Raw genomic sequence first — 109,069 nt, forward strand, 5'->3', positions numbered from 1 at the left:
TTCGCCGACAACACCAGGGCTCGTCGTTTCTACCAACGAGCCGGGTACGTCGCTGACGGCGGCGTCCAGGCGGACGACTACGACGGGGTGTCCGTCACCGAAGTGCGCTACCGCCTCGCCTTGTAGCGAGGTACGACCGGATGCCCGGCTCCCCTGCCTGACGGGTGCACGGGGGTGTACGGGGGGTACGGGGCGTACGGGCTCCGGTCGGGGCGGTGCGGCGTCGGCGCCGATGCCGGCCGGAATGCGGCTGGACAGTGCGCACGCGCCGCCGGAGCATGGCGCGCAGATGCGAGGCCTTTCCAGCGGAAGGACCGTCAGGATGAGTGCGGACGATGGGGAATCGGGCGGTCGGCGGCCCTGGGAGCGCTCGCGCGCCGACGGCAACCCCGGACCTGCGGAGCCTCTGGGATCGGCGGGACCTATGGGACCTGTGGGACCCGGCGCGCCAGGAGGACTCCCCCACGGTCCGATCCCTCCCGGCGCGCGCATGCCGGACGCCGTACGGAACCTTCGCGTACTGATGATGGTCCTGGGCGGCATGCAGGCCGTTCTCGGACTGGCTCTGGTGACCAACAGCGTGGCCGTCGCCACCTCCCTCTGGGGCGAGGGCGACGCCGACACTCCGTGCTGCACCACCCCGGGCGAGGATCACGCCGGGATGGTCGTGTTCGCCGGCTTACTCGTCCTCGGGGTCGCCGCATGGGGGGTCACCACCGCTCTCAAGTTCCCCACGCGCCATCAGGTTCTACGCATCTCCGCCTTCGTCTACGGATGGACGGCCCTGCCCTTCAGCTGGGCGTTCTTCCAGGTGATACCCCTGCTGGGATTCGCCTGGCTCGTGCCGGCGATCCTTGCGATCGTCCGGCCGAACCAGCCGGAGAGCCGCGCGTGGTTCGACCAGCAACCGACATGACCCCGAGCGGCGGACGACCCCGGGCGGCGGACCGGCGGGCGTACGGCGCGGGAGGGTTCCCCGACGGAAGGAACGATCCTCTGCGGGGCCTCCCGGGTGACACGGGGCGACGCCCGGCCCGGCATACCGGCATGCGGCGGCCCGCTTCACCACCATGTGCCCGTGATCCCATCCCACTTGATCGGTGCGCTCTCCGCCCTCGCCCTGCTCGCGCCCGCCTCGGCGTACGCGGCCTCCGCCCCCGCCGTGGCTCCGGCCCCCGGCCCCGACCGGCCCGGGGAGTTCTTCGCCGACCTCCCCAAGGGTGGTGATCTGCACAACCACCTGTCCGGAGCGGTCACCACCGAGTTCCTCATCGAACTCGCCGCCGGGGACGGCCTGTGCATCACCACCGACACCACCACCGCCGTGCCCCCGCCGTGCGGTGCCGGGACCCGACCCGCCGCCGACGCGGTCACCGACCCGGCCTTCCGCCGGCAGGTCATCCAGGCCTGGTCGATGCAGGACTTCCCGGCCGACGGCAACGGCCACGACCACTTCTTCGCGACCTTCGGCAAGTTCGGCGAGGTGACCTGGCGGCACCCCGGCCGGATGCTCGCGGAAGTGGCCAACTCCGCTGCCCGCCAGCACCAGTTCTACCTGGAGACGATGATCTCCCCGGCCTCGGGGCAGGCTCGCGCGCTTGCCGACCGGGTCGGCTACGACGCCGATCTCGACCGCATGCACGACAAGCTCGTCGCCAACGGGGGTCTGGACGCGGTCGTCCGACAGGCTCGCGCGGACGCCGACAGCACCGACGTCGAGTTCCGCGACGCCGCGCACTGTGACACACCGCGCCCCGACGAGGCGTGCTCCCTGCCCTACCGGTGGATCTCCCAGGTCGCCCGCGCCGGCACCCCCGAGCGCGTGTTCACCCAGATGGCGCTCGGGATGCGGCTGGCCGAGCGCGACCCGCGCTTCGTCGCCGTCAACCTGGTGCAGCCGGAGGACGACCCGGTCGCCCTGCGCGACTACCGCCTGCACATGCGGATGCTGAACTACCTGAAGACCCAGTACCCGAAGGCGCACATCACCCTGCACGCGGGTGAGCTCGTGCCGGGCCTGGTCAAGCCGGAGGACCTCACCTTCCACATCCGGGAGGCCGCCCAGACCGGTCGGGCCGAACGGATCGGGCACGGTGTGTCGGTCCTGCACGAGGACCGTTGGGAGTCGCTCATGCGTTACATGGCCGAGCGGCGCATCGCGGTCGAGGTCCCCTTCCACAGCAACGAGCAGATCCTGCGCGTCTCCGGCGACGCGCACCCCTTCGCCACCTACCGCCGCCACGGCGTGCCGGTCGTCCTGGCAACCGACGACCCGGGCGTGTCCCGGATCGAGATCACCGACGAGTACCGCCGGGCCGCGGAGATGTACGGGCTCGGGTATCCGGAACTGAGGGACCTGGCCCGGGCTTCCCTGGAGCACTCGTTCCTGCCGGGCCGGGGCCTGTGGAACCATGACGTCCGCACCGGCTACCGGCCGACCGGGGCGTGTGCCCGCGACGTCCAGGGCGCCGAGCGCCCGAGCGAGCGGTGCGCCCGGTTCCTGAAGGCCAGCCCGAAGGCCCAGGTCGAGTGGCGGCAGGAGGCGGCCTTCCAGCGCTTCGAGACCCATCACGCCCGGGTCACCCGTCCCGGCTCCCACTGATCGCGGCGACGCCCGGTCGGACCCGGCCCGCGCTCCTCAGGGGCGCGGGCCGGCCTGCACGGCTCGGGCGATCAGGTCGTGGATCAAGAACTCTCCGGGGAGCCGGTTCTCTTCCTCGATCTCTCGTGCGAGCGCCTCCAGCAGGGTTTCCCCGGCCTCGACATGGCCGCCCACGATGTCCCAGCTGTCGGGGAAGAGGTGGCGATCCGGGCTCCGCTTCTGGGCGAAGGCCTCGCCGTCGCCGTTGAGGATGACGGCGCCGACGGTCCAGAGCTCGCCGGCGGCGGGTACGGGCAGTTCGACGTCGGGGTCCACGTCGAACGATCGGTGTCGTGTCGTCATGGCCGCGAGCCTAACGAGGGGTTGTGGGGTCGATCTCCCGCGGGGGTGACCCCGACCTGTTCGAGCGATGTCGGCACCGTTCCTTCGTGCCTTGCTCCCGGTCCGGCCGTGACGCCCTCGATTTCCGGTCCGTTCTTCAGGGCACTTGTACGGGCAACCGTCGCATCCCGATGCATCCCGATGCGTCCCGTCCCATCTCGTCCTTCCGGAGGACCCTTCGATGACCGAATCCGTCGCACCGCAAGGCACCGCCGCGCTGTTGGTCGACTCGCGGGGCCGTTACCTGTTGCACCTGCGCGACGCGAACAAACGCATCTGCGATCCGGGTACGTGGTCGATCCCGGGCGGAGGTCGGGAGGGCGAGGAGACGCCGGCGCAGACCGTCGAGCGGGAACTCCTCGAAGAGACGGGCCTGAGGGTGGCGTTGGAACCCTTCGCCATCGTCGACGCCCACGGGCCCGCGCCGCGGGAACCGGGTGTGCCGGACCGGCCGGACGATCCGGCCGCGGACCGCATCCAGGTGTACCTGGGGGCCTGGGACGGCGACGCCGACGAACTCCCCTGTCCCGAAGGCATCATGTTCCGCCACTTCGACGCGGCCACGATCCCTTTCCTGACGATGTGTGGCTGGACGAAGGAGGTCATCGACCTCCACCAGGCCCGAGGCCTCGCCCCGGCGGGCGTACCGGCCCAGGCCCGGCCCGGCGGGGGCCGGGCCCGCCGGAACATCGTCGGTGTGCACCTCTACCTCGAACGGGACGGGCAGGTCCTGCTCGGGCTGCGTCATCCGGACTCCGCCTTCGGCGCGTCCACCCACCACTTCCTCGCCGGGCACTGCGAGCAGGAGTCCGCCGTCACCTGCCTGGTGCGGGAGGCCGCGGAGGAGGCCGGTCTGGTCATCGACCCGGGTGAGGTGGAACTGGTCCACGTCGTGCACCAGGTGAACGAGCCAGGCGGCCGGCCCCGTATGCAGCTCGTCTTCCGCGCCCGGCGGTGGCAGGGCACACCCGAGGTGCGCGAGCCCGACCGCTGTCTGTCCTGGAGCTGGTGGCCCGCCGACGACCTTCCCGAACCCGTGGTCCCTTATACCCGGGCCGCGATCGAGGGGATCCGGGCCGGCCGTCTCTACACCGAGCTCGGCTGGGCATGACTCACCCATGAACACGATCCCCGCGGCGGCGCCGTGAGCGGCGGCCCCCGGCACACGGTGCCGGTCGACGTCCATCTCGTCCTGCGTCGCGACGGCGACCGCGGCCCGGAGGTACTGCTGTCGCGCAGGGCCGGGCCAGTCTACGCGACCGGGCTCTGGCACCTGCCCTCCGGGCACCTCGACCCGGGCGAGGACATGGTCGAAGGGGTGATCCGGGAGGCCCACGAGGAGACCGGCGTGCTGATCGCGGCGGCGGACGTGACCGCCGCGGTCACCGTCCACCACCGCCCTCCCCGGGGCAGCAGTTCTCGGATCGGCGTCTTCTTCGAGGTCCGGCGGTGGGAGGGGCGGCCCGGCGTGAGGGAGCCGGACCGGTGCGACGGCATGGGCTGGTACCCGCTCGACGCGCTGCCGGAGCCGATGGTGGCGTACTGCCGGGCCGGGCTGGACGCCTACCGGGCAGGCATGCCGGCCGCCGTGCACTTCCAGCGGCTCGGGGACCTCGTCGAGTACGCGGCGGACGGCGTCGACCGTACTCGCCTCCTGCCCGGCCCGCCCCCGCCCGCGTCCCCGCCCGGCGGGGCGGATCTTCCGGACCCGCTGCGGGTGTTCGCCGAGCGGGCCGTCGGCCGGATCGTGCGGACGGCCGACGTCTCCTGGCCGCGCGCCGGTGGCCGGGTCTGGCGGCTCACCGGATCCGGTGGCGGCACCTGGTACCTCAAGCACCACGGCGGGCCACGGTTCCACGACCGGGAGGTGGCCGCGTACCGGACGTGGGCGCCGGGGCTCGGGCGCCGGGTTCCGCGCCTCGTCGCTTGTGACCCGGTCGCGCGCGCCGTCGTCGTCACCGCGCTGGCGGGGTGGTCACCGCACGGCATGGACCTCGACCCGGCGACCGAGGTACGCCTGCAGCAGGGGCTGGGCCGGCTCGCCGCCGCTCTGCACGGCGCCTGCCCGGAGCGCCCCGCCGGGCCGTCCTCGGCCTCCGACACCGTGAAGCGGCAGTTGGAGGAGGCCCGACCGCATCTGGCCGCCGGGGACGGGGAGCTGGTCCGCGCCCTGGCCCGCGCCTACGAGGAGCTGCCGCCGCCGGTTCTGGTGCCCACGCACGGGGACCTCCAGTACCGCAACGTGCTCCTGTCCGACGACGGTGAGGTGCGGCTCTTCGACTTCGAGCGGTCGGAGTACGCCACCGCCACCCGGGACATGGTGCGCCTCGGCGACACCTGGGCGGGGCGGCGCGACCTGCGCACCGCCTTCCTCGACGGTTACGGCAGAGCGCTCACCTCCGTCGAGGAGCACCGGCTGGAGTGCGAGTCCGCCTTCGACGCGGTGTCCGGGATCGCCTACGGAGTCGCCCACGACGACCCCGAGATCGTCGAGCGGGGCCACCGCACCCTGTATCGGCTGCACGCCGCCCGAAGGCCGTGACCCTGGAGCGTCAGAGCGTCTCGCTGAGCGAGTCGGCCGGCCGCCGCCGTGCCGCCCGCGTCGCCGGCAGCGCCGCCGCCGCCACCGCGCCCAGGACCGCTACGGCGATCACGGTCGACAGCACGGCCGGTGACGGCAGTTGGGCGACGCCCGCGCCGATCCCGCTGGAGGCCCCCTGGGTGTCCACCAGCCAGCTGCCGAACAACGCCCCCAGAGCCGTGCCCACCACGGCGGATGCCAATGCCGTCAGTCCGGCGGCCGTCACGATCATCGAGCCGATCTGCCGCGGCGTCAGCCCGATCGCCTTCAGCGCGAGCAGGTCCCGGCCTCGGTCCCGTACGCCCGTACCGATCAGCGTCAGCAATTCGATCAGGCCGATCAGCGCGAGGACCGCGATCAGGGCGGCGATCACCGCGCGTGCCGGTTCCAGCCGGTCGACCGGGTTGGGCGTCTGCCGGACCTCCAGGGCGGTGCCCGTCGTCCCGGCGAGCGCGGCGCTCACGGCCACGGGGTCCGCGCCCTCGCGCAGTACGAGGGCGTGGATGTCGGGGCGCAGCTCCGGGTCCCGCTCCCGCAGCGTGTCGATGGTCGTGGTGATCACCCGGCCCCCGGAATCGGGTTCGATGGTGCGGCCGACGACGTGCAGGATCTGCGGTCGTCCCTCGACGGTCATCCGTACCCAGGCGCCGACGCGGACCCCGAGGAGGTCGAGCAGTCCTTGGCCGGCCACCGCCTCGTCCGGCCCGCTGACGGATCGGCCTTCGACGACCTTGGACGGGTACGGGTGCCGGGCCGTGCCCAGGCCTCGGAGCGTGATCGTGCCGGTCTGTCCCGGCACGAGCGCCGCCATCTCGGCGCCGGGGTGGACCGCGGCGACGTCCGGGACCGCCGCGAGGGCCCGCTCCTGATCCGCGTCGTTCACCCCGGCCGACTGTCCGGCCCGTACGGTCAGTGCCGCGGGCAGTCCCATCTGCGCGGGTCGGGTGCGGAACTGGTCGAGGGTCGACCAGGCGACGAGTGCGACGGTGATGAGGACCAGCGGCAGGGCGAGCCGGGCCACGGCTGCGAGGGTGCGGCCGCGCCGGGGGAAGGCCGCCCGCCAGCCCAGGACCAGGGCGGGTGGCACGCGTGCACCGAGGGCTCGTCTGCCGAGCGCGGTCATCGGCGCGGCGGACGGCAGCGCCGCGCGGGCCACCGGCACCGGGGGGACCCGGCCGGCCCGCCAGGCCGAGAGCCCGGTAGCGGCCGCGATCAGCAGCACCGCGCCGCAGGGAATGCCGATCATGAGCGCGGTGTGGCCGGGCAGGTCCTGCCATACGGCGGTCGCCTCCCCGATCCGCCCGGGTATCCGGGAGCCGAGCAGGGCGATCGCCGCCGTGCCGAGGGCCACGCCGAGCAGGGCGAAGGCCAGGTGCTGTACGAGGAAGCCGCGGGTGACCTGGCCGGGGGTGAAGCCGACGGCCTTGAGGACGGCGATGTCGCGGAGCTGGCCGCGGACGCGGGCGCCGATCGCTCCGGCGGCGGCGAGCGCCGCCGCGAGCAGCGCGCCGAGCCCGAACACGGCGAACATCTGCCCGAGCAGTCGGTCGTCGCCGCCCGCCTCGTCCCGTGCCTGCTGCCATTTGGTGACCTGGGCGACCCGGTCGGCGCCGAGGAGGGTCACGGCCCGCTGGACGGTGAAGTCGGTGTCGTCCGGGTCGTTCAGGCGCAGGCCCACGCTCTGCCCGGTGTCGCCGTGGGCGACCTCGTCGAGGGTGCCGTCGAGCACCCAGCCGATGCCGGGCCCGCCGCCCGGGTGGTAGCGGGGTTCGGCCACCTCGGCGATCCCGCTGACCTCCAGTGCGTGGGGCGCGCCGTCCGGGCCGGTGACCCGTAGGGTGTCGCCCGGTTCCGCCCAGAGGGCTCGCGCGACCGAGGCCTCCAGTACGACGGCGCCGTTGCCGGTGCCCGTGCCGGCCGCGGTGGTGTCGGGTCGGGTGAGCCAGCTGCCGTCGGTGACGAGCGGCCGTCCGGTCTCCGGGGGCGCCGCTCCGGCCGCGCGTAGCGTCACCCCGACCCGGGCGCCGCGTGACTCGACGGTGGTAGCGGTCGTGCGGTAGGGCCCGGAGAGGGCGGCGACCCCGTCCACGTGGGAGAGGGCGGTGGTGTCCGCACCGGCGCGGGTGTGCAGCCAGATGTGTGCGCCGTGGGACTGGTTGAAGACGCGTTGCCAGGGGTTGGCGGCGTAGCCGAACAGTGCGCCGGCCAGCAGGAGCGAGGCGATGATCCCGGCGCTGGCCAGGACGACGAAGAGGGCTTCGCCGCGGTGTGCGCGGAAGTCTGCGTGCGCCCAGCGCAGCGTGGCCCGCACGGTCACTCCTTGAGTTCCAGGTCCAGGTCCAGCACGCCGGAGACGCCGCGGGCCGGGCCGCGGCGTGCGCCGCCGAGCTGCGCGTCGTCGGCTATGCGCCCGTCGAAGAAGCTGACGACGCGGTCGGCGGCGCTGGCCATCCGGGCGTCGTGGGTGACCATCACGATCGTCTGGCCGCGCTGGTGGAACCGGGAGAGCAGCCGTAGCACCTCGCGGGTGCCCTTGCTGTCGAGGCTGCCGGCGGGTTCGTCGGCGAGGAGCAGCGCCGGGTGGTTGACCAGGGCGCGGGCGAGTGCGACGCGTTGCTGTTCGCCGCCGGACAGCTCGCCGGGCATCGAGCGTTCGCGGCCTTCGAGGCCGAGTTCGGCGAGCAGTTCGGCCCGGGATGCGCGGGCGGCCTTCGGGGAGGCGCCGGCGAGCAGGGCGGGGAGTTCGACGTTGTCGGCGACGGTGAGGTTGGAGACGAGGTTGAAGAACTGGAAGACGACGCCGATGCTGCGGCGCCGCAGGACCGCCCAGCGGGCTTCGCGGTACTGGTCGACCCGCTCTCCGCCGATCCACAGTTTTCCGCTGTCGGGGCGTTGGAGGCCGCCCAAGAGGTGCAGCAGGGTGGATTTGCCGGCTCCGGAGGGCCCGGTGACGGCGACGAACTCGCCGGGCCGGACGGACAGGTCCACCTCGCGTACGGCGTGCACGGGTACGCCCTCACCGTGGTGGGTCTTGGTCAGGCCCTCGGCGCGCACGATGGGCTCGGCGGGGTCGGTGGATCCGCCGGACGCGCTGGGAGCGGCGGTGGTGGCGTCGTCGCTCATTCCAGCTCCTCCTGGCAGCGTTCGAGCCAGTCGAGGTCGGCCTGCAGGTGCAGCATGGCGCCCTCGATCAGCAGTTGGGAGATCTTGTTGTCGCGGTCCTCCGCCGCGGCCAGCTTGGACAGGTCCCGCATGGTGTTGAGGTACTGCCTCCGCTGCTTGTTGATCAGCGCGACCGGATCGGCCAGACCCGACCGGGGTGCGAGGGCGAGTTTCATGAAGAACTCGTCCCGTACCCGGGGTTCCTCGGCGGTCTCCTCGAACCAGGCCTGCACGGCTTCGCGTCCGGCGTCCGTGAGCCGGTAGGTGCGCTTGTTGGGGCGTCCCGACTGCTCGACGTCCTCGCCCTCGATCAGGCCGCTCTTCTCCAGCCGTCCGAGGGTGACGTAGATCTGGCCGACGTTGGGCTGAGGGTACGCGGCGCCCAGGAGCTTCTCAAGGTCCTGCTTCAGCTCGTAACCGTGCGCAGGGCTACGGGTGAGGAGCGCAAGGAGCGCCAGCCGCACTCGCTCCCCCTCCTTCCCGCTCCGTAGTCAACGGTTCACTCGGCAGCGGGCCGAGTTGCGCCGCCGTCCGTCTCGTCTGCCTGGGCGTCTAGTATCGCCCATGCCTAACGGGTATATATAGGCCACGATGGTCGGCGACGCAGCCGGATCGTGCACTGGGAGGAATCTATGCGGTGGATACGTGCCGCGGGTAGAGCTCTCCTGGTCGGGGCGGTCGTCCTGGCGGGGTACACCGGTCTCGGCGCCCGCGCCGACACGGGTCCCGCGTCCGAGGACCGCGGTCCGCTGACGCTCGTGACGGCGGGCGATCTGACGAACTACCTCCCGCCGCTCCTGGAGGACTGGAACGAGGCCCATCCCGACGAGCGCGTCACGCTCGTCGAACTGCCGGACTCGGCGGACGAGACCCGGGCCCAGATGATCAGTGAGCTGCGATCGGGCCGCGACCGGTTCGACGTGTTGAACATCGACGTCGCCTGGACCTCCGAGTTCGCGGCGGCCGGTTGGATCTCCCCGCTCCGGCGTGAGCGCTTCCCGTTGGATTCCTTCCTGCGACCCGTCGTCGACACCGCGACCTTCGACGGCCGGTTGTACGCGGTCCCGTACGTCACGAACGCCGGGCTGCTCTACTACCGCAAGGACATCCTGGATCGGGAGGGCGAGGTAGCGCCGCGCACCTGGGACGAGCTGGCCCGCCAGGCGCGGACGATCGCCCCGAAGTACGGACTGGACGGTTACGCCGGCCAGTTCCTGCCGTACGAGGGGCTCACGGTCAACGTCACCGAGGCGGTGCATTCGGCGGGCGGATCGATTCTGCGCGACGACGGGGCCCGCGTGAGCGTGGACTCGGACGCGGCGCGCGCAGGACTGCGGTTCCTCGCGGACGGGGTGCGGGAGGGCTGGATCTCCCGCGACGCGCTCGGCTACAAGGAGGAGGAGTCGAGGCGGGCCTTCCAGGACGGCCGGCTGCTCTTCCTGCGGAACTGGCCCTACGTGTACGCGGACGCGAGCGCGCCGGGGTCGAAGGTGGCGGGCAGCTTCGGTGCCGTACCGCTGCCCGGACCCGACGGGCCCGGCACCAGCGTGCTGGGCGGCTCCAACCTGGCCGTGAGCAGCCATGCGAGGCATCCGGCGTCGGCGGCCGACCTGATCTCCTACCTCACCAGTGAACGGGTCCAGCGGCAGGTCCTCACCAAGGGCTCGTTGCCTCCGGTGCGCGCCGCGCTGTACGAGGACCCGGAGCTGGTCCGGGCATATCCGTACCTGCCCACGCTGCGCCAGAGCGTGCTGTCGGCGGTGCCGCGCCCCAAGAGTCCGCGCTACGACCAGGTGAGCCTCGCCGTGCAGGCCGTGGCGCAGGACCTGCTGGCGCTGCGCCGGACGCCGGAGCAGGCGGCGGCGCGGCTCGCGCGTGAGCTCGGCACCATTTCCCGCAAGGGCTGACCGCACTCCTCTGCTCCCTCCTCGTTCCCTCCCTCAGGGTCTCTACTTACATGTTAAGTAGAGACCCTTCGTCGTGCATGCGGTCAATCAGGCACAAATCACCCCAGCTTTTCGCTGTTTCTGGACACATCGTTGACACCTTCCGGTCGCTGCTACTTAACATGCATGCATAACAGCGCACCGATCCGGGGCGCTCTCGCATTCAGCAGACAGGTCGACGCGAGATGCTCAGCACCCTTCCGGCCGCCACCGGCCACCCCTCCCCCGCCGCCACCACCTCGGCCCCTTGGTGGCGCGACGCGGTGATCTACCAGGTCTACGTCCGCAGCTTCCTCGACAGCACCGGGGACGGCATCGGTGACCTGGCCGGCGTCCGGGCCGGGCTCCCCTACCTGCGCAAGCTCGGTGTCGACGGCATCTGGCTCAGCCCCTTCTACCCGTCGCCGCAGCACGACCACGGCTACGACGTCGCCGACCACCGCGACGTCGACCCGGTCTACGGCGACCTCGTGGAGTTCGACCGGCTGGTGGCCGACGCCCGTCGGCTCGGGCTGAAGCTGCTGCTCGACATCGTTCCCAACCACTGCTCCAGCGAGCACCCGTGGTTCCAGGAGGCGCTCGCCGCAAGGCCGGGCAGCCCGGAGCGCGCCCGATTCCACTTCGCGCCCGGCCGTGGCCCGGACGGGACGGAGCCTCCCAACAACTGGCGCGCCATGTTCGGCGGTCCCGCCTGGAGCCGGGTCACCGAAGCCGACGGCACCCCGGGCGAGTGGTACCTGCACCTCTTCACGCCCGAGCAGCCCGACCTGAACTGGCGCGACCCGGCCGTGGGCGACGAGTTCGAGGGGGTGCTGCGCTTCTGGCTGGACCGCGGGGTCGACGGCTTCCGCATCGACGTGGCCGCCGGTCTGTTCAAGCACCCCGCGCTGCCCGACTCGGACGACCCCGGGGCCGACGAGCGGGCCCGCGACGCCGTCAACCAGCTGGCCTGGAACCGGCCCGAGGTGCACGGCGTGTGGCGGCGCTGGCGCTCGATCTGCGAGGAGTACACCGCCCTGGACGGCCGCGAGCGGCTGCTGGTCGGCGAGGTCTCCGTGCCCACCGCGCGTGAGCACGCCGAGTACGTCCGCCCCGACGAGCTGCACCAGGCGTTCTTCTTCGACCTGCTGAGCGCCCCCTGGGACGCCGACGCCTTCCGGGCGACGATCACCGACGCGATGCGCGACATCGCCGGCACCGGCTCCACCGTCACCTGGGTGCTCAACAACCACGACCAGGTCCGCACGGTCACCCGCTACGCGGGCGAGCCCGGGGTGGAAGGCAGCGGTCTGGGGGCGGCCCGCGCCCGCGCCGCGGCCCTCCTGATGCTCGCACTGCCCGGCGCCGCCTATGTCTACCAGGGCGAGGAGCTCGGCCTCCCCGAGGTGCTCGACCTGCCCGACGAGGTGCTCACCGATCCGATCTTCCGCCGTACGGGCAGCCGCAAGCACGTCCGGGACGGCTGCCGCGTGCCGCTGCCCTGGTCCGGGCACGCCTCCCCGTTCGGCTTCTCCGGGTCGGCGGCCGGCGCCAAGCCGTGGCTGCCGCAGCCCGAGTGGTTCGCCGAGCACGCCACCGACCGTGCCCTGGCCGACACGCATTCCTTCTGGCACCTCTACCGCGACGGGCTCCAGCTGCGACGCACCCTGCCGCAACTGGGCGAAGGCCCCCTGCAGTGGCTGGACGCGCCGCCGCAGGTGCTCGCGATCGCCCGCGGCGACGGCCTCGTCTGCGCCGTGAACTTCGGCACCGAGCCGGTGCCCGCCCCGGTCCCCGGCACTCCACTGCTCGCCAGCGGTCCCTGTCCCGACGGGGTGCTCCCCGCGGCGACCGCCGCCTGGTGGACGGCCGACTGCCCGACCCGGTGACCCCCGGCCCCTGACCTCCCCCGCTCTCTCCTCTCCGCCCTCTCCCTTCCCCGCGCACCCCTCCGCGTACGTCCGGACCCCACCCCGCGCCCGGACCTCCAGACAAGGACTCCCTCATGCGACGACCCAGCAAGACGACCCGGCGCACCGCGGCCACCGCGTCGGCGGCCCTCACCCTCGCCCTCGGGGCCACCGCCTGCGGCGGCACCACCGGACCCGCGAGCGGCGGCGAACTGAGCGGTCAGACCGTGACCGTGGCAGGGGTCTGGACCGGCAGCGAGCAGCAGAACTTCAAGAAGGTCCTGGACGCCTTCACCGAGAAGACCGGCGCGAAGACGGTCTTCATACCCTCCGGCGACAACGTCTCCACCTTCGTCGGAAGCAAGATCGAAGGCGGCAACGCGCCAGACGTGGTGATGGTCCCCCAGGTGGGCGTGCTCCAGCAGTTCGCCGGCAAGGGCTGGCTCCAGCCCCTGTCCGACCAGGCCGCCGGCACGGCCGGTGCCACCCTCGCCCCGGTGTGGAAGAACTACGGCACCGTCGACGGCACGTACTACGGCCTCTACTTCAAGGCCGCCCACAAGTCGACCGTCTGGTACGCCCCCGAGGCCTTCGCCCAGGCCGGTGTCGCCGAGCCCACCAGCTACACCGACATGCTGAAGGCCGGCCGCACCCTCGCCGACTCCGGCCGACCCGCCTTCGCCGTGGCCGGCGAGGACGGCTGGACCCTCACCGACTGGTTCGAGAACGTCTACCTCTCCCAGGCCGGACCGGAGAAGTACGACCAGCTCGCACAGCACAAGCTCAAGTGGACCGACGAGAGCGTCGTGAAGGCACTGACCACCCTCGGCGAACTGTTCAAGGACAAGCAGCTCGTCGCCGGTGGTGCCCAGACGGCGCTGAGTACCGACTTCCCCACGTCGGTGGCGCAGGTCTTCGGCCCCGAGCCCAAGGCGGGCATGGTCTACGAGGGCGACTTCGTCGGCGGGGTGGCCAAGGACCAGTTCGGCAAGAAGCTCGGCAAGGACGCCAAGTTCTTCCCCTTCCCCGCGGTCGACGGCGGCAAGGCGCCGGTCGTCAGCGGCGGTGACGCGGCCGTGGTCCTCAAGGACGGAAAGAACAGCAAGGCCGGTATGCAGCTGGTCGAGTACCTGGCCGGCTCCGAGGCCGCCGAGGTCTGGGCCCGCGCCGGCGGCTTCCTGTCCCCCAACAAGGAGGTCGACATCGCCTCGTACGGCGACGAGATCACCCGCAGCACCGCCAACTCGCTCATCGCGACGGGCGACTCGATCCGCTTCGACATGTCGGACCAGGCCCCGGCCGCGTTCGGCGGTACCAAGGGCGCGGGTGAGTGGAAGCTCCTCCAGGACTTCCTGCGTGACCCCTCGGACCCGCGGGGCACGGCCGAGAAGCTCGAGGCCGAGGCCGCCAAGGCCTACGGGAACTGAGGCGACTTCCATGGCTGACACCGTGACCGCCGCCCGCGGCCCGGCCGACGGGCGGCGCCGGGCCCAGCGCAGGAAGCGCCGCCTCGCGGTCGTCTTCGTCCTGCCCGCCCTGCTGCTGCTCGGCGCGCTGGTCGTCTACCCGGTCCTCTTCTCCTTCGGCCGCAGCCTCTTCGACGCCGACGGCGACCGTTTCGTAGGGGCCGCCAACTACGCGGCGATCGTGCGGGACCAGGCCACCCTCAAGGCGATCCGCAACAGCGCCCTCTGGGTCGTCGTCGCCCCGACCCTGCTGACCGGACTCGGGCTGATGCTCGCCGTACTCACCGAGAAGGTGCGCTGGGCGACCGCGTTCAAGCTCGTGCTCTTCCTGCCGATGGCCGTGTCGTTCCTCGCCGCCGGCATCATCTTCCGGCTCGCCTACGACCAGGACCCGTCCCGGGGCGTGCTCAACGCCGCCGTCGTCGGCGTCCACGACACCTTCGCGGACACCGCCGCCTATCCGACGGCCCGCGCCCGGGAAGGCCACGGCCTGACGGGCGGGGCGGGCGGCCCGTACCGCACCGAGGAGACCGTACGTCCCGGCCACGCGGTCGGGCTCGGCTTCATCGGGGTGGCTCCCGACGCGATGCCGGCCGGGGCCAAGGCCGCGGCCCCCGCGACGCCCGAGCCCGACACCATCGGGGGCGTCGTCTACCTCGACTTCGCGCCCGGCGGCGCCGGCACCCCGGGCCGTATCGACCCGGGCGAGAACGGGCTGCCCGGCATGACGGTCGAGGCCGTGCGGGACGGCCGGGTGGCGGCCACCGCCGTCACGGCCGAGGACGGGTCGTTCCGCTTCACCGGGCTGGCCGACGGCCCGTACACGGTCAGGCTCCCCGCGGCCAACTTCGCCGCCCCGTACCAGGGGGTGAACTGGCTCGGTCCGGCGCTGGTCACGCCGGCCATCATCGGCGCCTACCTGTGGGTGTGGACCGGCTTCGCGATGGTCCTGATCGGCGCCGGCCTCGCGGCGATCCCGCGGGACGCCCTGGAGGCCGCGCGGATGGACGGTGCCTCGGAGGGCCAGATCTTCCGCAAGATCACCGTGCCGCTGCTCGCCCCGGTGCTCACCGTCGTCTTCGTGACCCTGGTGATCAACGTGATGAAGGTCTTCGACCTCGTCTACATCATCGCGCCCGGACCGGTCCAGGAAGAGGCCAACGTACTGGCCACCCGCATGTGGCTGGTCTCCTTCGGCGGCGGCAACGACCAGGGGCTCGGCAGCGCGCTCAGCGTGGTGCTCCTGCTGCTCGTCGTCCCGGCGATGGTCTTCAACATCCGGCGCTTCCGAAGGAGTGGGGCATGAGCAGCGGCCACGGCACGATCGAGCGTCGACGGCCTGGGCGCACGGCGGACGTCCGCCCGGTTCCCGGCCCGTCGGCGAAGGGGCCCGGCCCCGGGCGACGGCGCGGGAAACGGCTGTCGCGGCTGCTGAGCAGCTCCCTCGTCCAGGGTGCGCTGATCCTGGTGGCCCTGGTGTGGATCACCCCACTCGCGGGCCTGCTCATCTCCTCGCTGCGCTCGGAGGGCGACAACGCCTCCGACGGCTGGTGGACCGCGCTCGGCGACCCGTCCCGGCTGTCCCTGGACAACTACGGCGCCCTGCTGAAGGACTCCGGCATCGCGCAGTCGTTCGGGAACACCGTCCTGATCTCCGTGCCGACGACCGCCCTGGTGGTCGTCATCGCCGCACTCGCCGGATACGCCTTCGCGTGGCTGGAGTTCCCCGGCCGGGACGCCATCTTCCTGGTGGTCGTGGGCCTGCTGGTGGTGCCCGTGCAGATCGGGCTGCTGCCCGTGGCCAAACTCTTCGGCGCGGTGGGACTGTTCGGCTCGATCGCGGGGGTCGTCCTGTTCCACGTCGCCTACGGACTGCCGTTCGCGATCTTCCTGCTGCGCAACTACTTCGCCGAGATACCTCGCGAAATGCTGGAAGCCGCCCGGATGGACGGCGGGAGCGAGTGGCGGATCTTCTCGCGGCTGGTGCTGCCGCTCGGCCGCCCGGCCATCGCGAGCCTGGCCATCTTCCAGTTCCTCTGGGTCTGGAACGACATGCTCGTGGCGCTGCTCTTCGCGGACAGCGGGTCCCAGCCGCTCACGGTCGCGCTGCAGTCCCAGATGCGGCAGTTCGGAAGCAACATCGGCGTCCTCGCGCCCGGGGCGTTCCTGTCCCTGGTGGTCCCGCTGATCGTCTTCTTCGCCTTCCAGCGGCACTTCGTCCAGGGGGTGATGGCGGGCTCGGTGAAGTAGCCGCCGCCCTTGGCGGCGGGAGCGGGCCCTACGGACCCGGTCGGGAGACCGGGTCCGTAGGGCCCGCCGCCGTGGCGTCGTAGGGCACCTCCTAGGGTCGAGCCATGACGTGGAGCGAGGAGGAGTACCTCGACTGCTTGCGGTCCGAGCGGCGTGGCTACGCGTGGGTGATGCACCGTCACGGTGGTCTGACGCAGGAGGAGTCCAGGGAAGCCGCCCTGGAGTGCTACCCGTACGAGCCGGCCGGCGACCCGTTGCGCGGGCTCGTCTTCCACGACGAGGCGTGGCACTGGGCGATGCGGGCGATCCACGGCGACGCGTACGTGCTGGACCGCCCGGATCTGGCCCGTCCGTCACCGGCGTACCGGGCCCTCGACCGATCGTCGCCCCGTCCGCGGCCGGGTGACCGTCCCGGGCCGCCGCGGTTGGCTGCCGACCCTCGATAGGCTCCCGCCATGTTCGAATACCACGGCTGGGTCACGGTCCACGAGAGTGCCACGGACGACGACGATCCGGTCCGGCAGGCCGAGATCGTCGAGGCTCTTCAGCGCCGCGTCGACGAGATCGCCGGCCCCTGTCTGTTGGACCTGCGCCGGATGAACGGCGAGCTCTTCCTCCACTTCGGGGGCTTCTCCAACCATCGCGCGCCCGAGATCCTCGACCTGTTCCGGTACGTCGGCACGGTGGCACCCGGCTCGTACGGCCTGCTGCACGTGCGGGACGACGAGGATCCCCGGCACGAGAACGAGGTCCGTGTCCTTCGGCTGGTTCGGGGGAACGTCACCCAGCACACCGAGTCGTCGCTGTCGCCGTGCGTTCCGGTGCTGGAGGACCCCTTCGGCGGGTAGGGCGTCCGCCGGTCAGTTCGCCGAGGTGTCGCCCTGCTCGCGCATGCCCCACGGGGAACCGTACGCGGTGAGGAGGTCCAGGAACGGAAGCGGCGGCAGGGCCTCGGGGCCCAGGACGCCGGGCTGCGACCAGACGCCGGTGGCGAGGAGTTCGAGGGCCACCACCGGGTTGACGGCGGTCTGCCAGACCACGGCCTGGGAGCCGTACTCGCGCATGGACCACTGGTTGTCGACCACGTGGTAGAGGTAGACCTCGCGCGGCAGGCCGTCCTTGGTGCCCTTGACCCAGGTCCCGGCGCAGGTCTTGCCGGTCATACGGTCCCCGAGCGTCGCCGGGTCGGGCAGGCAGGCGGCGACCACGTCGCGGGGCGAGACCCGGACCTCGGTGCCGTCCTCGCCGCGGACGGCGACCCGTGCGGTGGAGTCCAGGCCGAGGGCGTGGAGGGTCTTGAGCTTGCCGATGAAGTCGTCGCCGAGGCCGTACTTGAAGGTGACCCGACGGGCGCCGACCCAGCGCGGGACGAGGAGGACCTCCTCGTGCTCGACGTTGACGCACTCGACCGGCCCGATGCCCTCGGGAAAGTCGAAGACCTCCGGCTCGCTGAACGGCTCGGTGGTGAACCAGCCGCGCTCGCGCTCGTAGACCACGGGCGGGTTCAGGCACTCCTCGATGGTCGTCCAGATGTTGAAGGACGGGGCGAAGTCGTAGCCCTCGACCGCCAGGTTCGCGCCGTCGCGGATGCCGATCTCCTCGATGTCGTCGAAGAGGTGGTCGGCGGCGTAGCGGGCGAAGACGTCCGAGAGCCCGGGCTCCACGCCCATGCCGACGAGGGCGAGGCGGCCCGACTTCTCCCATTCCTCGGCCCGTTCGAACTGTTCGTCGCCGAGCTTGACCCCGCACACGCTGTGCGGGTGCTCGGGGTGGGGGCGGGAAAGGGACATCGCCATGTCGAGGTAGTGACTGCCGGCCGCGAGCGCGGCGTTGAACAGGGGCATCACGAAGCGCGGGTCGGTGGCGTTCATCAGGACGTCGCATCCGCGCTCGGTGAGCAGGCTCGTGACCGCCGCCTCGTCGGAGGCGTCGACGCGGCAGGCGCTGAAGCGCCGCTCCTCGCCGCCCAGGGCCGCGACCGCGGCCTCGGCGCGGGCCAGGTCGTAGTCGGCGACGACGAAGTGGTCGAAGAAGTCGCGGCGGGCGGCGATCTTGGTGATCGCGCTCCCGACACCGCCGGCACCCACAAGCAGAACACGCATGGCGAGGTCCTTTCTCTGTGAGGCGTGCGCCTCAGGGGGCTGATGGAACCGTTCCGTCCGAGTTAAGGTCAATGGTGTTGGCATAAGGCTTGGCCCCACGGACGGAGGCGGCGATGGCGAAGGACGTGGTCCCGGAGGAGGCCCGCAGGCGGCGGCGCCCGACCCGGCAGGGGACGGTGCTCTCCGAGCGGCTGATCGTCGAGACGGCCCTGCGGATGGTGCGCGAGCACGGGAGCGCGGGCCTGTCCGCCCGGCGGTTGGGCGCCGCGCTGGGGGCGGACCCCAGCACCTTGTACCGGTACTTCGACGGCATGGACGGTCTGACCCTGGCGATCGGAGAGGAGCTGATCGGCCGCGCGCTCGACGGCTGGGTCCCGACCGGGCGGTGGCGCGAGGACCTGCGCTCGCTCGGGCTGCGCATCCACGGCGCCTACCTCGCCCACCCGCAGGCGGCGCTGCTGACCGCGAGCCGGGTCAGCGGCCGGCCGCGCGAGATCGCGGCGGACGAGGCGATCCTCGGCAGCCTGCGCGGCGCGGGCTTCGCCGACGTGGACGCCGTACGGATCTACCACGCCTACATCGACCAGGCCCTGGCCTTCGCGGCGCTCGACGCCGGGCCGCTCGCGCTGACGGAGAAGGCGCGCGAGTCGGACGAGGAGCGGTGGGAGTCGACGTACGCCCGGTTGCCGGCCGACGCGTACCCGAACATCGCGGCCACCGCGGGACTGCTGGCCGCCCGGATGCCGCACAGCGCGTACCCGGTGGCTCTGGAGATGCTGCTCGACACCGCCGAGCGGCAGCTCGCGGACGCGGCGGGCGCCGGGGCTGGGGGCGCGGCCGGACGCGGGTGACCCGGTCTGCCGGGTGCGCTTATGCCAACACCATTGACCCTCTGTGCGGAGCACGGGTTTCCTCATCGCATTCACGCCCCGTTCACAGTGCACCAGTGAGGGACCATGGTCGAAGACACCCCGCGGACGCCTGCCGCCGCCGCCACGCTCAGACCGAACGCGATCGGGTTCGTCGACGCCCTCGCCATCGGGCTGAACGCGACCTCGCCGGCGTACTCCCTGGCCGCCGTGATCGGGCCGATCGTCGCGTTGGTCGGCGTCCACGCTCCCGGGGTGATGCTCGCGTCGTTCGTTCCGATGGTGCTCATCGCTTCCGCTTTCTACTACCTGAACCGGGCCGATCCGGACTGCGGCACGACCTTTTCGTGGGTGACGCGTGCGCTGGGGCCCACGACGGGCTGGCTGGGCGGCTGGGCGATCACCATGACCGGGGTCCTGGTGGTCGGCTCGCTCGCCGATGTGGCCGTCAACTTCGCTCTGCTGGCCGTCGGTCTGGACGGCTGGGCGGCGAACACACTGATCCGCCAGGCGCTCACCGTGCTGGTCATCGTGACGATGGCGGCGCTGTGCGTCCGGGACACGCAGGCGGCGGCCCGTCTGCAGAACATCCTCGTCCTGCTGCAGACCGTCTGCCTGTTCGTCTTCGCGGCCGTGGCCCTGTACCGGGTCTATGCCGGGACCGGCTCCCCGGGCGCGTTGCGCCCGTCGCTCGACTGGCTCGACCCGTTCGGATCCGGAAGTACGGCGCTGACCGGCGGACTGCTCCTCGGCGTCTTCGTCTACTGGGGCTGGGAGTCGGCGGTCAACCTCACCGAGGAGACGAAGGACCCCTCCTCCGCCCCCGGCCGGGCCGGCATCTGGTCGACCGTGGTCCTCCTGGCCACCTACGTGTCCGTGGCCTTCGCCGTGGTCGCGTACGCCGGCACCGGCTACCTCACCGCGCACGCCGACGACGAGGAGGCCGTCTTCGCCTCGCTGGCCCGGGAGGCCCTCGGCGGCTGGGACTGGATCGTCCTGGTCGCCGTCGCCACCTCGGCGCTCGCCTCGACCCAGACGACGATCATCCCGGCCTCCCGTACCGCGCTGTCCATGGCACGCCGGCATGCCCTCCCCCGCCGGTTCGCTCTGATCCACGACCGGTACCGCACCCCCGCCGTGGGCACCTGGTGGGTCGCGGGTACGGCCACCGTCTGGTACCTGTTCATCCACCAGGTCAGCGAGAACGCGCTCGCCGACTCGCTGACGGCCCTCTCCCTGCTGATCGCCTTCTACTACGCCCTCACCGGCATCGCCTGCGCGGTCTACCACCGGCGCCTGCTGACCGCGGGGGTGCGTGAGTTCCTGTTCATCGGCGCCGGCCCCCTCGTCGGCGCGGGGATGCTGATCTGGCTGCTCGCCGAGGCGGTCGTGGACATGGCGGACCCGGCCAACTCCTCCGGCGGGACGTCCTGGTTCGGCCTCGGCCCGCCGCTGGTCATCGCCCTCGGCCTCAGTGTCGTAGGGCTGGCCGTGATGTTCGCCCGGCGCGCGGTGTCCGGGGCGTTCTGGGCGGAGCGCCCGACCGTGTACGAGGCCCCGCTGGACCGCCCGCGTGGAACGGAGAGTCCCGAGGAGACGGAGAGTCCCGTAGAGACGGAGCGGGTGGCATCGAGCGCCGCGGACCGGGCGGCCGAGCCCGCCTCGCTCGGGTGAACACCCGGTGGGCGTGCGGGTCGTGACGACCCGCCGTCCCGCCGAGGGGGCGGTCGGCGGGCCGTCCGGGGCGATTGTCAGTGCCTCGCGAGAAGATCGGTCCCATGATGAACCTCTCCGCCGATCAGGCGCTGTCCAGCATGTCCGGCCGCTCCGACTACGAGGCGGCGCTCGGGCGCCTGCGTGACGCGTCGGGGGCGTACTACGCCGACGGCGACAGCCTGATGGACGATGCCACCTACGACCGGCTCCGGCTCGCCGTGCTGGCGTGGGAGGCGGAACACCCGGGCGATGTCGCCGCCGACTCCCCCACCGGGCAGGTCGGTGACGGCGCCGCCCCTGCCGGCGACGTCGCGCACACCACGCGACTGCTCAGCCTGGACAACGTCTTCCACCCCGAGGGCCTGCTCTCGTGGGGCGAGTCCCTGCAGCGGCGGCTCGGCGCGGCGCCCGTCGGAGGATTCACCGTCGAGCCGAAGCTGGACGGCGCGGCCGTCGCGGCGCGGTACCGGGCCGGGCAGCTGGTGCAGATCATCACGCGTGGCGACGGCAGCAGCGGTGAGGACATCAGCCATGTCATCGGGCAGATCGACGGCCTGCCCGAGCGACTGCCGGTACCGGCCACCTTCGAGGTGCGCGGCGAGGTGCTGTTCACCCAGGAGCAGTTCGAGACGGCGAACGCGGTCCGCACCGCGCACGGCGCGCAGGTCTTCGCCAACCCCCGCAACGGCACGGCCGGCACGCTGCGGGCCAAGGACCGCCCGTACCGGCTGATGATGACGTTCTGGACGTACGGCGCGGTGGAACTGGACGGAGAATCGTTCCTGCCCGCCGGCGGCACGCACGCCGAAATTCTGGCCGCGGTCGCTCGGGCCGGAGTCCGCACGACCGCGGACACCCCGGTCGGACTGCACACGGTCGCCACTCTCGCCGAGGCCCAGCAGCGGGTCGACGAGATCGCAGCCCTGCGCGCGGGACTGCCGTTCGGTATCGACGGTGTCGTGATCAAGCTCAACGACGCGGCCGAGCAGGAGGCGGTGGGACTGGGCAGTCGCTTCCCCTACTTCGCGGTCGCCTTCAAGCTCCCGGCCGTCGAGCGGCAGACCGTGCTGCAGGACGTGGTGTGGGAGGTCGGCCGGACCGGCGTGCTCGCGCCGACCGCCGTACTCGCCCCGGTCCTGATCGACGGGTCCACGGTCACCCGGGCCACGCTGCACAACCCGGCCGACATCCGGCGCCGCGACCTCCACCTGGGCGACACCGTGACGGTCTACAAGGCGGGCGACATCATCCCCCGGGTCCAGGCCGCCGTGGTGGCGCTGCGGCCGGCCGGGGCGACGGAGGTGCCGCTGCCCGAGGCGTGCCCCCACTGCGGCGGGGAGATCGACAAGACGCAGGAGCGGTGGCGCTGCGCGCAGGGCGCGGCCTGCGCGCTGCCGGCCCTCATCGAGTACGCCGCCGGGCGCGAGATGCTCGACATCGACGGGCTGGGCCGGACCTACGTCAAGGCCTTGGTCGACGCGGGTGACGTCACGGACGTCGCCGACCTGTTCACCCTCTCCCTGGAGCAGCTCACCACGGCTTCGGGGAGCGCGAAGCGGGCGGCGAAGCTGGCCGAGCAGATCGAGGCGGCGAAGGGCAGACCGCTGAGCCGCGTCGTGTGCGCGCTGGGCATTCTGGGCACCGGGCGCAGCATCTCGCGTCGTATCGCCCGGCACTTCGCCACGATGGACGCCGTCCGCGCGGCCGATGCCCTGGCCATGCAGGCGGTGGACGGAATCGGCCCGGAGAAGGCGCCGGTGATCGTCGAACAGATCGCCGCCCTGGCCCCGGTCATCGACAAGCTCGCCGCGGCGGGCGTCAGCATGGACGAACCGCAGGAAGCGGCGGCGGCGCAGGAGTCGGGGCCGTTGGCCGGCAAGGTCGTGGTGGTGACGGGGAAGATGACCGGGGCGCTGGAGGGTCAGGGGCGGGACGCGATGAACGCGCTGATCGAGAAGGCGGGCGGCCGTGCGGGCAGCAGCGTCAGCGCCAAGACCACCATCCTGGTCTCCGCCCCCTCGGCGAGCGGCAAGCCCAGCTCGAAGGCGGTCAAGGCCGCCGAACTCGGCGTCGAGGTACTCACCCCGGAGGCCTTCGCCGAGCTGATCGCCGACTTCCTGAACACCTGACGCGGTCGGGGATCCCGGACGGAGGCTGTCAGAGCGAGCCCTGGAGGTACACGCGGTTGTGGACGACCTCGGTGGAGGCAGCGGAGAAGGCGATGGAGCGGTTGTCGCCGGTCACCGCGACCAGCTGCCGACCGGCGTCGGTCACGACGACACGTACGGTGCGGTCGCGCCGGTCCGGCTACTCCGCCGCGATGCCCGTCCGTGATGCGCAGCTCGTCCACTCAGGTGAACGTGACGAAGAAACGCAGCGTGTTGTACCGCTTCTCCTCCCACCCCGGCTCGGGGTGGTCCGGTAGCTGCGGGGTCTCGGAGCCGAGGGTGACCGCGGTGTCCCGCTCGTCCACGTGGAGGTAGTACAGCGGGCAGGAGGAGAGACCACAGCAGTATGACCGCACGGCCGGGCCACACGAAAAGGCCCCCGGACGTCCCGCGTGATGCGGAGACGCCCGGAGGCCTCAAGTCGGTGGCGAGGAAAGCGAAGAGGCTATTTCAGGAGTGTTGAGAAGGAAGCCCCTTCATGGCCTCGCCACGGCTACGTTAACAGTCACGCGGGGATCAGGTCACGCAGGTTTTCGGGGGTGACGATCCGCGAGCGCGGGTGCAGCTTCTCGGGCCGCTCCAGACCGATGTAGGTGACGGGTCCCGCCGGGACCGTCCTGCCGTCCCACACCGTCACGGTCGTGGAGCTGCCGGTCATCAGCTCGACCAGGTGGCGGACGGTGAGTTGCTCGCGCTCGACGATGGCCCGCATCAGCGCCGCGACCGTCACCTGGTTGCCTTCGACCGTGTTGTACGACGGAGATCCCGTCAGGTACAGGTGCAGCCACTTGGCGCGCCACCGGCCGTCGTCCCCACGCAGGAACGCCAGCGGCAGTGCGATCCGGCCCGGGCCGCGCAGATCCGACTTCATGCGCACCGTGCGCGGCTCGAACGGTCGTCCCTGCTGCTCGGCCCCCCGCAGCATGAACCCGAAGAAGGACTCCTCGACCTCTTCGAAGCCTTCTCCGGAGAAGATGTTCACCTGCGGGACGATGCAGGTGCCGCGCACCGCGTCCAGGCGTAGGTCGATGAACTCCGAGGCACCGTCGGGCGCGTTCGTGATGTCACCGGAGTGCTTGCCGCCGATGTCGAGGAGGTTGGTGTACGACAGCCAGGAGATGGTCGAGTAGTCGGGGGCCAGCAGTGCCGCGGACAGGTCGTAGTCGGTGCTGCGCTCGGTCTGCTTCCAGTACACGAAGAAGCGCAGCAGTTCACCGTCGACCGACGTGACCGAGCCGCGCGGCAGCACACCGAGCCCGGACGTGGTCGCCTTGCCGCTGAGCGGCAGGGCCACGTCCAGGACGTCCGGGTCGATCAGCAGGTGATCCGCGGCGGGCACCCGGCGGCGCAGTTCCGCGTCGATCGCGGAGATCATCCTCTTGCACTCGGGCGCGTACACCGGCGGGCGGGCGTCTTCGGTGACCCAGGCCCGGCCGGAGCGGTTGACGAACACCCGCTGTTCGCCGGTCGCCTCCGCGCGGTTGTGCAGGTGCTGGCGTACGGACAGCAGGACGCGACCGGAGACGTCGGGGGCGACCTGCTCGGCGGCGGCCGCGACCGCGTCGCGCTCGTCCTGCGTGAAGGCGGAGCGGAGCAGCCGGTCCAGGGACCGGAACAGCTTGCCGGGCGCGGCCTTCAGCAGTTCGGCCGCGCCGGTGGTGTCGAGCTGGGCGTGCAGCTCCTCGACCCGGCTGTCGAAGGTACGCGCCGTCTTCTCGCCGCGGGCGACGGCGAACACGTCCGCCGCGTGCGGCCACTGCGGGTACTCGTGCGGGTGCAGCCGCTCGCCGAGCCGCTTCCACATCTCGCGGTGCGCGTGCACGTCGGCGAGCTTGGCGGGCGCCGCGCCGACGACCGCGTCGAGGCCCGCGAGCAGCGCTCGGCGCGTGGCACGGGAGATGCCCCGCAGCCGCGTCGGCTCCTGGAGGGCCACGTCCCCGCCCGCGAGGGCGCAGGCGAGCCGGAGCACATCGGTGACCGTGTCCAGCAACAGCACCGAACCGGCCTTCAGCCGAGCCTCGTTGACCACGGCCCTGTTCTCCCGTACGGGGATCTGCTCGGGCTGCGGTCCCTCGGCGCAGTGGCCGGCGAGCTCCTTCAGGTCGCGCAGTCCGTCCTCGCCGAGCGGAGTGGTGCTGCCGGCCAACGCCAGGTACAGCGAGATCAGTTCGTCGTCGACGGCGCCGCCGAGATGCAGGACCGTCATGCGGTCGCCCGCCGCCGCGATCAGCTCGTCGTGGTGGGTCAGCATCTCGGCGTACGTGTGCCGGTAGTTCCCGTACGAGGGGAGGGTGAGCAGGTTCACCACACCGGTACCGAGCTGCTCCAACGTGCTCTCGCGCGTGCTGTCGTCCGTGAGCGCCCCGGCTATGCACTCCATCCAGAAGTCGAAGGTGTCGGGCACGTCGGCCGGGAAGTCGATGAAGTAGGCGTTGTGCTGAACGTGGTCGCCGACCATCTCACGGACGGTGTCCAGCGTCCGTGCGGCGGTGTCGACGACGGCGCCCTCGGACAGTCCTGACAGATGTTCGAGCAGCTGTGCCGAGAGCTTGAAACCGACGGACATCAGGGCGGCGTCGAACTGCCGCGCCGCGACGGTGCCCTCCCCGACGGGTCCCGTGGGGTGGGGGATGCGGAGGGTGTGCCGGAGGATCAGGGGGTCGAGTCGGTGGACCATTCCCGCATGATCCCAAGGCCCTGCGGACAGCCGCACCCGGTTTTCCCTCGGGCCTGTGGTGTCCACGCAAACCCGTTCCCCGCCGGACGGGAAGGTTCTACGGTGGCCCGGTGACTCAGATGATCATTCTCAACGGTGGTTCCAGCTCGGGGAAGTCCGGGATCGTACGGTGCCTGCAGTCCGTGCTGCCGGATCCGTGGCTGGCGTTCGGGTGCGATGCCTTCGTCGACGCGTTGCCCGCCGCGATGCGGGAGGCGGAGGAGGGGATCGAGATCACGGCGGACGGCGCGGTGAGTGTCGGGGCGACCTTCCGGGCGTTGGAGGCGGCCTGGACGCAGGGGATCGTGACGATGGCCCGTGCGGGAGCACGGATCATCATCGACGACGTGTTCCTCGGTGGGGCGTCGTCCCAGCGGCGGTGGCGCGAGGCCCTGGGCGACGTGCCGGTCCTGTGGGTGGGCGTGCGGTGCGACAGTGCGGTGGCCGCGGGCCGTGAGATCGCGCGCGGGGATCGGGCGAGGGGCATGGCGGCTGCGCAGGCGGACTCCGTGCACCGGGGGGTGAGCTACGACATCGAGGTGAACACCACGCGCACCGAATCGCTGGAGTGTGCGCGGATCATCGCCTCCCACGCCGGCTGACCGGCGAGGCGACTCCCGGCGGACGCCCGCTCGGCTGCCCGGCACCGCCGCGGCGGAGGCGGGCACGCTTCTCAGGCGTCCGCGCGTGGCGAGCGCTCAGCGCGTGGCGCGGCCGTGGCGCGACCATGGAGCAGCGTGGCGCGGGCGAGCGCGGTGAGGGCGACGGTGCAGAGCAGGGTGCGGAGGATGTTCGTGCTGACCCAGGTCGACTTGAACCGCTCGACGATCGAGAAGTCCTTCATCTGCTCGACGGCACCCGCGTCGGCGAGCTCGTTGTTGAGCGGGATGTTCACGGCGAAGGTGATCACGAGGACGACGAGGTACGCGACCGCGGCCGCCCCCACCCACAGGGCGGTGGTGCGTCGGCCGGCGCGGTATTCCACGACCGCCGAGGCTGCGGCCACGACCAGGGCGAGCAGGAACACCGAGCCGAAGAGCGGATTGCCGTCGATGGCCTTGTTGAAGGCACGCATCGCGGTGACGTACGTCCGCTCGTCACCGGCCGCCAGCCCCGGCATCACCGAAACGTCGAAGGCGAAGAACAGTCCGGCCATCAGACCCACCAGTACGGTGGACAGGGTGATCAGGATGGCGGCGAGCCGGCCGCTCCGCGACCCACCCGCGGCTGCCGACGAGGGCGGCGGCGGGTTCGGAACGTGCGGCGTCGGGTTGATGGTCATTCGACTCTCGTCCTCTTCCAACAGTCAATACAGCACGATGCGATGCAGTGCGGTGCGACGCGCTGTGAGCGCGAACGACCGATCGTGACATCACCTGTTCGATCTTCCGCCGGGTTTCGGTGACCCCTTGGGTGAATCTTTAGCCACGGCCGCCCCGCTGCCTGCTGCGAACCCGACGAGGGGGTGTCGGGGCCGGCGATACGCTGGACACATGCCAGCTTCGAACACCCCCGCACCGGCCCCACTGCGCCTGGAACCCGTCACCGCCGAGACCTTCGACGCGGTGTGCGCGATACAGGTCCGCCCCGACCAGGCCCACCTGGTCTCCCCCGTGGTGAAGTCGCTCGCCGAGGCGTACCTGCACACCACGACGGCCTGGCCCCGCGCCATCGTCGACGGCGACGAGATCGTCGGCTTCGTCATGGCCTTCCACGACATCCTCTGGAACCCGGCCGTAGACCCCGACGACCGCCGCAGCGGCATCTGGCGTCTCAACATCGACGCCCGCCACCAGGGCAAGGGCTACGGCCGCTTCGCGGTCGGGGCGGCCGTCGAGGAGATTCGGATCCGTGGCATCCACGACGCGTACGTCAGCTGGAACACCGGCGCGAACAACCCGGAGCCCTTCTACCTCGGCCTCGGCTTCCGCCCCACCGGCGAACTCAGCGGCGACCAGCGCGTGGCGCGGCTCTCCCTCACCCCGGACCGCGTTGAGCCCCTGGGCTCCTGAACTCCCCAGACCGAGCTACCGAGCTACCGAGCTACCGAAACCCTGATCCCTGAGCCCGACCCCTCGGCACGGGGCGTCTCCCGCCGATCCTGACTCAGGAAACGGCCCGGCCGAGCACGACCGTGCCCCGCGGTGCCTGCGCCGGCGCCGCGTCCTGCGCCGCCACCCCCGCGCGGAACTCCCGTGGGCTGACACCCCGGACCCGCTTGAAGGCCGCGGACAGGGCGAAGGCACTGCTGTAGCCCACCTTGCGGGCCACCTTCTCGACCGTGGCGTCCGGTTCACGCAGGTGATCGGCCGCCAGCGCCAGGCGCCAGCCCGTCAAATAGCCGACCGGCGGTTCGCCGACGAGCTCCGTGAATCGGCGCGCCAGCGACGCCCGGGAGACCCCGACCTTGACGGCCAGTTCCTCCACGGTCCACCCGTGCGCCGGGCTCTCGTGCAGCAGCCGTAGCGCCGGCCCGACCACCGGATCGCCCTGTGCCCGGAACCAGCCCGGGGTGCCGGACCCGGGGGCCGCGAGCCACGCCCGCAACACCCCGATCAGCAGCAGGTCCAACAGCCGGTCCAGGACCACCTCCTGGCCCGGCTCCTCACGGGAGATCTCCGAGGCGAGGAGGGTGATCAGGGTGGAGTCGGCGGTCCCGGCCGGCCGCACCAGGATCGTGGGCAGCGCGCTGAGCAGCCGGCCGCCGACCTCGCCGGGCGCCTGGTACGTACCGCTCAGCATCACCGCAGCCCCGGCGTCGGGGCGGGAGGCGCCCCAGGTCCGTACACCGAGCGCCATCGAATCCGAGACGTCCACTCCCTCCGGCGTACTGCACCGCTGGTCCGGCCCCACCGTGATCTGGACGGGGGTGTCCGGCAGGTCGGAGACCGTGTACGGGGCGGGCCCCCGTACGAGTGCCACGTCCCCGGGGTCGATCCGTACCGGCTCGGCGTCCGGGTCGTCGGGCAGCAGCCAGGCCGAGCCCTGCACCATGGTCACCACCGACAGCGGGGCACGGTCCTCGATCCGCATCGACCAGGGAGGGTTCAGCACCGACTTCTGCAGAAACGCGCCCCTGGCCTGGGGCCCGCAAGGAGACCGGCCAGCATGTCCATACGCACATCCTCCCCACGACGCGACAACACCCCGGCACGGTCCCAGGCGCGGCGGGTCTGCATCAGACAGCCCCCAGGTCCCAGACGCCGGTGGCCGCCGCCTCCCGGGCGAAATCCGAGAAATCACGGGGCGGCCGCCCCAGTACCTCCTCGACCCCGTTGACGAGGTGCGCGTTGCGCCCGTCCAGGATCAGGGTGAACAGTTCGGCGAAGTCCTCCGGCAGCCCGTTCTCACGCAGCACCGCACGATAGTCCTCCATCGGGATCGGAGCATAGGCGATCTCACGGCCTGTCACCTTCGAGAGCTCGGCGGCCACGTCGTCGAAGCTGAGCAGGCGCGGCCCCGACAGCTCGTACGTCTTCCCGATGTGCCGGTCATCGGTGAGCGCGGCCACCACCACGTCGGCGATGTCTCCGGTGTCCACGAACGCCTCGACCGCGTCCGCCGTCGGCAGCACGATCTCGCCCGACCGGACGGAGTCGAGGAAGAAGCTCTGGTCGAAGTTCTGGTTGAACCAACTCGACCGGACGATCGTCCAGTCCGCGCCGGACGCTTTCAGCCCCTCCTCACTCGTACGCGCCGCCTCCTCGCCCCGCCCCGACAGCAGCACCAGGCGGCGCGCCCCGGCCGCCACCGCCACCTCCGCGAAGGCCGCCACCTGGGCGGACGCCCCGGGGAAGGCGAGATCGGGGTAGTAGGTCACGTACACCCGGTCGACGCCTGCGAGCGCGGGGAGCCAGGTCGTCGGATCGTTCCAGTCGAAAGGCGGCTCACCGCTGCGGGATCCGACCCTGACTCGGCGGCCCTGGGCCGTGAGTCGCTCGGCGACCTTGCGGCCGGTCTTGCCGGTTCCCCCGATCACCAGGGTGAGACCGCCCGCGTCAGCGTGGTGAGCGGTCATGTCGCCCTGGTCCTTGTACTCGTTCTCGTTCTTCGTCGTCTTGGTCATGACCCCAGTCAAATCCAGGGACGCGAGACGCGACATAGCCGAAGAGCTCACCCGCATACGCGTACGTCCATCGGGCCCGGCGGCCCGAGAATCGGGATGACAGGACTGTTGACGGCGAGGAAGACTCGCGGCATGCGTGAACGTGTCGAGGTTTCCTCGGGTTTGGTGCTGCGTAGATGGGCCCCGCGCGATGCGGCCGCGGTGGCGGCGGCGTTCGCGGATCCCCTCATGCGTGAGCAGACCAGCCGGCCCATCGGTTCGTCGGAAGACGCGCAGCGGTGGATCGCGGAGCGTGCCGACGAGTGGGAGTCCGGCTCCGCCTTCGCCTTCGTCGTCGTCGACGGCGCCGACGCGGTGCTCGGACAGGTGTCGGTCGGCGCGGTGAACCGGCGGCACTCCGTCGGCTGGGTCTCCTACTGGACGACGGCTGCGGCACGGGGGCGGGGCGTAGCTTCTCATGCCTGCCGGGTTCTCGCGCGCTGGGCGTTCGAGGAGGCCGAACTGTACCGGCTGGAGCTGGGGCACCGGGTGAACAACCCCGGATCATGCCGGGTGGCTCACGCCGCGGGCTTCTCCGTGGAAGGGCTGCAGCGCCAGAAGCTCGCTTACGACGGCATCCGCTACGACGTCGAATGCCACGCCCGTCTGGCCACGGACCCCGACCCGGATCAGGATCAGGCACGCTGACCGGTCGAGCCGGTCAGCGTGCAAGGTCGGAACGAGCCGGCGCGCAAGGTCAGTACACGAGCTTGTACGTGACGTCCTTCGCGACCGGGGCCGGTGCGGTGTCCGTGTACAGGAGCCGGATCGTGGTGAAGCGCTGCACGTCCGGGTGGCCCGGCCAGGGCTCGGGACCGCTGAGGGTCACCGTCACCGGGTAGGACCGGAAGCGGCCCGCGGCACAGTAGGGGACACAGTCGTTCACCATGTCGGTGCCCTTGGCCGTCGCGGTCTTCGGACCCCACGTGTCCCACTTCAGCCCGACGAGGCGGTTGTTGCCGTCTCCGCAGGCCAGCAAGTACTCCTCGGGGCGTACCTGGGACTGCGAGAAGCAGTCGACGACCACGAGGGGCTCCGCCGGAGCCGTCACGGCCCGGGGGCTCTGCGCGGAGGCCGGGACGGCGGCCGCGGCAAGAGCCGCCGCCGCGCACAGAATGGTGGCGGTCCGCACCCGGGCCTTGAACCAGGACCGGGGTGCGCGAATGAGCCGGCCGTCTTCTGAGGTTTCCACGAGGCCTCCTCGCCCTTCTGTCCCGCTGTCGGCGGTGCGGCTGAATCCAGCTTCCCCCATCCGGGCGGGGCGCGCACGCGCAGTGGCGTGGACCGCCGCCGGGGCCGCGCAACCCGGCCCCGGTGCTCGGTGGCCGCCGAGCGGGAACGAGAATGAGGACGGGAGTGAGTCGGCCGGCGCCTCGGACAGGCGGCGACGAAGGCTCGTATCGACTGGGGGACGCACATGCAGATCGGGGTGTACCTCGCACACCCGCGGCCGGGGAGTTTCAACCACGCCGTGTTCGACGCCGTTGTGGAAGAGCTGCGCGCCCGGGGGTGCCAGGTGGTCGCGCACGACCTGTGCGCCGAGAATTTCCCGTCGTCGCTGTCCGCCGAGGAGACCGGCACGGTCGAGGTGGCGCCGGGCGCTCGCGATCCGCAGGTGGCGCTGCACCAGAGGGAGTTGGCCACCCTCGACGCCCTGGTGTTCGTCCATCCCAACTGGTGGGGGATGCCGCCCGCCGTTCTGACGGGCTGGGTACAGCGCGTACTCGCGCCGGGCGTCGCCTACAAGCTGGGTACGGCGGACGGCGAGCCCGCACCGCTCCTGAAGGCCGACCGGGCGCTCGTCCTGAACACGTCCGACACTCCTCTCGCCCGGGAGGAGGCGGAGTTCGGCGACCCGCTGCAACGGATCTGGGCGGCATGCGTCCTCCCCTATGCGGGCATCACCGACGTGCGACGGACCGCCTTCCGGACGGTCACGGACTCCTCCGACGAGGAGCGCGCGGCCTGGCTGGACCGGGCACGCCGACTGGCGGCCGAGCTCACGGACTGAACCGTCGGCCCGGTGCCGGCGCGGACGGCTGTCGGGAACGTCCGCACGCTCCGGCGCCGTCGGTTCCGAGCCCTCGGAAACTGCCCCGATCCGGAAAACGTGATCAAGCTCGAAGCATGTGATCATATTGCGGCATGACCACGAAGACTCTCCACCTGCTCTGCTCCGCCGCCCCGCCCGTCTTCGACGTCGCCCGGGTCATCGAGGACGCCCAGGCCCGCGGCTGGGACGTATGCCTCGGCCTCACCCCCACCGCCGCACACTGGCTCTCCGAAAGCCTTGACGGACTCGCCGCTCTGACCGGCCATCCCGTGCGCTGGCAGTACAAGCTCCCGGGCCAGCCGGACGTATGGCCGGCGGCCGACGCCGTCCTCTTCGCCCCTGCCACCTTCAACACCATCAACGCGTGGGCCCTCGGCCTGACCGACAACCTCGTCGTCGGCCTCGCCGCCGAGGCGACCGGCAAGCGCACCCCCGTCATAGCGATGCCCTGCACCAACACCGCGCTGGCCGCGCACCCCCAGTTCGACGTATCCCTGAGCACACTGCGTAACGCCGGAGTCGAGCTCCTCCACGGCGAAACCGGATACACCCCGGACCCCGCCGACCCCGACGCCCCGATCCACTTCCCCTGGGACACCGCCATCAACGCCCTGGGCGCACTCGCCCCGGCCGCGCCCCTGGCCTGAGCCCGGACCCGTATCCGGAGCGGGTCCCGGCGCTGCTCGCCGTCCTCCGGCGCCCCCGGCCTGGCGGAAGCCGCCGGTCAGGTGTCCCAGCCCCGGGCGGGGTCCTCGTCCGACCGCCCGGGGCCGCGCCACCGGCCCGGTGGAGCTGAGCCGTGAGAGGGGCGAGAGGGAGCGCGGAGGAGCCCGGCCTCGTCGGAGTGCGCTCGACCCGGCCCGGGGTGACGCTGGTCTTGACGTCCCGGGGACCGGGAGGCATAGGCATGAGAGTGCAGAGCAGTTCCGGGCCATTGCGCGTACAAGCCATCGCCGGGACCCATGTGGTGGTCCTGGGGTTCGACCACGATCGTGCCGCCATGGGCGACGTACTCGGTTTTGGAGTCGAGCGGTTCGACCATGCCGAAGGCCGGCATCGCTGGCTCGACAACCGCCTCCGCTTTCCGCAGGCGAGGCGCCGGTGGGGGTCCAACTGGAACCCGTTCCAGACCTTCACCTGGGCCGACTACCGCGCCCAGCCGGGGCGGACGTACACCTACCGCGTGCACACCATGACCGGAACCCCGGGGGAGGAACTCACCCCGGTCTCGACGGTCGAGCTACGGGTGCGCACCGAGGAGCCGGGCGTGCACGGTGTCTGGTTCAACCGTGGTGTGTACGCCTCGCAGGCCTACGCCGAGCGCTTCGAGAACCGCCACCCGCGCGACGTACCCAACCGGGAGGCCTGGCGCTGGCTTTCGCGCGGTTTGGAGGAGGCGTTGCTCGCCTTCATCGGCAGGGCCGACGGCGACCGTGGGCAGCTGCGGGCGGCGCTGTACGAGTTCGAGTACCTGCCCGTGCTCAACGCCTTCCGCGTGGCCGCCGACACGGGCGTGGACGTCGGACTCGTCGTGTTCGACCACCCGCACAACCGCGAAGCGGTGGCCGCCGCAGGTATCGACGACCTGGTCGTGTCCTGGCGCACGCGGGCCACGATCCCGCACAACAAGTTCGTGGTCGCGAGCCACGAGGGTGTGCCCCGGGCCGTCTGGACCGGGTCGACCAACATCACCGAGAACGGGATCTTCGGCCAGTCCAATGTCGGACACACCGTCACCGACGCCTCTGTCGCACGGCAGTACCTCGACTACTGGGCCCAGCTCGTCGCGGACCCGACCCCCGGCACCCTCAACAACTGGGTGGACGCCCACAGCCCGCTGCCCGACCCTTGGCCCGCGGGCATATCGGTCGTGTTCAGCCCGCACACGCACACCACGGCCCAGGACCGCTGGGCCGAGCTGTTCGGATCGGCCCGGGACCTGGTGTGCATCACGTTCCCGTTCAACTTCGACCCCCGGTTCGCCGACCAGCTCCCCGGCGACCACTCGGCGCTGCGTTGGCTGCTGTTCGAGAACGCCGGCATCGCCGACGCGCACCGGAGCCTGGTCACCGATCCCGAGACCGAGCTGGTGGCCTGCGGCCTCGTCGAGGAGGGCGGCATGGCGGGCTGGGCCGCCGAGCACGACAACCCGTTCTCCGAGAACATCGAGTACCTGCACACGAAGTACCTGCTGATCGACCCGCTCGGCGACGATCCGGTCGTGGTCACCGGCTCGGCCAACTTCAGCAATCCCTCCGCGAACAAGAACGACGAGAACATGCTGGTGATAAGGGGCGACCACGGGCTCGCGGAGATCTACTTCACCGAGTTCTCCCGCCTGTTCAACCACCATCGCTTCCGGGACTCGCTCCGCCTGGCCGCGCACCAGCCGACGCCCGGCCCCGAGACGGGTGTCGAAGCACCGGTGCCGCTCACCGCCGGACACTGGTCGGACAAGTACTACGACGAACCGGCGCGCGACCACCAGCGCCGGCTGTTGGCCGGCTCGCCGTGACGCGTCTCCCCGGCGGCGTCGGCGCCGTGCGGCTCAGATCTCGGGCAGGGTCGGATCGGGCGTCCAGGGGCTCGGGGCGCTGATGGCCCAGCGTTCGTGGTCGCGCCAGTCTCCGCCGATGTAGAGGTAGGCGGGCGAGAGGCCCTCGTAGCGGAAGCCCAACCGCCGGACCAGGGCCAGGGAGGCTTCGTTGCCCGGCTGGATGTTGGCCTCCAGCCGGTGGAGCCGCAGGTCGGTGAAGGCGTGCCGCACCACGGCGGCGACGCCTTCGGTCATATAGCCACGGCCCGCGGACGGGGCGAAGGCCGCGTAGCCGAGGGACGCGCCCTGGTAGCGGCCCCGGATGATGGAGTTGATGTTGACCATGCCGGCGGCCGTGCCGGTCTCCCGGACCCGGACCAGGAAGCCCCGGTTGGTTCCGTCGTCGAAGCGGCGCATCCAGGCCTGGAACTCGTCCGCGGTCGCGGGGAGCTGCATCCGCGACCCGTACAGCGCGGAGCTGGCCCGGACGAGCGTGCAGAATTCGTCCCGGTCGGAAAGGGTGAGCGGGTGCAGTTCCACCCGTGACGGCATATCGATCATGGGCCAACGTTACCCAGCGGGCCCTGCGTGCTTTAATACATGCACGTGCATTTATTAAAGAGGAGTGACCGTGGCCGGACGTCCCCGCGGGGTGGAAGACGTGGTGATCCTGCGAGCGGCGGCGCGGGTGATGGGGCGGCTGGGGCCGTCCGGGCTGACCCTGGCGGCGGTGGCGCGCGAGGTAGGGCTGGTGCCGGGCACGCTCATGCAGCGGTTCGGCTCCAAGCGCGGCCTGATCCTGGCCCTGGCCGACCGGTCCGTGCAGGACGCGGACACGCTGTCCGACCGGATCCGCGGAGAGCAGGAATCGGCGCTCGCAGCCTTGGCCGCCCTCCTCGCGGAGTGGATGGCTCCGATGGTCTCTCCGGAGACCTTCGCCCATCATCTGGCGTTCCTCTGCATGGATCTCACGGACCCCGAACTGCACGAGCGGGCCCTCGCCGTGCACGAGGCCCAGCGCCGGGCGGTCCGCGCGCTGCTGGCGGAGGCCGTTTCCACGGGCGAGCTCCGTGCCACGACGGAAGTCGACACGCTCACCGCGACCGTGCAGGCCGTCACCTCGGGTACCGGGCTCAGCTGGGCGCTCGACCGGCAGGACACCCTCGTCCGTCGTGTCCGGCACGCACTCGACGTCGTACTGGCCCCGTACACCGCCACCGCCGGCGCCACGACCACCCCTACCACGTGAACCCGCAGGAAGACCTGGAGAAGAGATGACGACGAAGACGGGACAGCTCGCCGGCAAGGTCGCACTGGTCGCAGGCGGCACCCGAGGCGGCGGGCGGGGCATCGCCATCGAGCTCGGAGCCGCCGGCGCGACGGTCTACGTGACCGGCCGCAGCAGCGGAACACAGCGCTCCGACCTCGACCGCCCCGAGACCATCGAGGAAACGGCCGAGAGGATCACCGCCGCCGGAGGCCTGGGCATCCCGGTCCGCACCGACCACAGCGACCCTGAGCAGGTCCGGGACCTGGTGGCGCGGATCGCCGCCGAGCAGGACGGCCGGCTCGACGTCCTGGTCAACTCCGTCTGGGGTGGCGACGCGCTCACCGACTGGGAACACCCGCTGTGGGAACAGGACCTGGACCGAGGCCTGCGCCTCCTGCGTCGGGCGGTGGAGACCCATGTGATCACCAGCCGGTACGCGCTGCCGCTCATGGTCGCCCGCGGGAGCGGCCTGGTCGTGGAGGTCACCGACGGCAACACCGCCCGCTACCGCGGCTCCTTCTTCTACGACATGGCGAAATCGGCGGTGATCCGGCTGGCCGTCGGGCAGGCGGCCGAGCTGCGGCCGCACGGTGTCGCGGCCGTCTCCCTGACGCCGGGGTTCCTGCGCTCGGAGGCGATGCTGGAGCATTTCGGCGTCACCGAGGCCAACTGGCGTGACGGCGCCGCCGCGGACCCGAATTTCGCCCATTCCGAGACTCCGGCTTATCTGGGGCGGGCGGTCGTGGCCCTGGCGGCCGACCCGGACGTCCTGGCCAGGACCGGCCGGGCGCTGGCCACCTGGGATCTGTACAAGGAGTACGGGTTCACGGACGTCGACGGCACCCGACCCGACTTCGCCGCGCACTGGGCCAGGAACCTGGAGGCGGAGTACGGGCCCCTCGGTGATCCGCTCTGACGTCATCACGCCCCGGGCGGCGTTGTCAGTGGCGGCGGCTAGCCTGCATCACATGATCGAGGGGGAATTCACCGTACCGTCGCTCGGGGCGCTCGCCGACGAGGTCGCGACCGTGCTCGCGGGTCGCCGCGACCCCGGCGTGGTGGCGTTCGAACGGCTGCTCAACGCCGTGGTGAGCCACAGTTTCCGGGACCGTGAGGCACTGACCGCCGCGCTGGGCCCCGTCCCCCGCGCGTTCACGGTGATGCCGCACGCGAAGGTGCGGTGCCTGGCGGCGATCGTCGGTGCGGCGGTCGGTCCGGTGCGGGCGGAGGAGTCCTGGGAGAACTCCGGGACCGGCTGGCTCGAACTGTGTCAGCACGAGGCACCGGGCTATGTAGCGGGCGCGCGCGCCGGCGAGGTCGCGGCCCGGTTGCGGGCCGGTGATCACATACCGTTCCTGCTCTCCGTACCGAACGGGCCGACCGGCGCGGTGGAGGCGTACGCACTGGTCGAGCGCCTGGCCGAGTACGAACGCCTCGGTATCCGGCCCGGACCGGCGGACCTGGGACAGGCCTTGCTGCGCTGCGGCGGCCTGATCGGCCCCGAAGTGGTGCGGGCCGCGGAGAGCCTGGAATCGGCGGAAGGGATCCGGCTGGCCGCCTGGCTTCGACAGGGTGGTCTGCCCCAGCCGGCCTGGCGGCGGGAGCGCGAAGCGGGTGAGGCCGAGGCTCCCAGCAAGCGCCGGGGAGCGCGGATCGGACGCCGGATCCTGGTGGGGCACGAGGCCATCGAAGGTCGCGGCGCGTTCCCCCGGCAGTTCTGGTCACTGTTCCGCGTGTTCGAGCCGCAGATCTCCTGTCCCCACTGGACCCTGCCGGACTTCCGGGACGCCCATACGGTCGCGACCCTGCCCTGGCACCCCGAGATAGCCGCGGCCCGGCTGCTGACGGGTGTCGCGTCGGCTGCCGACCAGGACGGCAGGGGCTCCCCCACCTTCCTGGAGGCGCTCGCCGCGGCCGACGGTCCGGCCGGGCCCGCCGTGCATCTGGCCGTCGCGTACGGACTCGCCTCCCTGCCCGAGCCCGACCGGGAGGCCGCCGGGCGCGCGCTGGCGGCACTGGCCTCGCGGGACCGCCTCGACGGCGAACTGCTGGGGCGGGAGCTGACCGAACTCGTGGAGCTGGGCACCCTCAAGGTGCCCCTGCTGACGGAGTCGCTGCGGGCGACCGTCGCCCTACCCGAGGGTGCCGGGGCGGTGTGGGCGGTCCTGGCCACCGCCCTCCCGGGCCTGCTGGCCCGTACCCGGCCTCAGCTGCACGGGGCGCTGCTGGCCGTCGCCGCGGACTCCGCCCGGTTGTCGGGTGCGCGGGGTGAGCTGCCCGAGGTGACGGCGCTCGCCCGGCGGCCGGGGTCCTCCCAACTGCTGAAGCAGGCGCGCCGGTTGCGGGACGCCCTGGCGGGTTCCTGACCCCCGGGCCTCAGGTGCGGCGGCCTGCGGCGGCCGTCACCCGTGCTGGTGCTGCTCGGGCAGTCGGCTGTCCGGGTGCGCCCACAGCAGTACGTTGTCGGGCCGCTCGTCGCGGAAGAAGTCCAGGACGTCCTGGTCCGAGTGGCGCAGGCTGAAGTGGGTGAGGACGAAGAGCGTGTCCGGGTGGGCCTCGACGACGGGCTTCAACCGGCTCCATACGGTGTGTCCGACCCGGTCGGCCCGTTCGAGTTCGGCGTCGTCGAGATAGGTGCACTCGGTGATGATCACCGGGTACGCGAAGAGCCACGGGTTGTCCTCGAAGACGCTCACGTGGGTGTCGCCGAGGAAGGCGAACAGCGGCTTGCGTACCTCTCGTTCCACCTCGACGCCGTCCTTGCGGCGCTGCGCCAGGACGCGGCCGAACTCCGCGCCCCGGCCCTGTTCGGCGAGGGTGTGCCGCAGTTCCTCGTACTCGGGCAGCAGCGCCTTGCGGCGTTCGGAGAACGCGTATCCCACGCACGGCACCTTGTGCGCGCACTCCACCACCCGTACGTGGTGGCCGCGACGTCCGAAGCTGAACTCGTCTCCGCCGCGCACCCCGTGGAGCCGACAGCCCGCGGCGAGGGCCGGATCGTAGGCGGCGCCGTGGTTCAGTTCGGCGGAGGCCCGCAGAAAGGTCTCCACGTACGGCAGGGCCGCGGACGGCAGGTGGATGTCGACCCCGTCGGGCCTGGCCGCGAGGTGGTCGAGGTCTTTGGAATGGTCGTGGTGGGTGTGGGTGAGGAAGACGGTTTCCGGCTGACGGCCTTCCGTCAGTCCGGCGTCGAGCGCGCAGCGCAGTTCGGGGATGTGGAAGAACGTCTTGTCGTTGGCGCGGGAGTACCCGGTGAGGGTCAGTTCGGTGCCGGGTATGCGCCAGGTCTTCCACTGGCGGAACGGATGTCCTTGCTCCAGCCGTTCGGGGTGGGCGGGTGTCCGCGCAGGGGCGAGTGTCATCGGTGCCTCCGTGGGACCGCCATGATCGGGTGAAGGGCCGATCGTAACGGGCGGCGGCCTGTCGTGGCCCGCCGTTTTCCCGGGCTTCGGCAAGGCGTCGGACGGGCCTCGCGGGGCGGGGCGGATGAGGTCCACGGGGTGGTTGCGGCGGCTCTTGCGGTGCCTGTCGTCCCACCCTCCCCAATGCACCGGAACCGGTGGACGGCCGCTCCTCGAGGACTCGAAGATGGGCCCGGCCCGCGCTCGGTGGGCCGTGAAGGGAGTGCCATGACGACGTCTCCGGTGGCCGGCAGGCCGGCGCCACCACCGAGCAGTGGCCGAGAGGTCCCGGACAAGACCAAGTGGGCGGTCAAGCCGCTGAACGACGGCAAAGCGGCCTACGCGTTACCCACCGAGTGGAAAGCCGGGGCACTGCACCACAAGATCTCCAAGGAGCGCCTCAGTTCGATCGCCGAGCAGCTCACCCCGGCCTGGAACTCGAAGGTCTCGCAGGTCCAGGGAGCGGCGCGGGCGTTCTGGAGTCTGTGCTGGTCGGTGGCCGGCGAGAGCGTCGCCGAGGCCGTGGCCATGGCGGGGCACAACGGCAGCCCCAACCCGCACCGCCTGCTGTGGAACCTGCCGCTGATGGTGTCGCTCGGTCCGCAGAGCCCGGCCAACGATCCGGGCATGAACTTCGACCCCGACACGGAAGCGGTACCGGGAGGGCCGGGCACGCGGCGGATGGACGCCGTGTCGCTCGCGCTCAAGGACCTGGAGACGGCCTGGTTGCTCGCCGCGGAGGCGGACGACGGACGCGGTGTGTACGACGCCGCGCTGTGGACCACCCTGCACCGGCACCTGCAGACCGCGCACCTCGCCGCCGAACGCGTCGAACGCGGTGGGCGGGTGCTCTACCCGCCGCTGCGCGAGCAGTGGGTGTACGACTCCACGACCAAGCAGAACCTGCGCAAGGGGATGACCCCGTTCCCGACGCCCGAGCAGGGCCTGCGCCTCTTCACCGCGGCCCGCGTGAACGCGCCGTCGATCGCGGCGTACGCCGACTCCGCGGCCCCGGCCGCCACCGCCACGGTCCGCGCCGACGTGAGCGGGCGGCAGGTGACCCTGACGCTGACCGCGGCCCAGGAGAACGTGCACCACGTGTGCGTGCGCCACACACTCACCTTCTTCGACTTCACGGACACGGCCCGCCCTCGGCCCATCAACACCTTCTGGCCCGACGTACGCACCTTCGCCGATGCCACGGCGCTGGCGGTGACGCTGCTGCCGGGCATCGGCCGTAGCTGTCTGCGGGAACTGGAGCGCGAGCTGGGCAACGTGGCCAAGGCGACCGACTGGCTCGACGAGGTCCTGGAGATCTCCAACGAGGACGTCGACGGCCGGCTCATCTTCTACAACGTGCAGTTCACCGATGTGACCGGTACGGACGCGGCGCCCGTCGTCCAGGCGGTCATCGAGTCCTTCGCCCCGGACGGCTCCGACGGCCCCGGGTTCACCCGAGGGGACCTGGACCTCATCGCCCGGCGACTCTGACGCCGGCCGTGTCCGGGTGGGGCGGGACACCGTACGCTCCCGACCCGCCCGGCACGCCCACGACACGTCCGGACGCTCGCCTCGCCGTTCGCGCGGAGCGTCCGGATGGGGGGCGTCCTCTCCCCCGCCGTACCCTGAATCCCGTGTCGCCCTCCCGCCTCCACCGTGTAGCCGTCCTCGTCCTCGAAGGCGCGAAGCCCCTCGACGTCGGTATCCCCGCGCAGGTGTTCACGACCCGCGCGAGCATGCCGTACGAGGTGCGGGTCTGCGGTGCGGCTCCCGGCCTGGTCACCGGCGGCGACGGCCTGTCGTACCACGTCACCCACGGGCTCGACGCGCTCGCGTGGGCCGACATCGTCTTCGTCCCCGGCTACCGCTTCCCCGACCGCGACGACCCGCCGCCGGCCGTCATCGAGGCGCTGATCGCCGCCCACGACCGGGGCGCGCGGCTCGCCGCCATCTCGACGGGCGCGTTCGCGCTCGCCGCGACCGGTCTGCTCGACGGGAAACGTGCGACGACCCACTGGCACTACGCCCGGGCCCTCGCCGCGAAACATCCGCTCATCCACCTCGACGAGAACGTCCTGTTCGTCGACGAGGGCAGCGTGCTCACCTCCGCCGGCGCCGCCTCGGGCATCGACCTGTGTCTGCACATCCTGCGCCGCGACCTCGGCGTGTCCGCCTCGAACCACGCGGCCCGCCGGCTGGTCGCGGCCCCCTACCGCAGCGGCGGCCAGGCCCAGTACGTGCCGCGCAGCGTGCCCGAGCCGCTCGGCGAGCGGTTCGCCGCCACCCGCGAGTGGGCGCTGCACCACCTGGGCGAACCACTGACCCTGGAGGCGCTGGCCCAGCAGGCGGGTGTCTCGCCCCGGACGTTCTCGCGGCGTTTCGCCGAGGACACCGGGTACACGCCGATGCAGTGGGTCATGCGGGCGCGGATCGACGTGGCCCGTGAGCTGCTGGAGCGCTCGGAGCGCGGTGTCGAGCAGATCGCCGACGACGTCGGCCTCGGTACGGGCGCCAATCTGCGGCTGCACTTCCACCGCATCCTCGGCACCACCCCGACCGAGTACCGGCGCACCTTCACCCAGGGCGAGTAGGCCGCCGTAGGTCGGGCATCCGCCCCAGGGTCGGCCCGCTCCCTCCGGTGGCGAGATCCTTACGAACCATGGCGATCTCGCCGCTGTCGCGGAGGGTGACGAAGAGCGAACCTGATGGCGAACGAAAGGGACATCGCTCATGACTCGCATTGCCATCAACGGATTCGGCCGCATCGGTCGCAACGTGCTGCGCGCGCTCCTCGAGCGCGACACCGACCTCGAGGTCGTCGCCGTCAACGACCTGACGGAGCCCGCGACCCTCGCCCGGCTGCTCGCCTACGACACCACGTCGGGCCGGCTCGGCCGCCCGGTGACCGTCGAGGGGAATGTGCTCGTCGTCGACGGCCACCGCATCACGGTGCTCGCCGAGCGTGAGCCGGAGCAGCTGCCGTGGGCCGAGCTCGATGTCGACCTCGTACTGGAGGCGACCGGCCGCTTCACCTCGGCCGAGGCCGCCCGTGGCCACATCAAGGCGGGTGCGCGCAAGGTTCTGGTCAGCGCCCCGTCCGACGGCGCCGACGTCACGCTCGCGTTCGGTGTCAACACCGACGCCTACGACCCGGCCGAGCACACGATCGTCTCGAACGCGTCCTGCACGACCAACGCGCTGGCTCCGCTGGCCGCCGTCCTGCACGAGCTCGCCGGCATCGAGCACGGCTTCATGACCACGGTGCACGCCTACACCCAGGAGCAGAACCTGCAGGACGGCCCGCACCGCGACCCGCGCCGTGCCCGCGCCGCCGGTGTCAACATCGTGCCGACCTCGACGGGCGCCGCGAAGGCGATCGGTCTGGTGCTGCCGGAGCTCGACGGCAAGCTGTCGGGCGACTCGATCCGCGTGCCGGTCCCGGTGGGCTCGATCGTCGAGCTCAACACCACCGTCGCCCGCGACGTGACGCGCGAGGAGATCCTCGAGGCCTACCGCGCCGCGGCGCAGGGACCGCTGGCCGGCGTGCTGGAGTACTCCGAGGACCCGCTGGTGTCCTCCGACATCACGGGCAACCCGGCTTCGTCGATCTTCGACTCGGAGCTCACCCGTGTCGACGGCCGCCACGTCAAGGTGGTCGCCTGGTACGACAACGAGTGGGGCTTCTCGAACCGCGTGATCGACACGCTCACGCTCCTCGCCGCGGGCTGACCGACAGCGGTCCCCGGTGGGGGCGGGCCAGGCGCCCGCGCGCGGTAGGTCCCGGTCATGGATCCCGATCCTTCTGACCGACCTACCGCGCGCGGGCGCCTCGGCGTATCCACCCGGCCGCCCCGGTGCCTCGTACCGCTGCCGTCCGGTCAGCGCATGCGGGGAAGGCGGAGGCTGAGCAGGACGGTCAGCGTGATGAGGCCGAGCTGGACGAGCAGGGCGACGGACACGGCCACGCGCATGCCGGACGTCGGGACCAGGGCCAGGAAGAGGCTTCCCAGCGTGGCGACGCCGAGCGCCACGGCGGACTGCTGGGCGGTGATCATGACGCCACTGCCCGCTCCGGCCCGGTCGTTGGGGACGTCCGAGAGCATCAGGCGTACCAGTACGGGCAGTTGGAAGCCCTGGCCCAGTCCCGCCAGGGCGATGCCCGGAGCGAGGGCCGCCGGGCCGAGGTCCGGCCAGCCATGGCGCAGGGTGGCCAGCAGGAGGGCGAGCCCGACCGCCTGGATGACGCCTCCGGCGGTGACGATCCGGCTGCCGAAGCGGGTGACCAGGCGCGGCCCGGCCAGCGAGGCCCCGAAGAAGGCCACGGCCATCGGTGCCAGGGCCAGACCCGCTGCCACCGGGCCCATGTCCAGACCCTGTTGCAGGGTCACGGCGAGGACGAACATGAAGCCGCCGAACCCGACCGAGAACGGCACCACGAGCACCAGCCCGCGCCGCAGCGACTCCAGCCTCAGCAGGCTCGGCGGTACCAGCGGGGTGAGGCCCTTACGGTCGGCCCGGCGCTCGGTGTAGTAGAACGCCACGGCGGCGACGGGGAACACGCCCAGCGAGATCCAGGTCCACAGCGGCCAGCCCGCTGCCCGCCCCTCGGTCAGCGGCAGCAGCAGCGAGATCAGCGACAGCGCGAGCAGCAGGGTGCCGGGCACGTCCACGGCCGCGGGCCGGCCGGCCCGGGTGTCGGGGACCGTGCGCACGGCCAGGATCAACCCGAGGAGCACCACGGGGACGTTGACCAGGAACACCGCGCGCCAGCCGGTTCCGGCGAGGTCCGCGGCGACCAGGACGCCGCCGAGGATCTGCCCGGCGACCATCGACAGGCCTCCGGTGGCTCCGTACAGGCTCATGGCGCGGGCCCGGCGCGGGCCCTCGGTGGTGGCCTGGATGGTGGCGAGCACCTGCGGCAGCATGAGGGCGGCGGCCGCGCCTTGGGCCACGCGGGCGGCGACGAGGGTCCATGCGTTCGGGGCGAGGCCGCAGGCCAGCGAGGTGACGCCGAAGGCGGCCATGCCGAGGAGGAAGAGCCGGCGGCGGCCGAGGCTGTCGCCGACGCGCCCGCCGAGGACCAACAGGACGGCGTACGCGACGCCGTAGCCGCCGACGACCAGCTCCAGGAGGGCGGGGCCGGCGGCGAGGTCGTGCTCGATGGACGGGAGCGCGACGTTGACGATGAAGAAGTCGATCAGGGGCAGGGCCGCACCGAGGAGCACCGTGAACAGGCCGAGGCCGCTCAGGTGGGGCGCGGAGGCATTGCGGTCGGGGGTACCGCGGACGGCGGTACCGAGGAGGGGAGCGCTGCGCACGGGGTCGCTGTGCACGGGATTGCTGCGTACAGGGTTGCTGCGTACAGGGATCTGGGTCACCATCCGACGATCTCCCGGCCGTCAGACGGGTACCAGAGTGTCGTTATCCAGGTACCGGCACTACCTGGCAACAGGATGAGCGGTGCGGCAGGCTGGGATCATGACCACTGTGGCTCCTGGAAGTGATGTTCGGCGGCACGAGCTGGCCGAGTTCCTACGCACCCGCCGTGAGCGGATCACTCCCGAGCAGGTCGGGCTGGTGCGCGGGCCGCGCCGGCGGACGCCCGGGCTCCGCCGTGAGGAGGTCGCGCACCTGTCGTCGGTGGGCGTGACCTGGTACACGTGGCTGGAGCAGGCGCGCGAGATCCAGGTGTCGGGGCAGGTGCTGGACGCGGTCGCGCGGGCACTGCTGCTCGACGTGAGCGAGCGGGAGCACCTGTTCTCGTTGGCCGGGAGCCTCGACCCGGTGCAACCGGCGGTCTGCCCCAGCGTGACGCCATCCGTACGGGCCGTCATCGACCAGTTGGGCCACATCCCCGCGTGCGTCCAGAACAGCCGGTACGACATCGTCGCGTACAACGCCACGTACGGGCGTCTGCTCGGCGACCTGGACAGCAAGCGGCCGGAGGAGCGCAACTGCATGTGGCTCGCCTTCACCGACCCCGTGTGGCAGGAATCGGTGGTCGACCTGCCGAGCACGCATCGGATCATGGCGGCGAGGTTCCGGGCGGCCATGGCCGAGCACCTGGCGGAGCCCGCGTGGAAGACGCTGCTGGCCCGGCTGGAGGAGGCGTCGGCGGAGTTCCGGGAGGTGTGGGCCCGTCACGAGGTGGTCGGCGGGCAGGTCGCGAAGGCGAAGTACATCCGCAACGCGCAGGTGGGCATGTTGTACGTGGAGCACAACAACCTGTGGCTCGGACCGCGAACCGGTCCGCGGCTCGTGACGTACGTGCCGCTGGACCAGGAGACGCGCGAACGCCTGCAGGAACTGGAGCGGCTGACCACATCGGCCGGTGCGGGGATGCGCGCCTGACGCATCGCCGCGTCCGCCCGGCGGGCGACGGCGACCATCTCCTTCTGCCGCTCGGACCCCGCCTGCCGTCCGCCGCCCACCGCCCACCGCTCATGGAACGGAGCGTGGGCGCGTGACGGACCGGGCGGCCTGGGCGCGGCTACGCGGAACGACCTGAGCCGCCGGACCCGGATGCCCTCGGCCCGCTCGTGGCCGGCGTGCGGCGCGCCAGCAGGTGGGCGTCGAGGAAGCCGCGCTCGGAGGCCGGGTCGTGGATCAGCCGGGCGAAGGTCGCCAGCCCGGCCCCGGCCAGCATCTCGGCGAGCCGGTCCACCGGCCAGCTGTAGGCGGGAGCCACCTTGTGGTCGAAGCGGACCGGCTCCGGTCCGTCGGTGGCGAAGAACGAGACCATGATCAGGCCTCCGTACGCGAGGACGCGCGCCTGCTCGGCGAGGAGCGCGGGCAGTTCCCCGGGCGGCGTATGGATCATCGAGTAGTGGGCCAGCACCCCGCCCAGCGCGCGGTCCTCGACCGGCAGGGCCTCCATCCGCGCCTCGTCGAATCGCAGCGCGGAACGGGCCCGCCGGGCGTGGTCGACCATGCCCGGGGAGATGTCGATCCCGAAAGCGTCCAGCCCCAGGTCGTGCAGCATGGCCGTCAGATGCCCGGGCCCGCAGCCGACGTCGACCGTTCGCCGGTTCCCCGTATCGCGCACCAGCTCGGCGAAGGTGGTGAGCATGGCCCGCGCGAACGGCTGCGTCTCCAGCCGATCGGCGAACAACGACGCGTAGAGGTCGACGACCCCGTCGTAGGCCGCCCTGGTCTGCTCCTGGTGTTCCGCCACGGGCTGGACGCTACCCCCTCTCCTTCTCCCTGACTCCGGCGCATCCGAACCGTCCTCAGGCGAAGGGGCCTTCGACCGTGAAGCGGCGCAGGTGGCGGGCGAAGGCCTCGGCCTCGCCCGGGGGCCAGGAGGAGAGGCTCGCCGTGATGTGGTCCGCCAGGCGCGCGCGCAGCCGCGCCACGACGAGCCGCCCCTCCTCGGTCAGGACGAGGAGGTGTGCGCGCCGGTCGGTGGGGTCCGGCTCGCGGCGGATGAGGCCCGCGTCCTCCAGCCGGGAGGCGCGACGGGTCACGCCGGAGCGGTCGACCCCCACGTCGTGGGCCAGGTCCGCCGCGCTTCGGGGGCCGGTGCGGGCCAGGGCGCTGAGCACGGGGTAGGTCACGTCGTCGACGGCCTCGCCCATGCCTTCCGTGAGGCGCTGGTGCAGGTTCGTGCGGGTCGTGCGCTTGAGCAGGATGCCCAGCGCGTCCGCGATCTCTTGCCCGATCTCGTTGTCCACGACAGAAGAATAGCGTGCGCTGCGCACGCATCACTGTTATGGTTCTCGAGAAGCGTGCGCCGCGCACGCAGTTCACTTCCGTTCTGCATCGAAAGGCAGTCCCATGACGCGCACCGGTATCACGGCCGCCCTCACCGACCTGCTCCTCAACCGCGACCTCACCGTCGAGGAAGCCGCCGACCGCCACTTCGCCCCGGAGTACCGCCAGCGCACGGACGGCGAGTGGGCGGACCGGGCCGGCTTCCTCGAGCACATCTCCCACCTGCGCACCGTCGTCGACCACGGTCGTATCGAGGTGCACGAGGAGCTGTACGACGGCCTCAAGTACGCCGACCGGCACACCGTCCGCGTCACCAAGACGGACGGTTCGACGGTGCGCACCGAGGTCTACCTGTTCGGCGAGTTCGCGCCCGACGGCCGGTTCAGCCGTATCGAGGAGACCACCTTGATGCTCGAAGGTTCCGAGTCCGACCGCGATCTCGGCAGCGCCCGCTGAGGGACGTCCGGCGGATCAGGGCCGGAAGCGCAGCGGGTGGTCGGACGGAACCTCCACCACGGCGATCCGCACGCCGTCGGGGTCTGCGATCCACATCTCGATCAGGCCCCAGGGCTCGCGCTCGGGAGGTCGCAGTACCTCGGCGTCCCGGCCGCGCAGCTCCTCGTACGCCGCCTGCGCGTCCTCGACCTGCAGCCACAACCTCAGGCCCGGCGCGGGCGGCGCCTCGGCGCGGCCGGACAGTTCGAGGAAACCGCCGCCGAGGAAGTAGACCGTGCCGCGTTCGGGGCCGGTGCCGAACTCGCGGTGGATCGCCAGCCCCAGGGTCTCGCCGTAGAAGGCGCGCGAGCGTTCGGGGTCCGTGGGGCGCAGCAGGATCCTGCTGCCCAGTACGTGCACCATGGCCCCAGCTTTCCTCACTCGGCGTCCTGCCGCGGCCGCTTCAGCGTCTTCCAGCGCCTGCGCCGGGTGCGGGTGTGCTGGTCGAGTTCTTCCAGCAGACGCTGGGAACGCTTGTCCACGCCCAGCTCGTCCAGGACCCGGTCGATCTCGGTGAGCAGCGCGCCGCTCAGCTGCCAGTGGACCGGGTCCTCGCGGGCGGCGGCCAGCAGCAGGACCGCGAGCCGGTCGCGGTGGGCCCGGGCGACGGCCAGTTCGCCGGTCAGTCGGGCCTCGGCCTCTTCCGCGTTGGCGCTGACCTGCGCGGTGATCAGCTGGGCGAAGCTTTCCACCGCGACGGCCGTATGGCGGAGCACCTCCCGTAGCGCGGTCGCGGTCGCCGGTTCGAAGAGCGGTCCGTCCGGGCGGGCCCGGGCCAGGTCGGTCAACGTCCGGCAGGCCACGCGGAGCACGACCGCGCAGATCTCCAGCGTGTCCAGGCCGGTCCGCAGCACCAGCCTGAAGAGCAGCCCCTCCTTGACCCGCGGATTGAGCCGGAGGCTGTCCTCGGCCTGCCGGAGGGCCGCGTCGACCTGGGCGATGTCGTTGTCCAGGCGGCGCGCCTCGTGCAGCCGGGCCGCGGCCTGCTCGACCCGGGCCGGTCCGGAGGGTTCCTCACCCAAGTGGTCGAGCAGTCGGCTCATGCGCCGGGCGAGGTCGGTGATCGCCTCGCCGGCCGGGCCGACCCACACCGGCGGCGCCAGGAGCAGGTTGACCAGCAGCCCGACCACCGCGCCGATGATCGTCTCCAGGACCCGGTCCCATGCGGTGTCCGTGACCTGGGTGACGCCGAGGACGAGCATGGCGCTGATCGCGACCTCGGGCACGAACTCGTCCACGCGCACCAGGTGGCCCACGACCAGCGAGGCGAGGATCAGCAGGCCCAGGCTCCACCAGGTCAGACCCACCAGCGCGCTGAAGCCGATCGCGATCAGCACGCCGACGACCACCGAGTTCACCCGGCGGATGCTGGTGGTGAGGGTGGAGTACAGGGTGACCTGGACGACGAGCAGGGCGGTCAGTGGGGCGGTCAGTGGCAACGGCTCGCTGCTGAGGCGGAGCGCCACGACATAACTGATCACGGCGGCGGCGGTGGAACGCAGAGCTTGGACGGCGACCGGCTCACGGCGGCGGCGGGCGACACGGGTGGCGAGGCTGGTGATCGTTTCCGGCATGCGGGGCGCCTTCCCGCTGCTGGGCCGGATGACGCATGGCGTGGCCGCCGGTCACCGATCGGCCCAGGATGGGCCGTAGGAGGAGGTCACCCCGGCCGTTCGCGGGTAGGTGGTGGATGTCCGGGCAGTTCATGTCGACGAGAACCGCGAGCGCGAGGGAGAGACAGCCATGCAGGGTACGGAGGACAGGCGCGAGAAGTCGGGAGAGGGCCGTGCGGAGCAGGCGCAGGAACATCCCGGTCCGGACCCGGTGCACCCCGAGGCCAGCAAGCGGGTCGAGGGCAAGAGCCCGGAGGAATTGAGGCGGCGGCAGGAGCGGAAGACGACCCGTACGAGCGACGACGACGCGGAGTAACGACCTCCGCCGGCAGGCCGGACGCCCGACGGCCTGCCGGACGGCCGCGGGGCCGGGACCGGGACCGGGGCAGAGCCAGGGCCGGGGCCGGGGCTCGCGGCGAGGTGCTATGCGCCCTCGTCGTAGGTCCCCGCCTCGATCTCCAGGGCGAGCTCCTGGAGGACCCCGATCGAGGAGATGTCCGTCCGTCCGCTGTCGTGCACCATCGCGAGGCTGGTGAACGCCAGGCTGAAGCCCGAGACCATGGTGTGCAGGGCCGGACCAAGTGCCTCCGCCACGAGGGCGGCCACCTGCTGGGGAGAGGCATCCGCCGGCACCCTGATCGACGGCAGCATCTCGTTCAGGAGCAGCGTGGCCACACCGGCTGTCGGCGCCGAGCCGGCGCCGTCCTCCCCGCCTTCGCCGTTCTCGTCGATCTCCCCCGCCTCGGCGGCCCGACGGATGTCCTGGGCGTCGGTGAGGATGCCGATCACTCGCTTGAGTACCTCTGCGCGTTCCATCTGCGGAGCGTAGCCCCGAGCCCCGGACCGGCGCCGGGGTTCGCCCCCACCAGGCCCTGCGCCGACCGCTCCTCACGGGGAGTCAGCCCGGATCGGGGCATGGGGGGTGTAGCCCCGACCGCAGGGGGCAGGCGCGCGATGACGGACACGGATCGATGGAGGAGCTGTTCCACTTATGTCTGAGAACGTCTGGGCCTACCGCGTCACCGTTGACCGCATCACGGACGTGGACCTGTCCGGTTACAAGGTGGAGGCCGCCGACGGCAGCATCGGGAAGGTCGACAAGCACTCCGACGAGGCCGGATCGGCCTATCTGGTCGTGGACACCGGCCCGTGGATCTTCGGCAAGGAGGTCCTCCTCCCGGCGGGTACCGTCACCGGTATCGACGTGGAGGAGAAGCGGATCCAGGTCGGACTGACCAAGGAACAGGTCAAGGACGCCCCGGAGTTCATCCGGGACCAGCACCTGGAGAGCACCGACTACCGGCAGCTGCTGGGCGGTTACTACGGCATCATCCCGCCGCGCTGGCTGTGACCCACGGCCGGAACCGGCACATACTGGGCGTATGGCAAGGGTGAGCGTGCGGGCCACGACGGTCCGGCGGATCAGGCGGCAAGCCGGTGAGGCGGTCTTCCTGCGCGTCGCCGGGCCGGACGGGCCCCGGAACCGGGCGCGGATCCACACGACGCCCGGACCTCGGTGGTTCACCCCGGATCGGCCGGTGCGGCGGGTGCACGGGGACGCGTCGATGTTCGTCGGCGGGCTGGCCGCCCTGCTGCTGCAGTCCCTGCACCCGCTCGCCATGGCCGCCGTGGCCGCGCACTCCGGGTACCGGGGTGACCCGTGGGGCCGACTGCAGCGCACCAGCACCTTCCTCGCCGTCACCACGTTCGGGACGAGTTCCGACGCCGAGGCGGCGGTGGCCCTCGTACGGGAGGTGCACGCGCGCGTCCGGGGGCGTACGGCCGACGGCGTCCCGTACCGGGCGGATGATCCGGAGCTGCTGACCTGGGTACACATCGCCGAGGCGGACTGCTTCCTACGGGCCCACCAGCGGTACGGCAGGCGGCCGTTGGACTCCGCCGGCTGCGACGCGTACCTGGCCGACACGGCCCGCGTGGCCCGCGCCCTGGGGGCGGACCGGCCTCCGGAGAGCGAGCGCGAGCTGGCTCTGCGGATGGCACGGTACCGGCCCGACCTCCGGCCGACGGCGGCCTCCCGGGACACCGCCCGGTTCCTGCTGACGGAGCCCCCGCTGCCGGGGGCCGCCCGGTTGCCCTACGCGCTGCTGGCCGCGGCGGCCGTGGACCTGCTGCCGCCCTGGGCCAGGTCGGCCGTGGCCGAGGACGCGCCCGTGGCCACCCGGATGCCACCTCTTGCGGCTCACGCCTGCGGCCATGCCGTGACCCGGGCGATCCGCTGGGCACTGCCTTCCGCTCCCTCGGATGCCCTGTCGGGCTGACGGTGGACCGCTCAGTACTCCTCGTCCGGGTAACCCCAGTGGATCTGAGGCTCGGCTCCCGCCGCCACCCCCGCGACCGTCGCCGCGAAGACCCCCTCGAAGTGCGGTCGCCACAGGTAGAAGCGCGAGATGCACAGCGGGAAGTCGGAGTCCCCGGAGACGAAGTGCGAGCCGTCGTCGCCCACCGCCACGCCGATGGTGACCTGGGCGGCTATGTCCTCCTCGTGCATCAGCTCCTGCAGGGCGCGGACGACTGCCCAGGCCTGCGGCTCGTCGGCGACCCCGGTGACGGTGAAGGCAAGATCGATGTTCACTGACATGCCGGAAGAATAGGCGGGCCCACTGACAGCGACGGCCCGCGCCCGCACCGTCAGAGCTGTTCGACCACCCGCTCCAGCGCGTCCATGACGTACGTCCGCCAGCCGGCGCCCATGATCTTCCGGGCCATCGTCTGCAGCGGGTCGTCCGGGTCGAAGCCCTCGTGGACGAGGAACAGGCGGGTGCCACGGCCCTCCGGTTCGAGGGTCCATGTGATCGTCCAGTCGGCGCGGTTCGCGTCGGAGGCGTCCTGCCGGCGGACCGCCAACATGCGGCCCGGCTCGAAGGCCAGGACCTCCGCCACCGTCGTACCGGAGAAACCGGTGTTGGGCCGGGGTGCGCCGGTCATCGTGTAGCGGTGGCCCACCTCCAGCCGGAAGTCGCACGGCATGAGCCGGCGGGCGATCAGGTCGGGTTCGGTCAGCGCCCGCCCGGCCGTCGGGTCCGGCGCTCCGGAGGATCGGGGTCGTCACCGAACCCATGGAACGGATCCGGACAGTCGGCGGGTTCGCGGCTCGGCTCGCGGCCGGGAACATGGTTCATGCCTCATCGTCCGGCATTCCGCCGAGGAGGCGGCCGAGGTCCGTCAGCCTGCCGCGCCAGTACCGCTCGTACGGATGCAGCCAGTCCTGGACATCGGCCAGGGGAGCCGCTTCGAGCTGGTACATCCGCTGTCGGCCGGCGCGTTCCTCGGATACGAGCCCGGCCTCCCGGAGCACCTTGAGGTGTTCGGAGAGGCTGGGGCGGCGCATGTCGGAATGGTCCGCGAGGGCTTGGACGGGCTGGGGGCCGCGTTCGCGCAGCAGCCGCAGCACCTCGCGGCGGGTGCCGTTGGCGAGCGCGGCGAACACACGGTCCGAGTCGGCACCCGTCGTGACCATGGGGCTAGAAGCCTTCCTTCTCCGTGAGCAGCATCAGGCCGTTGCCGTCGGGGTCGTGGAAGCCGGCCATCCGCCCCCAGGGGACGTCGTCCGGACCCGTCACCTCGACTCCGGCCGCGGCGAGCTTCGCGCAGTCGGCGTCGACGTCGGCCGTGACCAACATGATCCCCCGGGTGGGGCCGGGCGTGAAATCCCCCGTGCCCGGGCCCGAGAGGGTGAAGACGGTCTCGGCTCCTTCGGGTGCGACCTGCAGCCGGCGCATGGGGCCGACCTGTCGGTCGGCACGGACCTCGAAGCCGAGGACATCGGTGTAGAAGGCCAGAGCCCGCTCCTGGTCGTGTTCATGACGTCACGACAGGTAGGGGGCCACGATCAGGGGCGGGTGGCGGTCACCAGGTAGTAGTCCAGGATCTGCTGTTCCCACGCGGCCAGGAAGTTCCGGGGCCAGGTGCCCGGCTCCCAGAGGCGGGCGAGCCAGCGGTCCCAGCCCGGCCAGACCTGCGGACCGATCGAGGCGACCCGCACGTCGGCGAAGCCGGCTTCGACCAGGGCTTCGGTGAGTCGGGACACCGGCCGCGCGATGTCCAGGCCGCTGGCGAACGAGTCGAGCAGCCCCGCGAGCCGCTGCGCGGGCTCGGGCGCACCCTCCACGGTGAAGAAGCTGGTGACGGCCACCCGCCCGCCCGGGCCCAGCACCCTCGCCGCCTCCCGGGCGAAGGCGGTCAGGTCCGGGAAGTGCTGCGCCGCCTCGACGCTGTAGAGGCAGTCGAACTCCGCGTCACCGAGGGGCAGTTCCTCCGCGGCCCCGAGCGCGAAGGTCAGCCGGTGCGGCTGCGCCGCGAGGAGCGGGGAGTTGGCTTCGCGGGCCCGTCGGAGCTGTTGGGGATGGATGTCCACCCCGGTGACGGCGGCGGGCCCGTACTCCTCGAGCGCGAGCGCGCACCCGAGGCCGAGACCGCAGCCGACCTCGACGGCCCGGCCGCCTTCGGGGGCCACGGCATCGAGTACGTGCCGGTAGAGGTCCTGCTCGCTGCGGATCCGGTCACCCTGCGACAAGGGCTGCCCGAGGTCGACCGCCTTCCAGTAGCCGAAATTGATGAACCCTCCGGCGAAGACCGGAACGGCGCTGAGATCGGCCGGCCCGTACGTCTCCCACACCTCGGGCCGTACGACCGGGGACGGCTGCTCCGCGGGATCACCCGACGACAACACCCCACCACCTCCTCGTGCCGGGGGCGCTGCGCCCCGCAGTATTCAGTGTGGCGGGCGACCCCCTGCTCGCGACAGTGGACCTCGGTGGACCTCACCCCGCTCGAATCATTCGCTGCTCACCGAAATCATGGGGCATCCTGGACGTATGAATGAGACGCATCCCGGATCGATGCCCGCGGGCGCAACGGCCCCCGCGGCGCTACTGGCCGCCTTCGCCGCCGCCCTGGCCGACGAGACGCGGGCCGCGATCTGCATGACCCTGCTGGAGGGGCGCGCCTGGACCGCGGGCGAGCTGGCCCGCATCACCTCGGTGGCGCCCTCCACCATCAGCGGCCATCTGACCCGGCTGCTCGACGTGGGCATCTGCGTGACCGAGCGGCAGGGCCGCCACAGCTATGTGCGCATCGCCGACGGCGCGACGGCCCGGCTGCTCGACGAGCTCGCCTCGCACGCCGTTCCGAACCGGGACGCGGCGCACGCCGTGCCCGTGGTCGCCGCACCGGACCCGCTGGCCCGCGCCCGGACCTGCTACGACCACTTCGCCGGGCGGCTCGGCATGGCGGTGACGGACGCGATGGAACGGCGCGGGTTGCTGCGCACCGAGGACGTGTTCGAGCTGACGGAGGCCGGCCGGGCCTGGTGCGCCGACGCCGGCATCGCTCTCGCCGGCGAGGGGCGCAGGCCGCTTGCGAGCTCCTGCCTGGACTGGACCGAGCGGCGCCGCCACCTGGGAGGCCTCGCCGGGGCACGCCTGTGTGCACGGGCGTGCGAGGAGAAGTGGGTGGTGCGCCCGGCGGGCGGCGGGCGCGCTCTGGAGGTGACGGATGCCGGAGAGCGGGCCTTCGGTGATCTGCTGGGGCTCACGCCGGAGGCGTGGAGCTGAAGGGCACGTCCCGACACGACGGCGCATTAATTCGGTCGACACCGAAATGTTGCGGTCGTAAGGTGGGCTCATGACGTTCCGCTCGAGTTCGATCCCGCCCGGCGTCCTCACCGTCGGCGCCGTCACCTTCACGGTGTTCGCCTGGGCCTCCGCCTTCGTCTCCATCCGCAGCGCGGGGGCCGCGTACTCGCCCGGCGCCCTGGCCCTCGGCCGGCTCCTCGCGGCCTCCGTGGTCCTCGTGGCGCTGCTTCTGATCAGCCGCCAGGGCCTGCCGCCCCGCGAGGCCTGGCGCGGGATCCTGGTGTCCGGCGTCGTGTGGTTCTGCGGCTACACGGTCGTCCTGAACTGGGGTGAACGGCTGGTCGACGCGGGCACCGCGTCGCTGCTCGTGAACATCGGGCCCATCCTCATGGCCCTCCTCGCGGCCCGCCTCCTCGGCGAGGCACTGCCCCCGCGGCTCCTGGTCGGCATGGCCGTCTCCTTCGCCGGAGCGGTGGTCGTGGGCCTGTCCATGTCGTCCGGGGACGGTGGCTCCACCTCGGTGCTCGGGGTCGTACTCTGCCTGCTCGCGGCTGTGGCGTACGCGACCGGCGTCATCGCCCAGAAGCCCGCGCTCTCCTACGGCACCCCCCTCCAGGTCACCACCTTCTCCTGCCTGACGGGCGCCGTGGCCTGCCTGCCCTTCACGGGCCAACTGTTCGCGGAACTGCCCGAGGCACCGATGTCCGCGACCTTGAACATGCTCTACCTGGGTGTGGTCCCCACCGCACTGGCCTTCACCACCTGGACCTACGCCCTGGCCCGCATGCCCGCCGGAAAGCTGGGGGCGACCACGTACGCCGTCCCCGCCATCGTCGTGCTGCTGAGCTGGGCCCTTCTCGGCGAGGTGCCGGCCTGGCTGACCTTCGTCGGCGGGGCGCTCTGCCTGGCCGGAGTGGCGGTCTCCCGCTATACGCCGCGCGCACGCCGGACCCCCACCGAGGACAGCCCGCTCGGTGCGGGCCGCAGCTGAGCGAACCGCGTCCCTCCCCCGCCCCGCCTTCTCCGACACCACCGCCACCAACCGCACCTCCCACGAAAGGCACCCCTTGATGAGGATCCTCACGGTCGGCGCCGGCGCCGTCGGCGGCTTCTTCGGCGCGCGGCTCGCGACAGCGGGTCAGGACGTCTCCTTCCTCGTACGCCCGGCCCGCGCGAAGGCGTTGGAGGGCCGCGGTCTGCGCGTGGCGGGACAGGGGGAGGAGCTCCACCTCACGCCACGTCTGGTGACGGCCGGCGCCGTGGGCGGACCGTACGACCTGGTGCTGCTCTCGGTGAAGGCCACCGCCCTGCGGACGGCGCTGGCGGACATCGAACCCGCCGTCGGCCCGGACACCGCCGTCGTGCCGGTGCTCAACGGGGTCGCCCACCTCGACGCGCTCGTCGCCCGCCTCGGGGCCGGAGCGGTTCTCGGCGGCGTCGCGAAGGTGGTCACCACCTTGAACGACGACGGCGACATCCTCCGCATGGCCCCGCCCTCGGTCATCGTGACCGGCGAGCTCGACGGCCGCCCGTCGGCCCGGGTGGACGCGATCCGCGGTGTGCTGACCGAGGCCGGCATCGACTCGCCGGCGACCGAGGACATCGTCGCGGCCATGTGGCACAAATGGGTCTTCATCTCCACGCTCGTCGCCCTGACCTGCCTGATGCGCGGCACCGTCGGCGAGGTGAACGCCGTTCAGGGTGGGGCGGGCCTGGCCGCGGCGCTGATCGCCGAGACCGCGGCGGTGGCGGAGGCCGCGGGCCACCCGGTGACCGCGGCGGAGCTCGCCTTCACCAGGTCGACGGTCACGGCCCCCGGCTCCCCGCTCACCCCGTCCCTGTACCGCGACCTCGTCGCCGGAGCGCCGACGGAGGCCGACCACGTCCTGACCGACCTCACCCTGCGCGCCCATGCGCTGGGAGTGGCCACTCCCCTGCTGGACCTCGCCGCCCTCCAGCTGCGGGTCCACGAACATCGGCTCGCCGCCGGACGCCCCTGAGAGCGCAGCCGTCGTACGCACTCACCCGGATGCCCGGACCATTGGGCATCCGGGCTTCCGGGCCTTTGACTGGGAACTCCCAAGGTCCGGAACCCCCATGGAGGCATGGTGACGGCGGTCGCGTGGATGCGTGGTGCGGCAGGTGCGGTGGCACTGTCGGTGGCGGCGTTCGGCGCCGCGGGCTGTTCCGACGGTGACGGCACTCCGTCCGGGGCCGTGTCGAGCGCCGCGTCGGCGGTGAAGTCCGCGGGCGAGGCGGTCTCGTCGGCCGCCGCCGAGGCACAGAAGGCCGCCGAGTCGGCGGCCGCCGTGGCGAAGGACAAGCTCGCCGGGGTGAAGGACGGGGTCGACGCCAAGGACCAGGTGTCCTTGGGCGCGGTGGCCACCGACGCGGACGGGTACACGACGGTCCCCGTGACGGCGCGGAACACCGACGACGCGACGAAGTCCTTCGCGGTGCAGGTCGAGTTCAAGGACGAGAGCGGCAACCTCGTCGACACCGTGGTCGTGACGATCACGAACGTCGCCGGGAAGGGCACAGGACAGGGAACGGCCCGCAGTACGCACAAACTGTCGGGCACGGTCACGGCCCAGGCCGGTACGGCCCTGCGCTACTGAGCGGGGCCGTCCACGGGCGAGGCTCCGGGCTGCGCCCCCTGGGCGCAGCCCGGGCACAACCCTCGGTAGGTGACCTCGACCCCGGAGACCGTGAAGCCGAAACGCTCCCGCTCCGGGAGGTCGGCCAGTAGGTCTCCGGTCGGGTGGACGTCGCGGATGAGACCGCAGGCGGAACACACCAGGTGCTGGTGCGGGTCGTGCACGTTGGGGTCGTAGCGTTTCGCCCGCCCGTGGGCGGAGACCTCCGCGACCTCGCCGAGCAGGACCAGTTCGGCAAGGGTGTTGTAGACGGTGGCCCGGGAGATCTCGGGCAGCCGCAGCGCCGCGCGGGCGTGCACCTCGTCGGCCGTGAGGTGGACGTGCTCACCGTCGAGGACCTCCGCGACGACGCGTCGCTGGGAGGTCATGCGCCGACTGTGCCCACGTAGTCGCTGCAGCAGGTCGCTCATTTCGGTCCCACCTGTCCGGGCTCCGGGGGACGGCGGTACGTGCGGGAATCCGTGTCACCCGCGGCGCCCGTCCCGTGTCCGCCGGGCCACCCTACAATTGCGCCCCGCGTTTTCCGGTCGGCCGGCACATCGCGGCGATCACATGAATTCACCCATTGGGCCGAGTCGGAACGGCTTTGGGCTTCGACTGCCGGTTAGGCGGTGGCGCCCTGCGTGTTTCTCGTGGCTGTGCGGTCCGGTGTGCGCGACCATACGGACGCCGAGTCGCAGTGCCCGACCCTACGTGAATTGGCGGACGGCGTCGTGAGCGAACGGCCGGCAGATGGAAACACCGCGACAGGAAGAAGGACGGACGTGTCCGGCAGCGAAAGCGAGAACCCGGCAATCCCCTCCCCGGCCCCCACGCCGGCTCCGCCCAGGACGAACCGGGACTGGTGGCCGAACCAGTTGGACCTCCAGGTCCTCCACCAGCACTCGCCCCGGTCCAATCCCATGGACGAGGACTACGACTACGCGGCAGAGTTCGCGACCTTGGACGTCGACGCGCTGAAGCGGGACGTCTTCGAGGTCATGACGGCCTCGCAGGACTGGTGGCCCGCCGACTACGGGCACTACGGGCCGCTGTTCATCCGGATGAGCTGGCACGCCGCGGGCACGTACCGCATCGAGGACGGCCGGGGCGGCGGCGGCTCCGGCGCCCAGCGTTTCGCCCCGCTCAACAGTTGGCCGGACAACGCGAGCCTCGACAAGGCGCGCCGCCTGCTGTGGCCGGTCAAGCAGAAGTACGGGCGGAAGATCTCCTGGGCCGACCTGCTGGTCTTCGCCGGTAACTGCGCCATGGAATCGATGGGGTTCAAGACGTTCGGCTTCGGCTTCGGGCGGGAGGACATCTGGGAGCCGGAGGAGATCTTCTGGGGGCCCGAGGACACGTGGCTCGGAGATGAGCGCTACAGCGGCGATCGGGAACTCTCCGGGCCGTTCGGCGCCGTACAGATGGGTCTGATCTACGTCAATCCGGAGGGTCCCAACGGCAATCCGGACCCGATCGCCGCCGCCCGGGACATTCGCGAGACGTTCGCGCGCATGGCGATGAACGACGAGGAGACGGCCGCGCTCATCATCGGCGGCCACACCTTCGGCAAGTGCCATGGCGCGGTCGACCCGGAGTACATCGGTCCGGAACCCGAGGGCTGCCCGATCGAGCAGCAGGGCATCGGCTGGCGGAACACCTACGGCAGCGGCGCGGGCGTCGACACGCTCACGAGCGGGCTGGAGGGGGCGTGGACGGCGGAGCCGACGAAGTGGGACAACGGTTACCTGGACAACCTGTTCCGGTACGACTGGGAGCTGACGAGGAGCCCGGCCGGCGCCCAGCAGTGGACTCCCAAGGATCCCTCGGCCCAGGGCACGGTGCCCGACGCGCATGATCCGTCGAAGCGGCACGCGCCCATGATGCTGACGACGGACCTCTCCCTGAAGCTGGATCCCGTCTACGGACCGATCGCCAAGGGCTTCCACGAGAACCCGGACCGGCTGGCGGATGCCTTCGCCAAGGCCTGGTACAAGCTCCTGCACCGCGACATGGGGCCGCTCTCCCGCTACCTGGGCCCGTGGATCGCCGAGCCCCAGCTCTGGCAGGACCCCGTGCCCGAGGTCGATCACCCGCTGGTCGGCGCCGCGGAGATCGCCGCCCTGAAGGACTCGATCCTCGCCTCCGGGCTGTCGGTCTCCCAACTGGTCACCACCGCCTGGGCGTCGGCGGCCAGTTTCCGCGGCACGGACAAGCGCGGCGGGGCCAACGGCGCGCGGATCCGGCTGGCGCCGCAGAAGGACTGGGAGGTGAACGACGTTCCCGAGGTGACGGAGACGGTGCGGGCCCTGGACCGGATCCGGCAGGAGTTCAACGAGTCCCAGGGCGGCGGGACGAAGGTGTCCCTCGCCGACCTGATCGTCCTGGGCGGGTGCGTGGCCGTCGAGCGGGCGGCGAAGAGCGGCGGGCAGGACATCACGGTGCCCTTCGTGCCGGGGCGCACCGATGCCTCGCAGGAGCAGACCGACGTGGACTCGTTCGCCGTGTTGGAACCGCGGGCGGACGGGTTCCTCGGCTACCTGCGGGCGGGCGAGAAGCTGTCGCCGGAGACCCTGCTGCTGGACCGGGCCAACCTGTTGACGCTCACCGCGCCCGAGATGACGGTCCTGATCGGTGGCATGCGGGCGCTGGACAGCGGGCGCGGGCGATCGCCGCACGGGGTGCTCACCGAGCGGCCGGAGACGCTGACCAACGACTTCTTCGTCAACCTGCTGGACATGGGTACGCAGTGGAAGCCGTCGGCCTCGGACGAGAACGTGTTCGAGGGCCGGGACCGGGTGACGGGCGAGGCCAGGTGGACCGCGACCGCGGTCGACCTCGTCTTCGGTTCGCATTCCCAGCTCCGGGCCATCTGCGAGGTCTACGCGTCCGGGGACGCGGGAGGGAAGTTCGCGCGTGACTTCGTGTCCGCCTGGGACAAGGTGATGAACCTCGATCGCTTCGACCTCGCCTGAGCCGGAGGTTCCGGTCGGCCGCCTCCCGTCGGCCGACCGGAACCTCCCACGGCATTCCTGCCCTCGGGCGCGTCGTCGGGCCGGGCGCGGGCAAGGGAGACACACAGGGCGAAGGCGCCGGCGCAGACGCCGCAGCGAAGACAGGGAGGCGTCATGGCACACGATGGCCCGGGCGGTCGGAGCGAGACCGCGGAGGAGCGGGCGGACCGGCAGTGGCAGGAGCTCATCCAGGAGATCCGTGTCGCGCAGACGGGCGTGCAGATCCTCTTCGGTTTCCTGCTGACCGTCGCCTTCACCCCGCACTTCCAGGGACTGCCCCAGATCGACAAGGTGATCTACATCGTGACCGTGGTGCTGGGTGCTCTGGCGACGGGGGCACTGATCGGGCCCGTCTCCTTCCACCGCATCGTCTCGGGCCGCCGGATCAAGCCCGAGGCGGTCGCGTGGGCCTCGCGGCTGACCTTCACCGGTCTGATCCTGCTCCTGGCCACGTGCACGTCCGCCCTTCTGCTGGTGCTACGGGTGGCGACGCACAACGCCCTCGTACCGTGGCTCGTCGCGGGCGTGCTGACCTGGTACCTCCTGTGCTGGTTCGTCCTCCCGCTCTGGGCGCGCGTCCGCTACACCGCCGTCGACTGACGAAGTCCCGACGAAGTCCCGCGGAACATGCGCCGAGGTCCCGCACCCGATATCGGGTGCGGGACCTCGGTGGTGCGTGCTGTGCACGTGCGCGTCAGCGGGTGAAGACATCCTGGGCGGAACGGAAACACCGTGCGTCTTTTCCCTGACCGGCATTCCGGCGGTCGAATCCGATGACTTCGCCGAACCGGCTACCAGTAGTGGCGGCGGCCGCCGACCGCGTGCCCGACCGAGCCCAGGACCCACAACACCGCACCTACGACGAGCAGGATGATTCCGAGGGTCCAGAGGATGGAAACTCCGGTCAGGAATCCGATGAGCAGGAGAATCAGCCCGACAGCAATCATGGTGTCCTCGTTCTCGTGGAGGAAACTCGGCGGAACAGTTCGGTCCGCCGAGGTGCTTCGGATGCCGTGTATCCCGAATTCCGGGTTCTAACAGTGTTGAGGGCGACCGAATCAGCGCGCGCCGCCGAGCGGGCTGCGGTCGAGATGCGCGAGCAGATCGGCGGGATGCCGGTAGACGGCCCGCGCCCCGGCTTCCTCGAGGTCCCGGCGGGGGATCCCGCCGCAGAGCAGGCCCACGCTCGTGACGTCGGCCCGGGCGGCCGCCCGCATGTCCCAGACGGTGTCGCCGACGAACACGGCGTCGCGGGCCGCGGCGTCGGCGAGGCCGAGGGCGTGGTGGACCTGATCGGGTGCGGGCTTGCCCTCGCGCACGTCGTCGGAGCTCGCCGTCGCCGTGATCGCGTCGTCGGCATCGATGGCCTTGCGCAGCGCGTCGAGCTCGGTGTCCTTCGCCGAGGTCACGAGCACGACCCGCCAACCTTGTCGGTCCAGCTCGCGCAGCAGTTCGGCCGCCGCCTCGAATGGGGGCAGCCGGTCGAAGTACGTGCCGTAGAGGGTGGAGTGCGCGTCGCTCAGGGTCCCGTCCTCGCTCGTGTCCCGGTCCGCCCCCAGCAGATGGCCCAGCAGATCCTCACCGGGCAGGCCGATCGCGCGGTGGACATCGTGCATGGCGACGTCGTGACCGGCTTGTCGCAAGGCTTCCCACCAGCAGACGACGTGCAGGTGATTGGTGTCGACGAGGGTGCCGTCGACATCGAACAGCGCGGCACGGTTCATCTCCGCCTCCTGCGGGGTCGGCGACCGCCGGGCAAGTGCCCGGCCGCCGCGTGCCGATCGGGATCGCAGCCGATCGGGCACATATCGGGCGCCTACCCGTTGTCCGCCACCGCACGCGCCAAGGACAGGGCCGCCGTGATGGATTCCCGAAGACCGGAGACCTACGGTGGGAGCAGCGACTGGAGCGGCCATGTACGTGACACCACCCGTGACACCACCCCCGGCCCACCGCTCCCCGGCGCCATGAGCGGGTCGGGCGAGCCGGGCCACAGGTCGCCCGTCGAACGGATACGTAGCGCGATACGGCGCCTGCGGGCCGGGCGCCGCTGGGGGCGCGTGCGGGAGGTGGAGCTGTGGCAGCGCTCCCTGGGGTTCGCGGCGCTCGGGTTCCTGACGCTGGTCCCGCTGCTGGTCGTCGTGTCCGCGGCGGACACCGCGACCGGGCAGGGGTTCGCCCAGTGGCTGGGGGACGGGCTCGGCGTGTCGCCGGCCGCCAAGGCGGAGATCGACCGGCTCTTCGCCCTTCCCGGTCAGGCCTGGCGGACCACGACGGCCTTCGGCCTGGCCGTGCTCGCCGTGTTCGGACTGTCCTTCGGAACCATGCTGCAGAGCGGCTACGAGAAGATCTGGGACCTGCCCCCGGGTCGCTGGTGGGGCGGGTGGCGGCACGTGTTGTGGCTCGGCGTGCTGATCGGCGTCCTGTACCTGTCGGCGATCACCCCGCCGTGGCGTGAGTCTGCGGCCCGTGGCCTCGTCGCGGTCGCCATCGGCATGGTGTTCTTCTGGTGGTCCCAGCGGCTGCTGCTCGGCGGCCGGGTCGCGTGGACCGCGCTCCTTCCGGGGGCGATCGCCACGATGCTGGGGCTGCTCGGGCTGCGGGTCTTCTCCCGGCTGGTCTTCTCCCCGCTGATCGCCTCGAACGCCGTCACGTACGGCCCGTTCGGGACCGTCCTCGTCCTGCAGACCTGGCTCGTCGCGGTGGGCGTGGTCATCTTCGGGGGCGCGCTCACCGGCCGGATGCTCGACGACGAGCTGCCACACCGAGTGCCGCCGGTGCGCCCCGGCGGCTGAGCCGCGGTCTCGGGACCTCCGGCGGGCAACGACGGCGACGAGCAGCGGCTACCGTCCGTAGCCCCACAGGATCCGGAACGGATGGCCTGGGCGGTGCGGATCCCACGCGCGGGTACCCGAGGCTGCGGCCGTTTATCGACCGGATGCGCACCTGATGCGGCTTACGCGTGTGATCGATCGATTGGATCCGCCGTGGACGGGTAACCGTTCCAGGAAGCGCGCACCGGGAGGGTGCGCGTTCCGGAGAGGAGAAGTGGTGTCATGCACTCGTTCGCCCTACCGCTGATCCCCACGGAGGAGGGCATGCTCCTCATCCCGGCCGAACAGGTGACGGCCTTGCTGCGGGGACTGGCTTCCGACTGGGAGAGCGCGGCGGAGCTGGACTCCGCGGAAGCCGACGCCGACACCGTCCTGGCCATGACGGAGGCACTCACCCAGCTCGCCGATCAGATCGACGCGGAGTGCATCGCCTGCGCCTCGCAGCCGACCCAGGGCGGATGAAGGCGAGCACGACGAACGCGACGGAGGCGATGGCGCGTCGGATCCTGAGCGAGTACGGCGAGACCTACGCGCACGAGGCCGGTATCGGGCTGCGCGACACCCCGGCTCCCCTGTACCGGCTGCTGGTGCTGTGCGTACCGCTGTCGGCGCCGATCCGTGCGTCGACCGCGGTCGCGGCGGATGGCGGTTTCGCGAGCGCAGGACCGCCTCGACGCGCTGGGACGGGCGCACCACCGCAGATACGACGAGAGCACGGCCACCGCCCTGGGTGACGGAGCCCGGTTCGTGCTCGAGCGCTGGAACGGCGACCTGCGCAGGCTGATGGACGAGGCCGACGGCGAGCCGGCCCGCGCACGGGAACTGCTCCAGGAAGTGCCCAGGATCGGCCCGACGGGGGCCGACATCTTCTGCCGCGAGGTCCAGGCGGTCTGGCCGCGGATGCGCCCCTTCGCGGACGCGCGGGTGCGCGAGGCGGCCGGGAGCCTCGGCCTGCCCCGGACCCGGCGGGCCCTCGCCGCACTCGTCCCGGTGGGCGACTTCGCCCGGTTCGCCGACGGCCTGGTCCGTGCGAGCCTGTCCCCCGACGCCGCAGACCGGCAGACCGGCTCCGCGCCGTCCCAGGTGATCATTGACGGCTTGCCGACCCGTCACCCGCCGCCTTCGGAGTCCCCGGCCCCACCGGGCTCACCGGGCTCACCGGGCTCCTCGACGATGTGCATGGCGGCCTCCTCCGCCGAAGCCGCCCCACCGTTGATACCCACCTCGCGGGCGACGACGGAGATGTGACGCGCGGGCCCGGTCTCGTCCGCGGGCGCCAGCCGTCCGGCCCGTACGGGACCGGATCGCGGGGCGTCGGCGCTCTCGTCGGCGAACTCGTTCCACATCACCTCGGCGCCGTCGGGCTCGGGCACCTCGCGGGCCAGTCGCTGGTCGAGGGTCTCGCCCGCGTGCCGCCCCTCGGCGGTGGTGGCGGGATCGTTGACCGCGTACGGCCGCTCGGGCGGCGAGTAGCCGGTGTCGAGCGTCTCGTCGAGGGTGGGCTCGTCCAAGGCGTTGTCCATGTCGGGCGCCGCCTGGGCGGGGTCGTCCCCCTCGTGCGGTTGGTAGACCTCGTCGCCGTGCGCCTCGGTGCTGCTCATGGTCTCTCCCCGGGTCACAGGTCCAGCACTACGGCGTAGACGAGGAAGAAGAGGGCGAAGATCACCGCAATGACCACGATGATCGCGAGCGGGCCCGCGGCCCACCCTTTCGTGAGCGGTCGGTACGGCCCGGCGCCGGTGCCGGTACTGGACTCGCCCGGCGGCGTCTCCCCCGGCGGCACACCGCCGCCCGGTTCGAGTCCTGCGGTGACACGGGGATCGGGGTCCGGGTTGCTTTCCGTTATTTTTCTGGTCATATCAGACCCCTCCCCGTGATCGGCGCCCTCATACCTGCCGGACCGATCTGTTGTGCCGTCCGCCCCGACCCGTACGTCACGCTGCGTGACACGCGGCCACCGCAGGTTCGCGCCCGGCAGCGGATCGGCGCGGGACGGCCGGTGACAACGCGCTTGACGCCGCGGACACGGGGTAGCCGCGCCAAGACAGCGCAGGGGCTCAACGATGGGCCGGGGTGCGGAATTCGGCCTTCCGGGCGCCTCAGGACGAGGGGGGAAACCGTGAGTACGACAACTGGGCAGCGAGCGCGTGTCGATGGCTCGGCGAGCCTGCTGTTCGAGACCGGGGGACACTCCGTCGGCGGCGTCGGCCTCCTCGGCCTGCTGGCGGCTCAGACCCTGGCGGCGACGACTGTCGCCGCGCTCGCGCTCACCCTGCCCGTGTGGGTCTCGGCCCTGCTCCTCACGGTGGTACCGACCCTGGCGGCAGCCGGATCGGCGAGGGCCGGCAGGAAGCGGATCGCGAAGGCCGGAACACCCGTGACGACCTCGGCCGGACCGTCGAAACACCGACGGCCGAGGCTGACATGACAGCCCGTACGAAGGAGAGGACCGTAGCCGTGAAGGAACAAGCCACCAAGAAGGCCGAGCAGCTGACCGACCAGCTCCGCGAGACGGCCGCACACGCAGCTCAGTTGGTGAAGGACAGGGCACCCGGCCCCGTCCTCGACAAGGCGGCGCAGGCAGCCGCACAGGTCCGCGAAACCACGAGCCGGGCCGGGCACCTCGCGTCCGAGAAGGCTCCCGGCCCGCTTGTAGACCAGGCCGGCCGGGCCGCGGCCGCGGCGCGGGCCAACCGCACCGCACTGCTCACCTTCGGCGCCGTGGTCGTCGTGTTCGCTCTGATACGCCGCAGCCGGGACCGCCGCCACTGACCGCGGCCGCCACCGACCGCGCCCGCTCTGAGTCGGAGCGGGCGCGGTCGTCTGCCGTCGGGGGCTCGCCCGGGGTCACGGCTCGTCGTGTCGACGGGGCGCGGATTCCTCGTCATACCGCACGAGGGCATCGGCGAGGGCCTCCAGGTCGGCGTCGCCCCGGTCCTCCGGGACGCCCGCCGCCGGCCGGCTCGCGAGCGCGGCGGGTGCGTGGTCGCTGTCGATACCGGGCGTCTCGACGAGGCCGTCCGTGTAGAGGGCGAGGACGGCGCCGGGTGGCAGGGTGACCTCGGCGGTCGGGTACTCGGCGTCCGGGTCGATGCCGAGCAGGAGTGCCGGCGGCGATCGCGGGGGCGAACGGGCGCCGCATGACTCACCTACCTCAGACGGGTGGCGGCGTGGCGCGGTGGAGACGGTCGCCCGAACGAGCCGCCTCCGTCCCGTACCGGTCCAGGCGCTCATCGGGCGCGTGGAGCACGAGCGGTCCCCCGCTGTCAGTAGTAGTGGTTGCGGCCGCCCACGGCGTGGCCCACGGATCCCAGGATCCAGAGGATGACCCCGACGACGACCAGGATGATGCCGATCGTCCAGAGGATCGATATCCCCAGGAGGAAGCCGACTATCAGGAGGATGACGCCCAGAATGATCATTTTTGGCTCTCCGATCCGGAACCGGTGCAGGGCGCGTGACGGATGTCCGGGCCACATCACCACTTCCTACCGAAAGTCGGCGGGTACCCGGATCCGACCCACTCATGCCGGTGGGGCGCACCCGAAATCGTTTCGCTACCGCGCCGGGCGCGGCGAGTGGGGTAGGACTCCTGCGGGGGCCTGCCCGTGCGCGCGAGAAGGAGACGTTGCCGTGATGACGGAGGAACGAACCACCTGCTGTGTGGTGGGAGGCGGGCCCGCCGGAATGGTGCTGGCGCTGCTGCTGGCCCGGGCCGGCGTGGAGGTGACCGTACTGGAGAAGCACGGCGACTTCCTGCGCGACTTCCGCGGCGACACCGTGCACCCGTCCACCCTGTCGCTGCTGGACGACATCGGCCTGGCGGAGCGCTTCGCCCGGCTGCCGCAGCGCCGCGTCACCTCCGTACAACTGCCCATCGGGCCGGATCGGTCCCTGGTCACGATCGGGGACATCGGGGCGCTCCCCGGCAAGTACAACTACATCGCGATGGTGCCGCAGTGGGACCTGCTCGACCTACTGGCCGACGAAGCGGCCCGGGAGCCTTCCTTCCGACTGCGCATGAACACCGAGGCGACGTCCTTCCTGGTCGAGCGCGGACGGGTCACGGGGGTGCGGTACCGGACCGCGGACGGCGGGACCGGCGAGCTGAGGGCCTCCCTGACGGTCGCCTGCGACGGCCGCGGCTCCCTGGCCAGGGCCCTGCCCGAGCTGGGACTGGAGGACTTCGCGTGCCCGATGGACGCCTGGTGGTTCCGACTGCCGCGCCACGAGGAGGACCCCAGCGGGCTCCTCGGCGGCGTCGGCGACCGGTTCTTCACGGCGCTCATCGATCGCGGTGACTACTGGCAGTGTGCCGCACTGATCCCCAAGGGCACCGATTCCGAGCGCCGCGCCGAGGGCCTGGAGACCTTCATGACCCGGTTCACGGGGGCCGTCCCCTGGCTGACCGGCCGGGCCCACGCCGTCCGCTCGTGGGACGAGGTCAAGCTGCTCGACGTGCGGCTCGAACGGCTGCGCCGTTGGCACCGCCCGGGCCTGTTGTGCATCGGAGACGCCGCCCACGCCATGTCGCCGGTCTTCGGGATCGGCATCAACCTGGCCGTACAGGACGCGGTGGCCGCGGCCCGCTACCTCGCGGGCCCGTTGCGCGAGGGCACGGTGGGGCTGCACGACGTACGCCGCGTCCAGCGCCGCAGGCTGCCCACCACCGTGGCCACCCAAGGCCTGCAGCGCCTCGCCCACGCCCAGGTCATCGAGCCGTTGCTGGCCGGCGATCCCGCGTTCGGCGATCCCGCGCGGGCGAAACGGCTGACCGAGCTCGTCACGAAGTCCCGCCGGCTGAATCGACTCCCCGCGTACTTCCTCGCCTACGGGGCGCTGCGCGAGCGTCCCCCGAAGGAGGCGCTCCGCTGACCCGGCTCGCCGGCCGTGTCCGAAAAGGGACGTAACGGATGGGTAGTACATATATCCTCGCCCGCAGAGCACGGACGACATGCTTCGGGAGGCTTCATGAATGAACAGCCGGCCCTTCTCCCCTACGCCGACCCCGCTTTCCTCTCCGATCCGTTCCCGCTGTACCGGCAGCTGCGCGAGGACGGCCCGGTCCGTCGCGTCGTCGGCGCCGGCGGGCTGGACGCCTGGCTCGTCACCCGCTACGAGGACAGCCTCGCCGCGCTGTCCGACGATCGGCTGAGCAGCGACGTACGCGATGCCTCCGACACCCGACTGCTGCAGCAACTTCCCGTCACCGAACGGGAGTCGATGCTGAGCAATATGCTCCGCAGCGACCCGCCCGACCACACCCGGCTGCGCCGCCTGGTCTCCAAGGCGTTCACCGCCCGCCGCGTGGCCGAGATGCGGCCGCGGATCCAGGAGCTCACCGACCGGCTGCTGGACGCGGTGGTCCCCGCCGGCCGCGCGGACCTCGTGGCGGACCTCGCGCTGCCGCTCCCGGTCACGGTGATCAGCGAACTGCTCGGGGTACCGGTGGACGAGCGCCGCGACTTCCAGCACTGGACGGACCGCATGATCAGGCGCGGCGCGGAGCCGCCGGACCCCGCCGTGGTCGACGACGCCTGGAAGCACATGCGCGCCTATGTGGGCGACCTCATCCGTGCCAAGCGGGCCCGCCCCGGTGACGATCTGCTCAGCGCCCTCGTCACCGCCCGGGACGAGGAGCAGCGGCTCAGTGAGGACGAGCTGATCGCCATGGTCTTCCTGTTGCTCGCCGCCGGCTACATCACCACGGTCAACCTGATCGGCGGCGGCATCGCCATGCTGCTCGCGCATCCCGACCAGTTGGAGCGGCTGCGCGCCGACCCCGCCCTGCTGCCGGCCGCGGTCGAGGAGTTCCTGCGCTACGACGGCCCGGTCAACCCTGGCATCGCCCGGTTCGCCCGTGAGGACCTCGAGATCGCGGGAGTGGCCGTCCCGCGCGGCGCGACCGTGCTGATCGGTGCCGCCGTCGCCGACCGTGACCCGGCGCGCTTCCCGGACCCCGACCGCCTGGACATCGCCCGCCAGGACAACGCCCACCTCGCCTTCGGTCACGGCGTCCACTACTGCCTGGGCGCGCCGCTGGCCCGGCTGGAAGGGCAGATCGCGATCGGCACCGTCCTGCGCAGGCTCCCCGGGCTCGCCCTCGCCGTGCCGGCGGACGAGATCCCCTGGCGCCCCGGTGGCCTGCGCGGTCCCGAGAGTCTGCCGGTGACCTTCGGTCCGGGCGGCTGAGGCCGCCGGCGTCACCCCTCCCGGGCCTGTGTCAGCCGCCCTCCTCGGAGAAGTGCTGGTAGTCCGGGGGGCTCCAGCGGCCGCCCCAGTACCAGCCGATCTCCCGGAAGGCCCGGGTGACGGCCCCGTCCGGGGTGATCATCCCCGGGCGGGTGCGGGCGCGGTCGAGATAGGTGTGGCCGTTCGGGGGGTGGCTGGTGCCCCGGACGTCGACGTACGGGTTCTCGACCGGGTTGATGTCGATGGCGTCGCCCCAGGAGTGCCGGGACAGCCGTCCCGGGTCTCCGGTGACCTGCCGGCAGTTGAAGGCGGAGGTGTTGTCGTCGGCCATCGCCGCGGCGTCGCTGCCGCCGTACTCGGCCATCACCCGCATGCGACGGATCGGGAAGTGGGCGGCGAAGGCCTGTCCGAAGGCCCGCAGCACGGGGGCGACCGCGTCCTCGTGGACCACCAGTTCGCCGCTGTGCACCTTGCCGTCGAAGCCCCAGTGGTTCATCCGGACCAGCCGCAGCCGCTCCGGTGGCACGGGGCATCCGGGGCGGTGGGTGGTACCCAGTTTCTCCGGGGGTACGGCCGTGACGTGCGCGGACAGCGTCTTGACCACCGGCTCGGGGGCGACCTGGACGGGCGACTCGGGCCTCGCCCCCGTGCATGACAACGCCGTCACGCACAGGGTGCCGGTCAGGGCGACGCAGGCGAGGCGATGGCTCACCGTTCCACCGTAGGTTCGCCCGCCTCTCCGGGCATGCCGGAGGCGGTGGCCCCCGGGTCCGTGGGCGGGCGGGGGCGGGCCCGGGCGGCGAGTACGGCGACGTCGTCCTCCGCGTGCCGGGCGTCGAGGCCCGCCACGACGGCGTCCACCACCGCGTCCACCCCCGCCCCCACGGGAGGACGCACCCCCACCAGCCGGGCCAGCGAGACGTCGATGTCCTCGCCCCGCCGCTCCACCAGCCCGTCGGTGAACATCAGCAGGGTCTCCTGCGGGGTGACGGCGCGCGTGACGGCTTCGTAGCCGCCGACGCCGGTACCGAGCGGCGGACCGACCGGGAGGTCGACCAACGAGGCCGAGCCGTCGGCGCCGAAGATCGCCGGCGGCAGGTGTCCGGCGCCGGCGAACATCGCGACGCCGCGTGCGGGATCGACACGTACGAGCAGGCAGGTGGCGGGTCTGCGGGCCGCGTCGTCGGCGGCCAGGGCGTCGAGCCGGCGCAGTACGCGGTGCGGGGCGAGGTCCGTCGACGCCACGTCGCGCAACGTGGAGCGGTACGCGTTCATGTCCACGGCCGCGTCGAGTCCGTGACCCATCACGTCTCCGACCACGAGCAGGGTGCGGCCGTAGTGGAGCCGGATCGTCTCGAACCAGTCGCCGCCCACCAGCGCCCGGGGGCCGGCGGGCAGATAGCGGCCGGCCACCTCCAGGTTGGGGTGCGGCCGGCCCGGTTCCGCCACGAGCGCCCGCTGGAGGTGCGAGACGGTGTCCTCGGTCGCGGCCAGTTGACGCGCGTGCCCCAGGTGTACCGCCGCCAGGCGGGCCGTGAAGTGGACCGTCGCCGCCTCGTGGTCACCGAACCCCGCCCGGGCCCGTACGGCGGTCAGCGTCCCGTACACCCGGTCGCGGTCCGGCAGCGGGACGGAGAGGACGTGGACCGGGACGCCACCGGCGACGGTCACCCACTCGGAGAGTTGGTGTCCGCCGTCCGACGCCCGTACCGAGGGTGACGCGCCGGGCGCCGCCTCGAGCAGCCCGACGGCCCCCGCCGTCGCCACGCGCTCGGAAGCGCCGTCCTCCGTCAGGAGGTCCACGGCGGCCGCGTCGCACACGTACCGGGACAGGAATCCGGCCAGTTCCTGGCACGTGGTCACCGCGTCGAGAGTCGTCCCGATCTGCCCTACGGCGGCCTCGGCCGCCCGGACACGTGCCCACAACCCCTCGGGCCCACCCGCGGGCCCGGTGGGCCTCCCGCCACGCTCCGGCAACGGACCTCCTCGCCATGGACCACCGAAGCAGCCATTCCAGCAGGAGTACCGGTCGCAGGCACGCGCGCCGCGCCCCTGGGGTCCGCGGGCGCGCCCGCCGGGACGGATCGAGGCCGTGGGCCGTGCGGTCCGAGGGCGACCGGCCGTGGCGCGTCGACTGCCTCGAACATGTTCCCGAAAGCGCCAACTTCCTTGCCGGGCAAGGGCTGTGGCCCTCGGCACCGATGCCCGCCGGCGCGGTCGGAGGGCGTATCGTGCCCGCATGCCCGCTGATCTGATCCGTATCGTCTCCCGTGACTCGCCGATGGCCCTGGCCCAGGTGGAGCGCGTCCGCGCCGAGCTCGCGGCACTCCACCCGGAGATCAGGACCACCGTCCTGCCGGTGAAGACCACCGGCGACAAGTGGATGGGAGACCTCTCCCAGGGCGAGGGCAAGGGCGCGTTCACCAAGGAGGTCGACGCCGCGATCCTCGCCGGTGAGGCGGACCTCGCCGTGCACTGCGTCAAGGACGTCCCGGCCGACCGGCCGCTGCCCGCCGGGACCGTCTTCGCGGCGTTCCTGGAACGCGACGACATCCGCGACGCCCTGATCCACCCCGAGGGGCTCACCCTCGACCGGCTGCCGCCCGGTACCCGCGTCGGGACCTCCTCCGTGCGCCGGATCGCCCAGCTCGCCGCCGCGTACCCGCATGTGGAGTGCGTCCCGATGCGCGGGAACGCCAACAGGCGGCTGGAGAAGCTCGCCGCCGGTGAGGCGGACGCGCTCCTCCTGGCCGTCGCCGGACTCCACCGCATCGGCCGCGCGGACGTCATCACGGAGATCGTCCCGGTGGACACCCTCATGCCGCCGATCGGCGCCGGCGTCCTCGCGCTCCAGTGCCGGGAGGACGACACCCGACTCATCGACACCGTCAGCGCGCTCGGCCACCCGGACACGCACCGTGAGACGGTCGCCGAGCGGATGCTCCTGCACGTCCTGCAAGGCCACTGCAACAGCCCGATCGCGGGGTACGCGCGGGCGGAACGGGGAGGGGATCTCTCCCTCCGCGCCTGTGTGTTCTCACCGGACGGCAAGGACGTCCTGAACGCGCACGAGTGGGCGGGCCGTCTCGACCCGGCGACCCTCGGCACGTCCGTCGCCGTCGCCCTCCTGCGCCAGGGTGCCCGCGAGCTGATCGACAGCATTCCGCACTGACCTCACCCACCGTGCGGACCGCCGGCCGTGCCCGGCCGGCCCCGGTACCGCGCACTGCCCAGACCCCCGTCCAGGACAGTGCGTTCACCGGGTCCGGCCGACATCACGCCGGAGCCGGCGCCCAGGCGGCGAGCGCGAAATCGTCTCGGGTCAACTCCACGGGTACTCCTCGTGATACGGATCGGCGGCGCGTTCCCCTCGGGAACGAACACCACGCTAGGGCCACGCAAACCACCCGGCCCAGGGCAGCTCACGCCGGCCAGGGGACCGTCCGCGCCACGGGGGGACTCCGCACGCCGAGTTGGGGACATTCCGCGCCGTCCCGTGCGGACGAGCGGGCAATTCCTGCTCGTCTATGCTCTGCCCCTGTGATCACGCAAGCACACCAGGGCACCACCTCCTCGGCCATCACCCGGCTCAGCGTCACCGCGGCACGCCTGTTCGACATACCCGCGCACGGGTACGCGCACCTGCTGGGCGTGGCGCCCGAGCATCTCGACGACGACCTGTGCCGGACGCCCGCGGCCACCGGCATCCGCATCGCGGAACTGACGACCGTCCGTGTTCCCTGGCCCGAGTTGTCGCTGCTCTTGGCCGAGCAGTCGGGTATCGGCACCCTCGGGGTCTGGGACTACCTGATCACCTCGGCGCCCACTCCGCTGGAAGGGATCCGCGACGCCGCCGCCTACCTCGCGGTCGTCGCCGACCCCGGCACGGACAGCCTGCGGATCACGGAGGACGGCGAGCAGATCGTCATCAGCCATGTCAACGAGGCGGATCCGGGTTACGAACCGGCCTGCGCCATCCGCGCTTTCGCCCTCGGCCTGTACCAACGGCGGCTCAGCGCGGCCGCACAGCGCCGCCTCGTACCCCTACGTGTCACCCTGGCCGCCAGGGCACCTCGCCGGCACCATCCTCTGATAGAGCTGTACGGCACCGCCCACATCGAGTTCGAGGCGCCGATCAGCTCCCTCACCTTCCGCGCCGTCGACCTGACCGCGCCGACACCGCACGCGCAGCCCGGGCTGTCGGACGTGCTGCGCAGACACGCCGATCAGACCCTCGCCACCGCGATCCCCCTGCACAGCTGGCTGGACCTCTTCCGCACCGCGCTGGCCTCCGTCCACGACGAGACCTTCCCCACGCTGCCCATGGTGGCGCGGCGCCTGTCCGTCAGTCCGCGGACCCTCCAGCGCCGCCTCGACGAACACGACACCACATGGAGCAACGAGGTCGAGGCCGCGCGCCGGGACCACATCACACGGCTGCTCCACGGCACCGAACTCAGCATCGACGCGATCGCCGCCCGCAGCGGATACGCCGACGCGCGCGCCCTGCGCCGGGCGGTACAGCGCTGGTACGGCACCACGCCCGCCGCCCTGCGCCGAACCGGTCGCACGGACCCGACCGGTCCGAACGGGAAGCCCGCGCCGGAGCATCGTCGTCCGGTGGCGCGGCCCATGACATGATCGGTCGCCCCCCTGGAGGCCACCGGAGATGACCGTGACCGGGACGCCGGTCAGGTCGGGCGGGGTGGTGCGGCAGAGGCGACATCGTCGAGGTAGGTACGGGCCTGGGCGCGCTGGGTGCGCACCACGCCGACCGTGACCCCGTCGCGCGACCAGGAGGCGGCAGAGTTAGGGAGCCTGACCAGCTGTGGGTGTCGGGCAGTTCGGGAGTTCCGGACGGTCCTTCGTCCGTACGGCCGGCAGCCACCCCCTGGCGTCCGGGTCCGGGCCTGGCAGCCGGACCCGGAACCAGTGCGTGGACCGTAGGTCCGACTCATCGATGACCACCTCGCCGCGCGGCAGTTGGCAGTCGGCGTCGAGGACGTCGGCGTGCCAGACGCGCGTCGACGTGACGTTCCCCGCGGTGTAGGGCCGCATGGGATCGACCGCCAGACCGAGGCTGCACCGCGGGTCCCGGTCCGTCCGGTCCTGGCAGGCGAGTTCGGCGTTGAACACCCGGATCCGGCCGGGTGGTTCCTCGGCCGCGTCCCGGGCTGCGTACGACCAGAGGGCGGAACCGACCGCCCCCGCCGCCGCGACGGCGAGGAGGGCGGCCCGCGTCGCCCGCCCGAGGCGGACCGGCCGGTACCGGCGGGCCGAGCCGGGCGCGCCGACCCGCTGGGCGGTGATCCGCTCCAGCAGGCTCTCGGCGGTGTGCGCGGCGCGGGCGGCGTGCGTCGGGGCGAGGCAGTCGGCGGCCAGCGCCCGCCAGAACTCCGGGATGCCGTGGGCCATGCGCAGCGGCGCCCGCCCCGCGGCGTACTCCTGGACGGCGGCTCCGCGCGCGGCCGGGGTGGCCCCGGGGAACAGTGGGGCGCCCGATGCGAAGACCTCGTGGATCACGATGCCCAGGGCCCAGATGTCGGCGCTCGGTCGGATCTCCACGCCCCGCTCGCCCAGGGGGGCCTTCCAGCGTTCGGGCGGGAGGTAGTCCAGGGTGCCCATCGGGGGCGCGTACCCGTGGGTGCCGGTCAGCTCGGTGGCGAGCCCGAAGTCCGAGAGCTTGACCGAACCGTCCTCGCCGATGAGGACGTTGTCGGGCTTGAGGTCGGCGTGCACCCAGCCCACGCGGTGCAGATGGGCCAGCCCTTCGCAGATCTCGGCGATCAGCCGGCCGCCTTCGGTCTCGGTCACCCCGGAGTCGAGCAGGTCCCGGAGGCTGCCCGTGGCACGCTCCATGACCAGCACGACGGCGCCGTCCGAGGCCGGGTGGTCCGGCGCGTCCAGGACGGTGCTGTCGAGCAGCCGGACGAGCCTCGGATGCCCCGCACGCACTCCGATCTCGACTTCGCGCCGGGCGGCCTCGGCGACGTTCCGGGCCTGGCGAGGGGCGAGTCCGGCGGTCGGCATGATCTTCAGGGCCACCTCGGCGGACTCCCCGCGTGCGGCGGCGGCCCGCGCCGCGCGGGCGTCGACCCGGCGTCCGGCGTAGACGGTCGCCCAGCCGCCGGCCCCGATCGGTTCGGTGACCACCCAGTCGCCCACCCGATGGCCCGGCGGCAGCAGTTCGGTGTGGCTGCTGTCCCACGAGGCGCCCAGGCCCTGCACCCGCGTCACGTCGCCTACCGTCCCCGTGCGCCCGATTCGGCCCGGGGCGGCAGCAGCGGGAGGTGCTCCTCGCGCACGATGCCGAACCGCAGGGCGATCCCGACGACCGCGTCCCGCTTGCCGTTGCGGCGGTCCGTGGCACCCGTACCGGCACCGCCGCCGGTTTCGGCCGCGGCGAAGGCGGCGGCCGGGACGCCGATCCGCAGTTTCTCGTCGGCCAGGTAGTCGATGTGGGAACTGACGGCGCGCGCCGTGAGCCGGCCGCCGGTGGCGTGTCCCCGCAGGCGTTCGACGATCTGCGGGGTGGTGGGCACCGCGACCGGGGACCGGTCGCGCAGCCAGGGTTCGCAGAGCGCGACGAGTACCAGGAAGTAGGTGGCCGTCTCGTCCAGGGAATACGCCGTGACCGTACGGCCGGTCCAACTGCCTTCGGTACGGGGCGGGTCCAGGTAGAGGTGGTCGGGGGCGTACACCTGGAAGGAGACCGTGGTGCCGCGGCGCGTGGGCAGCACCACCCGGGCGAACTCGAAGGGGATGGGCGCGCCGGCCCGGCGCGGCGACACCCGCAGGTACTCGCCGGCCCCCTCCGGATTCTCCACGAGATAGCTCTGGGTACTGCTGTGGTTGGTGAGTTGCCAGTGGTCGTCGACGACCCGGATCTCTCCGGCGAGCCGGGAGACGGCCTCGTCGGCGAGGCACAGCTCGACCGGTGTGGTCGAGGTTCCGCGCCCGAACCGCGCGACCTCGCCCGGGCCGAGCCGTAAGGTCACCGAATCGCCGCCCGGCTCCCCGTCGGCGGCGCCGCCGCTCCCCTGCGGCAGATGCACGACTATGCCGCTCACCGTTCCCCCTGCCCGACGTGTTGACAAGACGTCGGACAAGGAACGTTACCGGCTGGAAGCGTGGCTGCACGGTGGGACATCGGCCATTTCCGCAGGCGCCCAGGAGCGGGTCCAGCGGGTGGAGAGCCTGGCCGGAGCGGTGCGACCTGGCTTTCCCCGAAGGCGCTCCAGGGGCGCCAGGCACCGCTCGGCCGCTCCTGGACGCGGGTACAGATCCGGCCAACGGTGATGACGGCTTGGACTCTGCCGCCCCTGGACCGGCCGCTGCCGGAGCGACGTCAGGTCAGTTGACGGCGGGGCCTGCGGTGTTGCTGACCCAGGCCCACTCGGACCAGGTGGCGAAGCCGGTCTGCCACTTGTGGAAGACACCGGCACCGCTGGTCCCGAAGACCTCGATACGACCGTCGGCATTGGTGGTGGCGGTGATCTCGGTGCCGCCCCCGCCGAAGTCGGTCCACGGGCTGTACGGGGCGTTGACTCCGGTCTGCCAGGCCTGTACTGCCGTGGTGCCGTTGATCGCGAAGACCTCGACGCGGCCGTCGGGAGTACGTTCGCTGGTGAGCTGGGAGTCGGCGGGCCCGCCGGCCGGTTCCCACTCCGACCAACCGGCCGAACCGGTCTGGTACTTGTGGAAGACACCCACCGGCCCGGAGGCGAAGACTTCCAGGCGGCCGTCGGCATTGTGATCGACCGTGAGGTCGTGTCCACCACCGCCGAAGTTCTCCCAGGCGGACCAGCCCCCGTTCACAGAGGTCTGGTACTGGTGCTGGAAAACGTCCCCGTTGACGGCGAAGACCTCCAGCCGCCCGTCCGGCGCCTTCTCCATCTCGATCCGACCGAGAGCCGGTCCCCCGCCCGTGGACTCCCACTCGGACCAACCACCGTTGGGAGCGCTCTGGTACCGATGGAAGATCCCCGCCGGCCCCGAGGCGAACACCTCGATACGACCGTCGGCATTCGTACCGGCCGCAATGTCACGCCCGCCGCCCCCGAAGGACTCCCACCCGGACCAGCCGCCCGAGGGCGCGCTCTGGTACCGGTGCTGGAAAGTACTGCCGTTGATCGCGAACATCTCCAACCGGCCGTCCGCGTTCGTCGCGATGGCCAGCTCGGCGCCTCCGGGACCGCCCAGGTTCTCCCAGGCGGACCAGCCACGGTTCGCGTCGGTCTGCCAGGCGTGGTGCACACCGTCCGCACCCGCCGCGAACACCTCCAACCGGCCGTCCGCCGACCGCGCCGACACCACCCGCCCCGACTCCACCGGATGCACTAGCGGAGCCGGACCGGGGCCGCCCGGCTGTCCGAGGCGCGCCACGGCCGCGCGTGCCTCGTCCATGTGACGCCAGTGGTGGCCCCGGTTGTACGTCGACCAAGGCTGCCAGTTCGTCCCGCCGGAGGAGATGCGGAACGCCTCGTTCGCGTTGCACTGAGCGTCGTAGGCACAGGCGTCGGAGACGTCCGGGTGGTAGAAGTCGTTGATCTGCCACAGCCCCCGGTCGGTCGACCCTTCGGCGTCGACGTTTCCCTGCCTGTTGAACGCGCTCGGATTGCAACTGGACTCGGCCAGCGCGATCGCGACGGCGAACTCCAAGGCCTCGCCCCGCCAGCCCGCGCTGTAGCCGACCTGGGCGCAGAGGTCGCTCGGGGCGGCGTACGCGGGCGAGGCGCCGGCGACCAGTCCCGCGGCGACGAGGAGCGAGGCCAGCGCCGACGCGGCCAGGCGGTGGCCGATGCGCCGCCGCGGTGATGTCGCTGCGAGGTGTGAGGAGCCCTGAGTGTTGGACAACGCTGCCCCCTTCGGGCGTGGTGTGGGGTCAGTTGACGGCGGGGCCTGCGGTGTTGCTGACCCAGGCCCACTCGGACCAGGTGGCGAAGCCGGTCTGCCACTTGTGGAAGACACCGGCACCGCTGGTCCCGAAGACCTCGATGCGCCCGTCGGCATTGGTGGTGGCGGTGATCTCGGTGCCGCCCCCGCCGAAGTCGGCCCACGGGCTGTACGGGGCGTTGACTCCGGTCTGCCAGGCCTGTACTGCCGTGGTGCCGTTGATGGCGAAGACCTCGACGCGGCCGTCGGCCGTCCGATCACTGGTGAGCTGGGAGTCGGCGGGCCCGCCGGCCGGTTCCCACTCCGACCAACCGGCGGGACCGGTCTGGTACTTGTGGAAGACACCCACCGGCCCGGAGGCGAAGACTTCCAGGCGGCCGTCGGCATTGTGATCGACCGTGAGGTCGTGTCCACCACCGCCGAAGTTCTCCCAGGCGGACCAGCCCCCGTTCACAGAGGTCTGGTACTGGTGCTGGAAAACGTCCCCGTTGACGGCGAAGACCTCCAGCCGCCCGTCCGGCGCCTTCTCCATCTCGATCCGACCGAGAGCCGGTCCCCCGCCCGTGGACTCCCACTCGGACCAGCCACCGTTGGGCGCGCTCTGGTACCGATGGAAGATCCCCACCGGCCCCGAGGCGAACACCTCGATACGACCGTCGGCATTCGTACCGGCCGCGATATCCCCACCGCCACCCCCGAAGGACTCCCACCCCGACCAGCCGCCCGAGGGCGCGCTCTGGTACCGGTGCTGGAAGGTACTGCCGTTGATGGCCAGGAGTTCGAGTCGGCCGTCCGCGTTGGGCGAGACGGCCAGCTCGGCGTTGCCGGGACCGCCCAGGTTCTCCCAGGCGGACCAACCACCGTTGGCTGCCGTCTGCCAGGCGTGGTGCACACCGTCCGCGCCGGCCGCGAACACCTCCAACCGGCCGTCCGCCGACCGCGCCGACACCACCCGCCCCGACTCCACCGGATGCACGACCGGTGCCGGACCGGGGCCGGGCCCCTGGCCCGGTGTGCAGGGCATCTCCACCCCGCGCTCCGACAGGTAGGGGACGGGGTCGGTGCGGATGCTCGTGTTCGGGTCGGCCCAGACCCGCAGGTGGAGGTGGGGGCCGCTGGACTGGCCCTCGCTGCCCATCAGGGCGATGCGCTGGCCCGCCACCACGTGGTCGCCGACGGCGACGTCCCGCTGCTGCATGTGCCCGTACTCGGTCACCGTCCCGTCGACGTGCCGGATGCGGATCCACTGGCCGTAGCCGGGTTCGTAGCCCGAGATGGTGACCTCGCCGTCGCCCACGGCGTGGATCGGGGTGCCGTAGTCGTTCGCGATGTCGATGCCGTTGTGCTCCTGGCTGTAGTACTGGGAAATGAAACCGGACGTCGGGCACGAGGCGGCGAAGCCGGCGGTCCGGGCGGCGGCCGTGGACGGGGCCACCACCGCCGGCAGTACCGCGGCGGCCACGGCCGCCGGAATCAGCACCGACATGAGTCGGCGTCGGGACATGCCGAGAATCACGAGACGTTCCTCCCCCTGGTTCGTCGAGCCGGTCAGGCCTTGCGGAGCCGCGCGATGATGCCGTTGATGTCGTGGTCCAGCAGGTCGTGGCGGACGAAGTGGCCGCCGGGGACCTCGTGCGACTCGTGCGGGATGCCGGCGCGGTCGAGGAGGCCGCGGAACTCCCGCTGACCGGCGAGCACCTGGGTCTCGTTGGCGGTGTCGAACCAGCTGATCGGGTCGGGACTGGTGCCCGCGACCAGGAAGACCCGCTTGTTGCGGTAGCTCTCGATGCGCTGCACCGGGTTGTCCGCGTTCACCCGCGCCTCGTCCCACAGCGGCGCGCCGTAGACCGTACCGCCGCCCAGGTCCAGAGCAGCGGAGGAGAGGTTGGCCCAGTGGGTCACGAGGCCGTTGTCGCGGCGCATGCTGGCGGGGCCCGAGTGGGCGCTGACCGAGGCGAAGTGGCCCCAGTACTTGGCGGCGTACTTCAGTGCGCCGAAGCCACCCATCGAGAAGCCGCCGACGGCCCGGCCGTCGTATTCGGCGAAGGTACGGAAGTTCGCCTCGACCCACGGGAGCAGCTGGGCGATGTGGAAGTGCTCCCAGTTCCGGGGACCGACGTTGGAGCTCACCGGGTTGGAGTACCAGCCCGCGTGGCCGCCGTCCGGCATCACCACGATGATCGGCTTGCCCGCGGTCCAGTCCCGGATGCGCTCGCGGTCGAAGGTGATGAAGTCCTGGTCCGTACCCCCTCCGTGGAAGAGGTAGAGGACGGGATAGGTGCGCCCGCTCCAGTGGTAGTCGTCGGGGAGCAGGACGTTGACCGCCGGGTCCCAGCCGATGGCCTCGGTGTCGAACCGGTAGTACCACATCCGGTGGTCGTTCTCGTTGCGGTCGACGATCCGCAGGCCGAATCCGTCGCCGACGGCCGCGGCCGGGGAGGCCGCCGACAGGACGCCCCCGGCGCCCAGGGCCATCGCGGCCGAGAGGCCGCCGGCGGTCTTGAGGATGTTCCTGCGGGTGGGGTGGTTCGCGGCCAACGGGGCCTCCTGGTCGCAAGGGTGCGACGCCGGACGGTGTTCACGGATCCGGCGGCGCAGTGGTGTGGGCTGGCGCTTGGGAACGTAGCAACGGCGGCCGGGACCGGGGGATCCGGAACATTGCGGGATGACAGGCGGGCGCGGCTCCGGTAGGGCTGGTCGAGCCGGCGGAGTACCGCCGTGTCGCCCGGACGGCGCGCTGCCCGCTCGGCCTGCGGGGCTGGGCCGCCGGCCGGCCCTACCGTAGGCGCCATGGCCCCTGACGAGACGCCCCCGGCCGGCTCCCCCGGCGGCGCCGCTCCCGGAGCGGACGACGAGCAGGCCTTCGATCGCGATCCCCGGTTCGCCGCCGCGCGGCTGAAGGAGCGGCTGTACGCCACCATCACCATGATCTCGGTGGTGATCGGGCTCGCGGGTTCCGAGCACATCGGCGCCACCGGAGCCGCCGCGACCGTGCTGACCGCCGCGGTGGGCCTCTGGCTGGCCGCGCTGGTCGCGGACCAGCAGGCCCACCGCGTCGTCCACGGCCGGCTGGCGACCGGCCACGAGCTGCGCCGCATGCTGTCGGTCAGCAGCCCGCTGCTGCTGTCCGCCGCGGGCCCGCTGGTCCTGATCGGCGCGGCGGCACTCGGGCTGATGGACGTGGACACCGCCCTGCTCATCTCCGCCGGGGTCAGCGTCGCCGGGCTCTTCACGTGGGGCTGGTACGGCGGCGTCCGCATGGGCGGCGGCACGGGCCTGGCGCTGCTGGCCGGCACCCTGGACGCGGCCATCGGCACCGCGGTCGCCCTGGTCAAGGCCGCCGCCGGCCATTGATCCCGGCCACCGGCCCGCGCCGGCCTCCCGCGCCCGTCGCGGGGACGCGGGAATCGCGGTCCCGCCGTAGCGTGGAAGCATCAGAGGCACTCCGCGGTGAGGGGCGATGCGCCATGACCTGGGCTTCGTGGACGACGACAGGAGTCTTCGCCGGACGCGGCGGAGTACGCACCGACGAGGCGGGAGTCCTCAGCGGGGATCTGACCGTGCACACCACCTGGTCGAGCCCGGAGGCCCAGGTGGCGGTGCAGTACTCCGGCGGCTCGGACTGGTTCACCGTGACCGGCAGTCCGGTGCGCTGCGAATCGGAGGAGTTCAGCCGTCTGCTGCACCAGGCCGTGGTGGATGCGGTGCGCGCCGACGGGGCGGCCACGGTCCCGCAGTACCTGCCGGAGGACGCCCCCCGGGTTCCGCGCACGCCCGCTTCCTGATCTCGCTCCCTCAGGGCTCGACGGTTAGGATTCCGTACGCGACGAAGGTCGCCGTGGCGCCCACCAACAGCGCGAGGCGCCCGGCCGAGAGCCACAGTGCGATGCCGCGGGCCCGGTCGGCCCCGGGCCGTGCCAGCAGGGTCGCGGTCACGGCCAGGGTGGCGATCAGGGCGAGGGCGCAAGCGAAGACGGCGAGCGCCGTGGGCGAGGTAGGCCCCGTGGCGGGGCCGTAGTCCTCCGTGATACCCGGCAGCAGGAGACCCACGGCACACAATGCCAGGGACGTCAGGGTGGTGGCCACGCAATCGAAGGCGAGGGTGAGAGCCCAGCCCACGCCGACGGGCAGACGCGCGCCGGGACGCGGCCTACGGTTCACTGCCATGTGCTGCTCCGCGCGATGTCCGGACGGCCGATCTCGGCGCCCCGGCCGGAAATGGCCGGTGCACGTCAGAGCCTAGGCCGTCTCTTTCGGATCGTGGAGGCCGAGCCCGCGGCGTGCGGTGCCGGGCGACGCGGGCCCGACAAGATCCGAAAAAGACGGCCTAGTGGTGGGCGGCGCCGAACCACACGGGCAACCGGTCGAGCAGATCCCGCTGGTCGTCGCCGACCCACGCCACGTGCCCGTCCGGGCGGAGCAGTACCGCGGGCACGTCCAGTTCCTCGCCGGCGTCCACGACGTGGTCGACGCGGTCGGCCCAGCCCGCCACCGAGAGCCGACCGGTCCGGTCGAGCAGCAGGCCGCGGCCCTCGTGCGTCAGCTCGTAGAGACTCCCCCGTTGCAGCGTGATGTCCCGCATCCGCCGGCCGAGCAGTTCGTGGCCCTCGCCGAAGTCGTAGCGGACCCCGATGGCGGTGATCTTCTCGATCAGGTAGCGGTTGACGTCCTCGAACTCCATCAGCTCGGACAGCAGCCGACGCACCGCCCGGGCCCCGGGTTCCGTGGACATCAGCTCCATCTGCGCGCGGGTGTTGTCCAGCACGTCGGCGGCCACCGGGTGGCGTTCGGCCTCGTAGGTGTCCAGCAGGCCCTCCGGCGCCCAGCCGCTCACCTCGGCGGCCAGTTTCCAGCCGAGGTTGAAGGCGTCCTGGATGCCGAGGTTGAGGCCTTGGCCGCCGGTGGGCGGGTGGATGTGCGCGGCGTCGCCGGCCAGCAGGACCCGACCGACCCGGTAGCGCTCGGCCTGCCGGGTGGCATCGCCGAACCGCGACAGCCAACGCGGTGAGTGCGCGCCGAAGTCGGTCCCGCCGATGGCCCGCAGCCGCTGCGTGAACTCCTCGAAGGTCGGCGGGGCGGCCCGGTCCTGCGCCACCCCCTCGGCGGGTACGACGACGCGGTACACGCCGTTGCCGAGAGGCGCCGCGCCGAACCGCAGTTGCGTCTTGCGTACCTCGGCCATCACGGCGGCCAGCGTTGCGGGCTCAGCGGTCAACTCCATCTCGCCGAGCAGTGTCTCGACCCGAGAGGGGTCGCCGGGGAAGGCGATGCCGAGGAGCTTGCGTACCGTGCTGCGGCCTCCGTCGCAGCCGACGAGAAGGCGCGAGCGCAACTCCGTACCGTCGGCCAGCTCGACGCTCACCCCCTCCTCGTCCTGGCTCAGCCCGATCAGTTCGTGGCCGCGCCGGATCTCGGCGCCGAGCTCGGTGGCGCGCTCGGACAGCAGGCGATCGGTGACGGGTTGGGGGATGCCGAGCACGTACGAGTGGGCGGTGTCCATCCCGTCGGGCCAGGACGTGCCGAGGCCGGCGAAGAAGCCACCGACCTCGAAGCGCCGGCCGTGCTCGAGGAACCGCTCCAACAGGCCGCGTTGGGCCATCACCTCGATGCTGCGCACATGGAGGCCGAGTGCGCGGACGAACGGCGTCGGCTCCGTCTCCTTCTCGAGCACGAGCACGCGCACACCGTGCAGCCTCAACTCACAGGCCAGCATCAGACCGGTCGGTCCACCGCCGACAACGATCACGTCGGTCACGTCGGTCACGTCGGTCATCAGAAATCCCCCATAGAAATGTCGCACGAGACCCGTATGCCGATATAGGCGTACAGACCTCGCGAATCCCGGATTTCACTCCGTTCCGGGCTTCGATGGGAGATTCTGCGGCACGACGGGGGCCTTGCCGCAAGCCCCCCGGTGCGCTATACCTTGAGAGTGGCAAGGAGTGATACACCTCTTTGCCTATTGTTTTTTGCGCCCGTCGTGGGCGTGGGGCACGAAGCGGCGGGGGCGACCGCCCTGTGGTCGCCCCCGCCTGTTCATCGCGGCTCAGAAGTCACGCGCCGTTCCCGGTCTCAGAACTGGAGCGCCCACGAGTCGATCTTGCCGGTGTCGATGTTGGCGTTGTCGTTCACCCGGAGCTTCCACACTCCGTCGGCCACCTCGGCGGACGCGTTGACCGTGAAGGTCTTGATGATGTTGTCCGCGCTGCCACCCGTGCGGTTCTGCAGGGTGTAGACCGTGCCGTCGGGCGCGACCAGGTCCACCTTGAGGTCACCGATGTAGGTGTGCTTGATGTCGACCGCGACGGCCAGTGCCGCCGGGGCGTTGCCGGCGACCCCGCCCACGGTGACGGGCGACTCGACGGTGGCGTTGTCGTTGATCGCGTAGTCGGCGGTGTTCTCGAACCGCTTGCCGGGCGGGACCGTGCCGCCCTCACCGACGTTGAGCAGCAGGTTCGGGGATCCCGTGCCGGGGCCGGTCACCACGTTGGGGGTGGCCGCGGCCACCAGGCCGTCGCGGACCTGGGCCGGGGTGCTCGCCGGGTTCTGCGCCAGGTACAGCGCGGCCGCGCCGACGACGTGCGGGGTGGCCATCGAGGTGCCGGAGATGGTGTTGGTGGCCGTGTCGCCGGTGCCCCACGAGGAGGTGATGGAGGAGCCCGGCGCGAAGATGTCCAGGACGGTGCCGTAGTTGGAGTAACTGGCCTTGGCGTCGGTGTTGGTGGTGGCGCCGACCGTGATGGCCTCGGCCACGCGCGCCGGGGACTTCGTCGAGGCGTTGGTGGACTCGTTGCCGGCGGCGACGCCGTAGGTGATGCCGGAGGCGATGGAGTTGCGCACGGCCGTGTCGAGCGCGGAGTCCGCGCCGCCACCGAGCGACATGTTGGCCACGGCCGGCTTGACCGCGTTCCGGGTCACCCAGTCGATGCCCGCGACGACCTGGGCCGTCGTGCCACTGCCGTTGTTGTCGAGCACGCGGACGCCCACGATCTTGGCCTTCTTGGCCACGCCGTACGCGCCGCCCGCCACCGTGCCGGCGACGTGGGTGCCGTGGCCGTGGCCGTCCTGGGCGGTGTTGTCGTTGTCGATGGCGTCGTAGCCGTAGGAGGCGCGGGTGCCGAAGTCCTGGTGGGTGATGCGGACACCGGTGTCGATGATGTAGGCGGTGACGCCCTCGCCGGCCTTGTCCGGGTAGGTGTAGCTCTGGTTGAGCGGGAGGGCGCGCTGGTCGATGCGGTCCAGGCCCCAGGACGGCGGGTTGGGCTGGGTCGCGTCGACGGTGAAGACACGGTTCTGCACGACGGACTTGACCGCCGGGTCGGCGGCGAGCTTCTTCGCCTGCGCCTCGGAGACCTCGACGGAGTAGCCGTTGAGGGCGGCGCTGTAGGTCTTGTCGATCCTCGCGCCGTACCGCTTGGCGACGGCCTTGCCGCTGTCCGCGGTGGAGCGGGCGGCGGAGTCCTTCAGGGTCACGATGTAGCTGCCGGAGACGGTCCCGGCGGCGCCTGCGTTCTCGATGACGCCCTGCGGGGCGTTGTCGGCCGCCGAGGCGGGTAACGCGGCGGCCGCGCCGAGTGCGAGGGCTACGACGGCGGTCGCGCTGATGCCGGCGAGCCTCCGGCGGGTGTGACGCATAGCGGACATGTGGGGGGTCCTCCTCTGGGCGGGCGCTGTGGGGCGGAACAGCGACCTGACGAACATGGACATGGACATGCCCATGACAATGCGAAAGCCCGACAGGCTGTCGCTACGAAAGGTTGACCCACCCCTGTCGCACCCACAAGAGGCCCACGGATGCGTAACATCCCTGCCATGCGCCGGTCATGAACGAGCAAAGGTGCTCCGCACATGACGTAGGCACGGCCCGGTCGGGCCGACCCCGAACGGGCCACGCGAGCCGCCCCGTGGACGACTCCCCGCCCCTGCCCGTCGCGCGGGTGACCCCAGGACCTCGTTTTCCCGCCGCACCCGGACATGGCGCCGCTACCGGCCGCCGGGGCGAACACGCCGTCGCCGCAAGGGTCCGGGCCGCCACCGCCTGGGACTTCCCGGCGTCCGCGGAGCCCGGGACCCCGTCGACCGCACCGCCGACCGCACGGGTTCAGGCCAGGCGGGACATCATCGCCCCGGCCCTGCCCAGCGGGGGCCGGGGGTACAGATGACCACGGATCCGGCCCTGCGGTCGGCCCCGGAGCCGGTCCTGGCGGGCTGCGGTGGCCCCGGAGCACCGGAGGCGGCACGTACCGGGCACAGGCCGGCCCGAGTTGTGAAAATTTCGTGCGTGCCGTCCTCGCCCGACCCAACCGGATGGGCCCGTGGTATCCCGTCACCTCCCTCGGATGGGGGAGACAGGTGCGACACGCGGGGGATGCGGCCGCTCGGGTGGCCTTCGAGACTTGAATTCCTGCTGCTGAAAGAGGAGTTCGAATGGAACGCTGGGATCGGGTCGGGCGGCGGGCGGCCTACGGGGCGGCCTTGGCTCTGTTGCCGTACCTGCTGATCAAGGTGTCCTGGGTGGTGGGCTCCCTCATGGGGCTGCTGCCGGTGGGCCATGGCTTCGGTAGGGCAGAGTGGGTGGTGCTCAACACCGTCACGGTCGGTATGGCCGCGATCGGGATCGCGTCGGCGCTCGCGCTGGTGCGGCCGTGGGGCATGCGGATACCGGGGGCGCCGGTCGCGTTCTGCGCGTGGGTGGGGTCGGGATTCCTCGTCTCGATACTCCCGTTCGGCGTGCTGGGCGCGCTTCTGGATGCGGGCGGTGGTTCGGCCGGCGGAGCTGCGGATCCGGACGATCCCGCCATGCCGGTCTGGGAGGGCGTACTGGTCCAGTTCGGCTTTCTGGGGATGGGACTGGGGCTGGCCTTCGCGGTCCCCGCATATCTGCGGCGGCGTTGGCCCGAGGCGTTCGCGGGGCGGGTCGGCGACGGCCCGCGAACGGCGCTGCCCTGGGCGGCCGTCGTCGGTGCGGCGGTCGGGCTGTGCTGGCTCTACTGGGCGGCAGGCGGCACCGTGGGCATCACGCACCCGGCCGAGCGGGTGACCGACTGGCACCTGCTGGGAGCGGTCTCCGGTTTCTGGGCGTTGGCCTGCTCCGCCGCTGTGGCGGTCATCACCCGAACACGGCCCGCCCGGTTACCCCGTGTGGTGCCTCTGGTGTTCGGCTGGGTCGGGTCGGGCTCGCTGTTCGCGTGGAGCGGCTGGAAGCTACCCGTCACGCTGTACCTGGCCTGGGCGGACCGGGCCGGCCCACTCCCGCCCGAGAACCTCACCGTCGCGGTGGTGCTGCATCTGTGCGCGGTGGTGGCGGGCGCGACGATGCTGCGGACTCTGGTGCGCTCGCACCGCCGGCGGGACGGTTCCTGACCTCTCAGGTCATGACAGTTCGAGCTCAGGAAGGTCGAGACGGTCGGTGCTCGCCCGAACGACGGCCGGCGCGACCATCGCCGCGTCCACCATGAAGCCCCCCTTCCGCCGGACCCGGACGCCCCTCAGTCCGCCGGCCGCTGCGGCGTACTGGCCACGCCCGAGGCGCGGCCACCGAGTTCGACGTCCAGGGTCCGCTGGGCCATGCTCATGGACGCCGCGTACTTCGGCTCGGACATGCGCCGCCAGGCCTCGTCCGGCGGGACCTCCTCGACCCGGCTCATCACCCACCAGATGTTGCCGAACGGGTCCCTCACCCGGCCCCCGCGGTCCCCCCACGCGCTGTCCGAGGCCTCGGTGACCACACGGGCTCCGTGGGCGACGGCGGCGGCCATGGCGGCCTCCGCGTCGCGCACGTAGATCCGCAACATGGAGGGCATGGCCGGCCAGTCGGGCCGCCGGTCGAAGGCCAGCACGACCGTGTCGCCGACCCGGATCTCGCCGTGGCCGATGCTGCCGTCCGCGACGGCGACCCGGGCGATCTCCTCGCCGTCGAACGCCGCGGTGATGAAGTCGAGCAGTGCGCCCGTGTCGTCGGTGACGACCCACGGCGCGACGCTGGTGTACCCCTCGGGGGCGAAGTGGTCCATCGGCCTCCTCCTGTCCTTTCCTTTTCCTGTTCCTGCCGCTCCTCGCGACAGCACCACCGTAGGCGTGAACGAGGTCAGAACGTGTCCTCGTTCGGGTGGCGATCCCCCACGTCGGTGCGGTCTGCCCGGCCGGGTGTGTCGGTGGTGGCCGGGACGCCTTCCGTCCGGCACGGTGGGCGCGATCGGTGGCCGTCGCGCGTCCCGTGCGAGGGTCGCGCCGCACCAGAGAGGTCCGCATGACCGAGAACGGCAGTTCCCCGACCAGCCGCCGTGCCCTCCTGCTGGCCGCCGGATCGGTCGGGGTCACGGCGTTGACGGCGGCCTGCGCCGGCCCGGCCACGACCCGGGGGGCGGCGGGACAGCCTTCCGCCTCGCCGACCGTGGCTCCCTCACCCGGTAGCACCCCGGCCTGCGTTCTCGCCGTCGAGGCGGGCGCCGGCCCGTACTACCTCGACCTGGACCGGGTCCGCTCCGACATCACCGAGGGCCGCAAGGGAGTGCCGTTCCGGCTCGACCTCACCGTCGTGCGGGTCTCGGCCGGCTGCCGGCCCCTCACGGACGCCGCGGTCGACATTTGGCACGCCGACGCCGCGGGCGTCTACTCCACCGGTGCCGCTTCGTTCCTGCGCGGAACGCAGGTCACGGATGGCGCCGGCCGCGGTACGTTCCGCACGATCGTGCCCGGCTGGTACGCCGGGTTGGCACCGCACATCCACTTCAAGGTGCGTCCCGACCGCGGCACCGAGACCACCTCGCAGTTCTTCTTCCCCGAGGACCTGCTGGTCCAGGTGTACGCGCGCCCGCCCTACACGGAGCGCCGCGCGCCGAAGCACCCCAACGCCCGCGACAGCCGCTACCGCGCCGCCGGGGCCGCGATGACGCTGCCCCTCGTCCCCGACGGGGCGGGCTACCGCGCCGCGTACACCGTCGGGATCGCCTGAGCCCGGGCGTCAGAGGAGCGCGAGGCCCTCGATGAGTTCGGCCCCGGGGATCTGCGCGAACAGCTTCCCGGGGGCGATGAGCTTGCCGCGCCGGCGGCCGCTGCCGACGAGTACGTACGGCATGTCGGCGACGGCCGCGTCCACCAGGAGCGGCCAGTCGGCCGGCAGGCCGAGCGGGGTGATGCCCCCGTACTCCATGCCCGTCAGCTCCACGGCCGTCTCCATCGGCGCGAAGGACACCTTGCGCGCGCCCAGGTGGCGGCGGACGGCGCCGTTGACGTCGACCCGGCCGGCGGAGGGCACCAGGCAGGCGGCGAGGGTGACCGCGCCACCGCGCTTGGCGGCGACCACCACGCAGTTCGCCGACGCGCCGAGGAGTTCCGGCCCGTAGTGCGCGACGAAGGCGCCGGTGTCGGCGATCGCGGGGTCGGTGTCCACGTAGACGATCCGGTCCGCGGGCACGTCCCCGGCCCAGCCACGGACCGCTTCGGCGACCGGCTGGGTGAGCTCCGCCAGGCAGTCGGGAGCCGGCACCGCGTTGTCGAAGGACCCGATGGGAGCGCGCATGACCGCACGCTAACACGGCCCGCCGGCTCCTCCCGGCGCCGTCCGTCGTACCCGTCAGCGGGTGAGGGCGGTCGCCAGTTCGGGGTAGTCGAGGACCAGTCCCCGCTCGTCGAACTCGATGTCGCTGTGGAAGTCGCCGGACGAGAAGCGGACCCGCGTGCCCTGCCCGCCGCGCGCGAGCGGCGTGTACGTCTGCCGGTTCGCGCTGACCGCCAGATCGGGTACCGAGACCCAGGCCATGAGGAAGTCGTGGGGGCCACTGCCCGGCCGTCGGTGCAGGTCGTGGCGCAGGACCGGCATGGTGTTGGTGAGCGGGCACAGCCCCAGGTCGCAGTCGAGCGCGCCGTCGAGGTCGGGGCGGTGCGTGCCGTCCACGGTCCAACGGCCCCCGTCGTTGCGGAGGTCGAGACTCCGGGTCGCGACCCCGGCGACCCCGCCCTCCGCGGTGTCCCCGGTACCCGCGGTGTCCACGGTGACGTGCAGGCGCGAGGTCACGTACTCCTCGCCGGTCTCCAGCGTGTACGTCACCCAGTACGGCTCGGGCAGCAGGCCGACGGCCCGCCCGCGTGCGCCGAGCCGGCGCCCGGTGAGCTCCGCCCAGGCGGTCGAGTACCCGTCGTGGGGCAGGACCTCCCAGGTCCGGACGATGCGATGGGTGATCACGGGCCGAGTCTAGTGCTGTGGCCGGAAAGCTTTGCCGGGTTGCGGCGTCCGGTGTGGTGCATCGCAAGGCGGAGGGCCACGGCTCGTACCGGACGTACTTGCGTGGTCCGACAGCGCGGCGAGGTGCCGTGCCGGGCGTCGCGACCCGGTGAACCTTTCCGGTCACGGCACCAGGCCGTCTCTTTCGGATCTTGCCGGTCAGGCCCGCGGCGTCCGGTGCCGTGCCTCGCAAGGCGGAGGGGCGCCCGTGTACTGGACGTACTCGGGCGCCCCGACAACACGGCGAGGTGCGGTGCCGGGCGTCGCGGGCCCGGCAAGATCCGGAAGAGACGGCCTAGGCGGGTGCCCGGTCGTGTCAGCCGACCTGGATGCCGATGACGCAGGTGTCGTCGTCGGTGTCGGACCGGCTCTCGGCCAGGAGTCGGTCCAACTGCCGGTCCAGGTCTCCGGCGCAGGCGGCCGCCGCGTGCATGAGGTGGCCGAGGGAGTCCTGCACCGAGGAGTCCCGCCGCTCCACCAGTCCGTCCGTGTACATCAGCAGGACGTCGTCCGGTTCCAGCCGGACCTCCCGCTCGGCGTACGTCACCTCGGGGAGCGCGCCGAGGAGCAGGCCCTCGATGAGCGGGAAGGCCTCCGCCTCGCCGTCGCGGACGAGTACGGGTGGCAGGTGCCCGGCGCGCGCCCAGCGCATGACCCTGGTGCTGGGGTCGAAGATCCCGCAGACCGCGGTGGCCGTCACGTGCTTGGCGAGATGGTGGGTGACCGTGTTGAGCCAGGACAGCAGTTGGGCGGGGCCCGCTCCGGTCACGGCGAGGCCGCGCAGCGCGTTGCGCAGGACGACCATGCCGGTGGCCGCCTCGATGCCGTGTCCGGCGACGTCGCCCACGGAGAGCATGACCAGACCGGAGGGCAGGACCACCGTGTCGTACCAGTCTCCACCGACGAGCGACTCGGTCTCCGCGGGCCGGTAGCGGACGGCCACGCGCACGCCGGGGGCCTCGACGGCCGGCGGGGTGGGGGGCATGATCGCGTGCTGGAGCTGCAGGGCGAGGCGGTTGCGCTCGGCGGATTCGGCCTCGCTGTGGGCGAGTTGGTCCCGGGTCGCGGCCAGGGCGACCTCGGTCCAGTGCTGCGCGGAGATGTCCTGGTAGGCGCCCCGGACGGCGTGGAGCCGCTGGTCGGCGTCGAGGACGGGCTCCGCGACGACGCGGATGTGCCGGGTGATGCCGTCGGACCTGCGCAGACGCAGGTTGACGGAGGCCGGCCGGCGGTAGCGCAGCACGGCCCGGAGGAAGCGGGCCAGGGCGGCGGAGTCGTCGGGGTGGGCGTAGCCGGGCAGTTCCCGTAGCCGTACGGGTGCGGCGGTGGTCGGCAGGCCGTGGAGCGCGTACAGCTGCGCGTTCCAGGTGATGTCGCCGGTGGCGAGGTTCTCCTCGAAGCCGCCGATCCGGCCCAGGCGCTGGGCGTGCTGGAGGAGGTCGGCCAGTCGTGCCGTCTCGTCCTCGACGCGCCAGATCAGCAGGACGGCGGCCCCGTGCCGGCTGACGCTGATGTCCGCGACGGAGGTGAGGGGGATCTGGTCGACGAGCGCGGTCAGGCTCATGCGTTCGGCGCGGAAGGGCTCGCCCGTCGCGTGCACGCGCTCGACGATGTCGAAGAGGCCGCTCTCGCCCCCGGCCATCGGGTAGGCCTCCAGCAGGCGCGCGCCGTTCACGTCGCCGCGCGGCCGCCCGGCGGGATCGACGAAGCGGCTGCTCGCGTGGCGGATACGGAAGTCGGTGAGCCGCCCGTCGTGGTCGAGCACCGGGGTGAGGACCACGGCGGGGTCGTGCAGGCCCTCGGAGAGGTCGATCAGCTCGGCGACGTCCGGGAGCACCGCGTCGAGTGCGCCGGGATCGGCCGTGGGCGCGGCGTCCATGGTGCGGGCGCAGAGTTCGGCGAGGGCCTCCACCTGGCGCTCGATCTGCGGGGGTTGCGGCGCGAGGGGGTGCGGCCAGCAGATTTCGAGGACGCCGTGGATCCGTCCGCCGGTCCCGGCCGGTACGGCCATCCGGCCGCCGTCGGGCCGCTGGAGGTGGCCGATCGAGGGAGGTCCGTCGTGCCGGCTCCGGGCGACGGTGACCAGTCGGCGCTCCTGCAGCGCGAGGCGGGCGACGGTGGAGACGCCCGGGGGGACGTGCCGCCAGCGCGCGGCTTCGCCGGGCGGGAAGCCGGCGTGGCCCGCGAGGGCCAGCGAGCCGTCGGGGGCGGCGCTCCAGACGGCGACGGCGTCCGCGCCCAGGGGTCCGAGGGCGTTCGTCAGGAGGGACTCGGCCACCGCCTGGGTGTCGTCGGCTGCGGCCAGTACCCCGCTCTCCGCGGTACGCAGGCGCACCGAGAGCGTGGTGGAGCCCTCGTCCGGTTCCGGCGTGCCGGTGCGCCGGGCGAACGCGGCGGCGACCTCGCTGACGTGGTCGCGGGAGGCCTGGTTGACGATGTCGGCGGCGAGTTCGAGCGAGGACAGCCCGGTCTCGCGGGAGAGCTCGTCGAGCTGACGCGCCGCCGCGGCGGGGGTGCAGTCGAGCCGGCCGATCAGGATGCCCTTGGCCAGTTCGATCAGGGCCCTGCCGTCCGCGGCGGCGTGTGCCTCCCGCACCTCGCGGCGGAGCCGTTCGACGGTGGCGACCAGGCGCCCCAGCGGGGTCTGCGCCTGCTGCGGGACGGTCTTGCGCGGCGGCTCCTCGGCGAGCACCGCGGGCGAGCGGGTGTCGTCGGGCCGCTGGGTGTCGGGGGTCATCCGATGAGCCAGTGGCGGACGCGGGCGATGAGGTCGTCGGCGTCGACGGGCTTGGTCACGTAGTCGCTGGCTCCCGCGGCGAGACTCTTCTCGCGGTCGCCGGGCATCGCCTTGGCGGTGACCGCGATGATGGGCAGCCCCGCGTAGGCCGGCATCCGGCGGATCTCGGCGGTCGCGGCGTAGCCGTCGAGTTCGGGCATCATCACGTCCATCAGGATCAGGTCGACGCCGTCGTTGCGGACGAGGGTGTCGATTCCCTTGCGGCCGTCCTCCGCGTGGAGCACGCGGACACCGTGCAGTTCCAGCACGCCGCTGAGGGCGTACAGGTTGCGCGCGTCGTCGTCGACGACGAGGACGGTGCGGCCGGCCAGGTCGTCGTCGAGCGGATGGGTGGTCTGGCGGTCCTGGGTCTCCGCGTGGACGAGGGGCAGTACGTCCCCGGGCCGCTCTGCGGACAGGTGCAGCACGATGCGTTCCCGTAGCTCGTCGAGACTCGACAGCAGTTCCAGTCGGCGCGACGCGGCACGGTCGCGCAGGGCCCGTTCCTGTCCGGTCTTCAGGCGGGGGTTGTTGTGCGCGAGGACCGGGAGGGAGGAGAGCGCCGGGTCTCCGTCGAGCGCGTCGAGGAAGCGCAGGGCCTCGCCGCCGGGCATGTCGAGTTCGAGGACGACGCAGTGGAAGGAGTGCGAGGCCAGGGCCGCGGCGGCGTCCCGCGAGCTCGTGGCGTTGATCACCTGGACGCCCTCGTGGTGGTCGCCGGGCGGCCGGTGGTCGGGGGTGAGGTCCCGGTCGGCGCTCTCGGCGACGAGGGAGAGCAGGCCGTTGGGGCGCTCCTCGATCACCAGGAGGCGGCGGGGCCGCCGCTGCGGCGGAACGGGAGCGGTCGCGCCCGCGGCGGCGGTCGGTACGGGGCGCCCGGCGGTGGCGGTGGGCGGGGCCGCCGCGGCGGCCTCGGGGAGCGGCTCCTCCTCGTAGTGCGCCCGGCTGACCGGCAGGAAGAGGGTGAAGGTGCTGCCCTGCCCCGGTGTGCTCTCGGCGGTGACGGCGCCGCCGAGGAGTTGGGCGATCTCGCGGCTGATGGAGAGCCCGAGCCCGGTGCCGCCGTACTTGCGGCTGGTGGTGCCGTCGGCCTGCTGGAAGGCGCCGAAGACGGATTCCAGCTGCTGCTCCGGGATGCCGATGCCGGTGTCCCGTACCCGGAAGGCGAGCATGGGCGCGCGGCCGGGGAGCCCCACGGGGACCTCGGGCCCCGCGGCGGGTTCGATCCGCAGTTCGACACCGCCGCGCTCGGTGAACTTGACGGCGTTGGAGATCAGGTTGCGCAGGATCTGGCGCAGCCGGGCGTCGTCGGTGAGCAGGTCGGTCGGGGCGTCGGGGGCGGTGGTGACGGTGAAGTCGAGGCTCTTCTGCGTGGTCATCGGCCGGAAGGTGGCGTCGACGTACTCCAGCAGCTGCGGCAGGTCCACCCGCTCGGGGTTGACGTCCATCTTCCCCGCCTCGACCTTCGAGAGGTCGAGGATGTCGTTGATCAGCTGCAGCAGGTCGGAGCCCGCCGAGTGGATGATGCCTGCGTACTCGACCTGCTTCGGGGAGAGGTTGCGGGTCGGGTTCTGGGCGAGCAGCTGGGCCAGGATGAGGAGGCTGTTGAGCGGGGTCCGCAGCTCGTGGCTCATGTTGGCCAGGAACTCGGACTTGTAGGTGGAGGCGCGCGACAGCTGTCGGGCCCGGTCCTCCAGTTCCTGCCGGGCCTGTTCGATCTCCAGGTTCTTGGCCTCGATGTCGCTGTTCTGGCTGGCGAGGAGGGCCGCCTTCTCCTCCAGCTCCGCGTTGGAACGCTGCAGTTCCACCTGCTGGACCTGCAGTTCCTCCGAACGCGCCTGGAGCTCCCCGGTCAGCCGCTGGGACTCCTCCAGGAGTTCGTCGGTACGGGCGTTGGCGACGATGGTGTTGAGGTTGACGCCGATGGTCTCCATCAGCTGGCCGAGGAAGTCCCGGTGTACGGGGGTGAAGGCGGAGAAGGAGGCGAGTTCGATCACGCCGAGGACCTGGTCCTCCACGACGATCGGCAGGATGATCAGGCTGCCCGGGGTGGTGTGGCCGAGCCCCGAGGAGATGACGTAGCCGCCGGGAACCTGGTCGGTGGCGATGATCCGGTGGCTGCGCGCGGCCTGTCCGACGAGGGACTCCCCGAAGGCGAAGCCGGTGCCCTGACCGGCGCCGGCGGGGCGGCCGTAGGAGCCGACCAGGATGAGCCGGGGGCCGCCGGGGCCGTCCTCGGCGAGGTAGAAGGCCCCGTACTGGGCGGCGACGAGCGGGGTCAGTTCGTCCATGACGAGTTCGGCGACGGCGGCGAGGTCGCGGTGGCCCTGCATCAGTCCGGAGATGCGGGCCAAGTTGGACTTGAGCCAGTCCTGCTCCTGGTTGGCCCGGGTGGTCTCCCGCAGCGAACCGACCATGGAGTTGATGTTGTCCTTGAGTTCGGCGACCTCACCCGAGGCGTCGACGGTGATGGAGCGGGTCAGGTCGCCCTCGGCGACCGCGCTCGCGACCTCGGCGATGGCCCGGACCTGGCGGGTGAGGTTGCCGGCCAGCTCGTTGACGTTCTCGGTGAGTCGCTTCCAGGTGCCGGAGACGCCCTCGACCTCGGCCTGGCCGCCGAGCCGGCCCTCGCTGCCGACCTCGCGGGCCACGCGGGTGACCTCGGCGGCGAAGGAGGACAGCTGGTCGACCATCGTGTTGATGGTGGTCTTCAGCTCCAGGATCTCGCCGCGGGCGTCCACGTCGATCTTCTTGGACAGGTCGCCGTTGGCGACGGCCGTCGTGACGAGGGCGATGTTGCGGACCTGGCCGGTGAGGTTGTTCGCCATGGAGTTGACGTTGTCGGTGAGGTCTTTCCAGGTGCCCGCGACGTGGGGAACCTGCGCCTGGCCGCCGAGGCGGCCCTCGGTACCGACCTCCCGGGCCACCCGGGTCACCTCGTCGGCGAACGCGGACAGCGTGTCGACCATCGTGTTGATGACGCCGGCCAGCGCGGCGACCTCGCCCTTCGCCTCCACCATGATCTTCTGCGAGAGGTCGCCGCGGGCGACGGCGGTGGCCACCTGGGCGATGGACCGCACCTGGCCGGTCAGGTTGGACGCCATGACGTTGACGTTGTCGGTGAGGTCCTTCCAGGTGCCCGACACCCCGCGGACCGTGGCCTGACCACCCAGGTTGCCCTCGGTGCCGACCTCGCGGGCCACCCGCGTCACCTCGTCGGCGAAGGCGGAGAGCTGGTCGACCATCGTGTTGATGGTCTCCTTCAGCTCCAGGATCTCCCCGCGCGCGTCCACCCGGATCTTCTGCGTCAGATCGCCCTGGGCCACCGCCGTGGTGACCTCCGCGATCGAGCGCACCTGGGCGGTCAGGTTGTCGGCCATGACATTGACCGACTCCGTCAGGTCCTTCCAGGTACCGGACACGCCCTTGACGTCCGCCTGACCGCCGAGTCGGCCCTCGGTGCCGACCTCGCGGGCGACCCGGGTGACCTCTCCGGCGAAGGCGGAGAGCTGGTCGACCATCGTGTTGATGGTTTCCTTCAGCTCCAGGATCTCCCCGCGCGCGGTGACGTTGATCTTCTGCGAGAGGTCGCCCTTGGCCACGGCCGTGGCGACCTGGGCGATGGAACGTACCTGGGCCGTGAGGTTTCCGGCCATGAAATTGACCGAATCCGTCAGGTCCAACCAGGCGCCCCCGACTCCCGGTACGTCCGCCTGGCCCCCGAGGGTCCCCTCGGTGCCCACCTCGCGGGCCACCCGTGTCACCTCGGACGTGAACAGGGACAGTTGGTCGGCCATCCCGTTGAACACGGTGGCGATCTCGCCGAGCAGCCCGTCCCCGGTGTCGGGCAGCCTGGTACGGAAGTCCCCGTCGCGTACGGCCGTCAGGCCGGCCAGCAGCTGGCGCAGCTCCGATTCGCCGATCCGGTCCTCGCCCGGGAGCGCCGGTGACCCGCCCGGTGCCTCCGTACCCGTCCGCTCAGCCATCCGCCAACCTCACTCTAGACAACGACCGTGCCGGCGCACGGGACAGGACGTGACAGGGGTGCGCACCGGATCCCTCGGCCCGGCCGGGGGATCCGGCGTAGATGCACGACCGGTGATGAAGGTTATCGCCGACGGACGCGGGCGCGATCACCCGGTCGACCCGTCGCCCGGGTCGATGGGTCACCCGGTCCCCCGGTCACGGTGTCCGATGGGGTCCCGGCGGACGAGGCCGGGACGGGGAGGAGGGCGATGCCGAGGGCGAGAGGGAGCGAGGACCGGGTGCGGTGCTGCCGGCACTCCGGTCAAGCCCCGCGGTCAGGCCCCGCGGTCACGACCCGCCGACGGCGTCCTCGACGCTCGGGTGCACGGAGAGGACCGTATCGGCGCCCGTCAGGGCGAAGAGACGGCGGAGTTGCTCGCCGGGGGCGGCGATGCGCAGCGTGGTGAGGTGGTGCAGCCGCAGCAGCAGGTTCAGGAAGGAGGAGTCGCCGAAGGTGATGGAACCCGCGTCCAGGACCACCAGCCGGTGCCGATCCGCGGCGGAGGCGAGCGCCTCCTCGAGCGGGGCCAGCGTGTCCTGGTCCAACTCCCCGTGCGCCGCCACCACCCAGCCGGCCCCCGCCAGGTAGCTGTTCCCGACGACGCCTTCCTGGTACGCGTCCCCTGCTCCGGCCATGTCCGCCTCCCCGGATCGTCACCATCGTCACCTGTACGGCTTCCGCAAGGGAGTATGCCTGTTCCTCGACCGGTCGAGGGCACCAAGGCCCGCGGCACACGCGCCCGGAGGCCGGCGCCACCTCATCGGCGGCCGCGCAAAAAAGTTTTTCGCTCAGAGCGTGTAAGAGATCGAAGTGGGGGCACAAGCGCCCGAGCAGCCGTCAGTCAATCGGGAGGGAACGGCCATCATGTCTCGCTCGGCCACCGTCACAAGCCCCATTCGTGCAGCAGACGCGCACATGACGCCCGCTCCGCCCGCTGCGTCCGGCAGCGTGGAAGCCCCTCAGTGGGACGTGGAGCTGCCCGAGGTGAAGAACGCCCGGGAGATGGCGCCTTCCGACGCGCGCCAGCTCTCGAAGCTCTTCTTCCTCAGGCTCGCCACCCTGGAGGAGGGCACGCGCGAGTACCAGTACGCCCGCAACACCCTGATCGAGATGAACCTGTCGCTCGTCCAGTTCGCCGCCCGGCGCTTCCGCGCCCGCGTGATGGGCGGCGGTCTGGACATGGACGACATCATCCAGGTGGGGACCATCGGTCTCATCAAGGCCATCGACCGCTACGAGCCCGAGCGTGAGGTCGAGTTCTCCACTCTCGCCCTCCCGTACATCACGGGCGAGATCAAGCGGTACTTCCGTGACACCACCTGGGCGGTGCACGTTCCGCGCCGGCTGCAGGAACGGCGTACGGAGCTGGCCAAGGCCCAGGAGGCACTGACCGACGTCCTCGGTCGGTCCCCCACGGTCAAGGAGGTCGCCCAGCACCTCGAACTGACCGAGGACGAGGTCATCGAAGGGCTGGTCGCCGCGAACGGCTACACGAGCGGTTCCCTGGACACCAGCGCCGAGGGCGACGAGCCGTCGACGTCGACGAGCCGGACGACCCGCCCGCTGGCGGACCGCCTCGGCGAGGTGGACCCCGCCATGGAGCTCTTCGAGGAGTTCCACACCCTCGCGCCGCTGCTGGAGCAGCTGGACGAGCGCGATCGGCGGATCCTGCGGCTGCGCTTCGCCGAGGACAAGACACAGGCGGAGATCGGTGCGGAACTCGGCATCTCGCAGATGCAGGTCTCGCGCCTGCTCTCCCGGACCCTGACCCGGCTGCGTGCCGGAATGCTCTCGGTGTAGGCAGCGCGCATGCCCTCACCACACCGGAACGACGGACCCGTCCCGCCCGTGCCGCCCATCGCGTCCGTCGGCGCGCAGGCGCTGTACGACGACGCGATGTGGGCGGACGCGGTCCTGCGGTGCGCGCACGTCCGGGCGGGTACGGTCGCGATGCTGACCGCCCAGCCGCTGCGCGACCGCCCCGGTGCGCTGCTCAGGGGCAGCTGCGACCTGGACACCCGGCAGATCCTGTGGGCGGCGCTCGGCGTCGTCATCCGGATACCCGGGCCGGTCGTCCACCTCGACCTGTCCGCCGTGGGCTTCCTCGACGCGGCCGCCGTCGCCGCCCTGGTGCGGGCCAACGCCACCGTCACCGGCCAGGGACGTCGCCTGCTGCTCCACCACCCGCCATACTCGCTCCGCAAGCTCGTGGAGTTGTTCCCGGACGAATGTGCCGCGCTGGAGGTCGCAGCATGATCAATCTTTCTGCGTCCGGCGCCTCCGAGGCCTTCGTCCACCCCGCCCTCTTCTACCGGGGGCAGGCGGACTACCTGGCAGGGGTGGGAGGGTTCGTACGTACCGCCCTCGCGGCCGACGAGCCGGTGCTCGTGGCCGTACCCGGTCCGCGGCTGGATGCCCTGCGCGAGGACCTCGGCGCGGGCACGACCGGGGTCACTTGGACGGACATGACGCAGCTGGGTCGCAATCCCGGCCGCATCCTGGCCGCCCTGCAGGACTTCGCCGACCGGCACGCCGGCCGGGCGGCCCGGATCGTAGGCGAGCCGATCTGGCCCGGCCGCTCACGGGCCGAGGTACGGGAGGCCACGCGGCACGAGGCGCTCATCAACACCGCCTTCGCCGGCCGGCCGGCCACCGTGCTGTGCCCGTACGACGTCCTCGGCCTGCCGGCGGCCGTGGTGTCCGATGCCCGGCGTACGCATCCCACGCTGCTGGAGGACGACAAGTCCCTGCTCAGCCCGGAGTACGCGGACGCCTCGGCGGTGTGCGCCGACTGCGACGACCCGCTACCCGACCCCGACGGCGGTACGCCCTGGCTCTCCTACACCCACGGCGAGCTGGGCGAGGTGCGCGCGTTCGTCGAGGCCTGGTCCCACGGCACGGACCTGGGCGCGGCACGGCGCGGCGACCTCCTCCTGGCGGTCAGCGAGGCCGCCGCCAACTCCCTGGCCCACGGGGGCGGGAGCGGCGCGCTCCGGCTGTGGAGCACCGCCGAGGCCGGTGCCGGTGCCGGTACGGGTGCCGGTGTCGTCGCGGAGATCCGCGACGGCGGTCACCTCGCCGACCCGCTGGCGGGGCGCCGGCGCCCCGCGCTGGCCTCGGTCGACGGCGGGCGCGGCCTGTGGATGATCCACCAGCTGTGCGATCTGGTGGAGATCCGGGCCTCGGACAGCGGCCTCACGCTGAGACTGCACATGACAGCCTCCTGAGCGACCGGCGTCCCCTTAGACTGTCACTCGCACGCTCGGATCGGATGTCCTCGGCCCCACGGGGCGGCCTGTTCGTTCCCGCGAACAGAGACCAATATCAATGGTGGGGGTGAGAGACCACAGTGGAAACGATCGGGCCGGAAGCCGGCGATCGTAGGCCTGCCGGGCTGTCCGTCGCCGGGCAGCGCCGTCGGCTCGCCCTGGCCGGCGTACGCGGACCCGTGGCCAAGGGCCGCGACTTCGCACGCCAGGCCCTGCTCGACTGGGGCTGGAGCGGGACCGAAACCTCCGAAGACGCCCTGCTGCTCGTGTCCGAGCTGCTGACCAATGCGACCCTGCACGCGGGTGGTTGCGTCGAGCTCGCACTCTCGGCCGGTGAGGTCCTGCGGGTCGAGGTCTTCGACGGCACGACGACACCGCCCCGGAAGCACCCGTCGCCGCAGCGTGGGCTTCCCGGCGGCCACGGCCTCTACATCGTGGAACGCGTCTCCGACCGCTGGGGCACGCACACCCACGAGAACGGCAAGGCCGTCTGGGCCGAGATCGAGGCATCGCGGCTGACGTCGGGCAGGTCCACGGGCCTGTGACCGGGCCGGGCCGCCTCGCGCCCGCGCCCCGGTCGTCCCTCGTACGCGTGCCTGTGCCTGTGCCTGTACGGGAGCTTCGTTCGGCGCGGCGGGGGCAGGCGCGCGGTATGACATCTCACGCGCACGACTCCCTGGCCATGACCCCGGCGCCCGGCCCGGCCTGGCTCCATCTGGCCGTCATCGCGTTCGCTCTCCTCGTCCTGCTCCACAGCCTGGCCCGGCACCGCTGAAGCGTGTCTCTTCGCTCGGCCGGGATCTCGTGCCGACGATCTGCTCGACGATCCTGAACGCCTCCCTGCCCATGGGACAGGTCGAACCCGTCGTCGTCGATCCGACGGACGGATCCAGGAGAAGCACTCCAGGCTGTCGGGCGGGCCTGGCTGCGGCACGACAGGACACGACACGACACGACACCCACACTACGAATTACTTTGCTTCGGGCTGTTTGAGCCTTCGATTCGGGGCCAGACGCGTGAGTGTCGGCGAGTCGCCGTTTCGAGCGGGGCGGCGACTCGCCGAGATCCGTGGCCGCACGCCGGTGTCCCGTCCCCCCGGGCTCCGCGTGCGGCCGCGGTCCTGCGTGTGCTGACCCCGCCCCCGAAGGGCCCGGCGTTCACGCGACGGGGTCAGGCCGGCTTCCCGGGGTCGATGTCCTTGACATCGTCGTACCGCAGCAGCGCGGGCGCGGTCCGCACCGGTGGGGAGACCTCGGTGGGCGACAGCAGGAAGCCCACGTGGTCGCCTCCGTCGATCCGGGTCTCGATCCGGCCGACGAACCACGCACGCGCTCCGGTCAGCAGCGGACTGCCGTCGGCGCTGGGCCGCCAGTCGACCTGTGCGAACTTGTCCACCTCGTCGCCGGTCTCGCCACCGAACAGTTCGGCCGGCCCACACCGGTCGCGATCCAGCACGTGCACCGCGAGGTGCGAGGCGCCGCGGGCCACACGGTAGGTGTGGTTGCGCACGGACAGCCACACCACGAAACGCGGTGGCCTGATCGAACACTGCGAGGCGAAGCCGACGAGACAACCCGACCGCTCGCCCGCGGCCGCCACGGTGACCACGTACATGGGACCGTTCAGGATTTCGGCGAACGCGTCCAGTTCCGTCTCCGGCACGACCCCACCTTCCACCCGCTCCCACCTCGTCGTCCGCTGGGCGGGTACCCCGGTCATCGGCGTCGAAGCACCTCGGCATGAGGCGGACAGGTGGTGACACGAGGCGGACCGGCGCGGCGCATGCACCGCCCGGGGTCGGGTAGCCGGGCCCTGAAGGGTCCTGACGGCGGTTACCGGCATCGCGGGATGCGGGGCGGGGCCGCCGACGACGACACCGAAGGGATACACATGTCGCACGTCGAGGAATACGTCGAGGTCAACGTTCCGGTGCGGACGGCCTACAACCAGTGGACGCAGTTCGAGGAGTTCCCCATCTTCATGGAGGGGGTCGAACGGATCCATCAGCGCACGGACACCCTCACCCACTGGGTGACGAACGTGAACGGTGTGCAGCGTGAGTTCGACGCGCAGATCACCGAGCAGCTCCCGGACCGCCGCGTCGCGTGGATGACGGTGGACGGGGAGGCGCGCCAGGCCGGACTGGTGACCTTCCAGCCGATCGACGCGACCACCACCAAGGTCGTGCTGCACATGAACTGGGTGCCGGACGGGCTGGCCGAAAGCGCCGCCGACAAGCTCGGCTTCGTCAAGCGGCAGGTGGCCGGCGATCTGAAGCGGTTCAAGCTGTATATCGAGTCCCGTGGAAGCGAGACGGGCGCCTGGCGGGGCGAGGTCTGACCGCGATGGTCGAGGGTCGCGCGAGTAGAGGCGTCCGGGCCGCGTCCCGCGGTGGCGGGGCCCGAGAGGTCACGGCGCGCTGCGGGCTACTGGCCCGCGGCGTGCTGTACGCGCTGATCGGGCTGCTGGCCCTGCGCGTGGCCTTCGGTGATTCCGGGGGCAAGGAGGCCGACCGTCAGGGCGCCCTCCAGGAGCTGATGGGAAAGCCCTTCGGTCACGTCCTCGTCTGGGCGGTGGGCATCGGGCTCGTCGGCATGATGCTGTGGCGCCTGTCGGAGGCGGTGTTCGGCGCTGCCGGACCCGACGGCGGTAAGCCGATGAAGCGGCTGGCCTCGGCGGGCCGGACGGTCTTCTACGCGGCGGTCGCCTTCTCCGTCCTGTCGTTCGCGACGGGCGGGGGCGGCCGCTCCGGAGATCAGCAGTCCCGCGATCTGACGGCCCGGGCGATGGAGCTGCCCGCCGGCCGGTGGCTGGTGGGTGCGGCCGGGATCGGGATCGCCGTCGCGGGCGTGGTCATCGCGGTGCAGGCGGCGCGCCGCAGCTTCCGCAAGCATCTCGCCATGGGCGGGGTCTCGGCGCGGTGGCGCAAGGCCGTCGATGTCCTCGGGGTGGGTGGCGGCCTGGCCCGGGGCGCCCTGTTCGCGGCGGCCGGCGGCTTCGTCGTGTACGCGGCTGTGCGCTACGACCCCGCGCAGGCGAAGGGCATGGACGACACCCTGAGGTCGTTCACCCTGACGCCTGCGGGACCGTGGCTGCTGGTCGCGGTCGCCCTCGGGCTGATGCTCTTCGGGGCGTTCTCCTGGGCCATGGCCCGGTGGCGCGAGGTCTGATCCGGGCCGGCGGCGGGGCCGCCGCCGCCCCGCTCCTCGGGGTTCAGCGGTGCCACCAGTGCCTGCGGCGGGGGTGTACGGCCCGCCCCAGCCGCAGGCCGATGAACAGGTACCCGAGGAGCGCTCCGGACGTGTTGAGGATGACGTCGTCGATGTCGAAGACGCGTCCGGTGACCAAGGCGCCCTGGGTGAGCTCCACCAGTGTCATCAGGGCGACGGTCACCACGGCGACCCGCAACAGACCCCGGGCCGGCGGCAGCAGGACCGGCAGGAGCACCCCGAACGGCACGCCCATCAGCAGGTTTCCGCCCAGCTGTCGCACCGCCTCGATCGTCGAGGTCCCGTCCAGATAGGCGCTGATCGAATGGCCGGGTCGGACATTGCTGTGGACGAGGGCCGCCGAGGCGGCGGACGGTTCCAGTGTCAGCCGGGCCAGGACCACACCGAACAGGACGGTCCCGACGAAGGCGATCACCATGGCGAGCGCCCGGACGACCGGATGTACCGGAGGTCGTCGCCTGCTGCCGGCCGCCACGGCCGTGCCCTCGGATCCCGCGGTCTTCTCGGCTTTCTCCGCCTTCTCGACCCTCTCGGGCGGCTCAACCCTCTCGAGCCTCGCGACTCTCTCCGGCTTCACGGTCTTCTCGTTGTCGTCGGACACCTCACGACGCCGCAGCGCTTGCCTCCATGTCATGCGGGCGCGCTTACCCTGCCGACGGCCGTGTACGCGTGCTCCGCTGACGGTCCGCCATGGCAGCCCGACCGCCGGTGACGTCCGTGCGCGGGCGCCTGCGCACGCGCGCAACGGCCCGGCGAACACAGGGCGGCGTCACGGTACGAAGGCCCTGGACGGTCGGAGCCGGCTGAGCGGCGCGCCGAGCGGCGAACAGCGAGCGGAGAGCGGCGAGCGGCCTCAGAAGGCCGGTGCGGCCGTGGTGGTGTCCGCGCAGGCAAGGACCATGGCTGCGAGATCGCCCCGCTCGCCCAGCAACGCACGCTGGACGCGGGCTCCGTTGCCCCGTTCCAAAAGGTTCGCGATCTCCGCACTCACCCGCTTCTCGTCGCCGTGATCGACGAGCGCTTGGCGCACGTGCTCATGGAGGGCCTGCACGGCGGCGACGGGAGCGGTCTCGCGCATCGTCAGGGGATGCAGCAGAGGCCCGTCCAGTCCTGACTTCCCGGCCCGCCAGCCGGCCAGCCGCAGCAGCCCCGTATCGACCCGCGCCGGCGGCTCCCCGGCCCGCCAGGCGCGGGCAGCCGTTTCGACCAGCGCACGGACGAGAGCGGCCATGAGCACCGTGGTCCCGGCCTGCAGGCACACGTCCGCGACCCGGATCTCCACCGTGGGATAGGCGGCCGACAGGCGGGCGTCGAAGTAGATCATTCTTTCGTCGTGCAGCACTCCGGTGTCCACCATCGCGCGAACCTGCTCGTGGTAGCGGTCGGCGGACCCGAAGGCGTCCACCGGCCCGGCCGAGGGCAAGCGGTTCCACACCCGGCTCCGGTAGCTTCCGTACCCGCTGTCCGTACCCTGCCAGAACGGAGAGTTCGCGCTCATCGCGATCAGTACGGCGAGCCAGGGGCGGATCCGGTCCAGGACGGCCACCCCCTCCTCGTCCGACTCGACCGAGACGTGGACATGGCATCCGCAGGTCAGCTGCTCCTGCGCGGTCAGACCGAACTGCTCGGCGATCCATTCGTACCGCGGTCCGGCGCTGCGCGAGGGCCGTACGTGCAGGGGCGAGGTACCGAGGGCCGCCACACGGGCTCCGGCGGCCGCGGCGTGCCGCGCCGCCTCCGTACGCCACCGGACGATCTCCTCCTGGAGCTCGCCCATCTCCGTCACCGGCTTGGTGCCGAACTCCACCTGCTCCCTCTGGAGCTCTTTCTCGAAGACGTGCTCCTTCACTCCCCCGCCCTTGGAGCACTCCCCTGTGCAGTGGTCCGCCGCCGCCAGGACCGCACCCGACACGGCGAGCGGCTCACCGGTGTCGGCGTCCACCAGGAACAGCTCTTCCTCCACGCCCACGCTTCGCATTCCGCCGCCGCCCATCGCTCCCGGGTTCAGATCGATACAGGTGGCCGCGTTCGCGGTGAGCGCCCCGATGCCGCGCGCACCCGCGGAAACCTTGCCGTCTCACGTTCACATGTATCGCGGCTCCGTGCATCCGCCACCACGGAGGACGCCGCCGTTCATACGCCGAGGTCCCGCGCCCTGGGTGGGTGCGGGACCTCGGCGGAAATGCCGGTGCGCGTCAGCGCTTGAAGACATCCTTCATCTTCTCCTTGGCCTGGCGGGCGTCACCCTTGGCCTTCTCGGCCCGGCCCTCCGCGGTCAGGCTCTCGTTGCCCACCGCGCGACCTGCTGTCTCCTTGAGCTTTCCCTTGGCCTGCTCGGCCTTGGCGCGGCCCTTCTCCTTGTCCGACACAGCTGATCACTCCTTGGGATTCGGAACGAACGAACGAAAGGGGAACGACGTTTTCCTTTTACCTTTCGTCTTTCACCCGACTGTCTTACCCGGCTGTTGACCCGAATATCTCGCCGACGGAAATTCCGGGGGCCGTGGTCCGCACGCCCCCGACGTCACGTGTACGGCGCGGAACCTGCCGATCAGTAGTAGTGGCGACGACCGCCGACCGCGTGCCCGACCGAGCCGAGGATCCACAGCACCGCGCCCACCACGAGCAGGATGACCCCGATCGTCCACAGGATGGATATCCCGGTGAGGAATCCCACGATCAACAGAATGAGCCCGACAAGAATCATGATGTCCTCGTTCCTGCTTCGGAATTCGACGGAACCGTTGGGTCCGCCGGGCGTCTTATGCAGCGTCTACCCTGAAAATCCGAGTTAATCGGTTCCCCGCTCATTTTCTGCGGCTGAGCAGCCGGGCGAGAAATGCCTCCGCGTCGCGGCCTGCCGAAGCGGCGGACAGGGCCTGGGCCAAGGCCCGGACCCTCGACCGCTCGGTCACTCGGTCACTCGGGCTGTCAGGCGCGGTGGCTGCCGACCGGGCCGTCGCCGCTCAGCCCGCCGGCGCTGTAGTAGTCACCGAGTTCCGCCCGGTAGGCGGGGTCACGCAGGTGCTTGTCCTGGTGGAACTCGGGGGCGTTCTTGATCCGGTCCTTGGTGGCGTTGACGTAGACCTTCTCCTCCTGGAGGTCTATCCGGGACACGGTGCTCGCCGGGAGGAGGACTTCCTTGCCGAAGATCCACACACCGGTGTCGACGACCAGGTAGGCGTCGCCCAGGTCGTAGGAGTGCTTGTCGACCTTCCCGATGGCGCCGTCGGTCGCCTCGACCTTGTACCCGGTGAGATCGGCCCAGGTCAGGTGGCCCGACGCCGGCTGGTAGCTCCACACATGTTCGGTCACGCGAAACAACTCCTCCCGGTAGGGGTGACCCGTCGCGTTGCTGACGACCGACCGGTCACGGACCGCACCGCGACACGTGGGACCCGTCACGGAGACCTTCCGTCTGTGCCGACGCGGCTGCCCGCCCTGCCGCCGACCAAACACCGGCCCGGTTCGCACCGCGCCTCGCGGCCCAGTGCCGCCGCCCGGTCTACCGTGGAAGGGTCCCGTCCCACGTCAACGGCAGATGAGGCTGACAGCTGTGTCGACTTCGAGCCACGAGATCTTCGGTGCGCCGTGCTGGGTCAGCCTGCTGGCCCGGGATCTCGAATCCACACAGCGGTTCTACGCCGGCGTACTCGGCTGGGACTTCCGGCCCACCCACCTCGGGGCCGGCATCATGGTCGCGTTCCGTGACGGAGCCCCCGTGGCGGGCATCGGGTCCCTGGCGGGGAGTACCGGCGCGCCGGTGCTGTGGACGCCGTACTTCGCCGTCGAGGACGCCGACCTGACCGCCGCCCGGATCCTCGAACGCGGCGCCACCATGGCGGTCGGCCCCGTGGCCTTCGGCACCGGCCGCATCGCCTTGGCGGCTGACCCCGCGGGGGCCGTCTTCGGCTTCTGGCAGGGCGAGGTCGTCCCCGACTGGTCGGTGGGCCGGGGAAGCGCGCCCGCGTGGCTGGAACTGCGGACGCGGGACGCGTTCGCGGCGGCCATCTTCTACGGAGAGGTCCTCGACTGGGCCGGATCGCGCCCGGGCTGCTGCGCGGTCTCGTACGAGCACGCCCACGTCGTCCTGCGCCACGGGCGCGACACCGTGGCCCGCATCAGCGGCGGCGCGCTCGAAGCGGCACCGGACCCGGAGGTCCGTCCCCGCTGGCACGTCCACTTCCGCGTGCCCGACCTGGAGGCGGTGATCGAGGCCGCGACCAGGCTGGGCGGCAGGACCGCATCGCCCGTGCATACGTCCAGCGTGAGCCGGTGGGTCGTTCTCGCGGATCCCGACGGGGCCCTCTTCACCGTGGTGACACCGCAAACCGAGCGCGCTTCCCACGGGGTGCGTGCGGGTGGAGGCAGGTGAGGAAGTCGTTCGGGGGATCCGCAGGCCTCGACCGAAGCGTCTCCCGTCCCATCGGGGCATCCCTCGGTGGAACGAAAGGGAGACCTGATGCCGCTCTATCTGTCCAGGTTCAGCTACACACCGGAGACGTGGGCGAGGCTGATCATCCACCCCGAGGATCGCTCGAAGGCCGCGCAGGCGTACATCGAGTCCGTCGGCGGCAAGCTCCACGGCTTCTGGTACGCCTTCGGCACGCATGACGGCTACAACCTGTGGGAGGCCCCCGACAACGTGTCCATGGCCGCGGTCGCACTGGCGATCGGTGGAGGCGGCGCGCTCGCTTCGTTCGAGACGACGGTCCTCCTGACCGTTGACGAAACCCTGGACGCCCTGCGCAAGGCCGAGGGGGTTCGGTACCGTCCACCGGGCGCGTAGCGGCTCAGGCCGGCGCGGGCGTGGGCCGTCCGGGTCCGGTCGCGGGGAAGGTCACGGCCTGCCCGTACCTCGGGAGTCCCGATCGGTAGTCGCACGGCACGGCGATTCGTTCCGCAGCCCGGGGTTGACGGGGTGCCGAAGCGATGCCGAGGCCATGCCGAGCAACCTTGCCCGTTTCTCGCAGTCCCATAGCGACTCGGTGTGGGCGTCGGCCGGGCCGGTCGGGTCGATCGCCACGCGCGCCTGCAGGTGGTCGGCCCGCTGGAACCAGTGCGGGGTGTGCAGTGCGGGGCCCGGAGGACGGGCACGGCGTCGGCAGCGTCTTGGCCTCCGGGCAGCGCCAGACGCGCGCCTCCCACCGGTCGGTAAGTTCGGCCACGCGTTCGATCCCAGGCGACGGACCGCTCGCAGGAGAGGCCGAACACGAACACGTCGCCCCTCGACCGCTTCCCACCCATCGGAACGGCCCTCGGCACCCCGTTCCTCGGCGTCCTTCGCCACAGTGAGGCGCGGCTCTCCCTGCGATCCGCGGGCAGGTACGCAACCAACTGCCGA

The 109,069-nt window shown here is 71.8% G+C and carries 110 protein-coding genes and 3 pseudogenes (1 of these 113 running past the window's edge); 60 read left to right on the forward strand and 53 right to left on the reverse strand.

What is annotated here, in order from left to right; all coding sequences use genetic code 11:
• The 3 genes from BCL76_RS31630 to BCL76_RS31640 all read left to right on the forward strand — a co-directional run.
• Positions 1 to 126: the final stretch of a GNAT family N-acetyltransferase gene (locus BCL76_RS31630; protein ID WP_258310007.1), read on the forward strand. The gene continues 375 nt to the left of window position 1, outside the view; only the last 126 of its 501 coding nucleotides appear in the window; its start codon lies off the left edge, out of view; it ends in the stop codon at positions 124 to 126.
• A gap of 364 nt (positions 127 to 490) precedes the next feature.
• Positions 491 to 916 (forward strand): hypothetical protein, encoded by a 426-nt coding sequence (locus tag BCL76_RS31635; RefSeq protein WP_109782793.1) that lies wholly within the window; start codon positions 491 to 493, stop codon positions 914 to 916.
• 162 nt (positions 917 to 1,078) lie between these two features.
• The gene (locus BCL76_RS31640; RefSeq protein WP_258310008.1) at positions 1,079 to 2,602 is read left to right on the forward strand and encodes an adenosine deaminase family protein; all 1,524 of its coding nucleotides are present in this window, start codon (positions 1,079 to 1,081) and stop codon (positions 2,600 to 2,602) included.
• A gap of 36 nt (positions 2,603 to 2,638) precedes the next feature.
• On the opposite strand, the gene BCL76_RS31645 is transcribed toward BCL76_RS31640, so the two are convergent.
• Complete coding sequence (locus tag BCL76_RS31645) at positions 2,639 to 2,944, reverse strand: NUDIX domain-containing protein (protein WP_109782794.1); 306 nt, start codon at positions 2,942 to 2,944, stop codon at positions 2,639 to 2,641.
• A gap of 220 nt (positions 2,945 to 3,164) precedes the next feature.
• On the opposite strand from BCL76_RS31645, the gene BCL76_RS31650 reads away from it, so the two are divergent.
• Positions 3,165 to 4,094 (forward strand): NUDIX hydrolase, encoded by a 930-nt coding sequence (locus BCL76_RS31650; RefSeq protein WP_109782795.1) that lies wholly within the window; start codon positions 3,165 to 3,167, stop codon positions 4,092 to 4,094.
• Positions 4,095 to 4,127: 33 nt separating this feature from the next.
• Complete coding sequence (locus BCL76_RS31655) at positions 4,128 to 5,525, forward strand: NUDIX domain-containing protein (RefSeq protein ID WP_109782796.1); 1,398 nt, start codon at positions 4,128 to 4,130, stop codon at positions 5,523 to 5,525.
• A gap of 10 nt (positions 5,526 to 5,535) precedes the next feature.
• On the opposite strand, the gene BCL76_RS31660 is transcribed toward BCL76_RS31655, so the two are convergent.
• From BCL76_RS31660 to BCL76_RS31670, 3 genes are read right to left on the reverse strand one after another with little or no spacing between them, the layout of a single operon-like run.
• Positions 5,536 to 7,875, reverse strand: a complete 2,340-nt coding sequence (locus tag BCL76_RS31660) for an ABC transporter permease (RefSeq protein ID WP_109782797.1) — start codon at positions 7,873 to 7,875, stop codon at positions 5,536 to 5,538.
• Positions 7,876 to 7,877: 2 nt separating this feature from the next.
• Positions 7,878 to 8,687, reverse strand: a complete 810-nt coding sequence (locus BCL76_RS31665) for an ABC transporter ATP-binding protein (RefSeq protein WP_258310009.1) — start codon at positions 8,685 to 8,687, stop codon at positions 7,878 to 7,880.
• Complete coding sequence (locus tag BCL76_RS31670) at positions 8,684 to 9,190, reverse strand: PadR family transcriptional regulator (RefSeq protein WP_109782798.1); 507 nt, start codon at positions 9,188 to 9,190, stop codon at positions 8,684 to 8,686. The genes BCL76_RS31665 and BCL76_RS31670 overlap by 4 nt, the downstream gene beginning before the upstream one ends.
• A 168-nt stretch (positions 9,191 to 9,358) precedes the next feature.
• On the opposite strand from BCL76_RS31670, the gene BCL76_RS31675 reads away from it, so the two are divergent.
• The 7 genes from BCL76_RS31675 to BCL76_RS31705 all read left to right on the forward strand — a co-directional run bounded on the left by BCL76_RS31675 (position 9,359) and on the right by BCL76_RS31705 (position 17,125).
• Entirely contained in the window at positions 9,359 to 10,633 is a 1,275-nt protein-coding gene (locus tag BCL76_RS31675; protein WP_109782799.1) for an ABC transporter substrate-binding protein, read from the forward strand.
• Between the two features lie 224 nt (positions 10,634 to 10,857).
• Complete coding sequence (locus BCL76_RS31680; protein WP_109782800.1) at positions 10,858 to 12,540, forward strand: glycoside hydrolase family 13 protein; 1,683 nt, start codon at positions 10,858 to 10,860, stop codon at positions 12,538 to 12,540.
• Between the two features lie 116 nt (positions 12,541 to 12,656).
• Entirely contained in the window at positions 12,657 to 13,988 is a 1,332-nt protein-coding gene (locus BCL76_RS31685) for an ABC transporter substrate-binding protein (protein ID WP_109782801.1), read from the forward strand.
• A gap of 10 nt (positions 13,989 to 13,998) precedes the next feature.
• Positions 13,999 to 15,333, forward strand: a complete 1,335-nt coding sequence (locus BCL76_RS31690) for an ABC transporter permease (RefSeq protein WP_109782802.1) — start codon at positions 13,999 to 14,001, stop codon at positions 15,331 to 15,333.
• The gene (locus BCL76_RS31695; protein ID WP_109782803.1) at positions 15,330 to 16,277 is read left to right on the forward strand and encodes a carbohydrate ABC transporter permease; all 948 of its coding nucleotides are present in this window, start codon (positions 15,330 to 15,332) and stop codon (positions 16,275 to 16,277) included. Before BCL76_RS31690 ends, BCL76_RS31695 begins: the two co-directional genes overlap by 4 nt.
• Positions 16,278 to 16,381: 104 nt before the next feature.
• Entirely contained in the window at positions 16,382 to 16,723 is a 342-nt protein-coding gene (locus BCL76_RS31700) for a hypothetical protein (RefSeq protein ID WP_258310010.1), read from the forward strand.
• A gap of 9 nt (positions 16,724 to 16,732) precedes the next feature.
• Positions 16,733 to 17,125: an Imm7 family immunity protein gene (locus BCL76_RS31705; protein ID WP_109782804.1), complete on the forward strand. Its 393-nt coding sequence runs from the start codon at positions 16,733 to 16,735 to the stop codon at positions 17,123 to 17,125.
• A gap of 12 nt (positions 17,126 to 17,137) precedes the next feature.
• On the opposite strand, the gene BCL76_RS31710 is transcribed toward BCL76_RS31705, so the two are convergent.
• Positions 17,138 to 18,379 carry a saccharopine dehydrogenase family protein gene (locus BCL76_RS31710; protein WP_109782805.1) on the reverse strand — a complete coding sequence of 414 codons (1,242 nt, stop codon included), beginning with the start codon at positions 18,377 to 18,379 and terminating at the stop codon, positions 17,138 to 17,140.
• Positions 18,380 to 18,492: 113 nt separating this feature from the next.
• On the opposite strand from BCL76_RS31710, the gene BCL76_RS31715 reads away from it, so the two are divergent.
• The 3 genes from BCL76_RS31715 (at position 18,493) to ligA (ending at position 23,093) form a co-directional block, all read left to right on the forward strand.
• The gene (locus BCL76_RS31715; RefSeq protein WP_109782806.1) at positions 18,493 to 19,230 is read left to right on the forward strand and encodes a TetR/AcrR family transcriptional regulator; all 738 of its coding nucleotides are present in this window, start codon (positions 18,493 to 18,495) and stop codon (positions 19,228 to 19,230) included.
• 105 nt (positions 19,231 to 19,335) lie between these two features.
• Entirely contained in the window at positions 19,336 to 20,922 is a 1,587-nt protein-coding gene (locus BCL76_RS31720; protein WP_109782807.1) for an APC family permease, read from the forward strand.
• 104 nt (positions 20,923 to 21,026) lie between these two features.
• Positions 21,027 to 23,093 carry an NAD-dependent DNA ligase LigA gene (gene ligA / locus BCL76_RS31725; protein WP_109782808.1) on the forward strand — a complete coding sequence of 689 codons (2,067 nt, stop codon included), beginning with the start codon at positions 21,027 to 21,029 and terminating at the stop codon, positions 23,091 to 23,093.
• A gap of 221 nt (positions 23,094 to 23,314) precedes the next feature.
• Here the strand turns inward: ligA and BCL76_RS40095 are convergent, their stop codons facing one another.
• A complete protein-coding gene (locus BCL76_RS40095; RefSeq protein ID WP_258310011.1) occupies positions 23,315 to 23,437 on the reverse strand; it encodes a hypothetical protein in 123 nt (40 codons plus the stop codon).
• 200 nt (positions 23,438 to 23,637) lie between these two features.
• Positions 23,638 to 25,809, reverse strand: a complete 2,172-nt coding sequence (locus BCL76_RS31730; protein ID WP_109782809.1) for a TerD family protein — start codon at positions 25,807 to 25,809, stop codon at positions 23,638 to 23,640.
• Between the two features lie 119 nt (positions 25,810 to 25,928).
• Between BCL76_RS31730 and cpt the strand changes: the two genes are divergently transcribed.
• Complete coding sequence (gene cpt / locus BCL76_RS31735) at positions 25,929 to 26,450, forward strand: chloramphenicol phosphotransferase CPT (protein WP_109782925.1); 522 nt, start codon at positions 25,929 to 25,931, stop codon at positions 26,448 to 26,450.
• A 71-nt stretch (positions 26,451 to 26,521) separates the two neighbouring features.
• Here cpt and BCL76_RS31740 read toward each other — a convergent pair whose 3' ends face one another.
• A complete protein-coding gene (locus BCL76_RS31740) occupies positions 26,522 to 27,130 on the reverse strand; it encodes an anthrone oxygenase family protein (RefSeq protein WP_109782810.1) in 609 nt (202 codons plus the stop codon).
• A gap of 211 nt (positions 27,131 to 27,341) precedes the next feature.
• Between BCL76_RS31740 and BCL76_RS31745 the strand changes: the two genes are divergently transcribed.
• Entirely contained in the window at positions 27,342 to 27,860 is a 519-nt protein-coding gene (locus BCL76_RS31745) for a GNAT family N-acetyltransferase (protein ID WP_109782811.1), read from the forward strand.
• Positions 27,861 to 27,954: 94 nt separating this feature from the next.
• Here the strand turns inward: BCL76_RS31745 and BCL76_RS31750 are convergent.
• Positions 27,955 to 28,964 (reverse strand): annotated as a pseudogene (locus tag BCL76_RS31750) (AraC family transcriptional regulator).
• A 62-nt stretch (positions 28,965 to 29,026) separates the two neighbouring features.
• Complete coding sequence (locus tag BCL76_RS31755) at positions 29,027 to 29,866, reverse strand: NmrA family NAD(P)-binding protein (RefSeq protein ID WP_219933999.1); 840 nt, start codon at positions 29,864 to 29,866, stop codon at positions 29,027 to 29,029.
• A gap of 180 nt (positions 29,867 to 30,046) precedes the next feature.
• Between BCL76_RS31755 and BCL76_RS31760 the strand changes: the two genes are divergently transcribed.
• Positions 30,047 to 30,601 (forward strand): GNAT family N-acetyltransferase, encoded by a 555-nt coding sequence (locus BCL76_RS31760; RefSeq protein ID WP_109782812.1) that lies wholly within the window; start codon positions 30,047 to 30,049, stop codon positions 30,599 to 30,601.
• Between the two features lie 49 nt (positions 30,602 to 30,650).
• Here BCL76_RS31760 and BCL76_RS31765 read toward each other — a convergent pair whose 3' ends face one another.
• Entirely contained in the window at positions 30,651 to 31,145 is a 495-nt protein-coding gene (locus tag BCL76_RS31765) for a hypothetical protein (protein ID WP_258310012.1), read from the reverse strand.
• A gap of 225 nt (positions 31,146 to 31,370) precedes the next feature.
• Here BCL76_RS31765 and BCL76_RS31770 point away from each other — a divergent pair, with 225 nt between their 5' ends.
• The 3 genes from BCL76_RS31770 (at position 31,371) to BCL76_RS31780 (ending at position 34,521) form a co-directional block, all read left to right on the forward strand.
• The gene (locus BCL76_RS31770; RefSeq protein WP_109782813.1) at positions 31,371 to 31,964 is read left to right on the forward strand and encodes an NAD(P)H-dependent oxidoreductase; all 594 of its coding nucleotides are present in this window, start codon (positions 31,371 to 31,373) and stop codon (positions 31,962 to 31,964) included.
• 134 nt (positions 31,965 to 32,098) lie between these two features.
• On the forward strand, positions 32,099 to 32,653 hold the full coding sequence (locus BCL76_RS31775) for a flavoprotein (RefSeq protein WP_109782814.1): 555 nt from the start codon (positions 32,099 to 32,101) through the stop codon (positions 32,651 to 32,653).
• Between the two features lie 260 nt (positions 32,654 to 32,913).
• Positions 32,914 to 34,521, forward strand: coding sequence for a phospholipase D-like domain-containing protein (locus tag BCL76_RS31780; RefSeq protein WP_109782815.1), 1,608 nt, complete (start codon positions 32,914 to 32,916; stop codon positions 34,519 to 34,521).
• A 33-nt stretch (positions 34,522 to 34,554) separates the two neighbouring features.
• Here the strand turns inward: BCL76_RS31780 and BCL76_RS31785 are convergent, their stop codons facing one another.
• The gene (locus BCL76_RS31785; protein ID WP_109782816.1) at positions 34,555 to 35,103 is read right to left on the reverse strand and encodes a GNAT family N-acetyltransferase; all 549 of its coding nucleotides are present in this window, start codon (positions 35,101 to 35,103) and stop codon (positions 34,555 to 34,557) included.
• A 70-nt stretch (positions 35,104 to 35,173) separates the two neighbouring features.
• On the opposite strand from BCL76_RS31785, the gene BCL76_RS31790 reads away from it, so the two are divergent.
• From BCL76_RS31790 to BCL76_RS31800, 3 genes are read left to right on the forward strand one after another with little or no spacing between them, the layout of a single operon-like run.
• Positions 35,174 to 35,791 (forward strand): TetR/AcrR family transcriptional regulator, encoded by a 618-nt coding sequence (locus BCL76_RS31790; protein WP_219933996.1) that lies wholly within the window; start codon positions 35,174 to 35,176, stop codon positions 35,789 to 35,791.
• A gap of 25 nt (positions 35,792 to 35,816) precedes the next feature.
• A complete protein-coding gene (locus BCL76_RS31795; RefSeq protein ID WP_109782818.1) occupies positions 35,817 to 36,728 on the forward strand; it encodes an SDR family oxidoreductase in 912 nt (303 codons plus the stop codon).
• A gap of 52 nt (positions 36,729 to 36,780) precedes the next feature.
• Positions 36,781 to 38,178: a hypothetical protein gene (locus BCL76_RS31800; RefSeq protein ID WP_109782819.1), complete on the forward strand. Its 1,398-nt coding sequence runs from the start codon at positions 36,781 to 36,783 to the stop codon at positions 38,176 to 38,178.
• A gap of 36 nt (positions 38,179 to 38,214) precedes the next feature.
• On the opposite strand, the gene BCL76_RS31805 is transcribed toward BCL76_RS31800, so the two are convergent.
• Positions 38,215 to 39,174, reverse strand: coding sequence for an MBL fold metallo-hydrolase (locus BCL76_RS31805; protein ID WP_109782820.1), 960 nt, complete (start codon positions 39,172 to 39,174; stop codon positions 38,215 to 38,217).
• Positions 39,175 to 39,441: 267 nt separating this feature from the next.
• On the opposite strand from BCL76_RS31805, the gene BCL76_RS31810 reads away from it, so the two are divergent.
• The 3 genes from BCL76_RS31810 (at position 39,442) to gap (ending at position 42,942) form a co-directional block, all read left to right on the forward strand.
• On the forward strand, positions 39,442 to 40,704 hold the full coding sequence (locus BCL76_RS31810; protein WP_109782821.1) for a hypothetical protein: 1,263 nt from the start codon (positions 39,442 to 39,444) through the stop codon (positions 40,702 to 40,704).
• A 143-nt stretch (positions 40,705 to 40,847) separates the two neighbouring features.
• The gene (locus BCL76_RS31815) at positions 40,848 to 41,804 is read left to right on the forward strand and encodes a GlxA family transcriptional regulator (protein ID WP_109782822.1); all 957 of its coding nucleotides are present in this window, start codon (positions 40,848 to 40,850) and stop codon (positions 41,802 to 41,804) included.
• Positions 41,805 to 41,943: 139 nt separating this feature from the next.
• Positions 41,944 to 42,942, forward strand: coding sequence for a type I glyceraldehyde-3-phosphate dehydrogenase (gene gap / locus BCL76_RS31820; RefSeq protein ID WP_109782823.1), 999 nt, complete (start codon positions 41,944 to 41,946; stop codon positions 42,940 to 42,942).
• 149 nt (positions 42,943 to 43,091) lie between these two features.
• On the opposite strand, the gene BCL76_RS31825 is transcribed toward gap, so the two are convergent.
• Entirely contained in the window at positions 43,092 to 44,594 is a 1,503-nt protein-coding gene (locus tag BCL76_RS31825) for an MFS transporter (protein ID WP_109782824.1), read from the reverse strand.
• Between the two features lie 97 nt (positions 44,595 to 44,691).
• On the opposite strand from BCL76_RS31825, the gene BCL76_RS31830 reads away from it, so the two are divergent.
• Positions 44,692 to 45,564 carry a helix-turn-helix transcriptional regulator gene (locus tag BCL76_RS31830; protein WP_109782825.1) on the forward strand — a complete coding sequence of 291 codons (873 nt, stop codon included), beginning with the start codon at positions 44,692 to 44,694 and terminating at the stop codon, positions 45,562 to 45,564.
• A 139-nt stretch (positions 45,565 to 45,703) separates the two neighbouring features.
• On the opposite strand, the gene BCL76_RS31835 is transcribed toward BCL76_RS31830, so the two are convergent.
• Together BCL76_RS31835 and BCL76_RS31840 are read right to left on the reverse strand one after the other, a co-directional pair.
• The gene (locus BCL76_RS31835) at positions 45,704 to 46,387 is read right to left on the reverse strand and encodes a class I SAM-dependent methyltransferase (RefSeq protein ID WP_109782826.1); all 684 of its coding nucleotides are present in this window, start codon (positions 46,385 to 46,387) and stop codon (positions 45,704 to 45,706) included.
• A 55-nt stretch (positions 46,388 to 46,442) separates the two neighbouring features.
• Entirely contained in the window at positions 46,443 to 46,886 is a 444-nt protein-coding gene (locus BCL76_RS31840) for a MarR family winged helix-turn-helix transcriptional regulator (protein ID WP_109782827.1), read from the reverse strand.
• 103 nt (positions 46,887 to 46,989) lie between these two features.
• Here BCL76_RS31840 and BCL76_RS31845 point away from each other — a divergent pair, with 103 nt between their 5' ends.
• Positions 46,990 to 47,382, forward strand: coding sequence for a nuclear transport factor 2 family protein (locus tag BCL76_RS31845; RefSeq protein ID WP_109782828.1), 393 nt, complete (start codon positions 46,990 to 46,992; stop codon positions 47,380 to 47,382).
• Between the two features lie 15 nt (positions 47,383 to 47,397).
• On the opposite strand, the gene BCL76_RS31850 is transcribed toward BCL76_RS31845, so the two are convergent.
• A complete protein-coding gene (locus BCL76_RS31850) occupies positions 47,398 to 47,784 on the reverse strand; it encodes a VOC family protein (protein ID WP_109782829.1) in 387 nt (128 codons plus the stop codon).
• A 14-nt stretch (positions 47,785 to 47,798) separates the two neighbouring features.
• Positions 47,799 to 48,995: an FUSC family protein gene (locus BCL76_RS31855; protein ID WP_109782830.1), complete on the reverse strand. Its 1,197-nt coding sequence runs from the start codon at positions 48,993 to 48,995 to the stop codon at positions 47,799 to 47,801.
• Between the two features lie 169 nt (positions 48,996 to 49,164).
• On the opposite strand from BCL76_RS31855, the gene BCL76_RS31860 reads away from it, so the two are divergent.
• Positions 49,165 to 49,350: a hypothetical protein gene (locus BCL76_RS31860; protein ID WP_030758935.1), complete on the forward strand. Its 186-nt coding sequence runs from the start codon at positions 49,165 to 49,167 to the stop codon at positions 49,348 to 49,350.
• A 107-nt stretch (positions 49,351 to 49,457) separates the two neighbouring features.
• On the opposite strand, the gene BCL76_RS31865 is transcribed toward BCL76_RS31860, so the two are convergent.
• The gene (locus BCL76_RS31865; RefSeq protein ID WP_109782832.1) at positions 49,458 to 49,850 is read right to left on the reverse strand and encodes a hypothetical protein; all 393 of its coding nucleotides are present in this window, start codon (positions 49,848 to 49,850) and stop codon (positions 49,458 to 49,460) included.
• 175 nt (positions 49,851 to 50,025) lie between these two features.
• Here BCL76_RS31865 and BCL76_RS31870 point away from each other — a divergent pair, with 175 nt between their 5' ends.
• Positions 50,026 to 50,385, forward strand: coding sequence for a PRC-barrel domain-containing protein (locus BCL76_RS31870; protein ID WP_109782833.1), 360 nt, complete (start codon positions 50,026 to 50,028; stop codon positions 50,383 to 50,385).
• Between the two features lie 31 nt (positions 50,386 to 50,416).
• Positions 50,417 to 51,313, forward strand: coding sequence for an oxygenase MpaB family protein (locus BCL76_RS31875; protein ID WP_109782834.1), 897 nt, complete (start codon positions 50,417 to 50,419; stop codon positions 51,311 to 51,313).
• An 11-nt stretch (positions 51,314 to 51,324) separates the two neighbouring features.
• On the opposite strand, the gene BCL76_RS31880 is transcribed toward BCL76_RS31875, so the two are convergent.
• The 5 genes and pseudogenes from BCL76_RS31880 to BCL76_RS31900 all read right to left on the reverse strand — a co-directional run bounded on the left by BCL76_RS31880 (position 51,325) and on the right by BCL76_RS31900 (position 53,724).
• Positions 51,325 to 51,633 carry a hypothetical protein gene (locus BCL76_RS31880; protein WP_146228463.1) on the reverse strand — a complete coding sequence of 103 codons (309 nt, stop codon included), beginning with the start codon at positions 51,631 to 51,633 and terminating at the stop codon, positions 51,325 to 51,327.
• A 50-nt stretch (positions 51,634 to 51,683) separates the two neighbouring features.
• Positions 51,684 to 52,079 (reverse strand): annotated as a pseudogene (locus BCL76_RS31885) (SRPBCC family protein); the annotation flags it as partial.
• A gap of 91 nt (positions 52,080 to 52,170) precedes the next feature.
• Complete coding sequence (locus BCL76_RS31890) at positions 52,171 to 52,512, reverse strand: ArsR/SmtB family transcription factor (RefSeq protein WP_109782837.1); 342 nt, start codon at positions 52,510 to 52,512, stop codon at positions 52,171 to 52,173.
• 4 nt (positions 52,513 to 52,516) lie between these two features.
• Positions 52,517 to 52,840: pseudogene (locus tag BCL76_RS31895) on the reverse strand (VOC family protein); the annotation flags it as partial.
• A 44-nt stretch (positions 52,841 to 52,884) separates the two neighbouring features.
• Complete coding sequence (locus BCL76_RS31900; protein ID WP_258310013.1) at positions 52,885 to 53,724, reverse strand: class I SAM-dependent methyltransferase; 840 nt, start codon at positions 53,722 to 53,724, stop codon at positions 52,885 to 52,887.
• Positions 53,725 to 53,869: 145 nt separating this feature from the next.
• Between BCL76_RS31900 and BCL76_RS31905 the strand changes: the two genes are divergently transcribed.
• From BCL76_RS31905 to BCL76_RS31920, 4 genes are all read left to right on the forward strand, one after another.
• Positions 53,870 to 54,607 carry an ArsR/SmtB family transcription factor gene (locus BCL76_RS31905; RefSeq protein WP_258310014.1) on the forward strand — a complete coding sequence of 246 codons (738 nt, stop codon included), beginning with the start codon at positions 53,870 to 53,872 and terminating at the stop codon, positions 54,605 to 54,607.
• Positions 54,608 to 54,677: 70 nt separating this feature from the next.
• Positions 54,678 to 55,619, forward strand: a complete 942-nt coding sequence (locus BCL76_RS31910) for a DMT family transporter (protein ID WP_109782840.1) — start codon at positions 54,678 to 54,680, stop codon at positions 55,617 to 55,619.
• Positions 55,620 to 55,698: 79 nt separating this feature from the next.
• On the forward strand, positions 55,699 to 56,628 hold the full coding sequence (locus BCL76_RS31915) for a ketopantoate reductase family protein (RefSeq protein ID WP_109782929.1): 930 nt from the start codon (positions 55,699 to 55,701) through the stop codon (positions 56,626 to 56,628).
• 105 nt (positions 56,629 to 56,733) lie between these two features.
• A complete protein-coding gene (locus tag BCL76_RS31920; protein WP_258310015.1) occupies positions 56,734 to 57,246 on the forward strand; it encodes a hypothetical protein in 513 nt (170 codons plus the stop codon).
• On the opposite strand, the gene BCL76_RS31925 is transcribed toward BCL76_RS31920, so the two are convergent.
• The gene (locus BCL76_RS31925) at positions 57,240 to 57,695 is read right to left on the reverse strand and encodes a Fur family transcriptional regulator (RefSeq protein WP_109782841.1); all 456 of its coding nucleotides are present in this window, start codon (positions 57,693 to 57,695) and stop codon (positions 57,240 to 57,242) included. The genes BCL76_RS31920 and BCL76_RS31925 overlap by 7 nt on opposite strands.
• A gap of 354 nt (positions 57,696 to 58,049) precedes the next feature.
• Here BCL76_RS31925 and katG point away from each other — a divergent pair, with 354 nt between their 5' ends.
• The gene (gene katG / locus BCL76_RS31930) at positions 58,050 to 60,239 is read left to right on the forward strand and encodes a catalase/peroxidase HPI (RefSeq protein WP_109782842.1); all 2,190 of its coding nucleotides are present in this window, start codon (positions 58,050 to 58,052) and stop codon (positions 60,237 to 60,239) included.
• 153 nt (positions 60,240 to 60,392) lie between these two features.
• Positions 60,393 to 60,878: a DUF6328 family protein gene (locus tag BCL76_RS31935; protein WP_109782843.1), complete on the forward strand. Its 486-nt coding sequence runs from the start codon at positions 60,393 to 60,395 to the stop codon at positions 60,876 to 60,878.
• A 191-nt stretch (positions 60,879 to 61,069) separates the two neighbouring features.
• Here BCL76_RS31935 and BCL76_RS39230 read toward each other — a convergent pair whose 3' ends face one another.
• Together BCL76_RS39230 and BCL76_RS31940 are read right to left on the reverse strand one after the other, a co-directional pair.
• Positions 61,070 to 61,225, reverse strand: a complete 156-nt coding sequence (locus tag BCL76_RS39230) for a DUF6131 family protein (RefSeq protein ID WP_181382813.1) — start codon at positions 61,223 to 61,225, stop codon at positions 61,070 to 61,072.
• Positions 61,226 to 61,336: 111 nt separating this feature from the next.
• Entirely contained in the window at positions 61,337 to 62,002 is a 666-nt protein-coding gene (locus BCL76_RS31940; protein WP_109782844.1) for an HAD family hydrolase, read from the reverse strand.
• 243 nt (positions 62,003 to 62,245) lie between these two features.
• Between BCL76_RS31940 and BCL76_RS31945 the strand changes: the two genes are divergently transcribed.
• From BCL76_RS31945 to BCL76_RS40555, 3 genes are all read left to right on the forward strand, one after another.
• Positions 62,246 to 63,073 carry a YhjD/YihY/BrkB family envelope integrity protein gene (locus BCL76_RS31945; protein WP_109782931.1) on the forward strand — a complete coding sequence of 276 codons (828 nt, stop codon included), beginning with the start codon at positions 62,246 to 62,248 and terminating at the stop codon, positions 63,071 to 63,073.
• Positions 63,074 to 63,334: 261 nt separating this feature from the next.
• Positions 63,335 to 63,574: a DUF6213 family protein gene (locus BCL76_RS31950; protein ID WP_109782845.1), complete on the forward strand. Its 240-nt coding sequence runs from the start codon at positions 63,335 to 63,337 to the stop codon at positions 63,572 to 63,574.
• Positions 63,571 to 63,846 carry a hypothetical protein gene (locus tag BCL76_RS40555; protein ID WP_375137988.1) on the forward strand — a complete coding sequence of 92 codons (276 nt, stop codon included), beginning with the start codon at positions 63,571 to 63,573 and terminating at the stop codon, positions 63,844 to 63,846. Before BCL76_RS31950 ends, BCL76_RS40555 begins: the two co-directional genes overlap by 4 nt.
• Before the next feature lie 375 nt (positions 63,847 to 64,221).
• Here BCL76_RS40555 and BCL76_RS31960 read toward each other — a convergent pair whose 3' ends face one another.
• Both BCL76_RS31960 and BCL76_RS31965 read right to left on the reverse strand, forming a co-directional pair.
• Complete coding sequence (locus BCL76_RS31960) at positions 64,222 to 64,713, reverse strand: DUF5709 domain-containing protein (protein WP_109782846.1); 492 nt, start codon at positions 64,711 to 64,713, stop codon at positions 64,222 to 64,224.
• A 14-nt stretch (positions 64,714 to 64,727) separates the two neighbouring features.
• Positions 64,728 to 64,970 (reverse strand): DUF6480 family protein, encoded by a 243-nt coding sequence (locus tag BCL76_RS31965; RefSeq protein ID WP_109782847.1) that lies wholly within the window; start codon positions 64,968 to 64,970, stop codon positions 64,728 to 64,730.
• Between the two features lie 261 nt (positions 64,971 to 65,231).
• On the opposite strand from BCL76_RS31965, the gene BCL76_RS39235 reads away from it, so the two are divergent.
• Positions 65,232 to 65,540, forward strand: a complete 309-nt coding sequence (locus BCL76_RS39235; protein WP_181382826.1) for a phage holin family protein — start codon at positions 65,232 to 65,234, stop codon at positions 65,538 to 65,540.
• 29 nt (positions 65,541 to 65,569) lie between these two features.
• Positions 65,570 to 65,884, forward strand: coding sequence for a hypothetical protein (locus BCL76_RS31970; RefSeq protein WP_258310016.1), 315 nt, complete (start codon positions 65,570 to 65,572; stop codon positions 65,882 to 65,884).
• Positions 65,885 to 65,959: 75 nt separating this feature from the next.
• Here the strand turns inward: BCL76_RS31970 and BCL76_RS31975 are convergent, their stop codons facing one another.
• Both BCL76_RS31975 and BCL76_RS39240 read right to left on the reverse strand, forming a co-directional pair.
• Positions 65,960 to 66,346, reverse strand: a complete 387-nt coding sequence (locus BCL76_RS31975) for a SpoIIE family protein phosphatase (RefSeq protein WP_109782848.1) — start codon at positions 66,344 to 66,346, stop codon at positions 65,960 to 65,962.
• Between the two features lie 32 nt (positions 66,347 to 66,378).
• Positions 66,379 to 66,534 (reverse strand): DUF6131 family protein, encoded by a 156-nt coding sequence (locus BCL76_RS39240; protein ID WP_181382814.1) that lies wholly within the window; start codon positions 66,532 to 66,534, stop codon positions 66,379 to 66,381.
• 214 nt (positions 66,535 to 66,748) lie between these two features.
• Here BCL76_RS39240 and BCL76_RS31980 point away from each other — a divergent pair, with 214 nt between their 5' ends.
• Both BCL76_RS31980 and BCL76_RS31985 read left to right on the forward strand, forming a co-directional pair.
• Positions 66,749 to 67,987, forward strand: a complete 1,239-nt coding sequence (locus BCL76_RS31980) for an FAD-dependent oxidoreductase (protein WP_109782849.1) — start codon at positions 66,749 to 66,751, stop codon at positions 67,985 to 67,987.
• A 96-nt stretch (positions 67,988 to 68,083) separates the two neighbouring features.
• Complete coding sequence (locus tag BCL76_RS31985; protein WP_109782850.1) at positions 68,084 to 69,304, forward strand: cytochrome P450 family protein; 1,221 nt, start codon at positions 68,084 to 68,086, stop codon at positions 69,302 to 69,304.
• Positions 69,305 to 69,335: 31 nt separating this feature from the next.
• Here the strand turns inward: BCL76_RS31985 and BCL76_RS31990 are convergent, their stop codons facing one another.
• A complete protein-coding gene (locus BCL76_RS31990; protein ID WP_258310017.1) occupies positions 69,336 to 70,016 on the reverse strand; it encodes a M15 family metallopeptidase in 681 nt (226 codons plus the stop codon).
• Positions 70,013 to 71,167, reverse strand: coding sequence for a PP2C family protein-serine/threonine phosphatase (locus BCL76_RS31995; protein ID WP_258310018.1), 1,155 nt, complete (start codon positions 71,165 to 71,167; stop codon positions 70,013 to 70,015). Before BCL76_RS31995 ends, BCL76_RS31990 begins: the two co-directional genes overlap by 4 nt.
• 376 nt (positions 71,168 to 71,543) lie before the next feature.
• On the opposite strand from BCL76_RS31995, the gene hemC reads away from it, so the two are divergent.
• Positions 71,544 to 72,476 (forward strand): hydroxymethylbilane synthase, encoded by a 933-nt coding sequence (hemC, locus tag BCL76_RS32000; protein ID WP_109782852.1) that lies wholly within the window; start codon positions 71,544 to 71,546, stop codon positions 72,474 to 72,476.
• A gap of 368 nt (positions 72,477 to 72,844) precedes the next feature.
• Positions 72,845 to 73,945 (forward strand): AraC family transcriptional regulator, encoded by a 1,101-nt coding sequence (locus BCL76_RS32005; protein ID WP_181382816.1) that lies wholly within the window; start codon positions 72,845 to 72,847, stop codon positions 73,943 to 73,945.
• 168 nt (positions 73,946 to 74,113) lie between these two features.
• On the opposite strand, the gene BCL76_RS32010 is transcribed toward BCL76_RS32005, so the two are convergent.
• The 5 genes from BCL76_RS32010 to BCL76_RS32030 all read right to left on the reverse strand — a co-directional run bounded on the left by BCL76_RS32010 (position 74,114) and on the right by BCL76_RS32030 (position 80,674).
• A complete protein-coding gene (locus BCL76_RS32010; RefSeq protein WP_375137989.1) occupies positions 74,114 to 75,541 on the reverse strand; it encodes a serine/threonine-protein kinase in 1,428 nt (475 codons plus the stop codon).
• Positions 75,542 to 75,546: 5 nt separating this feature from the next.
• Positions 75,547 to 76,374 carry a serine/threonine protein kinase gene (locus tag BCL76_RS32015; protein WP_181382817.1) on the reverse strand — a complete coding sequence of 276 codons (828 nt, stop codon included), beginning with the start codon at positions 76,372 to 76,374 and terminating at the stop codon, positions 75,547 to 75,549.
• A 283-nt stretch (positions 76,375 to 76,657) separates the two neighbouring features.
• The gene (locus BCL76_RS32020) at positions 76,658 to 78,160 is read right to left on the reverse strand and encodes a transglycosylase SLT domain-containing protein (protein ID WP_258310019.1); all 1,503 of its coding nucleotides are present in this window, start codon (positions 78,158 to 78,160) and stop codon (positions 76,658 to 76,660) included.
• 28 nt (positions 78,161 to 78,188) lie between these two features.
• Complete coding sequence (locus tag BCL76_RS32025) at positions 78,189 to 79,703, reverse strand: peptidoglycan DD-metalloendopeptidase family protein (protein ID WP_181382818.1); 1,515 nt, start codon at positions 79,701 to 79,703, stop codon at positions 78,189 to 78,191.
• Positions 79,704 to 79,747: 44 nt separating this feature from the next.
• On the reverse strand, positions 79,748 to 80,674 hold the full coding sequence (locus tag BCL76_RS32030; protein ID WP_373297485.1) for an alpha/beta hydrolase: 927 nt from the start codon (positions 80,672 to 80,674) through the stop codon (positions 79,748 to 79,750).
• Between the two features lie 315 nt (positions 80,675 to 80,989).
• Between BCL76_RS32030 and BCL76_RS32035 the strand changes: the two genes are divergently transcribed.
• Entirely contained in the window at positions 80,990 to 81,553 is a 564-nt protein-coding gene (locus BCL76_RS32035; RefSeq protein ID WP_258310020.1) for a hypothetical protein, read from the forward strand.
• Between the two features lie 113 nt (positions 81,554 to 81,666).
• Positions 81,667 to 81,984, forward strand: coding sequence for a hypothetical protein (locus BCL76_RS32040; protein WP_109782855.1), 318 nt, complete (start codon positions 81,667 to 81,669; stop codon positions 81,982 to 81,984).
• 10 nt (positions 81,985 to 81,994) lie between these two features.
• Here BCL76_RS32040 and BCL76_RS32045 read toward each other — a convergent pair whose 3' ends face one another.
• From BCL76_RS32045 to BCL76_RS32055, 3 genes are all read right to left on the reverse strand, one after another.
• Positions 81,995 to 82,366, reverse strand: a complete 372-nt coding sequence (locus BCL76_RS32045; protein WP_109782856.1) for a hypothetical protein — start codon at positions 82,364 to 82,366, stop codon at positions 81,995 to 81,997.
• Between the two features lie 160 nt (positions 82,367 to 82,526).
• Positions 82,527 to 83,954: a rifampin monooxygenase gene (gene rox / locus BCL76_RS32050; protein WP_109782938.1), complete on the reverse strand. Its 1,428-nt coding sequence runs from the start codon at positions 83,952 to 83,954 to the stop codon at positions 82,527 to 82,529.
• 317 nt (positions 83,955 to 84,271) lie between these two features.
• Positions 84,272 to 85,843 carry a S8 family peptidase gene (locus BCL76_RS32055; protein WP_109782857.1) on the reverse strand — a complete coding sequence of 524 codons (1,572 nt, stop codon included), beginning with the start codon at positions 85,841 to 85,843 and terminating at the stop codon, positions 84,272 to 84,274.
• Between the two features lie 783 nt (positions 85,844 to 86,626).
• On the opposite strand from BCL76_RS32055, the gene BCL76_RS32060 reads away from it, so the two are divergent.
• The gene (locus tag BCL76_RS32060; protein WP_109782858.1) at positions 86,627 to 87,562 is read left to right on the forward strand and encodes a hypothetical protein; all 936 of its coding nucleotides are present in this window, start codon (positions 86,627 to 86,629) and stop codon (positions 87,560 to 87,562) included.
• A 125-nt stretch (positions 87,563 to 87,687) separates the two neighbouring features.
• Here BCL76_RS32060 and BCL76_RS32065 read toward each other — a convergent pair whose 3' ends face one another.
• A complete protein-coding gene (locus BCL76_RS32065) occupies positions 87,688 to 88,212 on the reverse strand; it encodes a VOC family protein (RefSeq protein WP_109782859.1) in 525 nt (174 codons plus the stop codon).
• Between the two features lie 236 nt (positions 88,213 to 88,448).
• On the opposite strand from BCL76_RS32065, the gene BCL76_RS32070 reads away from it, so the two are divergent.
• Positions 88,449 to 89,153, forward strand: coding sequence for an intradiol ring-cleavage dioxygenase (locus tag BCL76_RS32070; protein ID WP_109782860.1), 705 nt, complete (start codon positions 88,449 to 88,451; stop codon positions 89,151 to 89,153).
• 9 nt (positions 89,154 to 89,162) lie between these two features.
• Here BCL76_RS32070 and BCL76_RS32075 read toward each other — a convergent pair whose 3' ends face one another.
• The 5 genes from BCL76_RS32075 to BCL76_RS32095 form a co-directional block, all read right to left on the reverse strand.
• Entirely contained in the window at positions 89,163 to 89,720 is a 558-nt protein-coding gene (locus tag BCL76_RS32075; RefSeq protein ID WP_109782861.1) for a YbaK/EbsC family protein, read from the reverse strand.
• A 54-nt stretch (positions 89,721 to 89,774) separates the two neighbouring features.
• Positions 89,775 to 90,383 carry a putative glycolipid-binding domain-containing protein gene (locus tag BCL76_RS32080; RefSeq protein ID WP_109782862.1) on the reverse strand — a complete coding sequence of 203 codons (609 nt, stop codon included), beginning with the start codon at positions 90,381 to 90,383 and terminating at the stop codon, positions 89,775 to 89,777.
• A gap of 355 nt (positions 90,384 to 90,738) precedes the next feature.
• Positions 90,739 to 93,159: a SpoIIE family protein phosphatase gene (locus BCL76_RS32085; RefSeq protein ID WP_109782863.1), complete on the reverse strand. Its 2,421-nt coding sequence runs from the start codon at positions 93,157 to 93,159 to the stop codon at positions 90,739 to 90,741.
• Positions 93,156 to 97,184 carry a HAMP domain-containing protein gene (locus BCL76_RS32090; RefSeq protein WP_109782864.1) on the reverse strand — a complete coding sequence of 1,343 codons (4,029 nt, stop codon included), beginning with the start codon at positions 97,182 to 97,184 and terminating at the stop codon, positions 93,156 to 93,158. Before BCL76_RS32090 ends, BCL76_RS32085 begins: the two co-directional genes overlap by 4 nt.
• A 328-nt stretch (positions 97,185 to 97,512) precedes the next feature.
• The gene (locus BCL76_RS32095; RefSeq protein WP_109782865.1) at positions 97,513 to 97,860 is read right to left on the reverse strand and encodes an STAS domain-containing protein; all 348 of its coding nucleotides are present in this window, start codon (positions 97,858 to 97,860) and stop codon (positions 97,513 to 97,515) included.
• A gap of 280 nt (positions 97,861 to 98,140) precedes the next feature.
• Between BCL76_RS32095 and BCL76_RS32100 the strand changes: the two genes are divergently transcribed.
• The 5 genes from BCL76_RS32100 to BCL76_RS40100 all read left to right on the forward strand — a co-directional run bounded on the left by BCL76_RS32100 (position 98,141) and on the right by BCL76_RS40100 (position 101,269).
• The gene (locus BCL76_RS32100; protein ID WP_258310021.1) at positions 98,141 to 99,025 is read left to right on the forward strand and encodes a SigB/SigF/SigG family RNA polymerase sigma factor; all 885 of its coding nucleotides are present in this window, start codon (positions 98,141 to 98,143) and stop codon (positions 99,023 to 99,025) included.
• Between the two features lie 9 nt (positions 99,026 to 99,034).
• Positions 99,035 to 99,481, forward strand: coding sequence for an STAS domain-containing protein (locus BCL76_RS32105; RefSeq protein ID WP_109782867.1), 447 nt, complete (start codon positions 99,035 to 99,037; stop codon positions 99,479 to 99,481).
• Positions 99,478 to 100,452, forward strand: a complete 975-nt coding sequence (locus BCL76_RS32110) for a sensor histidine kinase (RefSeq protein WP_109782868.1) — start codon at positions 99,478 to 99,480, stop codon at positions 100,450 to 100,452. The genes BCL76_RS32105 and BCL76_RS32110 overlap by 4 nt, the downstream gene beginning before the upstream one ends.
• Before the next feature lie 122 nt (positions 100,453 to 100,574).
• Positions 100,575 to 101,039: an ATP-binding protein gene (locus BCL76_RS32115; RefSeq protein WP_109782869.1), complete on the forward strand. Its 465-nt coding sequence runs from the start codon at positions 100,575 to 100,577 to the stop codon at positions 101,037 to 101,039.
• A gap of 107 nt (positions 101,040 to 101,146) precedes the next feature.
• Positions 101,147 to 101,269 carry a hypothetical protein gene (locus BCL76_RS40100; RefSeq protein ID WP_258310022.1) on the forward strand — a complete coding sequence of 41 codons (123 nt, stop codon included), beginning with the start codon at positions 101,147 to 101,149 and terminating at the stop codon, positions 101,267 to 101,269.
• 396 nt (positions 101,270 to 101,665) lie between these two features.
• Here the strand turns inward: BCL76_RS40100 and BCL76_RS32120 are convergent, their stop codons facing one another.
• Entirely contained in the window at positions 101,666 to 102,109 is a 444-nt protein-coding gene (locus BCL76_RS32120; RefSeq protein WP_258310032.1) for a flavin reductase family protein, read from the reverse strand.
• Between the two features lie 276 nt (positions 102,110 to 102,385).
• Here BCL76_RS32120 and BCL76_RS32125 point away from each other — a divergent pair, with 276 nt between their 5' ends.
• Both BCL76_RS32125 and BCL76_RS32130 read left to right on the forward strand, forming a co-directional pair.
• Complete coding sequence (locus tag BCL76_RS32125) at positions 102,386 to 102,835, forward strand: SRPBCC family protein (RefSeq protein WP_109782939.1); 450 nt, start codon at positions 102,386 to 102,388, stop codon at positions 102,833 to 102,835.
• A gap of 5 nt (positions 102,836 to 102,840) precedes the next feature.
• Positions 102,841 to 103,665: a DUF1206 domain-containing protein gene (locus BCL76_RS32130; protein ID WP_109782871.1), complete on the forward strand. Its 825-nt coding sequence runs from the start codon at positions 102,841 to 102,843 to the stop codon at positions 103,663 to 103,665.
• Positions 103,666 to 103,708: 43 nt separating this feature from the next.
• On the opposite strand, the gene BCL76_RS32135 is transcribed toward BCL76_RS32130, so the two are convergent.
• From BCL76_RS32135 to BCL76_RS32150, 5 genes are all read right to left on the reverse strand, one after another.
• The gene (locus tag BCL76_RS32135) at positions 103,709 to 104,359 is read right to left on the reverse strand and encodes a VanZ family protein (RefSeq protein WP_258310023.1); all 651 of its coding nucleotides are present in this window, start codon (positions 104,357 to 104,359) and stop codon (positions 103,709 to 103,711) included.
• A gap of 219 nt (positions 104,360 to 104,578) precedes the next feature.
• Complete coding sequence (locus BCL76_RS32140; protein ID WP_109782941.1) at positions 104,579 to 105,703, reverse strand: glutamate--cysteine ligase; 1,125 nt, start codon at positions 105,701 to 105,703, stop codon at positions 104,579 to 104,581.
• 217 nt (positions 105,704 to 105,920) lie between these two features.
• The gene (locus tag BCL76_RS32145) at positions 105,921 to 106,094 is read right to left on the reverse strand and encodes a CsbD family protein (RefSeq protein WP_109782872.1); all 174 of its coding nucleotides are present in this window, start codon (positions 106,092 to 106,094) and stop codon (positions 105,921 to 105,923) included.
• 182 nt (positions 106,095 to 106,276) lie between these two features.
• Positions 106,277 to 106,432 (reverse strand): DUF6131 family protein, encoded by a 156-nt coding sequence (locus tag BCL76_RS39245; protein ID WP_181382819.1) that lies wholly within the window; start codon positions 106,430 to 106,432, stop codon positions 106,277 to 106,279.
• Between the two features lie 224 nt (positions 106,433 to 106,656).
• Positions 106,657 to 107,040: a PRC-barrel domain-containing protein gene (locus BCL76_RS32150; protein ID WP_109782873.1), complete on the reverse strand. Its 384-nt coding sequence runs from the start codon at positions 107,038 to 107,040 to the stop codon at positions 106,657 to 106,659.
• 292 nt (positions 107,041 to 107,332) lie between these two features.
• On the opposite strand from BCL76_RS32150, the gene BCL76_RS32155 reads away from it, so the two are divergent.
• Positions 107,333 to 108,100: a VOC family protein gene (locus BCL76_RS32155; protein ID WP_109782942.1), complete on the forward strand. Its 768-nt coding sequence runs from the start codon at positions 107,333 to 107,335 to the stop codon at positions 108,098 to 108,100.
• A gap of 87 nt (positions 108,101 to 108,187) precedes the next feature.
• Entirely contained in the window at positions 108,188 to 108,514 is a 327-nt protein-coding gene (locus BCL76_RS32160) for a GYD domain-containing protein (protein ID WP_109782874.1), read from the forward strand.
• Positions 108,515 to 109,069: the final 555 nt, after the last annotated feature.

The sequence above is a fragment of the Streptomyces sp. CG 926 genome (genome assembly GCF_003148825.1).
Taxonomy (GTDB): domain Bacteria; phylum Actinomycetota; class Actinomycetes; order Streptomycetales; family Streptomycetaceae; genus Streptomyces.

Excerpts from the sequence above, each read along its gene's own strand:
- BCL76_RS31910 (WP_109782840.1), top strand. The coding sequence starts at position 54,678 with ATGACGTTCCGCTCGAGTTCGATCCCGCCCGGCGTCCTCACCGTCGGC.
- BCL76_RS31775 (WP_109782814.1), top strand. The coding sequence starts at position 32,099 with ATGACCACGAAGACTCTCCACCTGCTCTGCTCCGCCGCCCCGCCCGTC.
- BCL76_RS32160 (WP_109782874.1), top strand. The coding sequence starts at position 108,188 with ATGCCGCTCTATCTGTCCAGGTTCAGCTACACACCGGAGACGTGGGCG.
- BCL76_RS32055 (WP_109782857.1), bottom strand. The coding sequence starts at position 85,843 with ATGTCCGCTATGCGTCACACCCGCCGGAGGCTCGCCGGCATCAGCGCG.
- BCL76_RS31825 (WP_109782824.1), bottom strand. The coding sequence starts at position 44,594 with ATGGTGACCCAGATCCCTGTACGCAGCAACCCTGTACGCAGCAATCCC.
- BCL76_RS31810 (WP_109782821.1), top strand. The coding sequence starts at position 39,442 with ATGACGACGTCTCCGGTGGCCGGCAGGCCGGCGCCACCACCGAGCAGT.
- BCL76_RS31980 (WP_109782849.1), top strand. The coding sequence starts at position 66,749 with ATGACGGAGGAACGAACCACCTGCTGTGTGGTGGGAGGCGGGCCCGCC.
- BCL76_RS31650 (WP_109782795.1), top strand. The coding sequence starts at position 3,165 with ATGACCGAATCCGTCGCACCGCAAGGCACCGCCGCGCTGTTGGTCGAC.
- BCL76_RS31740 (WP_109782810.1), bottom strand. The coding sequence starts at position 27,130 with ATGACCATCAACCCGACGCCGCACGTTCCGAACCCGCCGCCGCCCTCG.
- BCL76_RS31690 (WP_109782802.1), top strand. The coding sequence starts at position 13,999 with ATGGCTGACACCGTGACCGCCGCCCGCGGCCCGGCCGACGGGCGGCGC.
- hemC (WP_109782852.1), top strand. The coding sequence starts at position 71,544 with ATGCCCGCTGATCTGATCCGTATCGTCTCCCGTGACTCGCCGATGGCC.
- BCL76_RS32090 (WP_109782864.1), bottom strand. The coding sequence starts at position 97,184 with ATGGCTGAGCGGACGGGTACGGAGGCACCGGGCGGGTCACCGGCGCTC.
- BCL76_RS32095 (WP_109782865.1), bottom strand. The coding sequence starts at position 97,860 with ATGGCCGGAGCAGGGGACGCGTACCAGGAAGGCGTCGTCGGGAACAGC.
- BCL76_RS31935 (WP_109782843.1), top strand. The coding sequence starts at position 60,393 with ATGGCACACGATGGCCCGGGCGGTCGGAGCGAGACCGCGGAGGAGCGG.
- gap (WP_109782823.1), top strand. The coding sequence starts at position 41,944 with ATGACTCGCATTGCCATCAACGGATTCGGCCGCATCGGTCGCAACGTG.
- BCL76_RS32040 (WP_109782855.1), top strand. The coding sequence starts at position 81,667 with ATGACCTGGGCTTCGTGGACGACGACAGGAGTCTTCGCCGGACGCGGC.
- BCL76_RS31720 (WP_109782807.1), top strand. The coding sequence starts at position 19,336 with ATGGTCGAAGACACCCCGCGGACGCCTGCCGCCGCCGCCACGCTCAGA.
- BCL76_RS32025 (WP_181382818.1), bottom strand. The coding sequence starts at position 79,703 with ATGTCCCGACGCCGACTCATGTCGGTGCTGATTCCGGCGGCCGTGGCC.
- BCL76_RS31950 (WP_109782845.1), top strand. The coding sequence starts at position 63,335 with ATGCACTCGTTCGCCCTACCGCTGATCCCCACGGAGGAGGGCATGCTC.
- BCL76_RS31960 (WP_109782846.1), bottom strand. The coding sequence starts at position 64,713 with ATGAGCAGCACCGAGGCGCACGGCGACGAGGTCTACCAACCGCACGAG.
- BCL76_RS40555 (WP_375137988.1), top strand. The coding sequence starts at position 63,571 with ATGAAGGCGAGCACGACGAACGCGACGGAGGCGATGGCGCGTCGGATC.
- BCL76_RS31705 (WP_109782804.1), top strand. The coding sequence starts at position 16,733 with ATGTTCGAATACCACGGCTGGGTCACGGTCCACGAGAGTGCCACGGAC.
- BCL76_RS32035 (WP_258310020.1), top strand. The coding sequence starts at position 80,990 with ATGGCCCCTGACGAGACGCCCCCGGCCGGCTCCCCCGGCGGCGCCGCT.
- BCL76_RS31880 (WP_146228463.1), bottom strand. The coding sequence starts at position 51,633 with ATGTCAGTGAACATCGATCTTGCCTTCACCGTCACCGGGGTCGCCGAC.
- BCL76_RS31925 (WP_109782841.1), bottom strand. The coding sequence starts at position 57,695 with ATGAGCGACCTGCTGCAGCGACTACGTGGGCACAGTCGGCGCATGACC.
- BCL76_RS31845 (WP_109782828.1), top strand. The coding sequence starts at position 46,990 with ATGACGCGCACCGGTATCACGGCCGCCCTCACCGACCTGCTCCTCAAC.
- BCL76_RS31665 (WP_258310009.1), bottom strand. The coding sequence starts at position 8,687 with ATGAGCGACGACGCCACCACCGCCGCTCCCAGCGCGTCCGGCGGATCC.
- BCL76_RS31770 (WP_109782813.1), top strand. The coding sequence starts at position 31,371 with ATGCAGATCGGGGTGTACCTCGCACACCCGCGGCCGGGGAGTTTCAAC.
- BCL76_RS31635 (WP_109782793.1), top strand. The coding sequence starts at position 491 with ATGCCGGACGCCGTACGGAACCTTCGCGTACTGATGATGGTCCTGGGC.
- BCL76_RS31700 (WP_258310010.1), top strand. The coding sequence starts at position 16,382 with ATGACGTGGAGCGAGGAGGAGTACCTCGACTGCTTGCGGTCCGAGCGG.
- BCL76_RS32140 (WP_109782941.1), bottom strand. The coding sequence starts at position 105,703 with ATGCGAAGCGTGGGCGTGGAGGAAGAGCTGTTCCTGGTGGACGCCGAC.
- BCL76_RS31675 (WP_109782799.1), top strand. The coding sequence starts at position 9,359 with ATGCGGTGGATACGTGCCGCGGGTAGAGCTCTCCTGGTCGGGGCGGTC.
- BCL76_RS31890 (WP_109782837.1), bottom strand. The coding sequence starts at position 52,512 with ATGGTCACGACGGGTGCCGACTCGGACCGTGTGTTCGCCGCGCTCGCC.
- BCL76_RS31965 (WP_109782847.1), bottom strand. The coding sequence starts at position 64,970 with ATGACCAGAAAAATAACGGAAAGCAACCCGGACCCCGATCCCCGTGTC.
- BCL76_RS31695 (WP_109782803.1), top strand. The coding sequence starts at position 15,330 with ATGAGCAGCGGCCACGGCACGATCGAGCGTCGACGGCCTGGGCGCACG.
- BCL76_RS31940 (WP_109782844.1), bottom strand. The coding sequence starts at position 62,002 with ATGAACCGTGCCGCGCTGTTCGATGTCGACGGCACCCTCGTCGACACC.
- BCL76_RS32070 (WP_109782860.1), top strand. The coding sequence starts at position 88,449 with ATGACCGAGAACGGCAGTTCCCCGACCAGCCGCCGTGCCCTCCTGCTG.
- BCL76_RS32135 (WP_258310023.1), bottom strand. The coding sequence starts at position 104,359 with ATGACATGGAGGCAAGCGCTGCGGCGTCGTGAGGTGTCCGACGACAAC.
- BCL76_RS32030 (WP_373297485.1), bottom strand. The coding sequence starts at position 80,674 with ATGGCCCTGGGCGCCGGGGGCGTCCTGTCGGCGGCCTCCCCGGCCGCG.
- BCL76_RS31645 (WP_109782794.1), bottom strand. The coding sequence starts at position 2,944 with ATGACGACACGACACCGATCGTTCGACGTGGACCCCGACGTCGAACTG.
- BCL76_RS32130 (WP_109782871.1), top strand. The coding sequence starts at position 102,841 with ATGGTCGAGGGTCGCGCGAGTAGAGGCGTCCGGGCCGCGTCCCGCGGT.
- BCL76_RS31805 (WP_109782820.1), bottom strand. The coding sequence starts at position 39,174 with ATGACACTCGCCCCTGCGCGGACACCCGCCCACCCCGAACGGCTGGAG.
- BCL76_RS31685 (WP_109782801.1), top strand. The coding sequence starts at position 12,657 with ATGCGACGACCCAGCAAGACGACCCGGCGCACCGCGGCCACCGCGTCG.
- BCL76_RS32075 (WP_109782861.1), bottom strand. The coding sequence starts at position 89,720 with ATGCGCGCTCCCATCGGGTCCTTCGACAACGCGGTGCCGGCTCCCGAC.
- BCL76_RS39245 (WP_181382819.1), bottom strand. The coding sequence starts at position 106,432 with ATGATTCTTGTCGGGCTCATTCTGTTGATCGTGGGATTCCTCACCGGG.
- BCL76_RS31870 (WP_109782833.1), top strand. The coding sequence starts at position 50,026 with ATGTCTGAGAACGTCTGGGCCTACCGCGTCACCGTTGACCGCATCACG.
- BCL76_RS31785 (WP_109782816.1), bottom strand. The coding sequence starts at position 35,103 with ATGATCGATATGCCGTCACGGGTGGAACTGCACCCGCTCACCCTTTCC.
- BCL76_RS31920 (WP_258310015.1), top strand. The coding sequence starts at position 56,734 with ATGGTGACGGCGGTCGCGTGGATGCGTGGTGCGGCAGGTGCGGTGGCA.
- ligA (WP_109782808.1), top strand. The coding sequence starts at position 21,027 with ATGATGAACCTCTCCGCCGATCAGGCGCTGTCCAGCATGTCCGGCCGC.
- BCL76_RS31945 (WP_109782931.1), top strand. The coding sequence starts at position 62,246 with ATGAGCGGGTCGGGCGAGCCGGGCCACAGGTCGCCCGTCGAACGGATA.
- BCL76_RS32120 (WP_258310032.1), bottom strand. The coding sequence starts at position 102,109 with ATGTACGTGGTCACCGTGGCGGCCGCGGGCGAGCGGTCGGGTTGTCTC.
- BCL76_RS40100 (WP_258310022.1), top strand. The coding sequence starts at position 101,147 with ATGACATCTCACGCGCACGACTCCCTGGCCATGACCCCGGCGCCCGGC.
- BCL76_RS31795 (WP_109782818.1), top strand. The coding sequence starts at position 35,817 with ATGACGACGAAGACGGGACAGCTCGCCGGCAAGGTCGCACTGGTCGCA.
- BCL76_RS32100 (WP_258310021.1), top strand. The coding sequence starts at position 98,141 with ATGACGCCCGCTCCGCCCGCTGCGTCCGGCAGCGTGGAAGCCCCTCAG.
- BCL76_RS32125 (WP_109782939.1), top strand. The coding sequence starts at position 102,386 with ATGTCGCACGTCGAGGAATACGTCGAGGTCAACGTTCCGGTGCGGACG.
- BCL76_RS31865 (WP_109782832.1), bottom strand. The coding sequence starts at position 49,850 with ATGGAACGCGCAGAGGTACTCAAGCGAGTGATCGGCATCCTCACCGAC.
- BCL76_RS32085 (WP_109782863.1), bottom strand. The coding sequence starts at position 93,159 with ATGACCCCCGACACCCAGCGGCCCGACGACACCCGCTCGCCCGCGGTG.
- BCL76_RS31730 (WP_109782809.1), bottom strand. The coding sequence starts at position 25,809 with ATGGTCCACCGACTCGACCCCCTGATCCTCCGGCACACCCTCCGCATC.
- BCL76_RS31715 (WP_109782806.1), top strand. The coding sequence starts at position 18,493 with ATGGCGAAGGACGTGGTCCCGGAGGAGGCCCGCAGGCGGCGGCGCCCG.
- BCL76_RS39230 (WP_181382813.1), bottom strand. The coding sequence starts at position 61,225 with ATGATTGCTGTCGGGCTGATTCTCCTGCTCATCGGATTCCTGACCGGA.
- BCL76_RS32105 (WP_109782867.1), top strand. The coding sequence starts at position 99,035 with ATGCCCTCACCACACCGGAACGACGGACCCGTCCCGCCCGTGCCGCCC.
- BCL76_RS32045 (WP_109782856.1), bottom strand. The coding sequence starts at position 82,366 with ATGGCAGTGAACCGTAGGCCGCGTCCCGGCGCGCGTCTGCCCGTCGGC.
- BCL76_RS31905 (WP_258310014.1), top strand. The coding sequence starts at position 53,870 with ATGAATGAGACGCATCCCGGATCGATGCCCGCGGGCGCAACGGCCCCC.
- BCL76_RS31830 (WP_109782825.1), top strand. The coding sequence starts at position 44,692 with ATGACCACTGTGGCTCCTGGAAGTGATGTTCGGCGGCACGAGCTGGCC.
- cpt (WP_109782925.1), top strand. The coding sequence starts at position 25,929 with ATGATCATTCTCAACGGTGGTTCCAGCTCGGGGAAGTCCGGGATCGTA.
- BCL76_RS31855 (WP_109782830.1), bottom strand. The coding sequence starts at position 48,995 with ATGCCGGAAACGATCACCAGCCTCGCCACCCGTGTCGCCCGCCGCCGC.
- BCL76_RS31915 (WP_109782929.1), top strand. The coding sequence starts at position 55,699 with ATGAGGATCCTCACGGTCGGCGCCGGCGCCGTCGGCGGCTTCTTCGGC.
- BCL76_RS31985 (WP_109782850.1), top strand. The coding sequence starts at position 68,084 with ATGAATGAACAGCCGGCCCTTCTCCCCTACGCCGACCCCGCTTTCCTC.
- BCL76_RS32065 (WP_109782859.1), bottom strand. The coding sequence starts at position 88,212 with ATGGACCACTTCGCCCCCGAGGGGTACACCAGCGTCGCGCCGTGGGTC.
- BCL76_RS32060 (WP_109782858.1), top strand. The coding sequence starts at position 86,627 with ATGGAACGCTGGGATCGGGTCGGGCGGCGGGCGGCCTACGGGGCGGCC.
- BCL76_RS31850 (WP_109782829.1), bottom strand. The coding sequence starts at position 47,784 with ATGGTGCACGTACTGGGCAGCAGGATCCTGCTGCGCCCCACGGACCCC.
- BCL76_RS31710 (WP_109782805.1), bottom strand. The coding sequence starts at position 18,379 with ATGCGTGTTCTGCTTGTGGGTGCCGGCGGTGTCGGGAGCGCGATCACC.
- BCL76_RS31860 (WP_030758935.1), top strand. The coding sequence starts at position 49,165 with ATGCAGGGTACGGAGGACAGGCGCGAGAAGTCGGGAGAGGGCCGTGCG.
- BCL76_RS31780 (WP_109782815.1), top strand. The coding sequence starts at position 32,914 with ATGAGAGTGCAGAGCAGTTCCGGGCCATTGCGCGTACAAGCCATCGCC.
- BCL76_RS39240 (WP_181382814.1), bottom strand. The coding sequence starts at position 66,534 with ATGATCATTCTGGGCGTCATCCTCCTGATAGTCGGCTTCCTCCTGGGG.
- BCL76_RS31755 (WP_219933999.1), bottom strand. The coding sequence starts at position 29,866 with ATGACCGCTCACCACGCTGACGCGGGCGGTCTCACCCTGGTGATCGGG.
- BCL76_RS31680 (WP_109782800.1), top strand. The coding sequence starts at position 10,858 with ATGCTCAGCACCCTTCCGGCCGCCACCGGCCACCCCTCCCCCGCCGCC.
- BCL76_RS31800 (WP_109782819.1), top strand. The coding sequence starts at position 36,781 with ATGATCGAGGGGGAATTCACCGTACCGTCGCTCGGGGCGCTCGCCGAC.
- BCL76_RS31745 (WP_109782811.1), top strand. The coding sequence starts at position 27,342 with ATGCCAGCTTCGAACACCCCCGCACCGGCCCCACTGCGCCTGGAACCC.
- BCL76_RS31875 (WP_109782834.1), top strand. The coding sequence starts at position 50,417 with ATGGCAAGGGTGAGCGTGCGGGCCACGACGGTCCGGCGGATCAGGCGG.
- BCL76_RS32110 (WP_109782868.1), top strand. The coding sequence starts at position 99,478 with ATGATCAATCTTTCTGCGTCCGGCGCCTCCGAGGCCTTCGTCCACCCC.
- BCL76_RS31975 (WP_109782848.1), bottom strand. The coding sequence starts at position 66,346 with ATGAGCGCCTGGACCGGTACGGGACGGAGGCGGCTCGTTCGGGCGACC.
- BCL76_RS31760 (WP_109782812.1), top strand. The coding sequence starts at position 30,047 with ATGCGTGAACGTGTCGAGGTTTCCTCGGGTTTGGTGCTGCGTAGATGG.